The sequence below is a fragment of the Sphingomonas oleivorans genome (genome assembly GCF_003050615.1).
GTDB lineage: Bacteria > Pseudomonadota > Alphaproteobacteria > Sphingomonadales > Sphingomonadaceae > Sphingomonas_H > Sphingomonas_H oleivorans.
Genome location: NZ_NWBU01000016.1, coordinates 1 through 111265 on the forward strand (window position 1 = coordinate 1; position 111265 = coordinate 111265).

A 111265-nucleotide genomic window follows, 5' to 3' on the forward strand; every position below is an offset into this window, starting at 1 on the left:
CGCCAACAGCACGGCGTCCGGCAACCAGGCGTTCAGCTTCATCGGCTCGTCGGCCTTCAGCGCTGCCGGGCAGGTCCGCTTTGATACCACCACGCCGGGCGTGACCGGCATCTTCGCCGACATCAATGGCGACAAGATCGCCGACCTGCATATCCAGATCGACACCTCCGTCACGCTCAACGCAGCCAGCTTCGTCCTGTGACAAAACGGGAGGCTTAGCCTCCCGTTAACCTTCCCACGGCATGGATGCGATATTCGAGCATCCGGAAAACCGCCTTGTCGCTGCCTCGCCTGTCCTCCGCCAGCCTCCAGAACCGGGACGAGAACGTCCGGACGGCAATCGGCCGGGCGGCCGCGCGGACAGGCGTGGACTTCACCTATCTACTCAACCAGGCAAAAAGCGAGAGCGGGCTCGATCCGCGGGCGCGGGCGAGCGGATCCTCCGCCACGGGCCTCTATCAGTTCATCGACCAAAGCTGGCTCGGCGTGGTCAAGCAGCATGGGGCCAAGCATGGCCTGGGCTGGGCGGCGGACGCGATCGAGCAGCGCGGCGGGCGCTGGACAGTCGATCCCGCCTATCGCGAGGCGGTATTCGCGTTGCGCGAGCAGGCAGGGCCGGCGGCGCTGATGGCAGGCGAATTCGCCAGCGACAATGCCGAGGGCCTGTCGCGCGCGCTGGGGCGGCAGCCATCCTCCACCGACCTTTATTTCGCGCATTTTCTGGGGCTGGAAGGCGCCACCCGCTTCCTGAAGGCGGCGGATGCCTCGCCCGACAGCCCGGCGGCGGCGGCCTTTCCCAAGGAAGCGCGCGCCAACCGGACAATCTTCTACACGCGCACGGGCGACGCGCGCAGCCTGGCCCAGGTCTATGCGCTGATGGCCCGCAAGATCGGAGACGATGGCGCGCCCGCCGCCGAGCCGGGGACGCTGAGCCCCACGCCGCCCGAAATGCCGGCAGGTGAGCCGCGCCTTGCCCATATCGAAGAGGCGCTGGGCGGCCCGACCGAAGGCGAGGCGGATATCGGCGGGATGCTGGCGGCAATGCGGGAAATGGGCCGGATCGACCTGCTCCGGCCCGATCCGCAGCATGCGAAGCTCGCTTATCTGATGCTGGCTTCCGCGCCGCTGGCGTGATTCCGTCGCCCCTGCGCAGGCAGAACCTTTCCCTAAGATCCCCGCCACCTTGACTTGTTTCAGGGTCCACCTCTCAAACCCGCGCGACGGTGCGGATGATGGGTGGATGCCGAAACAAGTTCGGCATGACGATATGGGTTATGCGAAGGTCCGGCAAAGACCGGAGCGACGGCATTTAGGGTGCCTCTCACCTGACTGCGCTCAGCCTGATCGCGGTGATGCAATCCAGGCAGGGTGTTGCTCTAGGCGCCCGGTTTGCCGTCCCTCTCCCCTTCCGCATCGGCCACCGCCTGCGGCGCGAGCGGCTGGTCGGCGGGTCCGGCCGTCGACCAGGTAAGCGTCACCGACATGCGGCGGTTGCGCGGATCATAGCGATCGCCCGGCACATAGGGCTCGCGATCGGCCACTCCCTCGATCCGGGCGAAGCGATAGGCGAGCACGCCATTGTCGCCCAGCGCCCGGCGCGTCGCCTCCGCGCGTGCGGTGGAGAGCATCCAATTGTTGCTCGTGCGGTCGGCGGCATAGGGCAGCGCATCGGTATGGCCGCGCACGATCACGCCATTGGGAATGCCATCGATCACGCGGGCGACCTCGCCCATCAGCCGGCGCGCCTCGGGCAGCAGCCGATCGGTGCCGAGCGCGAACATCGAGAAATCCGCCTCGTCGACCAGATCGATGCGCAGGCCCTCGCGCGTTTCGGTGAAGCGCACGACCTTCATCAGCTTGCGCAGCCCCGGATCCTTGGCCATGCGCTGTTCGAGCAGCTTCTTCATCGCCACGAAGCGCTTGCGATCGCGGGTGCGGACGTCGGCCGCGCCTTCCTTTTCGCCGCCGGTCGCATCCTTGGGGATGGTGATGCTCTTGGTGCCCGTCTGCGAGGCGCGCTTGGCGTAATTTTCCTTGGAGATGATCGAATCGCCGCCGAAGGCGCCGCTCGCGCCCGCGCTTTTCTGCCGCATCTCGACGAGCGTCGGCGTGAAATAATCGGCGATGCCCTTGCGCTGCTTCTCATTGGTCGCGCCCAGGATCCAGAGCAGCAGGAAAAAGGCCATCATCGCCGTCACGAAATCGGCATAGGCGACCTTCCACGCGCCGCCATGATGGCCGCCATGACCGGCAATGATCTTCTTGACGATGATGACCGGCTGGATTTCGGGTTCGTTCTTGCCCCTTTTGGGCGCAGGCGGCTTGGCCATGGCTCAGCGCCTCCGCATGCCATCGAACACGTCGGCGAAGGCCGGCTGGTTCGCATGGCTTATCCCTGAGCGGGCAGCCTCGATCACGAGCGGCAGCGGATGGCCGTGGAGCGAGGCGATGATGATCTGCTTGACCACCTCGTAAATCGCCGCATCGCTTTCGATCACCTGGCGGCAGCGGCTGGAGAAGGGCGCTACGATGCCATAAGCGAGCAGCACGCCGAGGAAGGTGCCGACCAGCGCCGAGCCGATCATCCCGCCCAATATCGCGGGCGGCTGATCGATCGAGGCCATCGTCTTCACCACGCCAAGCACGGCCGCGACGATGCCGAGCGCGGGCAGCGCATCGGCGAGATTCTGGAGCATGTCCGCCGGGCGGATATCGTCATGATGATGCGTCTTGAGCGCATTATCCATCACCTCCTCGACCGCACGGGGATCAAGCGTGCCCGACGAGATGACGACCAGGCGCAGCGTGTCCGTGATGAGATGGACGAGCGCCTGATCCTTCAGAAGCTTGGGATATTCGGCGAAGATGGTGCTCGACTTCGGATCCTCGATATGCGGCTCGACCGCGACGGGGCCGTCGGTACGCAGCATCTTCATCAGCTTCGAGACGAGGAAGATCGTATCGAGATAATCCTTCTTGCCATATTTGGGGCCCTTGAAGACCTTGGCCATGCCGCTGCCGAGCGCCTTCAACTCCTTCATCGAATTGCCCGCGATCAACGCGCCGACCGCGGCACCGCCGATGATCAGCATCTCATGCGGAATGGCATGGAGAACGGGACCCAGACTGCCGCCGGTGAAGGCGAACCCGCCGAACACCATCGCGATAAGCACGACCAGACCGATCGCAGCGAACATCCGCCTACCCCCTATTTGCGAGCCTACCCGGGAAGGCGGATCCGGATGCCGGCCCTTCCCATATGGATTAACGGCCGGGAGGCGGGGAATTTTAGAAGCGGTGCCGCAATTTATCCGAGCAGATCGAACAGCGTGCTCTTGTTGATGCGGGCGAAGCTGGCCTGGGCGGCCTCGAGCGACAGCATCTTCGCATTGATGCGGGCAATCGTCGCGGGAATGTCGGTGGCCTCGAGACCGTTGCGTTCATCCTCGAGCCGGAGGTCCGCCGTTTCGAGCCGCTCGCGCATCAGATCGATCCGCGCGGCGCGCACGCCCTGCTCGCCGCGCACCGCGGCGACATGGGAGACGGCCTGGCCGATCGCGTCGAGCGCCTGGCCGCTCGCCGTCTCGCGCGCGGCATCGTCGGCCAGCTCCAGCGCATCAGCGGCGGCGGAAAGAATGCCTGCCAGATCGAGCGACCCGGCAGGCGTGGCAAGCGTCCCGAATATCTCGTCGCGCGAGGCGGTGGCGGCGATCCGCACCTCGGGCCCGACCGGGATCTGGAGCGGATCGCTGTCCGGAAAGAGCGGCTGGCCGCGCGAGTCGGTCTCGACCCTATAGGTCTGGATGTCGGTGACGAGCCCGCGCAGCTCCATCGCGATGGCCCGGCGGCCCTCGGCATTGGTCGTGGCCGAGCGGGCCGCGACCATCAGCTCGCTCGCCCGATCGAAGGCGGTGGCAACACCGGCGAGCGCGGTATCGATCTGCGCGGCCTGGGCGGCGGCGCTTTCCGCATTGGCGGCCCAGGCCTTCTGATCGGCCTGGGTGGCGGCGATTGCGGCGATGCGCGCGGCGGCGGGGGCATCGTCCGAGGGCGCGAGGATGCGCTTGCCGGTCGAAACCTCCATCTGCCCGCGCGCTATATCCGCAGAAAGCTGCGCCTGGCGGGCGATTTCGGCGGAAAGCCGATGACGATTGCCGATGATCATCTTGCCGTCCCTTCCCTGGCCCCGCGCGATCAGAAGAGCTGCAGGATCGACTGGAGCGTCTCGCGCGCGACCTGGATGACCTTGGCCGAGCCATTATAGGCCTGCTGGAAACGGAGCAGATCCGCCGCCTCGCGATCCAGATCGATGCCGCTCGCCTCGTCGCGCGCGGCGAAGGCGCTGTCGCTACGCGCCGAGGCGGCGGTGCTTTCCGATTTGGCGGAGGCGAGCGACTGCGCCTGGCCCGTCACCATCGCCGCCCAGCGCGCCTCGACGCCGCCCTCCCCACGCAGCGAGGAAAGCGTCAGCAGATTGCCATTGGCGGGGCCGTCATCGAGCCCGGCCGCGATCGCATCGGGATCGGCCGTGGCGGGCATGAGCGAAATCGCGCCTTCCGCGCCGATCGTAAGCAGATTGCCGCCCGGATTGCCATTTTTGTCCACGCCCTGCGCCTGCCAGCCATTGAGCGCGGAGGCGAACTGGCCCGCGATCGAATCGAGCGTGGCGCGGCGATCGGCGACTGTCGCCGCGACGTCGATCAATCCTGCGAGCGAGCCGTCCATCGGGAAGACCGGCGTGGTGCCGCCCTGCCCGTCCGCCATGGCGACCGAGAGCAGCCCGTCGGACGAGCGGACGAGGCTGAGTTCCGCCGGGCGGGCGCCATCGAGCAGCACCGCGCCGCTGCCGGCGAGCGTGACGCGTGCCGTGCCGCTCGTACCGAGCGTCACTTCCAGGCCCATGCGGTTGGAAAGCTTGTCGAGCAGCCGATCCCGCTCATCGGAAAGCTGCGCGCGGGGGGAGGAGCCGTCGGCCGTGCGCAGCAGCGCGAGATTGACCTTGGCGAGCGAGGCGAGATCGCCGTTGATCGCATCGATCGTGGTCTGCGCCTCAGCGGCGATGCCATCGCTGGCGGTGGACAGGCGTTCGGCTGTGGTACGGATCGCGCCGGCGGCCCCGTCGATCGCCAGCAGCATCGCGCGCCGCGGCATCTGCCCATTGGGATCGGAAGCGAGCGCATCCGCCGCATTGAAGACCGCGCCGATCTGCGCACCGACGCCCGAGGCGCCATCGTCCAGCGCGCTTTCGGTGATCGTCAGCCAACGCACGCGCGCATCGGCGCGGCCGGCATCGGCGGCGGAGGTGCGCGCATCGGCGGCCTTGAAATCGTTCCAGACGCGCTCGACGCCGACCATGTCGACCCCGCCGAAGCTGGTCGAGGGGCGATAAAGCGGCGTCGTCGAAACCGCCGTCTGCTCGCGCAGCGTGGCAAGGCGGCGGGCATAGCCCGGCGTCTCGGCATTGGCGACATTCTCGCCGACCGTGGACAGCGCCTTGCGATAGGCCGTCACGCCCGACCGGCCGATTCCGAGAAGATCGGTCATTTGCCTTCCTTCCTCTCCACCGTCGCGCGAACGGCCGCCGTTCCGGACGCGCCAAACTGGCCGATCAGCATCTCGGCTATTCCGAGCACGCCCTTTTCGGCCATGGACTCGGCGGTGCGCGCATCCGACATGTCACGAAACTGATCGGTGGCGCTGCTGCCGAGAATATCGTCGCCAAGCCCGGCCGAGCGCATCGAGCCGATCATCTGGCGCAGAAACACCGCCTCGAACTGCTTGGCGACATCGCGCAGCTTCTGCTTTTCGGCATCGGCCGGCGAGGCGGAAGGCGCGGCGGCGGCAGAGGAGACGGCACCGATCGTCATAGCACCACCAGCTCCGCCTTCATCGCGCCCGCCTGCTTGAGCGCCTCGAGAATGGCGACGAGATCCGCGGGCGAGGCGCCGATGGCGTTCACCGCCTTGACGATCTCGGCCAGGCTGGCGCCGGGCTGGAAGGCGAACATCTGGCGCGTCTCCTCCTCCACGTCGATCGTGCTGGACGGCTCGACGGCGGTCTGCCCGCGCGAGAAGGGCGCGGGCTGGACGACCATGGGCTTTTCATCGACGCGCACGGTGAGCTTGCCATGGGTGATGGCGGCGGGCGCGATGCGGACCGCGCCGTTAATCACGATCGTGCCGGTGCGCGCATTGACGATCACGCGCGCGGCCGCATCGGCGGGATCGACGGCGAGATTTTCGATCTGGCCCATCAGCGCGGTGCGCACTTCAGCGCCCTGTGGTGCGGCAATGGCGACCGAGACGGCATCGATCGCACGCGCCCGGCCGGGGCCGACCGAACGGTTGATCGCATCCGCCACGCGGCGCACGGTGGTAAGGTCCGCCTCGGCAAGGTTGAAGAGCAGCTCGGGCGCGGTGGCGAAGCCGGCATCGACCGCGCGCTCCACCGTGGCGCCGCCCGGGATGCGGCCGGCGGACGGCACGTTCACCGAAACCTTCGATCCATCCGCCGCCTCGATGCCGAGGCCGCCGACGGCGAGATTGCCCTGCGCCATGGCATAGATCTGATTGTCCGCGCCGCGCAGCGGCGTCATCAGCAGCGTGCCGCCGCGCAGCGACTTGGCCTTGCCCAGCGCCGAGACGGTGACATCGAGCGGCTGGCCGGGCTTGACGAAGGCGGGCAGGTTCGCCGTCACCATCACCGCGGCGGCATTCTTGAGCGCGGGGTTGATGCCCGCCGGCAGATTGAAGCCGAAGCGCGAGGCGACGCCCTTCATTCCCTGCGTCGCATAATCGAGGCTGTCGTCGCCCGTGCCGGCGAGACCGACGACGATACCATAGCCGGTGAGCTGGTTGGTGCGCAGCCCCTGAAAGGTGCCGAGATCCTTGATGCGCGTGGCCTCAACCGGTGCCGCGAGCAGCAGAAGGGCGATGACGGCCAGGATGCGGCGCATGAGCATATCCTAGAAAGGACTCAAAATGGCAAAGAAACGGTTAAGCCACCCCTGCCGGCTGGCGCGTGCAATCTCCCCCGTGCCGGAATAGCTGATCCGCGCATCGGCCACGCGGGTGGAAAGTACGCGGTTATCGAAGCCGATATCGGCCGGGCGGACGAGGCCCGAGATGCGGACATGCTCGTCGCCGCGGTTGAGCGTGACCAGCTTTTCCCCACGCACCAGCATCGTGCCGTTGGGAAAGACCTTCGTGACCGTGACGCTGATCTCGCCATTCAACTGGTTCGACTGGGCGGCCTCGCCCGCGCCGGTGAAGCCGCTGCTGCCGCTCATCGCCGCCTCCGCCGGCGCAAAGAGCGAGAGCGGGCCGGCGCTGGGCGGCGTGAGACCGATATTGCCGCTGCGATCGGTGGCGGCACTGTTGCTCTTGAGCGCCTGGGTGCGTTCGACGAGCAGGATGGTGAGGACGTCGCCGACCATCGCCGCACGCGTGCCGGAGGTGAGCTCCGCATAGCCGTTCGACGCCTGGAAGATCGCGCCATTGGCGGGCACCGCCGGCTGATATTCCTCCGGATAGGTGGGGGCGTAGCTCGGCCGCTCCTTCTTCGCCATTGCCGGACCGGCAATGGTGAGAAGTGCTACCAAGACCAGGCTAGAGCTGCTGGTTCGCATATTGCAGCATCTCGTCGGTGGACTTGATCATCTTGGAGTTGATCTCATAGGCGCGCTGCGTCTCGATCATGTCGACCAGTTCCTCGACGACATTGACGTTGGAGCCTTCGAGCGAACCCTGGCGGATCGTGCCGCGCCCATCGAGGCCGGCCGCGCCCACCTGCGGCGCGCCGGAGGCGGCCGTTTCGACGAGGAGATTGTTGCCGATCGCCTGGAGGCCGGCCGAATTGATGAAGCGCGCCGTCTCGATCCGGCCGAGCTCGGTCGTCTCGGTCTGGCCGGCGAGGCGGGCAGAGACGGTCCCGTCGGTGCCGATGGTGACGGATTCGGCGCCCTCCGGGATCTGGATCGCGGGGATCAGCGGCATGCCGTCGCCGGTGACGATCTGTCCTTCGGCGGACAGGCTGAAATTGCCGTCGCGGCTATAGCCGATGCGACCGTCGGGCATCTCGATCTGGAAATAGCCCGCGCCCTCGATCGCCATGTCGAGCGCATTGCCGGTTGTGGCGAGCGAACCCTGCGTGTCGATCCGCGCCGTGCCGTTCACCTGCACGCCGGAGCCGAGCGAAAGGCCCGTGGCGAAGCGATTGTCCCCGGCGGACGGCGCGCCGGGCGCGACCATCGCCTGATAGGCGAGCGTTTCGAACTGCGCGCGATCCCGCTTGAAGCCGGTGGTGTTCACGTTCGCGAGATTGTTCGCGATCACGCGCATCCGGGCGGACTGGGCATCGAGCCCGGTGCGCGCGACATGCAATGCGGCGTTGGTCATCGGATCACTCCCCTTATATTCAGTCGAGGCGCATCAGATCGGCGGAGGACCGATCGAGATCCTGCGCGGTCGAGAGCATCTTCACCTGCGTTTCCCAGGCCCGGCTGGCATCGATCATCTCGATCAGCATCTGGCTGGCGTTGACGTTCGATCCCTCCAGGCTTTCGGAGGTGAGCCGGGCATCGGGATCGGCGGGCAGCGTGCCGCCAGCGGCGGCGCGGAACAGCCCGTCCAGCCCCTTGGCGATGCGCGATCCGGCGGGCGTCACCAGCTTCAGCCGGTCGGCCGCCTGCGGGGCATTGGCATCCCCGCCCTGCGGCACGATCCAGATGGTGCCGTCGCGATCGACCGATACGCGATCGACGGGCGGCAGGGTAATCGGGCCGGTATCGCTGAGCACCGGCGTGCCGTCCCCCGTGGTGAGCAGGCCGCTGTCCGATATCTGGAGGTCGCCGCGCCGCGTATAGGCCTCGTCGCCATTGTCCGCCTGCACCGCAAGCATCGCATCGCCGTCGAGCGCCACGTCGAGTGCCCGGCCGGTCTGCGCGACCGTACCTTCCTTCATATCGGCATTGACCACTTCTTCGGCGGTGGTCGCGCGCGATTGCAGCCCCTGCCCCTGGATCCAGAGCGGCCGGACCGCCGCCATTTCCGCCCGGAAGCCGGACGTGTTGACGTTCGCCAGATTGTTCGCGGTCGTCGCCTGGCGCGCCATCGCGCCGCGCATCGCCGCAAGCGAGGAGTAGATGAGGCGGTCCATATTTCAGGCTTCCATTCGCGCGGGGATCAGGTGCGCAGATTGACGATCGTCTGGTTCATATTGTTGGCGGTCTCGATCGCCTTGGCATTGGCCGAGAAGTTGCGCTGGGCGGAGATGAGCGCGACCAGCTCCTCGGTGATGTCGACATTGGCGCGTTCGAGCGAGCCCGACTGGATCGCGCCGAAGCCGTCCGAATTGGCCTCGCCGACGATCGCCTCGCCTGATTCCCCGCTGACCGACCAGCGCGCGTCGCCAAGCTGGCGCAAGCCGCCGGGATTGGCGAAATTAGCGAGGAGCAGCTTGCCGAGCGGCTGGGTCGAGCCGTTCGAGAAGGTGGCGATCACAAGGCCATCCGAACCGACGCTGACATTGTCGAGCTTGCCCGCCGAGAAACCGTCCTGGCTGAGCGAGGTGCGGGTGAAGGGCGCGTTCGCCTGGCGCGTGGTCGCGCCGAACTTGATATCGAGTTCGAGCGGCGTGTCGACATTGCCGAACGATACCTCGCCATCGGGCACGATCATCACGCCATTGCTGTCGAACCGAAGCTCGAGCGGGCCGGACGTGCCGTCGAGACGATTGGAGTCCACCTCCTGATTGCCGACGAAGAGGCGCGCATCCCAGCTGCTTTCGCCGGTGACGGCATCGGGAAGCGAGGTGCGCGTGAAATAGATGGTCGCGGGAAGCGCATTGCCCTGCGCATCGTACACGGTGGTGGCGGTCGACTGATTATAGGTATCGGGATCGAGCCGATCGAAGACGTAAGGATTGTCCACGTCGAACTTGGGATTCGAGGCGGGCAGCCCGGCGCTCGACGGGAGCGTGACCGAAAGATCGAGCTTGGTGGTGGATTTGGGCTGTCCGGTGGTGAGCGGAAGCTGCAGCGGACGCGAGCTGTCGATCCCGGTCGCGGTGACCTTGCCCACCTCATCCACGGGCAGGACCTGCAGATAGCCGCCCGTCGAATTGACGACATAGCGATCGGCATTGACGTTGAAGGAGCCATTGCGCGTGAAGGCCGTCTGCCCGCCGGTGACGCCGCCGCGCGTGACGAAGAAGCCCTGGCCGGAGATCATGAGATCGAGCGTGCGGTCGGTCGATTCCGCCGCCCCCTGGGTGAACTGCTGGTCGATGCCCTTGAGCCGCGTGCCCTGCCCCGCAATCGAGCCCGACGCCTGGAGCGGCGCGGAGGAGATCAGATCGCCAAATTCGGTGCGGCTCTTCTTGAAGCCGACCGTGCCGACATTGGCGACATTGTTGGAGATCACCGAAAGATCGGTCTGGGCGCCCTTGAGGCCGGACAGCGAGGTGTAAAAGGACATATCGGTCTCCGTGGCTTGGAGGAATTCAAAGACGGGATCAGGAAAGGCGAAGCGCCTCGGCGGGATTGATGAGGCCGAGGCCAGTGACGAGCTTGGTCGATCCGCTGGCGGGCGACTGGACACCGGCGATGCCGGCCCAGGTGGAGGTTCCGACCTCCATCGTGCCCCCTTCGGCGGCCGAGGCGGTGACGATCAGCCGGAGGGGCTTGCCCACCGGCTGGCCATCCGTGCCCTTGCCGTCCCAGTGGAAGGCGAGCGGGCCGGCGGCCTGCGCGCCGAACGACTGGGTATGATGGACCGAGCCATTTTCGTCGACGAGGCTGAGCGTGACGGCGCTCGCATCCTTGGGCAACGCGATCTCGCCGGCATAGCTGCCGTTCGACAGCGGTGCTGCGACATCGGATTCGATGAGCGCGGCGCGGCCGATCCAGCTTGCCGCATCGCCGATGCGCGACGCGGCGAGATCGTCCGCCATCGTCTTCAGAGAGGCATTGATCTCCGAAATTCCGGCGACGGAGGAGAATTGCGCCATCTGGGCGACCATCTGGCTATTGTCGACCGGTTCGAACGGATCCTGCGTCTTGAGCTGGGTGGTCATTAGCTTGAGGAAGGCGTTCTGGTCGAGCGTGTTGCTGTTCGACGGCTTCGCGCCGGCATTGAGGCCGTCGATCACGCTGCCGCCGCTGGAGATGGTCGTCATTTGCCGAGCCTCAACGTATCGAGGGTAAGGGATTTGGCGGTCTGCATGACCTGCACATTATTCTGATACTGGCGCGCCGTTTCGAGCATCTCGACCATCTCGGCCGCGCTATCGACGCCCGCTTCCCACACATCGCCATTGGCATCAGCGAGCGGATGATCGGGCGAATGGCGGCGGGTGGGCTCGGTCTGCGAGGCGACGACCTGCGTCACCTTCACCGTGGCGACGCCGGGCGCGTCGGTGACGGAGCTGAAGACGGGCTTGAGCGCGCGGAAGGCGCCGTCCTTCGATCCCGCGACAGAGCCGGCATTGGCGAGGTTCGACGCGGTGGTGTTGAGCCGCACGAGCTGCGCGGACATGGCGCGGCCTGCAATATCGTAGACGGAAAGCGGATTGGCCATGTCTATTCGCCCTTCAGCGCCTGCATCACGGTCGAGATGCGGCCTTCGAGAAAAGAGAGGGTGGCGCGATATTTGATGGCGTTTTCGGCGAACTGGCTCTGCTCGGTGGCGAGCTCCACCGTATTGCCGTCGAGCGAGGTTTCGAGCGGCACGCGATAGCCCAGGGCGCCGTCGGCCGCGGCATCGACCGACCCGCCGGCGGTGGCGGCATCCAGCGCCTTCCGGAAATCGAAATCGCGCGCCTTGTAATTGGGCGTGGCGGCATTGGCGATGTTGGAGGCGAGCAAGGCCATGCGCTGCGAGCGGAGCGCCAACGCGGCGCCATGCACGCCGAAGAGCGGATCATCTGCCATTCGCATCTCCTTCGCTAAAGCTTCCGTTTCCGGTGCCGTAATCCCCTTCGGGCAGGCATCGCACCTGCCCGACCGAGCAAACGGTGCAAGGGTCGTGCCAAACGATCTCCGCACCGATGCCGAGCAGCGGCGCAGCCGTCGTTGCGGGCAAGGCGGCAAATATTTGCCGGTGCCGGCAATTTCCTGCCGGCCACCGACGGGACGGCAAAGGAGCGGCAGATGGCATTGGATTTATTGGGGCCGATCATGCGCCTGTTCGATCCGCTGGCGCTGCTGCTGGTGATCGGAGGCGCTGCCGTAACGGCGGCGATGCGCTCCACGGGCGAGGATATCGCCCGCGCGCTGGCTGCACTCCGCCCCCTCCTCTCCGCCAGGCCCGACCGGGATGCCCGCGCCGCCACGCTCGCCACGAACCGCGCCGAGGAACTGGCGCGGGCACGCAGCATCGCCTGCGTCGACCGGGTGGAGACGGACGATCCCTTTCTGAGCGAGGCCATCCGCCGCCTGTCCGACGCATCGTCGGCGAGAGCACTTTCCCGCTGGGCGGAGGAGGAGCTGGCGGCACGCCGGCGGCGGCATGAGGGCGCGATCGCGATGTGGCGCGCCACTGCCGACGCCGCGCCTGCCATGGGCATGATCGGCACGGTGCTGGGCCTGATCGACATGTTCGCGAACATGGAGGATGCGGCCCGGATCGGCCCGTCCATGGCGATGGCGCTGGTCGCGACGCTTTACGGCATCATCGTTGCCAATCTGATCGCCGGGCCGATCGCCGACCGGCTGCAACGCCTGTCCGACACGGAACTGGGCTGGCAGAGCCGCGCGATCGAGCGTTTTTCCGCTCTCGCCCATGCCGAGTTCGATCGGCTGCCGTCCAGCCTGCGCATCGCCGCATGAGCGCCGCCCGATCCCCCCGCTGGGCGCTGAGCTTCGCCGATATCTGCCTGCTGCTGCTCGGCTTTTTCGTGCTGATCCAGGCGCAGGCGGTGGATCGCGGCAGGCTGGCCCAGGGGATGCGCCAGGCCTTCGGCAAGTCCGCGCCCGGGCCGACGAGCGAAGCGGCAATGAAGCTGTTCGAGCCGGGCGAGGCGGTTCTGAGGCCCGCGGCGCGCGCGCGGCTGGAAGCGCTGGGGCGGGAGGCAGCCCGCGCTCAGGGCGGCATCCGCATCGAAAGCCGGGGCATGGACCAGGCGTCGCGGCGTTTCGACGGCTGGGAACTGGCGGCTGCGCGGGTCGCGGCGGTGGCGCGCGCCATCAAGGCCGGTGGTCTCGCCGAAGCACAGATTGAGGTAGCGATCCCCTTAATGTCCGGCGCGGAAAGCCACTCGGGCCAGCGCCTGCTGATCACACGGAAATAGCCCGAAGCCGCGAATGGCATGAAACTTGAAGAAAAAGCGCCCGAATAGATCGGAGCGCAGTGATGAAGAGGCTTTTCACCATCGTCGCGGGGCTGGCCGCCTTGCCCGCGCCAGCCATGGCGGCGCCGTTCCAGGATCTGGACGCGCTCGAACGGCGGCTGCTGATCGCGCTGGGGGCAGATATCGGCATGCCGGGCGGACCGATCGCGCCGATCGATCGACGGATGAAGCTCGCCCCCTGCCCTTCCCCCGTGACGATCGACCCGCCGTTGCTGGGCGCGGTGGCGCTGCGTTGCCCGACGGCGGGATGGCGGATCCGCGTGCCGCTGATGCGCGCCGCCACGGCCGCCGCGCCGGCTGCGGAGTCGAGGCCGGTGGCGCTGGTGCGGCGGGGCGATCCGGTCGAGCTTTTCGCCGGCAGCGGCAGCTTCAGCGTAAGTGCTCAGGCGATCGCTCAGGAAGATGGCGCGCGAGGCGCACGGATTCGCGTGAAAGTCGATCCCAAATCGCAGCCAATTTATGCCGAAGTCGTAGATTCCGGACTCGTGCGCGTCGCCGGATTCAAGTAGGATTTAAGGAACGCCGTAACGTGCCGTTATTCCGGACAGCTAGTTGGGACTTGGCATGTCGCGCTTGGAGAGGAACGGACAGATGATCAACGGTATCGGCCCCTCCGGCCCCGCGCGCGTCGAGCCGTTGCGCAGCGACGGGATCAAGCGTGGCGAACCGACGACGCCGGTCTCGACCGCGCGGAATGGCATGGCGAAGGCGGCCACCTCCAGCCCCGCCGCGGACCTCGCCGCATCCGGCCCGCCGATCGACAGCGACAAGATCGCTGCGATCCGCGCCGCGATCGCCAATGGCAGCTACAGGATCGATCCCCAGGCGATCGCTTCGAAGATGGTGGACCTCGACCTGCCGAGCAAGCCTGCCTGAGATGAGCGAAGCCGCGCTCGGCCAGTTGATCGACTGCCAGACGACGCTGATCGAGGCGCTCGACGGCAATGATCCGGCCGCGCTCGAAGCGGCGATCGCCGATTTCGCGCGGGCGGTGGAAAATGTGCGCGCAATATCCGCCTGGCACGAGACGCCCGAAATCGCGCAGCACCTGCTCCATGCGCTGCAACTTGCCGACGCGGCGCGCGCGCGCGTCAACTATCTCGCCGACCGCAATCGCCGGTCGATCGAGCGGCTGATCGGCCTTGCAGGCGGCGACCCTTCCGCCAGCGCCTATTCACGTGGCGGCCGGCTCACTCCCTGAAGCCCTCCCTGCGCAGGCGGGTGTCTTCGCATTAGTCCACCGTCACCCTGAACTTGTTTCAGGATCCACTCTCAAACCCGCGCGACAGTGCGGATGACGGGTGGATGCCGAAACAAGTTCGGCATGACGATGGGGGTTATGCGAATGTGCCTTGCGGGTAAGAGCCTATGTCCTTCCTCACAGCGCCATCGCCCGTGGCGAGAGACATAGGTCCCGGCCTTCGCAAGGGGCAACGATCGCGGAATTTGGCACGGGCTTTGCTTAATCATCCCTGCAACCTACGGGGATGATGGATGGCGACGCAGGCGATCAACCGGAAATTGTGGATGGGATCGGCCAAGAGCGCGATCCTGCCGCTCGCGACGCTGATGCTGGTCGGGCTGATGATCGTACCGGTGCCGTCGATCCTGCTCGACATGGGCTTCATCCTGAACATCATGATCTCGCTGGCAGTGCTGATGGTCGCGCTCAACGCCGCCAAGCCACTCGATTTCTCCTCCTTCCCCACCGTCCTCCTCTTCGCGACGCTGCTGCGCCTCGCGCTCAATGTCGCGTCGACCCGCGTCGTGCTGGTGGACGGCCATACCGGCGCCAATGCCGCGGGCCATGTGATCGAGGCGTTCGGCCATTTCCTGATCGGCGGCGACTATGCCGTGGGCCTGTTCGTGTTCGGCATATTGATGATCATCAATCTGGTGGTGATCACCAAAGGCGCAGGCCGCGTCTCCGAGGTTTCCGCCCGCTTCACGCTCGATGCGCTGCCGGGCAAGCAGATGGCGATCGACGCGGATCTCAATGCCGGGCTGCTGACACCGGACGAGGCCAAGGTGAAGCGCCAGGAAGTAGCGACCGAAGCTGATTTCTACGGATCGATGGACGGCTCCTCCAAATTCGTGAAGGGCGATGCGGTCGCGGGCGTGCTGATCCTGGCGATCAACATCCTCGGCGGGCTCGTCCTCGGCGTCGTCTCCCATGGGCTTGCGGTCGGCGAGGCGGCATCGCTCTATATCCAGCTTGCGATCGGCGACGCGCTGGTGGCGCAGGTGCCCGCGCTGCTGCTCTCGATCGCGGCCGCCGCGATCGTGACGCGCGTCTCCTCGCCGCTCGACCTTTCCAATCAGATCACCAGCCAGTTCGGCTCCGCCCGTGCCTGGACGCCGGTGGCAGCGATCCTCGGCCTGCTCGGCATAGTGCCGGGCATGCCGCACATGATCATCCTGCTGGCCGCCGCTATCGCCGGCTTCATCGCCTGGAGGCTGCGCAAGGCGGCCGCGACCCCGGCGCCGGTGGAAGCGATCGAGGCGGCGCCCGCCCCCTCCCCCAGCGCGATCGGCTGGGACGAAGTGTCCGATGGCGCAGTACTCAGCCTCGAGCTCGGCTATGGCCTGATCGGGCTGGTCGACGAGCGCAAGGGCGCGCCGCTGATGGCGCGGATCACGGGCATCCGCCGGCAATTGAGCCGCGAGCTGGGCTTCGTCATCCCGCTGGTGCGCGTGCGCGACAATCTGGCGCTCGGCCCCAACGCCTATCGCATCTCGGTGAACGGCGTGGTGATGGGCGAGGACGAGGCCTGGCCGGAGGATCTTCTGGCGCTCGACGGCGGCGATCTGCAGAGCCGGATCGAGGGCCGCCAGGTCAAGGATCCGAGCTTCGGGCTGGATGCGGTGTGGATCGCGCCGGAAAAGCGCGGCGAGGCGATCGTGGCGGGCTATACCGTCGTCGATCCCGCAACCGTGCTGGCGACGCATCTCAACCAGATCATCGCCGGGGCCGCGGCCGACCTGTTCGGCATGGACGAGGCGCAGAAGCTGCTCGATGCGCTGAAGGAAAGCGCGCCGCAGCTCGTCGCGGGGCTCACCCCCCAGCCGCTCGGCCTCGCCCAGATCGCGGCGGCGGCGCGCGCGCTCTTGGCCGAAGGCGTGCCGCTCAAGGATTTCCGCCGCATCGCCGAGGCGATGGTCGATGCCGCGCGCGAGACGAGCGATCCGATGGCGCTGGTCGAGGCCATCCGCGCGCGGATCGGCGCGCTGATCGTCCAGACGCTGGTGCCCGTGCGCATGCCGCTTGCCGTGGTGACACTCGACGCGCAGCTCGAAAGCCTGCTCGCCCAGGCGGTGCGCGTGGGGCCGACCGCCTCGCATCCGTTCGAGCCGGCGCTGGCGCAGCGCATCGTCACCGCCGTCACCGAAGCCGCCGCGCCGATGGTGAACCAGGCGATGCGTTTCGCCATCGTCACCTCTCCCATCGCCCGCCGCGCGCTGGGCCGGCTGCTGCGCCCCCATCTGCCCGACGTGCCCGTCCTTTCCTTCCTGGAGATTCCGGACGGCAAGCCGGTCGAAGTCGTCGCGATCGTCGGTGGCGAGCAGCCGGCACCCCGCGCACTGGAGATGGCCCGATGATCCCGCCCCTCTTCGCCGGGGAGGCCGCGCGTGGCGCTTTCTGATCCCTTGCTGGACGGCCCCGTCACCTATCAGCGCAGGCCCGCCAAGCCCGATCCGGCGGCGCTTGCCCGTGCGCATATGCCGCTCGTCCGCAAGATCGCCTGGCACGTCCATGGCCGCGTCTCCACCGCGCTCGACATAGAGGATCTGGTGCAGATCGGGATGGTGGCGCTGGTCGAAGCGGCAAATGGCTTCGAGGATCGCGGCTTCGCCTTCGCCACTTATGCCTCGATGCGGATCCGGGGCGCGATGATCGATCATCTGCGCCGCCACGCCACGATCTGCCGATCGGCCATGGCCCGGCGTCGCGAGATGGCGAAGGCTTCGGCAAAACTGGAAAATGAGCTGGGCCGCGCGCCGTCCGAAGCGGAAATGGCGCGGGCGATGGGCCTCGATCCCGCCGACTATCGCGAGCTGGCGGACAGCACCGCCGCCGTGCGGCATGAATCGCTGGACGATGTCTATTCGGACCAGTCGATGTGGTTCGCCGATGTCGAGGAGCGGATCGACCAGACGCTGGAGCGCGACCAGCTCAAGGCCGCGCTGGCCGGGAAGATCGCCGAGCTGCCCGAGCGCGAAGCGCTCGTCCTCCAGCTCTATTTCGTCGAGGAGATGAACCTGGACGAGATCGGCCTGACGCTGGGCGTGGGCGCTGCGCGCGTGTGCCAGATCAAGAAGGCCGCGCTCGACCGGCTGCGTGGATCGCTCGCCGACTGGGGCTGAATGGAGCACCGGACGGAGGCTGAGACGTCGATCTCTGATTCAGGGTGACACAATCGCGGCTTGTCCGGCGTCGCGCAGTTCCATTCGTCAGAATCGACCTGAGCTTTGATGGAATTGTCGCCATCGCGCATTGCGTTGATCCGCAACCCTGAAGGCAAGATCGCCGATCGACGCCACTGGAATTGGTAAGTCCGATACGCTATATGACTATCTACATGGTCAGGAGCGTGACATGAGCGCGATCAATCTGGCGGATGCCAAGGCCCATCTGAGCGAGCTCGTCGACCGGGTCGAGGCGGGGGATTCGATCGATATCACCCGGCGCGGCAAGCCGGTCGCGCGGCTCACGGCCGTGGCCAGGCCGCGCAAGCGGATCGACGCGACCCTCCTCCAGGCGCTGACGGCGACCATGCCTCTGCAGGCTGAGGGTGCCGCCGATCTGGTGCGATCGATGCGGGACGGCGATCGTTACTGATGCTCTATCTCGACACCTCGCTGATCCTCGCGGCGCTTTCCAACGAAGCGATGACCGCGCGCGTTCAGGGATGGCTGGCGGAACAGGATCCGGCGCAGCTTCTGATCAGCGACTGGACCCTCACCGAAATGTCTTCCGCCATGGCGATCAAGCTGCGGACCGGACAGATCGGCCTGGAGCAGCGCGCGGCGGCGCTTGCGATGTTCAACAAGCTAGTCGCCGAGAGCTTCACTATGCTGCCGGTGACGCCCATGCATTTCCGGGCGGCGGCGAAGTTCGTCGATCATCATACGCTCGGGCTTCGTGCCGGTGATGCATTGCACCTTGCCACTGCGTCGGAGCATGGCGCCACGGTGCATACGCTCGACCAGCGTCTCGCCGAGGCCGGTCCAGTGCTCGGCGTGCCGACGCAGCTGCTGGCATGATCAAGGGCCCTCTCCTGCCCCGCCAATCATGCCCGGGGCACCAATGACCGGTGACTGAACCGACGAGCAGAATGACGCGTTCGTCGCGAACTATTTCGCGATGCTTGCCGACGACATCGCTGGGCGACCCTATAGCAAGGCGGAGCATAACCGCCTCCTACAGGCGGTGATCGATCGGCCACGCGGCTCGATCGAATACAAGCATCAGAACATCAGCGCGGTGCTCAAGGGTCTCGGGGAGAGTTGGATCCCGGGCTACAAGCCGGCCTTCAATTTCCAGGCCTCGCTCGTCGACGCGGTGGTGCGCTGGCTTGAACGCCATCCGGATTGGCTCGCACCGGCCGCGCGGATGGCAATGGGGCCGTCGCCGTCAGCGCTTCGGGAGGAAGCAATGCTGTGGATCGGCCCGCCACCGACGCACAGCAATGCGCCGCCACCCGACGAACTCGAGCAGATGACCGCCATCGCCCGGAAGTACGATGTGGCGGCGCGCGATGCCCGCAATCGGGCTCTGGGCCGTGCCGGCGAGGAGCGTGTCCTCGCCCATGAGCGCGCCAGCCTGCTCGCCGCCGGCCGGACCGATCTCGCCGAGCGCATCCGTTGGGTGTCGCACGTTGATGGAGACGGCGCCGGCTATGACATCCTGAGCTTCGACACCGACGGCAGCGATCGGCTGATCGAGGTGAAGACGACCAATGGCTGGGAGTGCACGCCGTTTCATATCACGCGCAATGAGCTGGCCGTTGCGGAGGCGTGTTGCAAGGATTGGCGGCTGGTGCGGTTGTGGAATTTCGCGCGGGAGCCGAAGGCGTTTGAACTGCGGCCGCCGCTGGACGCGCATGTGTCGCTGATGGCAACCAGCTATCAGGCGAGCTTCCTATAGTGGGCCGAAGCCGGACTGCAGCTTTCGGATCAGATCATACGGTAAGCTGCCATTCGTCAATTGCCGCTGCTCGGACTTCAAGGCGTACCGCGGCAGGCACTTCCGCCGCTTGCATGAGGGCGGCGAACAGCCATGCTACCTTTGGCTAGGGGGTGCATTCTGCGAGGACTGCCACTGCGGATAGCGGGCGACGCGCTCTGATTCAACTTGAGCAACTAAAACCGCATCCGATCTTCTTTGAAAGCCCGGCACCTGCGATAGGAGCCGCATGATGAAGGGCCGCCCAGAGCTAAACCAGGATCCGCGCCTCCGCGCGATGATCCTTCCCATGTTCAGGTTCGATCCGAAGTCACCGGCGGACCGGCCCTTTGGACTCGGCACTGCATTTCGCATCGACCCTTGGGCCAACTGTGCGACCGCGTTCCACGTTATCGAGGACATGCTAACGCTCGAGAAGGGCGAACTCACGCTGCGAGACGACGTCCGGTTCGCCGCGCTCGAGATTGAAGGCATCGTGTACGGTGCGCCACCGTTGCCCAAAGACGCTTGGCGGCCTCTGACGGGATTCTACGCCGAGGCCGGCAAGACGGAGCCTGCACTGTTGCACGAGAAGGCTCAGATCAGAAACCTGACTGAGATCGCATGCCTGAACATTGGGCGGTCGCACCGGCGCAGCCCAATGCCGTACCTCCCGGTTGCGCTAACGTCCGAACCGCCCAAGCTCGGCGACATCGTCACCGGCTACGGCTTCGCCGGCCTAGACGTCGCAACAGACGGCAAGGGCGAGGAGCGGCCCATGACCCAGTATCTATATGAGAGCACGGGCGAGGTGCTCGAGGTCACCCCGGCGGACCCGACTTCAACGATGCCGTGGCCGCGCTTCCGGGTATCAGCCGAGTGGCCCAGCGGTATGAGCGGCGGGCCCGTGGTGAACGCGGTGGGAAACGTCATCGGGGTAATCTCTCGCGGGTGGTCGGGTGAGGCGGACTCGACCGCAACCCACTTCGCGGGCTGGGATGTTAGCCGCCGGACATTCGGCACGATCGACCCGTTCGCACCCAGACGGTTTCGCGCGTTCGCAGCCGTCGATGTTGAAGGAAACCTCCGATTCGCCGGACAGGATCTCGAGGAGGCGAAGGCCTTCGCGTCGAAGGAGGGGCTAACCGTTGGCGTTGTTTCATTCAGCCCCGATACCGGCGAATGGCTGTCACTTTGAGAAAGCGCCTGGGACGGCTGGCCTGAGGTAACCTGGCGCTAACCTTATCAGCGGCTCAGCCGAGGTGCTGCTCGAGAGCGGCACCCCGTTCGAACGGCTCCGTCTCCAAAGATAGTCGAGGTCGGAGAAGACAGGTGACTTCCCAGCGCCACGGGCGCCGTGAACGCGAGCCGGTTCAGAACAACGAGGCACTGATCGGGCCGGGGTGAAAACCGAGCTGACCGCACGAATAGGCCTGAAGCGTCACGCCCTCCGCATCGCGCACGCTCGATCGAATTTCCGGAAGCGCCGTTTCCTCCAGCATGGTGTCTTTCCCAACCACCGCCAGCAGCACGCCGGTGGCTCGCCAGCCGGTCATCAGCTCATAGACTTCGAGTTTCTCCTGCACCCATTTCGCATAAGCGGGCGCATCCAAGTAGGCTTTTCTGACATATACAAAGTCGATGACGATATCGGCCTGATCACCCTGGAACTGCTTCAGCCCATCCAGAACCAAGCGCTTCTCGCCCGCGACGAGCTCAACGTGCCGCTCGCAATAAACACCGACCTCCTTCTCATATCTGGTGATCGCCACTTGACCCAATGCGAAAGCCTGGACCTGCCATCGCGGGGCCGCGATCTTACGAATGCTGGCGTCGGTAGGCTGCTCGGCACTGGTCTCGGGGACGGGAAGGTCCGACTTGGCAGCCCGGGACTGGGCCTCCAGACGCGTGAGCCGCTCAACAATCTCCGATTCCCGGCTGGCGGAAAGCCGCTCCTTGTACAGGCGGAGCGACTTTCGGTCGATTTTCCCGTCATGTGCCATCTTGTGATGCATGTCGCACAGGGCGATCAGGTTCGCGGGATCATTGTTCTCCCGGTTTTCATCGATGTGGTGAAGCTCGACATAGGTGGTCTCGCCACAAACCCTCAGCGCGCAACCGTGACCGGCTTCAACTAGGACGAGGCGCCGTATGTCGGCCGGAATATGGGGCCTGGCGCTGTCATAAGGCTCTTTCGACAAGGATGACCTCGGCGTTGCGTAGGCATCCAAGGCTAGCGTGGCCCCTTTCAAGGTTCAATGTCCGCCCGCGGTGCCGCTGGAGGTCCGCTTTCGGGGTTCTCGCGGGGAGCCGCGAACGACTTGAACGAGGGCGCATCGTCGCCATGCGATCAATCTAACTGGCTTAGCCTAGCATGCCAGAATCCGTAAGGGTCAGCAGGGTCAGGATTTCTCCGCCATGCGCCTTGACGGACTGCTCGGTAAGGCGAAAGCGCGCTGCATCCCGCCGATCGAACCAGCTATCCGCGCCTATGGTCTGCGGACGCGAGCGCTCGGTACCACCGAAAAGCACTGTAAACGCCGACGATGACGCGTCGAGATCTTCGCGCGGAAACCAATGGTCGGGAACACTGGGGCTGCGCTTAAACCAGCGTCGCCCGCCCTTCCCGTGGCAAACCAGCACGACCGGCCATCCCGCCAAATCGAGGCAACGTAGCGCGGTCGCCAGCCGGCTTGTCGCATAATCGCTGGCGAGCGCATCAATCGCCTCGAAGCTGGGCCGACGGTGCGCGGCGAGCGAGGGCAGGAATAGGTAACGGGGCATGAGCAGATCGGCGGCGAAGTGGTCGGCCTGGCGCTCAAGCTGGCTGGCTGAGCCGGGATTGCCGATCTCGCTCGACCGGCACACCGAGGAGCGGCCGCGATGGTGGGTCCAATGCCCAAGCTCGTGCCCGATCGAGAACCGCCGGCGGCGTGGATCACCGCCTTGCTGGACGGTGATGATCGCGCGGTCATTGTAGCCAATGATGCGCGCCTCGCAGCTTTCGAGCACGGCGTCGCGCACCTTGACGCCGACTGACCATGCAATCGCCTCCAGGTCGATGTCGGCGGGATGAGTGACGCCCAGCGAACGCAGCAAGGCTTCCGCTGGGCTGTTAACCGTCATATGGGGTTGCCCTCATCGTCGATCGCACCGAGCTCGCGCAAATCGTCGAGGATCGCGTCCATCTCCTTCTCGCTTACACCCTCGCCCTTGCGCGCAGCCATGGTCAGGCGGCTCTTGAGCTTGGGATCGTCGTTGGCGAAGCGCGCCATTACCGCGTCGCGCCGGTCCGCACGCAGCGGCGGACGCACCACCCGCGCTTTGCGGTCCCGACTGACAGCCGTTCTCGCGGCGGCGAGCCGCGCCTGGCCGGCACGCGCAACGCCACCGGCGATCGCGCTGCACGCGGCCGCCGCCTCGGCGTCGATATCCAAACCATCGGCGGCCAGCTCAGCGAGTAGCTCGGCATCGCTGAGGTTCATCAGATCGTCGGCCAGTTCGTCGAGTAGTCGGTGGAGCGCAGGATCGGGCTTGTCGCCGCTCACGCAGTCCACCCGGCTGGATACCTCCCATTGATCGCCCGGCGCATGCGGCGTCGAATTGTGGCATAGGCCTTATCGTCCAGGTCGTTCATGGTCATGATCTCCTCCTTCGAGTAAAATTCCAGGTCGCACATCAGCATCAGCAGCGCCTGCTCGTCGTCCGCGAACAACGCTTCGAGAGCCGCGATCCGCTCCGACATGTCCTCTGCGGCCAACAGGCGCGTTTCAGCGTCGGAATCTGGATCGACGGGAACGACAAGCAGCCGCCCGTCGGTGCCGGTGGCATCAAGCGAGACCGTCGCCCTGACGCGACCGGCGGAACCGCGTGCCGCCCAGGCGATGCTGCGCATCGCTCCGATCAGGAACGGCACCAGCGCCATCGTCCGCGGGCAGGTCCGCGCCCCGGACAGTGTCGCGGCAACGGCCTCGCCGATCAGGTCGTCGGCCCCGCACGCGAGACCGAGGGCATAGATACGGCCGGCGCGGCGCAAACGGGCGAGATCGATGGCGGCGAGACCATCGAGTGCCGCGCGGATTTCGTCAGGGTCGAATGCGTCGCGGTTCACGTCACTCCCAAGAGCTGCCTTCGGAGGTAGGCTGACTCTGTGCGCCGCCTCGGACAAGCAGATAAAAATATCTTTCAGATGTCCGCGAGCGTCGCCGCGCTCGGCCTACTCCCTTGGACGCCAATCATGGGGTTCGGGAGCGGTGTCGCAAGCCGGCTTACCCGACAGCGCGGGGAAGGAGGAAGACGAACATGGGCAAGAACCAGCATGTGGTGCCGCACGAAGGCGGCTGGGCGGTTCGCGGAGCGGGCAACGAGCGCGCGACGTCGGTGCACGAGACGCAGGCTGCTGCGAACGAGGCGGCACGCGGCATCGCGCAGAATCAGCATAGCGAGCTGCTGATCCATGGCCGCAACGGCCAGATCCGCGAGCGCGACAGCTTTGGCGGCGATCCCTTCCCGCCGCGCGGCTGAGCAACCCCGGGGCCGCGCACCCGCGCGGCCCCAACCGCAAGGAGTGCATTATGGCAAAAGGCAGAAGTGGTAGCTCGTTCCGCAGTGCAATCAGCGGGCGCTTCGTGACGGCGAAGCACGGCAAGGCATCGCCGCACACGACCGTGTTCGAGCGGTCGGGCGGCGGCAGCACGGGCGGCATGTACCGGAGCGCGATCAGCGGCCGGTTCGTAACGAACGCGCACGGCAAGCGCAGCCCTAACACCACGATCAAGGACAGCTGAAGGAAGGCGGTCGGCAACGGCCGCCTTTCTGTCACTCACGAATCCTATCTTCTTTACCGCTGCCAGCTTTTGGGGATGCCGGAAAGGGCCGCGAACGGCGACAACTGGGGCGCAAACCCGCCGTTGTGCACGCCATTCTACGCCAGAGCACTACCACTCGTTGAAGTGGCATTACATTACTTGGGGCCCACGCGCAGATTGTTCCTATGAAACAACGAAGTAGGCTGGTGGATGGCAGACTAAAGGCAGACGAAACGGCAGTCAAGCGAAGGCGAAAATTACCGCCGAAACTACGCTATTGCCGCCGTTTGTATCCGTCACTCCCACTCGATCGTGCCGGGCGGCTTAGACGTATAATCGTAGGTCACGCGGTTGATGCCGGAAACCTCGTTGACGATGCGGGTGGCGACGCGGGACAGGAAGCTCGCGTCGAAGGGGAAGATGTCCGCCGTCATGCCATCCGTCGAGGTGACGGCGCGCAGCGCGCAGACCGAGTCGTAGGTGCGGTAATCGCCCATCACGCCCACGGTGCGGACCGGGAGCAGCACCGCAAAAGCCTGCCAGATCGCATCATAGAGGCCGGCATTGCGGATCTCCTCCAGATAGATGGCATCCGCCTTGCGGAGAATATCGCAACGCTCCTTGGTGACTTCGCCCGGGATGCGGATGGCGAGGCCCGGCCCCGGGAAGGGATGGCGACCGACGAAGATGTCGGGCAGCCCCAGCTCGCGGCCAAGCTCGCGCACCTCATCCTTGAAGAGCTCGCGCAGCGGCTCGACCAGCTTCATATGCATCCGCTCGGGCAGGCCGCCGACATTGTGGTGGCTCTTGATCGTGACCGAGGGACCGCCGGTGAAGCTGACGCTTTCGATCACATCCGGATAGAGAGTGCCCTGGGCGAGGAATTCGGCGCCGCCAATCTTCTTCGCCTCGCTTTCGAACACGTCGATGAAGGTCTTGCCGATGAACTTGCGCTTGGCCTCCGGATCGGTGACGCCCTTGAGGCCGTTCAGGAACAGCGTCTCGGCATTCACATGGACGAGTGGGATGCCATAATGTTCGCGGAAGAGGCTGACGACCTGATCCGCCTCGCCCATCCGCATCAGGCCATGATCGACGAACACGCAGGTGAGCTGATCGCCGATCGCCTCATGGATCAGCACCGCCGCCACCGCCGAATCGACGCCGCCGGAAAGGCCGCAGATCACCTTGCCGTCGCCCACCTGCTCGCGAATCTCGGCGATCTTGGCAGCGCGGAATTCGGCCATGGTCCAGTCGCCGGCAAGGCCGCAGACATGGCGCGCGAAATTGGCGATCAGCTTGCCGCCGTCGGGGGTATGGACCACCTCCGGATGGAACTGCACGCCGAAGAAGCGGCGCGCCTCGTCCGAAGTGACGGCATAGGGCGCGCCTTCGGAGATGGCGATGGGATGGAAGCCCTCGGGCAACCGATCGACCTTGTCGCCATGGCTCATCCACACCTGATGGCGCTCGCCTTCCTTCCAGAGGCCATCGAACAGCGCCGAGCGGCCGACCACCTCGATGAAGGCACGGCCGAATTCGCCGGTGGTGCCGGGGATCACCGAGCCGCCGAGCTGCTGGCACATCGTCTGCTGGCCATAGCAGATGCCGAGAATCGGGATGCCCGCCTCGAAGAAACGCTGCGGCGCGCGGGGGCTGTCATCCGTATGCACGGAGGCAGGGCCGCCGGACAGGATGATGCCCTTGGGCTTCAGCCGATCGAAGGCGGCATCGGCGGCGTTGAAGGGAGCAATTTCGGAATAGACCCCGGCCTCGCGCACGCGCCGCGCGATGAGCTGGGTCACCTGGCTGCCGAAATCGACGATGAGGATGCAGTCTTGCGGGTGGGCGGTCATGCCGCTCGATAGTTTTTGCGCGCGGCCCTGTCCAGCACTCGTCTGCCCAGCATTCGTCTGCCCAGCATTCGTCTGCCCAGCATTCGCCCGCCATCGCGCAGCCGGCGGCGCGGCGGAATGGCATAAACATCTTCTTTACCGAGATGATCGCAAGCTGAGCGGGCCCAATTTCCGGAGATCCGATGCCGCGTCGAATCCGATCCCTGCTCGCCACGCTGCGCGACGAGGTGCAGCTTTATGCCGACCAGAGCGAGAAGATCGCCGGCCGGACCAACCTGCTCGCGCTCAACGCAACGATCGAGGCGGCGCGTTCCGGCGAGGCGGGGCGCGGCTTTTCGGTGGTGGCGCAGGAGGTGAAGGCGCTCGCCAACCAGGCGCGCGGCAGCGCCGCCGCCTTCCGCGCGGACGTGCTCGACCGGCTGGCGCTCGGCGCGCGCATCGCCGACGAGATGGTGGCGGAGATTGAGGGCGCGCAATTGATCGAGCTGGCCCATTCGATCATCCAGAACATCACCCGCATGATCTATGCGCGCAGTGTCGATCTGCGGATGCTGGCGACCGATCCGGCGATCATCGCGGCGATGCGTGGGGGCAGCCCCGCTCTGGCCGAAACCGCGCTCGACCGGCTGCGGCTGATGAGCCATTATTCGCCCTTCTACCTCAACGCCTTCATCGCCTCCCCCGCCGGACAGATCATGCTTTCGGCGGACGAGAATGCGCGCGTGCGCGCCGCCGACGTGTCGGATGCCGCCCAGTTCAACCTGGCGATGGCGAGCCGGCGGCGGGGCGACTGGTTCACCGACGAGATCTGGCGCAACCCCTGGTCCGGAAACCGCGCCGTGCTCGTATTCGTCGCCCCGATCCATGCGCCGGACATGGACGACCAGCCGCCGCTCGGCGTGCTTTATTTCGAATTCGACTGGGAAAAGCAGGTCGATGCGCTGATCCGCGACCGGCTGATGTGCAGCGAGGCGGAGGACGGGCGGACCCGCATCACCATCGTCGATCATCAAGGCAAGCTGGTGGGATCGTCCTGGGGAGGGCAATTCGGCGAGCCGGTGCCGCTGCCGCCGGGCAAGATGCGCGGATCCGAAGCGCGCGCGGAATCGGTTGCGGCCTTCGCCCAGGCGCAGCCCTTCCACGGTTTCGACGGGCTCGGCCTGCGCTGCCTGATCGAACAGCGCATGCCGAACGAGGCGGATGTGGCCGAGGTGCTGCGCTTAACGCGGCACGCAGCGTAGCACTGCCCCCGCAACGATCCCCTCATCCCTGTGGAGACATGGGCCCCGGCCTGCGCCGGGGCGACGATCCTGTTAGTGAGCGGCGGGAAGATCGAGGCCCGTCCAGCGGGCGGTGAAGGCCCATAGATCGGCATATTCCTCGATGATCTTGTCGGTCGGCTTGCCCGATCCATGGCCGGCGCGCGTCTCGATACGGATCAGATGCGGCTTGGTGCCGATCGCCGCCGCCTGAAGCGCCGCCGCATATTTGAAGCTGTGTCCGGGGACCACCCGATCATCCGTATCGGCGGTCGTGACCAAGATTGCGGGATAATCCGTGCCGCCATGGACATTATGATAGGGCGAATAGGCGCGCAGCACCTTGAAATCCGTCTCCTTGCCCGGATCGCCATAATCATCGACCCAGTAGCGGCCGGCGGTGAAGCGGTTGAAGCGCAGCATGTCCATCACGCCCACCGCCGGCAGGCCAACCGCGAACAGATCCGGCCGCTGGTTGACGACCGCGCCGACGAGCAGCCCGCCATTGGAGCCGCCGCGCACGGCGAGCTTGCCGCGCGTCGTGACGCCCTCGGCGATCAGATATTCGCCCGCGGCGATGAAATCGTCGAACACATTCTGCTTCTGGGCGAGCCGGCCGCCATCATGCCAGGCCTTGCCATATTCGCCCCCGCCGCGGATCGAGGCCTGCGCATAGACGCCGCCCGCCTCCATCCAAGCGAGATTGGCGGGCGAGAAGGCCGGCGTCACCGAAATGTTGAACCCGCCATAGCCATAGAGGATGGTGGGTGCCCCGCCCTTCAGGTCCAGCCCCTTCTTGTGGACGACGAACAGCGGCACGCGCGTGCCGTCCTTCGACGTGTAGAAGCGCTGCGATACCTCATAATCGGCGGGGTTGAACGCCGTCCGGGGCTGGGCGAAGACGGTCGCCCGGCCGGTGGCGGTATCGTAACGATAGATTGTCGTCGGCGCATTGAAGCTGGTGAAGGAGAAGAAGGTCTCCGGATCGCCCGGCTCGCCACCGAAGCCGCCGATGCTGCCGATCCCCGGCAAGGCGACATCGCCCGCGGGCTTGCCGTCGAGCGTAGCCAGCTTCGCCACGCCCTTGGCATCGCTCAGATAGGTGAGGACAAGCTTGTCCCCGATGATCGCGGCGCCATCCAGCGTGGCGGCCGTCTCGGGCACGATCTCCGCCAGCTTGAGCGAGGGCGAAGCCACGTCGATCGTCACGACGCGCTGGCGCGGAGCATCACGATTGGTGAGGAAATAGAAAAGGCTGCCCTTATTGCCGGCAAGCTCCCAATTATTCTCGAGCCCGCCGATCAGCGTGCGCGGCGCCACGCCCGGCCGGGTGAGATCGATGAGCGTGATCTCGTAGCGCGCATCCGTGCCCTCGGCGGAGGTGATGACCAGCCATTTGCCGTCATCCGTCACCTGCCCCGTATGGCTGAGCTTGGGGCGGTCGGGCGTGGCATAGACCTTGATGTCGGCCGATTGCGGCGTGCCGAGCTTGTGGAAATAGAGCGTCTGATCGAGGTTCAGCGACTGGAACTGCTGACCGGCCTCGGGCTCCGCGAAGCGCGAATAGAAGAAGCCCTTGCCGTCCTTCGTCCAGGCGAGCGCGGTGAACTTGGCCCATTTGATCTCATCCGCCATCGGCTGTCCCGTGGCGACGTCGAGCACCTTCAGCGTGCGCCAGTCGGTGCCGCCATCCTGAATGGCATAGACGAGATATTTGCCGTCCTTGGAGGGCTTCCATTCAGCGAGCGCGGTCGCGCCGTCCTTGGCCCAGGGATTGGGATCGATCAGCAGGCGCGGCGTGCCATCCAACCCGTCGCGTACATAGAGAACCGCCTGGTTCTGAAGCCCGCTGTTGCGCATGTAGAAATAGCGCGTGCCCGCCTTCACGGGCAGGCCGAAGCGCTCATAATCATAAAGCGCCTTCAGGCGGCCAGCGAAGGCGGCGCGGCCGGGCAGCGTCTGGAGATAGGCGTCGGTCACGCCATTCTGCGCCGTCACCCAGTCGCGCACCTTGGCATCGACGCGCACGTCATTTTCGAGCCAGCGATAGGGATCGGCGATCGCTTCGCCGAACTGGGTTTCGGATATGTCGCCCTTCGCGGTCTGCGGATAGGCGAGGCGGAATTGCGAGGCGGCGGGCAGCGTATCGGGCATGGCCGGACGAGACAGCTCCATGGCGAGGGACGGGCCGGCGATCGCGGCCGTCGACAGGAGGAACGCGAAAGCGAGCGACTTCATTCAGGAAACCCCCTCCGGAAACGGAAAGGCCGGAGACTAACGTCCCCGGCCCCTCGTTCAAGCCAATCCGGAAAGAGCTGGATCAGGCCGCTTCGGCCTCGTCCTCGTCGGACTGCACCGGGCCCGAATCCTGACCCTTGGCCGAAACGTCGCGATCGACGAACTCGATGATCGCGATCGGCGCCGCGTCGGACGCACGGATGCCCGCCTTGATCACGCGGGTATAGCCGCCGTTGCGATCCTTGTAGCGCTCGGCCAGCACGTCGAAGAGCTTCTTGAGCTGCGTGTCGTCGAGCAGGCGCGCATGGGCCAGACGACGATTGGCGAGGCCGCCCTTCTTCGCGAGCGTCACCAGCTTCTCCACATAGGGGCGAAGCTCCTTCGCCTTGGCGAGCGTGGTGGTGATCTGCTCATGCTTGATCAGCGCCGCCGCCTGATTGCGGAAAAGCGCGGTGCGGTGGCTGGCGGTACGCTGCAGCTTACGGCCGCCTACACGATGACGCATATTTCATTCCTTCATGTTTGTTCAGGGGCCGTTTCAGGTACCCCGGACCAGGCGGCGACGCGGACCGCCCAACCAAATCGTCATGCCAGCGAAGGCTGGCATCCATCCGAACTCACCCTCCGCACGACCCGCGGAGGGCCCCCCGCCTTCGCTGGGGCGACGCGCTCCCGAGGGAGCGCGTCAGAATTCCTGTTCGAGCTTCTTGGCCATTTCCTCGATATTCTCGGGCGGCCAGCCGGGGATTTCCATGCCCAGACGCAGACCCATCGAGGCAAGGACCTCCTTGATCTCGTTGAGCGACTTGCGGCCGAAATTCGGCGTACGCAGCATCTCCGCCTCGGTCTTCTGCACGAGATCGCCGATATAGATGATGTTGTCGTTCTTGAGGCAGTTGGCCGAACGCACCGAAAGCTCGAGTTCGTCCACCTTCTTGAGGAGGTAGCGGTTGAGCTGGTTCGCATCGCTCTCCGGCTCCGCACCGCCCGCCGGGACGGCCGCGACACCGACCGGCGCCGCAGCCGGAACCATGCCCTCGTCGAAATGGACGAAGAGCTGGAGCTGATCCTGCAGGATGCGCGCCGAATAGGCGATCGCATCGTCCGGCGTGACGGTGCCGTCGGTTTCGACGGTGAGCGTCAGCTTGTCGTAATCCAGCTCCTGCCCGACGCGGGTGTTCTCGACCTTGTAGGCGACCTGGCGTACCGGCGAGTAGAGCGCATCGACCGGGATCAGGCCGATCGGGGCGTCGGCCGGGCGGTTGCTGGCGGACGGGACATAGCCCTTGCCGACATCGGCCGTGAGCTCCATGTTGAGCGTCGCGCCCTGATCGAGGTGACAGAGCACCAGATCGGGGTTCATCACCTCGATATCGCCCGAGGTGGCGATATCCCCGGCAGTGACCTCGGCCGGGCCGGTCACGGAAAGCTGGAGCCGGCGCGGCCCCTCACCCTGCATGCGCAGCGCGATCTGCTTCACGTTCAGCACGATGTCGGTCACATCCTCGCGCACGCCGGCGAGCGAGGAGAATTCGTGAAGGACATTCTCGATCTTGATCGAGGTGACGGCAGCGCCCTGCAGCGAGGAGAGCAGCACGCGACGCAGCGCATTGCCGAGCGTCAGGCCGAAACCGCGCTCGAGCGGCTCGGCAACGAAGGTCGCCTTGCGCTTGCCATCGCCACCGGCCTTCTTCTCGATGCCGTTGGGCTTCTTCAATTCCTGCCAGTTCTTGGCGTTGACGGCCATGTTGTTCCCCTTGGGGTTGGGCACGGGGTGCGTCCACCCCGGCCGGAAAACAGAATCTGAGAGGGGGCGAAAAAGGCCGCCCCCGGGCAGGATCAGACGCGGCGACGCTTGGAGGGGCGGACGCCATTATGGGGGATCGGCGTCACGTCGCGGATGGACGTGATGTGGAATCCGACCGCCTGGAGCGCGCGCAGCGCCGATTCACGACCCGACCCCGGGCCCTTCACCTCGACTTCGAGGGTACGCACGCCATGTTCGGCGGCCTTCTTGCCGGCATCCTCGGCGGCGACCTGGGCGGCATAGGGAGTCGACTTGCGGCTGCCCTTGAAGCCCATCATGCCGGCGGACGACCAGGAGATGGCGTTGCCCTGAGCATCGGTGATGGTGATCATGGTGTTGTTGAAGCTGGCGTTCACATGCGCGACGCCGGCGGTGATGTTCTTGCGCTCGCGCCGCTTAATGCGCTGAGGTTCGCGTGCCATATCTCGAATATCCTACCTGAAGGAGCCCATTCGGCCGATCGTGGCACGCAGGGCGCACCACCGAACGGCCTGGCTCATCACTTCTTCTTGCCGGCGATCGGCTTGGCCTTGCCCTTGCGGGTGCGCGCATTGGTGTGCGTGCGCTGGCCGCGGACGGGGAGCCCCTTGCGGTGGCGGAGGCCGCGATAGCAGGCCAGATCCATCAGGCGCTTGATGTTCATCGCCACCTGGCGGCGAAGATCACCTTCCACCGTATAGCCCGCGTCGATCGTCTCACGGATCTGCAGGACTTCCTGGTCCGACAGGTCCTGCACGCGACGCTCCGGCGTGATGCCGAGCTTGGCGGTGATTTCCTTGGCCTTGGCCGGGCCGATGCCATGAATGTAGGTCAGCGCGATTTCGACGCGCTTGTTGGTCGGGATATTGACACCCGCAATACGTGCCACTGTACTTTTCTCCTGCTCCACGGGGCGACTGGGCCGGCCACCCCATCTCGACGCTTCACCGCAATGATCGATGCAATAGCAAAACCGGCGCACGCTAAAGCGCCGCCGGCAACCGATCTGCGGGACGGGGCGCCATAGTCCCCCTTCCCGATCCTGTCAAGCAATCGAAAAGCGATTCCTATTCACCCGCACTCAACGGGCGAGTGCCGCGCCCAGCCGGTCGAGCTGCTCGGCGAGCACCTTGTCCACCAGCGGCGCCATCTTATCGGGGCCGCCGCGGATATAGCCGCCGACGACATAGGTCTGCACGATCTCGGTCGCATCGCCCTTCGGCGTCAGCTCCCAGCTGAGCGCCCCGTCCGCCCCCTCGCCCTGCAGCGGGCCCAGCGCGGCGCGCAGCCTGAGCTGCCGGTTCGGCTGCACATAGACGACGCGGCCATGCTCGATCGTTCCGCCATCGGCGGGAATCGCCTCGCAGAAACAGCCGCCGGCCTTGCCGTCGAGGCGCATGTTCGCGGCATCGCCCGAATAGCTGTGCGCGCCATTCCACCAGCTTCCGATCCGCAGCAGCCGGGCATAGACGGCGGCAGGCGGCGCGGGCACGAGAACGCTGTGCGAAACCTCGAAGCCGATCGGCGTCACGGCGCGCACTTCGGCGGTGGCGGAAGAGGATATACCGACCGCAAGCAGCGCCGGCAGGAGCGGGACAAGGCCTGATTTTCGCATCATCCCCCTCCCCCAAGGCAGCAGCTTCAGGCGGCGCCGACCGTCCTGCCGTCCAGTATCGCCTCGATCGCAGCGCTGACCTCACCGATCTCCGCCATGCCGTCGACGCGCGTCACGAGGCCACGCGCCTCATAATAAGGCAGGATCGGCGCGGTCTTGGCGCGATATTCGGCCATACGCGTGCGCACCGTTTCGGCATTGTCGTCCGGGCGGCGCTTGAACTCGGTCGAGCCACAGACGTCGCAGACGCCGGCCACGGCAGGCGCCTTGAACTGGTCATGATAGCCCTCACCGCAACAGGCGCAGGTATAGCGGCCGGTGATGCGCTCGACGAGCTTATCCTCGTCCACCGCCAGCTCGATGACATGATCGAGCGTGCGCCCACGCGCGGCCAGCAGCTTATCGAGCGCCTCGGCCTGGATCTGGGTGCGGGGGAAGCCATCGAAAATGACGCCCCGCGCGGTGTCGGGCTGGTCGAGCCGCTCGCCGATGATCTCGGCCATCAGATCGTCGGGAAAAAGCTTGCCCGCCTTCATGATCTCGTCGGCCATGCGGCCGATCTCGGTGCCGGCCTTGACCGCGGCGCGCAGCATGTCGCCCGTCGAGAGCTGGACCATGCCACGCTCCTGCACGAGCCGCGTCGCCTGGGTTCCCTTCCCCGCCCCCGGGGGCCCAAGCAGGATGATGTTCATGATTGTGCGCTCCGCGCGAATTCTTCCTCCGTCAACGCCGCATCCCTCCCTTGAGCTTCGCCTTCTTGATGAGGTCGCCATATTGATGCGCGAGCAGATGGCTCTGGATCTGCGTCACGGTATCGATGGTTACGTTGACCACGATCAGAAGACTAGTACCGCCGAGATAGAAGGGAATTCCCGCCCGTGCGACGAGGAATTCCGGCACGAGACAGATGAACGTCAGATAGGCCGCGCCGATCACGGTGATGCGCGTCAGCACATAATCCAGATAATCGGCGGTGTTCTTGCCCGGGCGGATGCCGGGGATGAAGCCGCCATAACGCTTCAGATTGTCCGCCGTCTCCTCCGGATTGAAGACGACCGCGGTGTAGAAGAAGCAGAAGAAGATGATGCCCGCCGCATAGAGCGCCATGTAGAGCGGCGTGCCATGCGCGAGATATTGGTTGAGCGTGATGATGAAGTCGCCCCAGGCGCTCTCGCCCGCGACGCGCTGCCCCGCGAACTGCGAGATGGTGAGCGGCATCAGCAGCAGCGACGAGGCGAAGATCGGCGGGATGACGTTTGCCGTGTTGATCTTCAGCGGCAGGAAGCTCTTGTCCCCCTGCATATGGCCGCGCGCCGTCTGGCGCTTGGGATATTGGATCAGCACCCGGCGCTGGGCACGCTCCATGAAGACGATGAACAGGATCAGGCCGATTATCAGCGCCAGCACGCCGATGATGAGCAGCGGCGAGAGCGAGCCGGTGCGGCCGCCCTCGAACACATTGACCAATGCCTTGGGCAGTTCGGAAACGATGCCGGCCATGATGATCAGCGACACGCCGTTGCCTATGCCTCGGCTGGTGATCTGCTCGCCCAGCCACAGCAGGAACATGGTGCCGCCGATCAGCGTGATAACGGTCGTCACACGGAACAGATAGGGATCGACGATGACCGCGTTCAGCCCCTGGCTCGCGCCCCAGGTCTCAAGCCCGACAGCGATGAAATAGCCCTGGATCGCGGTAAGCGCGACCGTGCCGTAACGCGTATATTGGTTCAGCCTCTTGCGGCCGCTCTCCCCCTCCTTCTTGATCGCGGCGAGCGCCGGCGACAGCGTGGTGGCGAGCTGCACGACGATCGAGGCAGTGATGTAGGGCATCACGCCGAGCGCGATCAGCGACATGCGGGTGAGCGCGCCGCCGGAGAAGGTGTTGAAGAAATCGAGCACGCCGCCCCGGGTGGATTCGAACAGCGTGGCCAGCGCGCGCGGATCGATGCCCGGCAGCGGCACATGGCTGAGAAGACGGAAAACGACCAGCGCGCCAAGCGTGAACCACAGTCGCTTCTTGAGTTCGGTAGCTTTCGCGAACTGCGAAAGGCTGACGTTGGCGGCCAGTTGCTCGGCTGCGGATGCCATGTGATTCGGACCCCGGATAAATAAATGGCGGCGGAGTGCCTCTACGCCCCCCGCCGCCTCATATAGTGCGTGCTTCCGGCTTGTATAAGCCGGAAACGTGGCGGCCCGTAAGGTTACGCCTTGGCCTTCTTCGCCGTGCCCTTCTTGGCAGCGGCCTTCTCGGCGGCCGGAACCACCTCGATCACGTCCACGGAGCCGCCGGCCTGCTCGATCGCCTCGCGCGCCGACTTCGACACGCCCGCCACGCGGAACGACAGCTTCGCGGTCAGCTCGCCCTTGGCCAGCACGCGCACGCCATCCTTGCCGCCACGGGCAACGCCGGCGGCCTTCAGCGCGGCATGGTCGATCGTGCCGTCGGTGGCCAGCGTGCCGGTATCGACCAGCTTCTGGATCTGGCCCAGATTCACCTCGGCATAATCCTTGGCAAAGATATTGTTGAAGCCGCGCTTCGGCAGGCGCATGTGGAGCGGCATCTGGCCGCCCTCGAAACCCTTGATGGACACGCCCGAACGGCTCTTCTGGCCCTTCTGGCCACGACCGCCGGTCTTGCCCAGGCCCGAGCCGATGCCGCGACCAACGCGGACCCGGCCCTTGCGGGCGCCGTCATTGTCGCGGATGTCGTTCAACTTGATCGTCATGTGATGCACTCGCTTTCGCTTTTGTCGCGCCGATAAAAAGGAAGGGGCGCCAATAGCGCCCCCTCCCCTGTTTGTCATCCCCGTCTCCGGGGATGGCGACGGAAGGGCTTAGCCCTCCACCTTCACCATATGCTGCACCTTCCGGATCATGCCGCGCACTTCGGGGGTGTCCTGAAGCTCGCGGGTCCGGTGCATCTTGTTGAGGCCGAGGCCGACCAGCGTCGCGCGCTGATCGGGGGTACGGCGGATCGGCGAACCGATCTGGGTGACCTTGATGGTAGCCATCGTCGATTACTCCGTGATCGCAGCCGCGTCGGCCACGGCCAGCTCGGCCGAAGCACCACCACGACCCAGCAGGTCGGCGATCTTCTTGCCGCGGCGCTGAGCCACCGACTTCGGGCTGGTCTGATCCGTGAGCGCCTCGAAGGTCGCGCGGATCATGTTGTAGGGGTTGTTCGTGCCGACCGACTTGGTCACCACGTCATGCACGCCCAGGCTCTCGAAGACGGCGCGCATCGGGCCGCCCGCGATGATGCCGGTACCCTGCGGGGCCGAGCGGACATAGACGCGGCCGGCGCCGAAATGGCCCATGCCGTCATGATGCAGCGTACGGCCCTCGCGCAGCGGCACGCGGATCATCGCCTTCTTGGCGGACGCAGTCGCCTTGGAGATGGCTTCCGGCACTTCGCGCGCCTTGCCATGGCCGAAGCCGACCCGGCCCTTGCCGTCGCCCACGACCACCAGCGCCGCGAAACCGAAGCGCTTGCCGCCCTTCACCGTCTTGGACACACGGTTGATGTGGACCAGCTTCTCGACCAGCTCCTCGCCGCCTTCCTCGCCGCCGCCACGACGATCGTCACGCCGACCACGGCCGCCCTCGCGACCGCCACGGCCGCGATTGTCGCCGCCACGGCCGCCGCGCGGACCACGACCGCGACGCTCGCCCTCGGGAGCGCCGCCTTCCGGCGCAGCCGCCTGGTTGATTTCGTCAGCCATTTAGAACTCCAATCCGCCTTCGCGGGCGGCGTCGGCCAGAGCCTTCACCCGACCATGGAACAGAAAGCCGCCGCGATCGAACACCACCTTGGTGACGCCCGCCGCAGTGGCGCGCTCGGCAAGACGCTTGCCGACCGAAACGGCCGCATCGACATTGGCGCCCGAACCCGCGTCGCGAACATCCTTGTCCAGCGTCGAGGCGGCGGCGAGCGTGCGGCCCTGCGTGTCGTCGATCACCTGGGCATAGATATGCCGGCCCGAACGATGCACCGACAGCCGCGGGCGAAGGCCGCCCTTGGCGCGGAGCGCGGCGCGGACGCGCTGGCGGCGCCGCTGAAAGAGGGAAAGACCCTTTGCCATTACTTCTTCTTCCCTTCCTTACGGAAGATGAACTCGCCGGCATATTTGATGCCCTTGCCCTTATAGGGCTCGGGCTTGCGCCAACGACGGATCTCCGCGGCGACCTGGCCGACCTTCTGCTTGTCGATACCCGAAATGTTGACCGTGGTCTGGTCGGGCGTCGCGATCGTGATGCCTTCCGGAATCGCGAAATCGACATCATGGCTGTAGCCGAGCTGCAGCTTCAGATTCTTGCCCTGAAGATTGGCGCGGTAGCCGACGCCGGTGATCTGGAGCGTCTTGGAGAAGCCCACGGTCACGCCGGTGATCAGATTCTGGACCAGCGTGCGCTGCATGCCCCAGAAGGCGCGCGCCCGCTTGCTGTCGCTGACCGGCTGCACCGAAATGCCGCCATCCTCGATCGCATAGGTCACTTCGTCCGCCAGCGGCAGCGTCAGCGTGCCCTTGGGACCCTTCACCGAAAGCGTGCGGCCCTCGATGTTCGCCGTCACGCCCGCAGGGATCGTGACCGGCTTCTTACCGATGCGGCTCATCAGAAGACCTCCGCGAGAACCTCGCCGCCGACATTCTGCTCGCGCGCTTCCGCGTCGGAGAGAACGCCCTTCGGCGTCGAAACGATGGTGATGCCCAGGCCGTTGCGCACGCGCGGCAGGTCCTTCGAACCCGAATAGACGCGGCGGCCCGGCTTCGAGACGCGGGCGACATGCTGGATCGCCGGCTGGCCCTCGAAATATTTCAGCTCGATGCGCAGGCCCGCATGACCCGCCAGCTCTTCCTCGGAATAGCCACGGATATAGCCTTCGCGCTGAAGCACGTCGAGCACGCGGGCACGCAGCTTGGACGCAGGCGTCAGCACGCTGTCCTTGCGGGCGCGCTGGCCGTTGCGGATACGGGTGAGCAGATCACCCAATGGATCGGTCAAAGCCATCTCTAACCCTTACCAGCTCGACTTCGTGACGCCGGGGATCATGCCCTTGTTGGCAAGATCGCGCAGCGTGACGCGCGACAGACGGAACTTGCGATAATAAGCGCGGGGACGCCCGGTCATCTCGCAACGGTTGCGGACGCGCGTCGGGTTCGCATTGCGCGGGATCTCCGCAAGCTTGAGACGCGCGATCAGGCGCTCGGTCTCGTCCTTGCTCTCATCGTCCGCAATCGCCTTCAGACGGGCATATTTGCCCGCATACTGCTTGACGAGCTTCTTGCGACGCTCGTTCTTGTTGATCGAACTCAGTTTCGCCATGACTTAAGTTCTCTTTCCTTACGCGCGGCTCACGCCGCCTTCTTCTCTTCAGCCGTCGGCTGCGGGAACGGGAAGCCGAACAGACGGAGAAGCTCGCGAGCCTCCTCGTCGGTCTTGGCCGTCGTCGCGATGATCACGTCCATGCCGCGGATCTTGTCGACCTTGTCATAGCTGATCTCCGGGAAGATCAGCTGTTCCTTGAGGCCTGTCGCATAATTGCCGCGGCCGTCGAACGACTTGTCGGACAGGCCACGGAAGTCGCGGACGCGCGGGAGAGCAATCGTCACGAAACGGTCGAGAAATTCGTACATGCGCTCGCGGCGGAGGGTGACCTTCGCGCCGATCGGCATGCCCTCGCGCAGCTTGAACTGCGCGATCGACTTCTTCGCCTTGGTGATGACGGCCTTCTGGCCGGCGATCGCCGTCATTTCGGCGGCAGCCTGCTCGACCTTCTTCTTGTCCTGGGTCGCCTCGCCCACGCCCATGTTCAGGACGATCTTGGAGAGCTTCGGCACTTCCATGACATTCTTGTAGCCGAACCTTTCCGTCATCGCCTTGACGATGCGGTCTTCGTACTGCTGCTTCAGCCGGGGCTTATAATCAGCCATCGATCTTCTCACCCGTCTTGACGGCGACGCGGACCTTCTTGCCGTCCTGGATTTCGAAACGGACGCGGGTCGGCTTGCCGTCCGCGGTCACATGCGCGACCTTCGAGACGTGCAGCGGCGCTTCCGTGCGCTCCAGGCCACCCTGCGGATTGGCCTGGGTCGGCTTGCGGTGACGGGTCGCAACGTTCACGCCGGACACGATCACCTTGCTATCCTTCGGGAAGGACTTGGTGACCTCGCCGGTCTTGCCCTTGTCCTTGCCGGACAGGACGACGACCTTGTCACCCTTCTTGATCTTCAGCGCAGCCATCACAGCACCTCGGGCGCAAGCGAAATGATCTTCATGTGACCGGACTGGCGCAGCTCGCGCACCACCGGGCCGAAGATACGGGTGCCGATCGGCTCCCCGCTATTCTTGTTGATCAGCACAGCCGCATTGCCATCGAAACGGATGGTCGAGCCGTCCGGACGATGGATATCCTTGGCGGTGCGGACGATGACGGCACGATGCACGTCACCCTTCTTCACCTTGCCGCGCGGAGCCGCTTCCTTGATCGAGACGACGATAATGTCGCCCACGCCAGCGAAACGGCGCTTGGACCCGCCCAGCACCTTGATGCACTGCACCCTCTTGGCACCGCTGTTGTCAGCGACGTCGAGGTTCGTCTGCATCTGGATCATGTTCTAGACCCTTCCCTAATCAGGCAGCGGCGACCGGCGTTTCCGCGCCGACCTTGCCGATGACCTTCCACGTCTTCAGCTTCGAGATCGGCGCGCATTCCTCGATGCGGACCGTCTCACCCTCACGAAACTGGTTGGTCTCGTCATGGGCGTGATACTTCTTCGAACGGCGGATGATCTTGCCGTAGAGCGGATGCTTCACGCGTCGCTCCACCTTCACCACCACCGTCTTGTCGGTCTTATCGGAGACCACCGTTCCCGTCAGCACGCGCTTCGGCATGTGATGCTCCTTTAAGCCTTCGCCGCAGCGTTCGCACGCTGGGTCTGGAGGGTTTTAATCTGCGCGATCGTGCGGCGCACCTCGCGAACGCGGCTCGGCTTTTCGAGCTGGTTCGTGGCGGCCTGGAAGCGCAGGTTGAACTGCTCGCGCTTCAGCTCGCCGAGCTGCGTCGAGAGCTGATCGTCCGTCTTGGACTTGAGATCGTCGATCTTCGCCATGTTACGCGGCCTCGTAGATGGATTCGCCAAGGCGGGCGACCACCTTGGTCTTGATCGGCAGCTTCTCCATCGCGCGCTCGAAGGCGACGCGGGCGAGCGGGCCGGGAACGCCGTCCAGCTCGAACAGGATGCGGCCGGGCTTGACGCGGGCGACCCAATATTCGGGCGCGCCCTTACCGGAACCCATGCGGACTTCGGCCGGCTTCGACGAGACGGGCACGTCCGGGAAGATGCGGATCCACAAGCGGCCCTGACGCTTGATGTGACGCGTGATCGCGCGGCGGGCCGCCTCGATCTGGCGGGCGGTGATCCGGTCGGGCTCGAGCGCCTTCAGGCCGAACGCGCCGAAATTGAGCGCGGTGCCGCCGGGGGCCTTGCCGTGGATGCGGCCCTTATGGGCCTTACGGAACTTTGTGCGTTTCGGTTGCAGCATTTCAAATCGCCTTCTGACACCGTTGGTCCGGTCGATCAGGCGACGCTGCCGAGGGGATTACCCTCAGCGCGCCGGCCGGACCCCCGACGTCTGTGCTTCCATCATGAGCCGATCCTGGGCGAGCGGATCATGGCCGAGAATCTCGCCCTTGAAGATCCAGACCTTCACGCCGCAGACGCCATAGGCAGTGTGCGCCTCGGCCTCGGCATAATCGACGTTCGCGCGCAGCGTGTGCAGCGGAACGCGACCCTCGCGATACCATTCGGTCCGCGCGATCTCGGCGCCGCCGAGACGGCCGGCGCAGGTGATGCGGATGCCTTCCGCGCCGAGGCGGAGAGCGGACTGGACGGCGCGCTTCATCGCACGGCGGAAGGCCACGCGACGCTCGAGCTGATCGGCGACCGACTGGGCGACGAGCTTGGAGTCGATCTCGGGCTTGCGGATCTCGACGATGTTCAGCGACACGTCGGACGAGGTCATCTTGCCCAGCGTGCGGCGGAGCTTCTCGATGTCCGCGCCCTTCTTGCCGATGATCACGCCGGGGCGCGCGGCATAGATGGAGATGCGGCAGAGCTTCGCCGGACGCTCGATCACCACCTTCGAAATCGCGGCCTGCGGCAGCGACTTGAAGATCAGCTTGCGGATCTTGAGATCCTCGAGGAGCAGACGGCCATAATCGGCGCCGTCGGCATACCAGCGGCTGTCCCAGGTGCGGTTGATCTGCAGCCGCATCCCGATCGGGTTGGATTTCTGACCCATCTTATTCGGCCTCTTCCTGCTCGCGCACGACCACGCGGATGCGGGCGAACGGCTTCACGATGCGCGTCGACCGGCCGCGGGCGCGGGTGGCGAAGCGCTTCATCACGATCGACTTGCCGACCGACGCTTCCTTCACGACGAGCGAGTCGACATCGAGATTATGGTTGTTCTCGGCATTGGCGATCGCCGAGGCGAGCACCTTGCGCACGTCCACAGCCATCGCCTTCTTGGAGAAGGAGAGGATGTTGAGCGCGTCACCGGCCTTCTTGCCGCGGATCAGGCCCGCGACGAGATTGAGCTTGTACGGGCTGCCGCGGACGGTGGTGGCCACCGCCAGGGCTTCCTTGTCGCCTACGCGACGGGGAGCTGCAGGCTTCGACATCAGCGCTTGCCCTTCTTGTCGGCGGCGTGGCCGGGGAAGTAGCGCGTCGGCGCGAACTCACCCAGCTTGTGACCGACCATATCCTCGTTGACCGACACCGGCACGAACTTGCGGCCATTGTAGACGTTGAACGTCAGGCCGACGAACTGCGGCAAAATGGTCGAACGACGCGACCAGGTCTTGATGGCGCCGCGCGCGCCGCTGTCCTGCGCGCCTTCCGCCTTCCGGAGAAGGTGGAGATCGACGAACGGACCTTTCCAGACGGAACGGGCCATGGATTACCTCTTCTTCTTCGCGTGACGCGAACGGATGATGAACTTGTCCGTCGCCTTGTTCGAACGAGTGCGCGCACCCTTGGTCGGCTTGCCCCAGGGGGTAACCGGATGACGGCCGCCCGAGGTGCGCCCTTCACCACCGCCGTGCGGGTGATCGACCGGGTTCTTGGCGACGCCGCGGGTCAGCGGACGATGGCCGAGCCAGCGGTTGCGACCGGCCTTGGCGAGATTCTGGTTGGCGTTGTCGGGGTTCGACACCGCGCCCACCGTCGCCATGCAGTCCGAACGGATATAGCGCTGCTCGCCCGAGTTCAGGCGAACCATCACCATGCCCTTGTCGCGGCCGACGACCTGCACATAGGTGCCGGCGGCGCGCGCGATCTGGCCACCCTTGCCGGGCTTCAGCTCGACATTGTGGACGATCGTGCCGACCGGAGCCTGGCCGATTTCCATCGCATTGCCCGGCTTCACGTCGGTCTTCTTGCCGGCGACGACCTGGTCCCCGACCGCCAGACGCTGCGGCGCGAGGATGTAAGCGAGTTCGCCATCCTCATACTTCACCAGCGCGATGAAGGCCGAACGATTGGGGTCATATTCCAGACGCTCGACGGTCGCGGGCTGATCCCACTTCCGACGCTTGAAATCGACGAAGCGATATTTCTGCTTGTGACCGCCGGCGATGCCGCGCGCGGTGGCGTGGCCCTGATTGTTGCGGCCACCGGTCTTGCGCTTGCCTTCGACCAGCGCCTTGACCGGCTTGCCCTTCCACAGGCCGGACCTGTCGACGAGGATCAGGCCGCGGCGGGCCGGGCTCGTCGGATTATAATGCTTGAGTGCCATTATCCGCGCCTCAAATGCCGGTGGTGACGTCGATCGACTGGCCCTCGGCCAGCGTCACGATCGCCTTCTTGACGTCGGACCGCGTATAATCCCGGCCCTTCCACTTCTTCGTCTTGCCCTTGGCGACGAGCGTGTTCACGCCGGTCACGGTGACGGAGAAGAGCGCCTCGACGGCGGCCTTGATCTGCGGCTTGGTGGCGCTGCCCGCCACCTTGAAGACGACCGCATTATGCTCGGAGAGCAAGGTCGACTTCTCGGTGATGTGCGGTGCCAGCACCACATCATAGTGGCGGTTGTCCACCACGGCTTCCTGCTGCTTAGCCATTGAAGCGCGCCTCCAGCTTCTCGATCGCGGCGCGCGTCAGCACCAGCGTGTCATGCTTCAGAATGTCGTAGACGTTCGCGCCGATCGCCGGGAGGACGTTCACGCCCTTGAGGTTGGACGAGGCCAGCGCGAAGCTGTTCGTCACCTGGTCACCGTCGATCACCAGCGCCTTCGCGCCGAAGCCGAGCTTGCCGAGCTGCGCGGCGAGCGCCTTGGTCTTGCCCTCGGCCACGTCGAGCGTGTCGAGAACGATCAGGCTGCCGCCCTGCGCCTTGGAGGACAGCGCCATCTTGAGGCCGAGCGTGCGGATCTTCTTGTTCAGCGACGGATTAAAGTCGCGAACGCGCGGACCATGCGCCTTGCCACCGCCGATGAAGACGGGCGCGCGGCGATCGCCGTGACGGGCGGTACCACCACCCTTCTGGCGGCCGAACTTCTTGCCCGAACGGGCGACGTCGCCACGCTCGCGGGCGGCACGGGCGGTGCCCCGACGCTTTTCGAGCTGCCACGTCACGACGCGGTGCAGGATGTCGGCGCGCGGCTCGAGGCCGAAGATCGCGTCGTTGAGCTCGATGTCGCCGTTGCCGGTCGCATCGAGGGTCTGGACCTGAACCTTCATGATCAGCCCTCCTGACCTTCAGCGGCTTCCGGAGCAGTCTCGACCGGAGCGGCGTTGTTGTTGGCGACCTGCTTCAGGCCGGCGGGATAGGGAGCGTCGGCATGGCGCGCGACCTTCACCGCGTCCTTGACGATCAGCCAGGCCCCCTTGGAGCCGGGCACCGAACCCTTGACGAACAGCAGCCCGCGCTCGGCGTCCGTGCGGACGATTTCGAGGTTCTGCTGAGTGCGCTGACGGTCGCCCATATGGCCGGCCATCTTCTTGTTCTTGAACACGCGGCCCGGATCCTGGCGGTTGCCGGTCGAACCATGCGAGCGGTGCGAGACGGAGACGCCGTGCGTCGCGCGCAGACCACCGAAGCCCCAGCGCTTCATCGCACCGGCAAAGCCCTTGCCCTGCGTCTGGCCGGCAATGTCGACGAGCTGGCCGACGACGAAATGGTCGGCGGAGATTTCCGCGCCCACATCGAGCAGGCCATCCGCATCGACGCGGAATTCGGCGACATAAGCCTTGGGCTCCACCTCGGCCTTGCCGAAATGGCCGCGCTGCGGCTTGGCGACATTCTTCGCCTTGGCGGCGCCAGCACCGAGCTGGACCGCGACATAGCCGTCACGATCCTGTTCGCGGCGCGAAACCACCTGGACGTTATCGAGTTGCAGGACAGTGACGGGCACATGGCGGCCGTCGTCCTGGAACAGGCGGGTCATCCCCACTTTCTTCGCGATCACGCCGGTACGCATGATCCGTTCCTTCCCTACAGAGGCTCGCGTTAGCGGCGAGCGTGCCAACGAAAAAGGCCCCGGTTCTCACCAGAGCCCTAGCCCAAAATCCGAATTGCCCCCGTCAGGGCCAGGTTTCCGCTCATCAAAGCGAAAGACGGGGACTCGGTCGGCAGCATGCTGCCCGGTATCCCTGTTCTTCCATCGCCGGAGCCGAAGCCTCAGCAATAAAAGCGGCGCGCTCAGCGATTCGCCTGGCGCGCCGGAGCCGGCCTCTTAGGCCAGTTTGATCTCGACATCAACACCCGCGGCGAGATCGAGCTTCATCAGCGCGTCGACCGTCTGCGGGGTGGGCTGAACAATGTCCAGCAGGCGCTTATAGGTGCGCACCTCGAACTGCTCGCGCGACTTCTTGTCGATATGCGGACCACGGTTGACCGTGAACTTCTCGATGCGCGTCGGCAGCGGAATGGGTCCACGGATAAGCGCGCCGGTACGACGGGCGGTGTCTGCGATGTCGCCCGTGGCCTGATCGAGCACGCGGTGATCAAAAGCCTTCAGACGAATGCGAATATTCTGCGTTTCCATGACCCACCGATGCGAAAGAGCCTAATTCGAACAGGATCGATCCGATCCGCCCGAAAACATGTTTGTCTATTAAAAGGCAAACCGCGCGACTCCTCCGGAGAGGAGCCGCGCGGTGGCAGCCCTATATTACTTGGAGATGGAGCTGACAACCCCGGCGCCGACGGTGCGGCCGCCTTCGCGGATCGAGAAGCGCAGGCCCTCTTCCATGGCGATCGGGGCGATGAGCTTCACGCCGAGCTGGACGTTGTCGCCCGGCATCACCATCTCGGTGCCCTCGGGGAGGACGACCTCGCCGGTCACGTCCGTGGTGCGGAAGTAGAACTGCGGACGATAGTTGGCGAAGAACGGGGTGTGACGGCCACCTTCTTCCTTCGAAAGCACATAGACTTCCGACTGGAACTCGGTGTGCGGCGTGATCGAGCCCGGCTTGGCCAGAACCTGGCCACGCTCGACCTCTTCACGGCCGACGCCACGGAGCAGCGCGCCGATATTGTCGCCCGCCTGGCCCGAGTCGAGCAGCTTGCGGAACATTTCGACGCCGGTGACGGTGGTCTTGCGGGTGTCCTTGAGGCCGACGATCTCGACTTCCTCACCCACCTTGACGATGCCGGTCTCGACGCGGCCGGTGACGACGGTACCGCGGCCCGAGATCGAGAACACGTCTTCGATCGGCATCAGGAACGGCTTGTCGAGCGGACGCTCCGGCTGCGGGATATAGTCATCCACGGCCTGCATCAGCTTGAGCACGGCGTCATGGCCGATCTCGGGCTGCTTGTTCTCGAGCGCGCACACCGCCGAACCCTGGATGACGGGGATGTCGTCGCCCGGGAAGTCGTAGGAGGAGAGCAGCTCGCGGATCTCGAGCTCGACGAGCTCCAGGATCTCGGGGTCGTCGACCAGATCGACCTTGTTCATGAACACGACGAGCGCGGGCACGCCGACCTGACGGGCGAGCAGGATGTGCTCGCGGGTCTGCGGCATCGGGCCGTCGGTCGCCGACACCACCAGGATGCCGCCGTCCATCTGCGCGGCGCCGGTGATCATGTTCTTCACATAGTCGGCGTGGCCCGGGCAGTCGACGTGCGCATAGTGGCGCTTCTCGGTCTCATATTCGACGTGCGCGGTCGAGATGGTGATGCCGCGCTCACGCTCTTCCGGCGCCTTATCGATGTTGGCGTAGTCGACGAACGTCGCGCCGCCGGTCTCGGCGAGGACCTTGGTGATCGCGGCCGTCAGCGAGGTCTTGCCATGGTCGACGTGACCGATGGTGCCGATGTTGCAGTGCGGCTTCGTCCGCTCGAACTTAGCTTTCGCCATGTCTTTCCTACCTTCTTTTCAACTTGATTCGAGCGCGCCGCCCGATGCGGACGCGCTCATAAGGGCAAAATTCGGATTATGCCAGCTTCGCCTTGACCTCTTCCGCGACGTTCGCCGGGACTTCGTCATAGTGCGAGAACTGCATGCTGTACTGCGCACGACCCTGGGTGAAGGAGCGGAGCTGGTTCACATATCCGAACATGTTGGCGAGCGGCACCATCGCCTCAACCACCTGGGCATTGCCGCGGCTGTCGGTGCCCTGAATCTGGCCACGACGGCTGTTCATGTCGCCGATGACGTCGCCCAGATAATCTTCCGGGGTCACGACCTCGACCTTCATGATCGGCTCGAGCAGCTTGATGCCCGACTTCTGCGCGGCTTCGCGCATCGCGCCGCGCGCCGTGATCTCGAACGCCAGTGCGGACGAGTCGACGTCGTGATAGGCGCCGTCGGTCAGCGTCGCGGTGAAGTCGATGATCGGGAAGCCGATCAGCGAACCCGTCGCCGCAACCTCGCGAATGCCCTTTTCCACCGACGGGATATATTCGCGCGGCACGTTGCCGCCCTTCACCTCGTCGACGAAGATCACGCCCTGGCCGCGCTCGCCCGGCTCGACCGTGATCTTGACGCGACCGAACTGACCCGAGCCACCCGACTGCTTCTTGTGGGTGTAATCGACATCGACCTTGCGGCCAAGCGATTCACGATAGGCGACCTGCGGCGCGCCGACATTGGCCTCGACCTTGAACTCGCGCTTCATGCGGTCGACGAGGATCTCGAGATGGAGTTCGCCCATCCCCTTGATGATCGTCTGACCGGACTCGTGGTCCGAGGTGACGCGGAAGGAGGGATCCTCGGCGGCGAGACGGTTGAGCGCGACGCCCATCTTCTCCTGGTCGGCCTTGGTCTTCGGTTCGACCGCAACCTCGATCACCGGCTCCGGGAATTCCATGCGCTCGAGGATGATCGGCGCGGACGGCGCGCAGAGCGTGTCGCCCGTCGTCGTCTCCTTGAGGCCGGCCAGCGCCACGATGTCGCCCGCATAGGCTTCATCGATGTCCTCGCGGCTGTTCGCATGCATCAGCAGCATGCGGCCGATCTTTTCCTTCTTGTCCTTCACCGAGTTGAGCACGGTGCTCTTCTCGAGCTTGCCCGAATAGATGCGGGCGAAGGTGAGCGAGCCCACGAAGGGATCGTTCATGATCTTGAAAGCGAGCGCCGAGAAGGGCGCAGCGTCGTCGGCCGGACGGGTGTCCTTGGTCTCGCCATCGAGCTTGACGCCTTCGACCGGCGGAATGTCGAGCGGCGACGGCAGATAGTCGACCACCGCGTCGAGCAGCGGCTGGACGCCCTTGTTCTTGAAGGCCGAGCCGCAGAGGATCGGCACGAACGAGAAGTTCAACGTGCCCTTGCGGATCAGCTTCTTGAGGGTCGCCGCATCCGGCTCATTGCCCTCGAGATAGGCTTCCATCACGTCATCGTCCTGCTCGACGGCAGTCTCGATGAGTTCGGCGCGCGCAGTCGCGGCGGCATCGGCCAGATCGGCCGGAATGTCCTGATATTCGAACTTCGCGCCCAGCGACTCCTCGAGCCAGATGATCGCGCGGTTCTCGACCAGATCGACGAGACCCTTGAAGCCACCCTCGATACCGATCGGGAGATAGAGAACGAGCGGACGCGCGCCGAGGCGATCCTTGATCATCTCCACGCAGCGCTCGAAATTCGCGCCGGTGCGGTCGAGCTTGTTGACGAAGCACATCCGCGGAACTTTGTACTTCTCGGCCTGGCGCCACACCGTCTCGGACTGCGGCTCGACACCGGCAACGCCGTCGAAGCAGGCGACCGCGCCGTCGAGCACGCGCAGCGAACGCTCGACCTCGATGGTGAAGTCGACGTGGCCCGGCGTGTCGATGATGTTGATGCGATGATCGTTCCAGAAACAGGTCGTCGCGGCCGACGTGATCGTGATCCCGCGCTCCTGCTCCTGCTCCATCCAGTCCATGGTGGCGGTGCCCTCATGAACTTCGCCGATCTTGTAGGACTTGCCGGTGTAATAAAGGATACGCTCGGTCGTCGTCGTCTTGCCGGCGTCGATGTGCGCCATGATGCCGATATTGCGATATTTGGCGAGCGGATGGCTGCGGGCCATGATCATAAACTCCGATGTCGGGACGCGGGGGCGACCCGCATCCCGACTATATGGGTGTTACCAGCGATAGTGCGAGAAGGCGCGGTTGGCTTCCGCCATCCGATGCGTGTCCTCGCGCTTCTTGACCGCGTTGCCGCGATTGTTGGCTGCATCCAGCAGCTCGCCGGACAGGCGGGCCGCCATGGTCGTTTCGGAGCGCGAGCGCGCTGCCGAGATCAGCCAGCGGATCGCGAGCGCCTGCGAACGCTCGGCGCGAACCTCGACCGGAACCTGATAGGTCGCACCGCCGACGCGGCGGCTGCGGACCTCGATACCCGGCTTCACATTGTTGAGCGCATCATGGAAGACGGCCAGCGGATCGCGCTTCGCGCGCGTCTCGACCGTATCGAGCGCACCATAGACGATGCCTTCGGCGACGGACTTCTTGCCGTCCAGCATGACGCTGTTCATGAACTTGGAGAGAACCACGTCCCCGAACTTCGGATCGGGGAGGATTTCGCGCTTCTCGGGGCGACGACGACGTGCCATTTCTGCTTATCCCTTACTTCGGCCGCTTGGCGCCGTACTTCGAACGGCTCTGCTTGCGGTTCTTCACACCCTGCGTGTCGAGCACGCCGCGCAGCACATGATAGCGCACACCCGGAAGGTCGCGCACACGGCCGCCGCGAATGAGCACCACCGAGTGCTCCTGCAGGTTATGGCCTTCGCCGGGGATATAGCTGATGACTTCGCGCTGGTTCGTCAGGCGGACCTTGGCCACCTTGCGAAGCGCGGAGTTCGGCTTCTTCGGGGTCGTCGTGTAAACTCGGGTGCAAACGCCGCGCTTCTGCGGGTTCGCTTCCATCGCGGGGACCTTCGAGCGCTCTTTCTGCAGCTCGCGGCCCTTGCGCACCAACTGGTTGATCGTCGGCATGAAGCCCTTCACCTTTTCAAGTTACTTTACGGATGCCTGCGCGTGCCAGAATGCACGAAAGCCCCGACGGCCGATAAATCGACCCTCCGGGCCCTCACACGCATCAGCAATGTTCAAGCGTGCCCATAGCGGGACGGCGGACAGGACGATGCCCATAAGTCGGCCCACGAGCAGGCGGCGCTATAGCGATGGACTCGACGAGGGTCAACCGCGCCTCGGGCAGGAAACAGCGGGCCGGGATCGGCGGATCTCCGGCCCGGATTCACGTCATTACTGGAGCGGCTTTTCCACCTTGCCGCCCTTCATCACGAAGGCGACCTTCTCCAGCAGCCGCACGTCCGCCAGCGGATTGCCGTGCACCGCGATCAGATCGCCATAATGGCCCGGCGTCAGCGCGCCGACATCCGCCGTCTGGCCGAGCGCCTCGGCCGCACTCAGCGTCGCCGCCCGGATCGCCTGGGCGGGCGTCATGCCCCATTCGACCATCTTGGCAAACTGCCGTCCATTGTCGCCATGCGGATAGACCCCGCCATCCGTGCCGAAGAGCATCGGCACGCCCGCCTTCACCGCCTTGCGGAAGGTCTCGCGCTGAAGCCGGCCGATCATCTTCTCCTTGGCGAGATTCTCCGGCAACGTACCGTTCTTCTCGCCCGTCTCGAGAATATAATCGTCATTATAGATATCCATGTCGAACCAGGTCTTCGACTTGGCCGCGAGCGCGATCGTCGCATCGTCCGCCAGGCTCGCATGTTCGATCGTGTCGATGCCCGCCTCGATCGCGGTGCGGATGCCCTCATTGCCATGGGCATGCGCGGCGACCTTGAGGCCCAGCATATGCGCCTCCTCCGCGATCGCCTTCATTTCGGGCAGGCTGAGCTGCTGCGCGCCGACCGAATCGCCGATCGAGAAGACGCCGCCCGTGGCGCAGATCTTGACCACCCGTGCGCCATATTTGTGCAGCCATCGCACCTTGGCGCGCGCCGCCTCGGGGCTGTCGACCACCGCCGGGCTGGGCTTCTCCATCGAGGGCGGAAAGCCGCCATTGTCGCAATGACCACCGGTCGCGCCGATCGCCCAGCCGGCCGCGACGATGCGGGGCCCGGGCACATAGCCGCCGTCGATCGCCTGGCGGAGGCCGACATCCTGGAAATCCTGCGCGCCGACATTGCGCACGGTCGTGAAGCCGGCCTCCAGCGTCTTCTTCGCATTGGCGACGCCGACCGCGCCCCAGAAGCTGTCGGTATATTCGAGGTTGCGATAGCCGCCTATCTCCGCGAGCGCCGTCAGATGGACATGCATGTCGATCAGCCCGGGCAGGATCGTCGCATCGCCCAGATCGACGCGCTTCGCATCGGCGGGAAGGACCGGCCGGGCGCCGCCGCGCGTGACGAGCGAGGCGACGCGGCCATCCTCGCCGATCAGGACGACCGGATCGTCGAGCAGCCTGCCCGACGCCACATCGACCATATGCGCCGCCGTCACCACCACCGGCTCGGCCGCGGCCGGCGCCGCGAGAACGAGCGACAGCGCCGTCAAATATTTCATCATATGGGAAATCCCCCGTCCGGAATTTTTCCTGGAGCCTAACCCCGTTACGCTTCCGGTCCAGCATTTTGTTGCAGGGGCAGCGTCCACAGCAGGGCCCAGCCCGCGCCGAGGCACCAGCCGGCAAGCACGTCGCTCGGCCAGTGGACGGCGAGCGCGACGCGGGACATGCCGATCAGCAGGACGAGCAGCAAGACGGCGATCAGCGGCCCCTGCCCCATCCTTTCGCGGACCAACAGGGCGAGGCCGAGATAAAGGATCATCCCATTGGCGGCATGACCGCTGGGCAGGCTTGCGCTCGTCTCCCAATCCAGATGCGGCAGCAGGTCGGGACGCGCACGGCCGGCCAGCGCCTTCAGGCCCGAGACAAGCGCCGCGCCACTCGCCGCCATGCCGAGCAGCAGCGCGGCACGCCGCCACTGCCGGAACCAGGCGAACAGGCCGAGCGCGATCAAGGTGAGCGCGATGCGAACGTCACGGTCGCCGGCGGTAGTGATCGCCTCCATCGTCAGCGCCAGCCAGCGATGGTCGCGCGTATAGCCGCCAAGCGCGAGCAGGATTTGCGCGTCGAGGAGGTTGGCTGTTCCGGAAAGCACCGCCGCCGCGACCAGCAGGGCAGCGAGAAGCAGCAGCAACGGCAGGAAGAAGCGGGGCGAGATCGGGCGGCTTGCCGATCTTGTTTCAATCACTGACCGATTCCGAGCCAAACAATCCCGTCATCCCTGCCTAGGCAGGGATGACGGGTCGGATAGTTCGAATGTCCTAGAAATGGAGCGCCCGACCATAGGCCGAAAGCACGCTCTCATGCATCATCTCGCTCAGCGTGGGATGAGCAAAGACGGTGTGGGTCAGCTCATGCTCGGTCGTTTCGAGCTGGCGAGCGACGACATAGCCCTGGATCAGCTCGGTCACTTCCGCGCCGACCATGTGCGCGCCGAGCAGTTCGCCGGTCTTGGCGTCGAACACCGTCTTGATGAAGCCTTCCGCCTCGCCCAGCGCGATCGCCTTGCCATTGCCGATGAAGGGGAATTTGCCGACCTTCACCTCATAGCCGGCATCCTTCGCCTTGGCCTCGGTGAGGCCAACCGAGGCCACCTGCGGCCGCGAATAGGTGCAGCCCGGAATGTTCGACTTGTCCATCGGATGGACGCCCTTGTAGCCGGCAATCGCCTCGGCCGCGACGACGCCCTCATGGCTCGCCTTATGCGCCAGCCAGGGCGCGCCCGCCACGTCGCCGATCGCCCAGATGCCGTCCACATTGGTGCGGCCATAGGGATCGGTCTCGATATGCCCGCGCGTCGTCTTCACGCCCGCCGCCTCGAGGCCGATATTCTCGGTGTTGGGCACGATGCCGATCGCGACGATGGCGTGGCTGAATTCCTGCGTCACGCTCTTGCCATCGGCGGTCTTGATCGTCGCCGACACGCCCGCGCCCTTCGCCTCCAGCTTCTCGACGCCGGCCTTGGTGAGGATCGTCATCTTCTGCTTGGTGAGCTGCTTGGTCATGAAGTCGGAGACTTCGGCATCCTCAACGGGCAGGATGCGATCGAGCATCTCGACGATCGTCACCTCGGCGCCCATGTCCGAATAGAAGCTGGCGAATTCGACGCCGATCGCGCCCGATCCGATCACGAGCAGCTTGGTCGGCATCTCGGTCGGCACCATCGCATGGCGATAGGTCCAGATCTTCTTGCCGTCCGCCTTGGCGAAGGGCAGGTCGCGCGCGCGCGCGCCGGTCGCGACGATGATGTCCTTGGCAAGAAGCTCGGTGGTCTTACCGTCCTTGACGACGGAGAGCTTGCCTTTGGCAGTGATCGTCCCCTCGCCTTCGACGACGCTGATCTTGTTCTTCTTCATCAGCCCCTTGACGCCGGCATTGAGCTGGCCGGCCACCTTGCGCGAGCGATCGACGATCTTGGCGAGATCGAAGGCGGGCTTCTCGACCGACAGGCCATAGGCGTCGGCATGGGTGATGTAATGATAGACCTCGGATGTGCGGAGCAGCGCCTTGGTGGGAATACAGCCCCAGTTGAGGCAGATGCCGCCCAGCTTCTCGCGCTCGACGATCGCAACCTTCAGCCCCAGTTGCGCGGCCCGGATCGCGGCGACATAGCCGCCAGGGCCGGAACCGAGCACGATCACATCATATTGGTCTGCCATCAGGTCCTCGCTTCATTCAGGATATTTCCGGCGGGACGGGACGGCCGCGCCGGCAAGATAAAGGTAGAGATTCAAGGGGGGCCGGTGCGGATGCCGGACGGACGGTCATTCCACCGTCACCGTCTCCAGCGGCGGTACGCGGCGCGGCTGGCGGTCCTCGCCGATCGCGACGAAGGTGAAGATCGCTTCCGTCACCTTGTAGCTGCGATCGTCGTGCCGGGTGCGACGCCAGCTTTCGACGGCGATCTTCATCGACGTGCGGCCGACGCCCACCAGCTCCGCAAAAACCGAAACCTCGTCGCCCACCACGACCGGGCGGTGGAAGGTCATGCCTTCCACCGCGATCGTGACGGCGCGGCCATGGCTGTGGCGCGACGCGACCGAACCCGCGGCCGAATCCATCATGCTCATCAGCCAGCCACCGAAAATGTCGCCATAGGGATTGGTGTCGGCCGGCATGGCGATGACGCGCACCGCCGGCTGCCCCTCCGGCGGCAAATCGTCGAAGGAGACCGCCATCAGGCGAGCATACCCAGCGGATTCTCCACGAGACGTTTGAACGCCTGCATCAGCTCGGCGCCGTCCGCCCCGTCAATCGCGCGATGATCGAAGCTGCCGGTCGCCGACATGACGGTGGCGACGGTCAGCTCGTCATTGACGACATAGGCGCGCTTCTCGCCCGCGCCGATCGCCATGATCATCGCCTGGGGCGGATTGATCACCGCTTCGAACTGCTTGATGCCATACATGCCCATGTTGGACAGGCTGGCCGTGCCGCCCTGATATTCATGCGGCTGCAGCTTACCCTCGCGGGCGCGGGTGGCGAGATCCTTGATCTCGGTCGCGATCGTGGAGAGCGACTTGGCGCCCGCATCGACCACCACCGGCGTGATGAGCCCGTTGGGGATCGACACCGCGACGGAAATATCGGCGCGGCTGAACTTCAGGAGCTGGTCGCCGGCATATTGGACGTTGCAGCTCGGCACCTCGAGCAGCGAAACGGCGAGCGCCTTGATCAGCATGTCGTTGACCGACAGCTTCACGCCGCGCGACGCCAGCCCGGCATTGAGCTCGGTGCGCAGCTTGAGCAGCTTTTCGAGATTGATGTCGACCGTCAGATAGATGTGCGGGACGGTCTGCTTCGATTCGGTGAGGCGGCGCGCGATCGTCTTGCGCATGTTCGACAGCTTGACCGCCTCATGCGGGATTTCCGAGGTCGTCGGCACGGCCGCGGGCGCCTGGACGGGGGCGACGGGCGCGGGCGCTTCGGCACGGGCGAGCGGCGCCGCGGGCTTCGCACCCGCCAGATCTGCCTTCACGATGCGGCCATTGGGGCCGGAGCCGGCGAGCGTCGCCAGATCGATCCCCTGCTGCTCGGCGAGCCGGCGGGCGAGCGGGCTCGCATTGACGCGGCCATTCTTCGCAGCAGGCTTCGACGCGGCCGGGGCGGGAACGGGCGCCGCCGGGGCGGGCTCCGCCTTGGCTTCCGGTGTCGGCGCAGCCTTGGGTGCTGCGATCTCGACCGGAGCCGCGCTCGCATCCTCATCCTCGCCGATGATCAGCGCGATCACCGTGCCGACCTTCACGCCGTCCGTCCCCTCGGGCACGACGATCTTCCGGACGGTGCCTTCGTCGATCGCCTCAAATTCCATCGTAGCTTTATCGGTCTCGATCTCGGCCAGAATGTCTCCGGACGAAACCACATCCCCTTCCTTGACCAACCATCGGGCCAACGTCCCCTCCTCCATGGTCGGTGACAGGGCGGGCATCTTGATCTCGATCGACATGCGACTTGGCTCTCCTGCAGACGATTGCTGACAATATTGCCGCCCATGTCGGCCAGCGCCGCGTCATGGTCAAGGCTCCCGTAACGGGATCGGCTTCCCGCTTGCGCCGAACTGGCATCTAGCGCACCCCTTCCGCAACAGGGGAAGAAGAATATGCGTACTTATCTCGTCGTAATCGACGATAGTGACGAGGCACGCGTGGCGCTGCGCTTCGCGGCGCGGCGCGCGGCGAAGACCGGCGGCGCGGTGCAGATCGTGGCGCTCGTGCCGCCGGCCGAATTCGTCCAATGGGGCGGCGTGCAGGCGGCGATGGAAGAAGAAGCGCAGCTTCGCGCCGAAGCGCTGGTGACGCAGGTGGCGGGCGAGCTGATCGAGGAAACGGGGCTGCGTCCCTCGATCACCGTGCGGCAGGGCGAGCCCGTGGCGGTGGTGCGCGAGATATTGAAGGCCTCGCCCGGCGTGGCGGCGCTGGTGCTCGGCGCGCCGGCGACCGGCGGCCCCGGCCCGCTCGTCTCCCACTTCGCCGGAGCCGAGGCCGGGCAGATGCCCTGCCCGGTGATGATCGTGCCCGGATCGATGAGCGACGAGGCGCTCGACCTGCTGAGCTAGAGCATGTTGTGATTAGATCTAATCACAGCATGCTCCAATTCTCCTTTGTTGCCCGCATTTTCCGAGTCGCCAGGCGATTCCGCCTGACTTGAAAATGCTCTAAGCGCCGGCGATGCGAGGCCCGAGCAGCGCCATCAGCGCGGTGCAGCCTGCCACATCCTCCGCATCGAAACGGCCGGGCGTCGGGCTGTCGAGATCGAGCACGCCGACCAGCGCGCCATCCACCACGATCGGCACGACCAGCTCGGACGCCGATGCCGCGTCGCAGGCGATATGGCCCGGAAAGGCATTGACGTCGGCGATGCACTGCGCCTCCAGCGTCGCCGCCGCCGTGCCGCATACGCCCTTGCCATAGGCTATGCGGATACAGGCCGCCTTGCCCTGGAAGGGGCCGAGCACCAGGCCGTCATCATCGGCCCGGTAGAAGCCCGCCCAGTTGAGATCCGGCAGATATTGCCACAGCAGCGCGGCGGCATTGGCCATGTTGGCGATCGCGTCCGGCTCGCCTGCGGTCAGCGCGTCGAGCGCCTGATGAAGATCGTGATAGAGCGCCGGCTTGTCGGCGCCCGTTTCGACGGCGAAGGCATACATTTCGAATACTCCTAATCCAGGATCGGGCGGCTGCGCCCGCGCTTGACCGCGCCACGTGCCGCCTTGGCTTCCACCCGGCGTGCCTTGGCGGCCTTGCTCGGCCTGGTCTTCACCCGCCGCACGGGCGCGATATGGGCTTCGGCCACCAGCTCCGCCAGCCTGAGCCGCGCATCGACGCGATTGGCCTCGCGCGTGCGAAAACGGCGCGCCGTCACCACGATCGCGCCATCGGCCGTCATCCGGCTGCCGGCCAGCGCCTTCAGCCGCGCGAACACCGCCGGATGCAGCCGGAGCGCATAGACGTCGAGGCGGATCTGCACCGCCGTCGCCACCTTGTTGACATTCTGCCCGCCCGGGCCGGTGGCCGCGAGGAAACGCTCCTCCAGCGCCTCTTCCGGCAAAGGCGGCGGCTCAGGGCTGCGCATCGCCGATCATCGCCTCGTCGAAGCCGAGCGCCAGGAAAGACGCCGGTAGCGGTGCCACCGCGCGGATCGGCGGCTTGGTGCCACGCGGCAGCAGCAGGCATCGGGCATGGAGCAGCATCGCTCCACCCCGCCGGCCATAGACGGGATCGCCCGCTATAGGGAAACCCAGCCCGCTCGCGGCATGGACACGAAGCTGATGCGTCCGCCCCGTTTCCGGCGCGAAGTGGATCAGCGCGCGGCCATCTGCCACCGCCAGCCGCCGCCAGGCCGTGCGCGCCGGCTTGCCCTTCGCATCGGGTACGATTCGCCAGCCATCCTCCCGACTGCTGATCTTGGCGAGCGGCATGTCGATCAGGCCACCCTCCCCCTCCGGCACGCCATCCACCACCGCGACATAATCCTTCTCGACCAGCCCGGCCTCGAATGCGGCGGCGAAGCGGCGATGCGTCTTGGGATTGCGCGCGAGCAGCAGGCAGCCCGACGTATCGCGATCGAGCCGGTGCACCGCGCTCGGCCAGCGCTGAAATCCGAAGCGCAGCGAATCGAGATGGTTTTCAAGGCTCAGGCCCCCGTCACGGCCCGGCGTGACCGGCAATCCGGCCGGCTTGTCGATCACCATCGCCTCGGCATCGATGAACAGGACATGGTCGCTCAGCATCGGCCGGCCATGTCACGGCGCATGGTTTCGCGCAATGCGCGTGGCCGGAACCGCCCTTTCCTCCGTGACCGGAAAGATCATGACTTTGATGAAACGTCCTGCCCGAGGTGAGAAATGGGAGTCGGGCTCGCTTAAGATCGGCTTAACCTTTTACGTTGATGATTAACGTAATTACGTCGTACCTTGGATGTCGGCGCTCGTGCCGGCGACCGCCCTGGTAGAAAGGTCTAGCCATGCGCGTGCTGCTGATCGAGGACGAGCCCACGACTGCGAAGAGCATCGAACTGATGCTCACCGCCGAGGGATTCAACGTCTATACGACGGATCTGGGGGAAGAAGGCCTCGATCTGGGCAAGCTCTATGACTATGATCTGATCGCGCTCGACCTCAATCTGCCGGACATGCACGGCTATGACGTGCTGAAGAAGCTGCGCGTCGCGCGCGTGCAGACGCCGGTGATGATCCTGTCGGGCATTTCCGAGATGGATTCCAAGGTGCGTGCGCTCGGCTTCGGCGCGGACGACTATCTCACCAAGCCCTTCCATCGCGAGGAGCTGATCGCCCGCATCCATGCGATCATCCGCCGCTCGAAGGGCCATAGCCAGTCGGTGATCCGCACCGGCAAGCTCGCGGTCAATCTCGACGCCAAGACGGTCGAGGTCGATGGCGCGCGCGTGCACCTGACGGGCAAGGAATATGCGATGCTCGAGCTGCTCTCGCTGCGCAAGGGCACCACGCTCACCAAGGAAATGTTCCTGAACCATCTTTATGGCGGGATGGACGAGCCGGAACTGAAGATCATCGACGTCTTCATCTGCAAGCTCCGCAAGAAGCTGAGCCTCGCCTGCGAGGGCGAAAATTATATCGAGACGGTCTGGGGCCGCGGCTATGTGCTCCGCGACGCCGAGGAAGTCGCCCCCGCGCGCGTCGCCTGATCGCGCGCCGCAGCAATCGGGATAGGCTGTAGGGGCGATAGCTCGGGCGGCCTCCTATGGCATTTCGCTGCCGATAACCGCAAATGACCGACCAGGCTCCGTTTCCCCTATCTGGCCAGACGCCCTAGACATACAGCGCACCAACGACAAACTCCGATCCACATCAGCCATTCTGGACGGATGCGGCGCAGGCCGCGCAAAGGCGAGATTCCAGCTACAAATCCCGGCGATTCCGCAAGGCCATGTGAAGCGGCAGAACGTGGTTCCGTGTCAGCGGTGCCAAGCTCAGGCCGATGGTGGAGGATGGCTCTATCCAGGCAATTTCCTCGATCTCGGCCGCCGGCTTCACCTCCTCCGCGATATCGATCCGGAAGACTTCGGCCTCTACGGTCCAGCCAGGCTCGTTCGCGGCAGGCGCCGTGAAGCGGCCGATATGGACGGGCTCGGAGGGATGAACGACAAGGCCCAACTCCTCCTGCAATTCGCGGACAAGGGCGGCAAGGGGCTCCTCATCCCGCTCGATCTTGCCTCCGGGCTGCATGAAGGCTGTGGTGCCGCGCTTCCGCACCAGGAGCGTATGATCATGCTCATTGCACAGTAGCGCAGCAGCAATGCGGATGGTCGAAGGAACTCCAGCTTTCGCACTCATGGCATCGAACATAGCGGCTCGTCTGCGGGTGAGAAATGCCTGCATCCCATCCTTCCTGACTCTTGAGAGCATCGCCACCTCCTGCGCCTCCGCATCCATGCTCTGAGCCCGTTCAACGGATGCCCTTTCCATTGGCCCGCCCAGACTTTTTCGTTCCGGCAAGAATCCGGCGAAAGAGTTGCAGATCCGCCGCGCTGCCCCCTTGTGCGGCTCCATAAAGAATTGCAGTCTCCCCCAGTCACTCCGGCCTATCCAAAGGAGCCTAATGTCAGCCAACCGCGCTTTCGACGAGATCTGGGGGATGGACGAAGGCCATGGCGGACGCCCCGAATTCACCGAATTGGCCGACTGGATAAGGAATACACCTCCCGCCGAGCTGGAACGGCGGCAGCAGGCGGCGGAGGCTGCCTTCCGACAACTTGGCATCACCTTCGCCGTCTATGGCGAAGAGGAGAGTTCCGAGCGGATCATCCCCTTCGACATCGTGCCCCGCATCTTCACCGCGAAGGAATGGGCGCATCTATCCGAAGGGCTCGTGCAGCGGGTCGAGGCGATCAATGCCTTCCTTGCGGACATTTATGGTGAACGGAAGATTTTGGACGACGGCGTCCTCCCACCCGAACTGATCCTCGCAAATCCCCAATTTCGCGGCATATTGGCCGGGCAGCGGCCACCCCACGGCATCTTCGCCCATATTTGCGGCATCGATCTGGTCCGGACCGGACCAAAAGATTTTTTCGTTCTCGAGGATAATGCGCGCACGCCGTCGGGCGTGTCCTACATGCTCGAAAATCGCGAGGCGATGCTGCGCCTCTGCCCCGAACTGTTCGAGAAGTTCCGCGTCCGCCATGTCGATAATTATACCGACATGCTGCTTGAGACGATGTGCTCGGTGGCGCCCAACGGCGCCCGCAGCCAGCCGGTCTGCGTGCTGCTGACCCCCGGCCATTTCAATTCGGCCTTTTACGAGCACAGCTTCCTTGCCGATTCGATGGGGATCGAGCTGGTCGAGGCGGCCGATCTGGAGGTGGACGACGATTTCGTCTGGATGCGGACGATCGAGGGCCGCGTGAAGGTAGACGTGATCTACCGCCGGATCGACGATGATTATATCGATCCTCTGATCTTCCGCCCGGATTCGATGCTCGGCGTGCCGGGGCTGATCGCGGCCTATCTGGCCGGCAATGTCGCGCTGGTGAATGCGCCCGGCACGGGCATCGCCGACGACAAGGCGATCTACAGCTACATGCCCGAGATCGTTCGCTATTATTCGGGCGGCGAGGCCAAGCTGCCCAATGTCGAGACGTGGCGCTGCCGTGAGCCCGAGGCTCTCAAATATACGCTCGACAATCTGGAGAAGCTGGTCGTCAAGCTGGTCGACGGATCGGGCGGCTATGGCATGCTCGTGGGACCCACCGCGACGAAGCAGCAGATCGAGAATTTCCGCGCCGCGCTGATCGCCGAGCCACATCGCTATATCGCCCAGCCGACGCTCGCGCTTTCCACCGTGCCGACGCTCACCGAAAAGGGTGTGGCGCCGCGCCATGTCGATTTCCGGCCCTTCGTCCTATCCGGCGCGGAAGGGGTTCAGATCGTCCCGGGCGGGCTCACCCGCGTCGCGCTGCGCGAAGGATCGCTGGTGGTGAATTCCAGCCAGGGCGGCGGCACCAAGGACAGCCTGATCCTCCGTGAAACGGCGGAAGATGCGGCGGGAGGGCAAGGCTGATGCTCTCACGCACGGCAACCTCGCTCTACTGGATCGGCCGCTATGTCGAGCGGGCCGAATTCACCGCGCGGCTGATCGAGGCGACCGTCCGGCTCGACGCGCTCTCCCCCCGCCCGGCAGGCCAGGCCGCCTGGGAAAGCGCGCTGCTCGTGGCCGCGGCCGATCATGAGTTCAACGCCACGGGCGAGCCCAAGACGCCCGCCAATGTCAGCCGCTATCTGACCTTGTCCCAAGCCAATCCCAGCTCGATCCGATCCTGCCTGGATGCGGCGCGCTCCAATGCCCGGGCGGTGCGCACCGCGCTTTCGCGCGATGCCTGGGAAGCGATCAACCGTGCCTGGCTGGGCCTGCGCGGCCGCGTGAACACAGGCGGCAGCCAGGCGACGCTGGCGCTGGTCGAATCGATCCGCGCCGAGGCGCGTGGCTTCGAGGGCGCGCTGCACCGGATGCTGCGCAACGAGGCCTATAGCTTCATCAGCCTGGGCGCCGCGATCGAGCGTGCGGACAATACGGCCCGGCTGATCGACGTGAAATATCATCTGCTGCTGCCCGAAGGGGAGAAGGTCGGCGGGCTGGTCGATCGCGACCAGTGGACGACGATCCTGCACACCGTCTCCGCCAATACCGCCTATCGCTGGCTCTATCGCGACGGGCTGAAACCCTGGCTGGTGGCGGACCTGCTGATCCTGCGGCCGGAACTGCCCCGCTCGCTGCTCGCCTCGTCGGAGGAGGTCGTCACCCATCTCGGCTATATCGGCAAGCGCACCGGGCTTCAGGGCGAGGCGGACCGGCTCGCCCGCCAGCGCCACATGATGCTCGGCCGCGCCTCGATCGACGGTATATTCGGGCGCGGGCTGCACGAATATCTGACCAGCTTCATCGTCGAAAATGCGCGACTCGATCGCGCCATCGGCAAGCAGTTCCGTTTCGGGTAAAATGCGGACATGCGCCTCTTCGTCCATCATCGCACCGAATATCGCTTCAGCGAACCGCAGCAGCGCGTAGTCCAGCTCCTCCGGCTGACGCCGGGCAGCCATGAGGGCCAGAATGTCGTCGACTGGCATATCGACGTGGCCTGCGACGCGCGGCTGAAACGCTCGCGCGACGGCTATGGCAATGAAGTGACGATGCTCTATGTCGATGGCCCGATCGAGCGGATCGGCCTGACCGTGACGGGCGAAGTGCTGACGATCGATCGCGCGGGGCTGGTTTCCGGCACGCCCGAGCCGCTCCCGCCGGTCTTCTTCACCCAGACGACCGCACTCACCGCGCCTTGCTCCGCGATCCGGGATTTCGCGCATGGCATCGAAGCTGCAGGCGGGAACGCGCTCGATCGCATCCATCGGCTGAACCACGCGCTTTACGAATATCTGCAATTCGGCCCGCGACACGACAGCGCCGATCGCACCGCCGCCGAGACGTTCGAGGCGGGCAATGGGGTGTGCCGCGATTTCGCCCATGTCTTCATCGCCGCGGCGCGCCTGATCGGCTTTCCGGCGCGCTATGTCTCGGGCCATTTCTACCGCCCGGAAACGGAGGCTGCGGAATATAACAGCGCCCATGGCTGGGCGGAGGCCTATGTCGAGGATTATGGCTGGATCGCCTTCGATCCCGCCAATGACATCTGCCCGCACGATGCCTATGTGCGCGTCGCGACCGGGCTCGACTATCGCGACGCCGCGCCCGTTTCCGGGCAGCGTGTCGGCGGCGGGCATGAATTGCTGGAGATCGGCGTCCGCGTCGGCCTATCGCAGACGCAGATACAGACACAGAGCTGAGGCCGGCGCGCCATGACCTATTGTGTCGGCATACTCGTCCGTGACGGGCTGATCATGGTCGCCGACACGCGCACCAATGCCGGCATCGACAATATCTCCGTCTATCGGAAGCTGCACATATTGGCGGAGAGCGAGGATCGGCTGATCGTCTGCGCCAGCGCGGGCAATCTTTCGATCGCCCAATCGGTGCTGGGGCAGCTCGGCGAGGGGTTGCCGCCGCTCGAGGTGGGTGATCCCCCGCGCCGGATGAGCGACGTGCCGACCATGTTCCGCGCGGCCCAATTGGTGGGAGAAGCGGTGATGGGCGTCGGGCGCGAGCTCGGCCCGGCGCTCCATTCCGCCAATGTCGATGCCGGCATCGCCTTCCTGGTCGGCGGCAGGATCGGCAATAGTCCGCTGGCGCTCTATCTGGTCTATGAAGCGGGCAATTTCATCGAATGCCTGCCCGACTGCCCCTTCCTCCAGATCGGCGCGACTCAATATGGCAAGCCGATTCTCGATCGCGCGCTGCGTTATGACACGCCGCTCGACGAGGCGATGAAGGTGGCGCTGATCTCCTTCGATTCGACGATCCGCTCGAACCTGTCGGTCGGGCTGCCGCTCGACCTGATCGCCATCCCGACGGACAGAAGCCGCCCCGTGATCCGTCGGCGGATCGAGACGGACGATATTTATTTCCGCGATCTTTCCGCGCGCTGGTCGATGCTGCTCCAGGAATCGCGCGCCACCATCCCCGATCCTCCCTTCATGGCGGAACTCAGCACTCGAGCGGTGCCGACTATAACAGGGAATAAGGGCTGATCCCGCTCCTCAGCGGCCAGCCTTCAGCCGCCAGCCCTTAGCGGAAAGTAGGGAATTTGGCGGAGCCCAGCGGTGGCGCTTCGACCGCCTCGTCGATCGCCGGATCGAAGCGGCGCCAGCCTCCCGGCCCGAGCCGCTCGATCGGCTTGAAGCGGACCTTATACTGCATCCGCGCCGATCCCTTCACCCAATAGCCGAGATAGACATAGGGCAGCTTCGCCGCGGCGGCGCGGACGATATGATCGACGATGATGAAGGTACCGAGCCCCGGACGTTTCGGATCGTTCGGCTCGAAGAAGCTGTAGACCATCGACAGCCCGTCGGACTGATGGTCGGTCAAGCAGGCGCCGACCAGCCGGCCCGGGCGGCCGTTCACCGAAGGCTCGCGATATTCGACGACATAGGTGTTGACCGGGGTCTGCTCGACCATGTCGGCGAAATCCATCTCGTCCATGTCCGCCATGCCGCCACCGGGATGGCGTGCGGCGAGATAGCGGCGCAGCAGCGCGAACTGCTCCTCGGTGGTCCAGGGCTTGCAGGCGGTGACGACCAGATCGGAATGGCGGCGCAGCAGCTTGCGCTGGCTGGCGTTCGGCCGAAACTCCTGCGACAGGACGCGGACCGAGACGCAGGCCTGACATTCGGAACAGCTCGGCCGATAGGCGACGCCCTGGCTGCGGCGAAAGCCGATTCGCCCCAATGCGTCGTTAAGCTCGCCCGCATGCGGGCCCGATAGCTCCGTGAAGACCTTCCGTTCCGTCTTGCCCGGCAGATAGGGGCATGGCGACGGAGTCGTCACGAAAAAGCGCGGGAATCTGAACTGCGCGGTCACCGGCGATCCCGTCCTCTGCCCTACCCCCCAATCAGCCGATTATGGCTATAGCTGGGGAGTATGAAAAGGCCGTTCACCAAGAAATAGATGGTAAAAACTCAGGCGAGTTCCACGGGTGTCACCTCATAGCCTTCCCGGCCCAGAGCCTCGACCAGCCGATCGAGATGCGCCCGGTCGCGGGTCTCGCATTCGATGTCGGTGATCAGCCCCTTGGCGGGCAGCGTGGTGAAGACGCGCTGATGATAGATTTCGATGATGTTGACCTGCTGCTCGTCGAACACGCGGGCAACGTTGAACAGCGCGCCGGGGCGATCCTGCAGCCGGAGACGCAGCCGCGCGAGGCGGCCCGAGCGGGCGAGATCGCGCAGCAGCACATTGGCGAGCAGGCGCGTATCGATATTGCCGCCGCACAGGATTACGCCCACGGTGCGTCCCGCGAAGCGCTGCGGATGGGCGAGCAGCGCGGCAAGGCCGGCCGCGCCCGCGCCTTCCACGACTGTCTTCTCGATCTGAAGCAGCAGCGCCAGCGCCTGTTCAAGATCGCGCTCGGCGACCAGAACGATATCGTCGACCAGCTCGCGCACGATCTCGGAGGTGAGCGCGCCCGGCTGCTTGACGGCGATGCCCTCGGCCAGCGTGTCGCCCTCGCAAGAGAGCGTCACGCCGTTGATCTTGGCATACATGGACGGATAAAGCTCCGCCTGGACGCCGACGACGCCGACCTCATGATCCTGCGCCTTGGCGACCACCAAGGAGCCCGAGATCAGCCCGCCGCCACCGATCGGCACGGCGAGCATGTCGATCTCCGGCACATCTTCCAGCATTTCGAGCGCCACCGTGCCCTGCCCGGCGATGATATAGGGATCGTCGAAGGGATGGACGAAGGTGAGCCCTTCCTGCTCGGCGAGGATCATCGCATGGGCATGGGCATCGTCGAACCGCTCGCCAAACAGGATCACGCGCGCGCCATGCCCCTCCGTCTGCTGCACCTTCACGGTGGGCGTGAGCTTGGGCATGACGATCGTCACAGGGATGCCGAGCCGCGCGCCATGATAGGCCAGGCCCTGCGCATGATTTCCGGCCGACGCCGCGATCACGCCGCGCGCGCGCTCCGCCTCGCCCAGCTGGAGCAATTTGTTGAGCGCGCCGCGTTCCTTATAGGCGGCGGTGAACTGGAGATTTTCGAACTTCAGATAGACGGTGGCGCCCGTCAGTTGCGACAGCGTCTTGCTGAGCAGCGTCGGCGTGCGCACGATCGATCCGGCAATGCGGCCATGCGCCGCACGCACATCTTCGATGGAAACAGGGACGCGCGATGCGCCGACGGATTTCTGCAAGGTTGCCATGGTGGCGCCTCCGTAGCGGAAGGCACGCGTCTTTTGAACCCCGGCCTTGCCCCACCGAAGGGATGGCGCGGATCGCAATTCCTGCCTATGCGCTGTCGCCATGGCAAAGGTCAGCTTTATCGGGCTCGGCGTCATGGGCGCCCCCATCGCGCGGCACCTGGCAGGGGCCGGTCATCACGTCACCGTCTACAACCGCACATCATCCAAGGCGGAAGCCTGGGTGGCGCAACATGGCGGGCGCTGGGCGGCTACGCCGGCCGAGGCCGCCAAAGATGCCGACGCCGTCCTTTCCTGCGTCGGCGCGGATGCCGATCTGGAGGCCGTGACGCTGGGCGCGGAGGGCGCCTTCGTGACGATGCGGCCGGGCGCGCTGTTCGTGGACCATACGACCGTTTCGGCGAAGATCGCCCGGCGACTGGCGGCGGAAGGCGAGGCACGCGGGCTGCTGGTGGTCGATGCGCCCGTTTCCGGCGGGCAGGCGGGCGCGGAGAATGGCAAGCTCTCGGTGATGTGCGGCGGCAGCGACGCGGCCGTCGCGACCGCCCGGCCGCTGATGGAGGCCTATTCGGCGCGCATCGTCCATATCGGCGGGGCCGGCGCGGGCCAGCAGGCCAAGATGGTGAACCAGATCGCCATTGCCGGCGTGCTCCAGGGCCTATCCGAAGCGCTGCGTTTCGCCCAGGCTTCGGAGCTCGATACGGACAAGGTGTTCGAGGCGGTCTCGGGCGGGGCGGCGGCGAGCTGGCAGATGCTCAACCGCTGGCAGAGCATGGCCGAGGACAGTTTCGATTTCGGCTTCGCGGTCGACTGGATGCGCAAGGATCTCGGCCTTGCGCTGGAGGAAGCACGCAACAACGGCGCGCTGCTGCCGCTGACCGCGCTGGTCGATCAATTCTATGCCGAGGTGCAGCGGATGGGCGGCAGCCGGCAGGATACCTCCTCGCTCGTCCGGCGCCTGCCGCGATGAAACGCCTCATTCGGTCCGTCTTCCAGCGGCAAACTCCGGCGGCGCTCGCCGCGCTGTTCCTGGCGACGCCTGCTCATGCCGATGGGCTGATCGACAATGTCAACGGCTATACGCTCGATGCCAAGGGCCGGCTGGAACGCTTCAACGGCCTGCTGATCGACGGCAAGGGCAAGGTCGCGAAGCTGCTCGACCGGCGCGACAAGCGCCCCGAGAAGCTCGATTTCCGTCTCGACGGACAGGGTCGCACGCTGATCCCCGGCCTGATCGACGCGCATGGCCATGTGATGGCGCTGGGTTATCAGGCGCTCCAGCTCGACCTGTCCGATACCGGATCGCTCGCCCAGGCGCAGGAAAAGCTCGCCGCCTATGCCGCCGCCCGGCCTACGCCGGTCTGGATTCAGGGGGGCGGCTGGAATCAGGAAAAATGGAGCCTCGGCCGCTTCCCGACCGCCGCCGATATCGATGCGGTGGTGCGCGACCGCCCGGTCGTCCTCGCCCGTATCGACGGCCATGCGATCCTCGCCAACAGCGCGGCGATCGCTGCCGCCGGCATTACGGCCAAGACCCCCGACCCAGCCGGGGGACGGATCGAGCGCGACGCGAAGGGCAATCCGACGGGCGTGTTCGTCGATGCCGCGCAGGAGCTGATCCGCGCCGCCGTGCCCAAGCCGCTGCCCCGCGAGCGCGACGCCGCGCTTGCCAAGGCACAGGAGATATTGCTCGGCTACGGCATCACCGCGACCGCCGATATGGGCACCAGTGTGGACGATTGGAGCGTGATGCGCCGCATGGGCGATGCGGGCCGGCTGCGGCTGCGCATCCTCGCTTATGCGTTCGGGATCGATCCATTGCTGTCGATCGCGGGCACGGGGCCCACACCCTGGCTCTATGACGGCCATCTGCGCATGGTGGGCGTCAAGCTCTTCGCCGATGGCGCGCTCGGCTCGCGAGGCGCCTGGCTGAAACAGCCTTATGCCGATGCGACGGGGCAGAAGGGCCTGCAATTTCTGGACGACGCCAAGGTTCGCAACCTGATGAGCCGCGCCGCGATGGACGGGTTCCAGGTGGCGATCCATGCGATCGGGGATGCCGCCAATGCGCAGGCGCTGGCTGCGGTGGAAGAGCTTTCCGACACTTACAAGGGCGATCGCCGCTGGCGGATCGAACATGCCCAGATCGCCGATCCGGCGGACCTGCCGCGCTTCGGCCGCAACGGCATCATCGCCTCGATGCAGCCCGTCCATCAGACATCCGACCGGTTGATGGCCGAGGCGCGGCTGGGCACGGACCGGCTGGCCGGCGCCTATGCCTGGAAATCGATGCTGAAGGCGGGGGCAAGGCTCGCCTTCGGATCCGACTATCCGGTGGAAAGCCCCGATCCCTTTGCCGGCCTCGCGACCGCGATCAGCCGCGAGGATGCGAACGGCCAGCCCATGGGCGGCTGGCATCCGGCGGAACGGCTGACGATCGAGGAAGCGCTCGCCGCCTTCACGCTGGGCGGCGCCTATGCGAGCTTTGCCGAGGATCGGCTGGGCACGCTCGAGCCCGGCCATGATGCGGATTTCATCCTGCTCGATCGCGATCCCCTCGCCGCCGGTCCCGCCGAGATCCGCCAGACAAAGATATTGGAAACCTGGATCGGCGGCGCGCGCGCCTGGGTGAGGAAATAGGCGGACGATCGTCGCCGTCCCTTGCGGCGCGCGGGCCGGCATCCCATCACATAGGTTAGGAAGGATCGCGGCCGGGCGAACGCGCTGCCGAAGACGGGCGGATATAGAGAGGAATGACGCAAGCCGGTCTCGAAGCCCTGTTCCTGGCCAATCGCGCCAGACTGCTTCGCTTCATCATCGCGCATGGGGGCGGCGATCAGGCGGAGGATTTGTTGCAGGAACTGTGGCTGCGCATCGCGGCGGCACAGCCCGGCCCGATCGCGCAGCCGCTATCCTATCTCTATCGCGCCGCGAACAATCTGATGCTCGATCGCTATCGTTCCGCCCAATATACGGCGCGGCGCGAACGCGACTGGAGCGACGCCAATGGCGCGACCGTGCCCGGCATTTCGGACGAACCCTCCGGCGAGCGCGCGATGATCGCCCGCGAGCAGCTTCGCATCGCGGAACAGAGGCTAGCGACGCTGGGCGCGCGCGCTGCCGCCATCTTTCGCCGCCATCGCATCGATGGCGCCAGCCAGCGCCAGATCGCGGCCGAAATGGGCGTGAGCCTCAGCACCGTGGAGAGCGATTTGCGCAAAAGCTATCGCGCGATGATCGATCTGCAGAAAGATTTCGATGAGGCATAGCCAGCCTGGCTCCGTCCTGACAGTGGGAAGGTCATGATGTCGCAGCCGCGGGACAATATCGAGGAACAGGCGCTGGATTGGCTGATCCGGCAGCGCGAACCCGCGTTCGACGAATGGGAGGCGTTTGCCGACTGGCTTGCGGCCGATCCCGAACATGCCGCCATCTATCATGCGATGGCCGCCGCCGACGAACGGAGCGCAGCGCTCTTCACCGCGCCCTCGCCTGCCCCCATCGTGCGACGGGCCGAGGCCATCACGCCACGCCGCCGGATCGGGCGGCGTTCCGCGATCGGGCTGGCGACGGCGGCGGCGCTGCTCGCCATCACGAGCTATGGCCTGCTGGGGCCCGGCTCCTCCCCCTATGCCGTCGAGACGCCACCCGGCGTGCATCGCACCGTGACGCTCGCGGACGGCACGCGGATCGAGATGAACGGCGGCACGCGGCTCAGGCTCGATCGCGAGGATAGCCGGCTTGCGCTGCTCGATCATGGCGAGGCGGCGTTCACCGTGACGCATGACGCAGACAACCCCTTCGTGGTGAAGACGGGCGACGCGACGCTCCGCGACGTCGGCACCATCTTCAACGTCCTGCGCGAGGCAGGCGTGACGCAGGTGGCGGTGGCCGAAGGCGCCGTGCTCTACAATCCAGACGGAGAGGCCGTCAGGCTCGATGCCGGCAGGACGCTGCGCGCAGTCGATGGGGAGGATCATGTCGTGCTGGGCTCCACCGCACCGGCCGACATGGCGGGCTGGCGGCAGGGGCGGCTCGTCTATGACGGTGCGCCGCTCGCATCGGTCGCATCCGATCTGTCGCGCAATCTGGGCTTACGCGTCGCCGCCTCGCCCGAGGTGGCGGCCCGGCCCTTTCGCGGGATCATCATGCTCGATCGCGATCGCGACCGCCTCCTCGCGCAGCTCGGTCCGCTGCTTGACGTGGATGTGAAGCGGGACCAGCAAGGCTGGACCTTGACCGCCCGGACCCGTGCGCAGCCCTGATCGATTCCTGATCGCCGCCATCCTCCTGCCTCTCGCGCCAGCGGCGCAGGCGGAGGTGCGCCAGCCTATCGACCTGCCCGCGGGCCCGATGCGCGAGGCGATGGTAGCGCTCGGTCGCCAGACGGGCGTCAGCATCAGCGTCGCCGATGCGGGGCTGTGGCGACAGCGCGTGCCGGCGGTGCGCGGGCATCTGTCGGTGGCGGACGCGCTGCGGCGCATGCTCGACGGCAGCGGCGCGACCTTCGCGGCAATCGCCCCCGGGGTCTGGCGCGTGATGCGGCAGCCGCCACCCCCGCCCCGCCTCCGTCCCGCCCCTCACCCTGCCCCGCCCCCGACGGAGGACGCGCCGGCCACTGAAATCGTGGTGACGGCAAGCAAGCGGGACATGCGGCTCGGCGACTATCCCGGCGTCGTCAACCTGATCGACGGAAACGCGCTCGTCTTCGGTGGCGAAGGCGGGACGGAGGCCATTTCCCGCCGTCTGGCAAGCGTCTCCTCCACGCATCTCGGCGCGGGACGGAACAAGCTGTTCATCCGCGGCATCGCCGATTCCAGCTTCACCGGGCCGACACAGGCGACGGTCGGCCAATATCTGGGCGACATGCGGCTCAACTATAATGCGCCCGATCCCGATCTGCGCCTCTATGACGTGGCGTCGGTCGAGGTGCTGGAAGGGCCGCAGGGCACGCTCTACGGCGCGGGCTCGCTCGGCGGGATCATCCGCGTCCGGCGCAACGATCCCGATCCGGATCGCTTCGCGGCCACGCTTTCCGCCGGCATCGCCACCACCGCCCATGGCGCCGAAAGCGGCGATGCGGGGGCGATGCTGAACCTTCCCCTCCTGCACGAGAGAATCGGCCTGCGCGCGGTCGGCTATGCCGTGTCGGACGGCGGCTATATCGACGATCGCGCGCGCGGGCTCGACGATATCAATCGCACGCGCACGCTGGGCGGCCGCGCGACACTGCGCGCGCTGGCGGGGGAAAGCTGGACGATCGACATAGGCGGCACATTCCAGCGGATCAACGGCGAGGACAGCCAATATGCCGATCTCGACGGGCCGTCCCTTTCGCGCGAAAGCCTCGTCGCGCAGGATTTCCACAGCCGCTATGCACTCGGCGATCTGGTCGTGACCGGCACATGGGACGATCTTATCTTCCGCTCCTCCACCGGCATCGTCCGCCAGCGCCTGTCCGAAAGCTATGACGCGACCCAGCCGGACGGGCCGCCGAGCCTGTTCCGCCAACGCAACCGCACCAGCCTCGTCTCCACCGAGAACCGCCTGTCGCGCGCGATGCAGGACGGCCTCGGCTGGGTCGTCGGCACCAGCTTCATCCATAATAGCGCGCGGCTGACCCGCTCGCTCGGCTCCATCGGCCGCCCCCGCCCCGCCACCGGCGTGCGTAACGAAATCGACGAACTGACGCTCTATGGCGAGGCAACCGTCGCGCTTCGCCCCGGCCTGGCGCTCACCGGCGGCGGGCGGATCACCCATGCCCGCCTGTCGGGCGCCGGCCTCGACGTGGCGCCGGAAATCGCTTTAACGCGCGCGGGCGTACAGGCCGATCGGCGCGAGACGATACTGCTCCCCTCCTTCGCCATTTCCGCTCATGCGCTGCCCGGGCTGATCTTCTTCGGCCGTTATCAGAAGGGATTTCGGCCGGGCGGACTCGCGATCAGCGACGATTTCGTCCGGCGTTTCCGCAACGACAGCATCGCGACCTTGGAAAGCGGCGTCCGCTATGGCGCGCCGGGCCGCAGCCGTTTCGATTTCGCCGCATCGATGGCCTATACGCGCTGGAACAATGTCCAGGCCGATTTCGTGGACGGATCGGGCCTGCCGACCACCGCCAATATCGGCAATGGCCGCATCTATTCCCTCGACGCGCGGGCGGGCTGGCGTCCGCTCCCCAATCTGGGCCTGGAGCTTGCCGCCGTCCTCAACGAGGGCAAGCTGACGGACCCGACCCCGGCCTTCAGGCTGGCGACGCTCGCCACCCTCTCCCACCTGCCCAATGTCGCCCAGCTCGCCGCACGGGCGGGGCTCGATTATCGCGCGATGCTGTCGGATGCGCTCGACATGCGCCTCTCCGCCTCGGCCCGCTATGTCGGCAAGTCGCGGCTCGGCGTCGGCCCGGTGCTCGGCGCAGCGCAGGGCGATTATCTCGATAGCGCGCTGACGCTCAGGATCGGCCGGCCCGATCTCGGCCTCACGCTCGGCGCCACCAACCTGTTCGACACGGTCGGCAACCGCTTCGCGCTCGGCAGCCCGTTCGATCTTTCGCGCAAGGAGGCGATCACGCCGCTGCGCCCGCGCACCATCCGGCTGGGGATCGACCGCCGCTTTTAAGCCGCGCCAAAAAACTTCCTCCACGGCCAAGGCAATGCCGTGACGGCTCCGTTCTGGAGAAGGACGGGGGCGACACATCGACAGGTGAGCGCATCCCCGCAGCACTGGGATGGATTTCTTTTGATGCGTTGCTTGCTTGCCTCGACCTGCCTCACGCCCCTCGCCATTCTCGCCATCGCCGCACCGCTCCGTGCCGAAACGGTGATCGACAGCCGGCGGACCACACCCATCGCTACGTCCACCGCCAATGCCGGTACGCGCGACAATATCCGCATCACGGCAGCGGGCATCATTGCCGTGCCGAACGGCATCGCCGTCACGCTCGACAGCGCCAACAGCGTCGGCAATGAAGGCACGATCCAGATCAGCGATGCCAATGACGCGACCGGCATTCTCGGCGCTGCCGGCGTCGCGGGCACGATCGGCAATAGCGGCAAGATCATCCTCGACGAAAATTACACGCCGGCCGATACCGACAAGGATGGCGATCTGGATGGCCCGCTGGCGAACGGCGCACGCCGCTTCGGCATTCGCACCGCCGGCGCCTTCACCGGCAATATCACGAACAGCGGCACGATCACGATCGAGGGCAATGACTCCGCCGGCATCGCGCTCGGCGGGCCGCTCGCCGGATCGCTCAACAGCAGCGGCGGCATCTCCGTCACCGGCAATAACAGCTATGGCGTGCGCGCGGGCGACGTCACCGGCGACGTCAGGCTGAGCGGCCTGATTTCGGCGCAGGGCGCCAATGCGGTGGGCGCGGCGCTCGACGGCAATATCGGCGGCACGCTGATCGTTCAGGGCGGCATCGGCGCCACCGGCTATCGCTCGACCACGGCGCCGTCGGATCAGTCCAAGCTCGACGCCGACGATCTGCTCCAGGGCGGGCCGGCGCTGCGCATCGCGGGCGATGTGGCGCGCGGCATCATCTTCGACGTACCGCCCAAAGACAGCGATCCCAACAAGGCCGACGAGGATAATGACGGCATCGAGGATGCCAAGGAAGGATCGGCCAGCGTCACTTCTTCCGGCGCGGCGCCCGCCGTGCAGATCGGCGCCGCCGGGCGGGACGTGACGGTCGGCGCGCTCGCCGGCAATGCCGCCGGCCATGGGCTGGTCGTCAACGGCACCATCTCGGGCAACGGCGTCTACAATAATGTGAACGGCAATGCGCTGACGATCGGCGGGCTCGGCGGAGCGGTGACGATCGCGGGCGGCATGATGGTGAACGGCACGGTCGGCGCCAGCTCGGCGGGCGCGAGCGCCACCGCGATCCGCATCGGCGACCGCGCGACCGTCAACGAAATCAGGGTCGGCGGCATCGTCTCGGCCACGGGCGGCAGCGCGGCCACCGCGCGGAGCAGCGCGATCCTGATCGAGGCGGGCGCCACGGTCGGCACGATCCGCAACAGCGGCCAGATCAAGGCAAGCTCGGCTGGCGGCAATGGCAGCGCCGCCGCCATCGTCGATCGTTCCGGCAAGCTCGGCCTCGTCGAAAATAGCGGCCTCATCTCCGCGGCAGGCGCGCCGGCGGGATCGGACCGCGCCGTTGCCATCGATCTGCGCGCGAACAATGGCGGCGCCACGCTGCGCCAGACGAAGGTGGCCGATGGGGTCGCGGCGCCGCTCATCTTAGGCGATGTCCTGTTCGGCGGGGGCAATGACATATTCGACGTCGCCGATGGCGGCGTAAACGGCACCACCCGCTTCGGTGCGGGCGCCAACCGGCTGACGCTGAGCGGCGACGCGGCCTATACGGGCGAAGTCGTCTTCGGCGCGGGCAGCGACATGATGGCGCTCTCCGGCACGAGCAGCTTCTCCGGCAAGGCCGATTTCGGCGGTGGCGCGGATAGCCTGACGCTCGCCGACGGCGCCCGTTTCAGCGGCACGCTGGCAGGCAGCACCGGTCTTGCGGTGAACGTCGCGAACGGAACGCTCGATCTGTCCGGCAGCGGCCCCGTCGCACTGTCCACGCTCAACCTGGGCGCCAAGGGTGTGATGAGCGTGTCGATCGATGCCGCGACCGGCGCCAGCACCCTCTATCAGGTGAGCGGCGCGGCAAGCTTCGCGGAGGGATCGAAGGTGACGGTCCGGCTGTCGGACATCCGCCGGTCGGAAGGACGCTATGTGATCGTCCGCGCGGGCGCGCTCTCCGGCGGATCGAACCTCGCCAGCGCCGAAACCGTGCTGCCCTTCCTCTACAAGAGCAGCCTTGCCGCCAACCCGGCCGCCAATGAGATCAGCCTGGAGATCAAGCGCAAGACGACAAGCGAGCTCGGCCTCAACGGATCCCAGTCGCGCGCGTTCGACGCCGTCTATGCCGCGCTCGGCCAGGATGCGAAGGTCGGCGCCGCCTTCCTCGACATCATTGAGGGCGATCGCTTCCGCCGGACGCTGCGCCAGATGCTGCCCGATCATGCCGGCGGCACGTTCGAGGCGGTCACGCAAGGATCGCGCGCCACGGCCCGGCTGCTCGCCGATCCGAACGGGCCGTTCAGCGATCAGGGCCGATGGGGCTATTGGCTGCAGCAGGTCGCCTGGGGCACGTCCAAGAATCTGGGCGACACGGCGGCCTATGACATTGCCGGCTGGGGCGCCTCCGGCGGCGCCGAGATCAAGACGGACGGCCTCGGCAATTTCGGCCTTTCGCTCGCCTATCTCGCAGGCCAGGACAAGGATGGCGGCACCGCCAACGAGGTCGCGTCGGATCAATATGAGGTCGGCGCCTATTGGCGGGGCCGCTGGGGCGGGCTCAGCGCCCATGCCCGCGCCTCGGCTGCACATATCGAATTCAACAGTCGGCGCAGCTTCACGGGCCAGGCGGGGAGCGAGAAGGTGAGCCGCGTCGCGGACGGCGCGTGGAACGGCCGGCTGCTCTCCGCCGCGGGCGGCCTCTCCTATGAAATGCGCTACGGTCGCATCAGCCTGCGCCCCGTCGCGGCGGTCGACTATTATCGGCTGAAGGAAGACGGCTATCGCGAGACGGGCGGCGGCAAGGCGTTCGACCTGATCGTCTCCTCACGCACCAGCGACGAGCTCGCCCTTTCCGGCACCATGGCCGCGGGCCTCAACTTCGGGGACGCAAAGATGGAATCAGGCTGGTTCCGCGCCGAGCTGGAAGGCGGCCGCCGCCAGATCGTCGGCGGTTCGCTCGGACGGACGACGGCCCGGTTCGAGGATGGCCAGGCCTTCACGCTGCTGCCGGAGGACCGCACCGATGGCTGGGTCGGCAAGCTCCGCCTCATCGGCGGCAATGCGGGCTTCGCGATCGGCGGCGAATTCAATGCGGAGGAGCAGCAGGGCCGCGCCGCGGTCGCCTTCCGCGTCTCGCTCCAGATGGGCCTCTAGGCCCTGACGCTGGCTGCCACGCCACCCCCTCGGCGTGGCGCCTCCCCCGGCCACCACGCTCCAGAACCCCGGGCGTGGTGGCCACCCCCCGGCCGCCATGCCCGCCCCCGGGGGCGTGGCGGCCAACCGGGCGTTCGTCCTGGTCTGACTGATTACGCCGCGCGCAGCACGGGCGGGTGATGCCCCTCGCAGCGATGCGGCTCGACGGTCACATGCACCAGCTCCTCATGGATGGTGACGCGGCGCGCATATTCGGCGGGCGACAGCGGCTCGCCCGCGACGAGCGAGATGATCGCGGCATAGCGGCCCGGGCCTACGCGCCAGACGTGCAGATCGGTGATCCGCGCATCCCCATCCTCGATCGCCTCGCGAATCTCCGCCTCCAGCCCGGGATTGGCGGATGCGTCCACCAGCACCGCGCCGGTATCGCGCAGCAGCCCCCAGGACCAGCGCGCAATCACCACCGCGCCGACGATGCCCATCGCCGCATCCATCCATGACCAGCCGAGATAACGCCCCGCCAGCAGCGCGCCGATGGCGAGCAGCGAGGTCAGCGCGTCCGCCAGGACATGGAAATAGGCGGAACGGAGATTATTGTCGTGATGGTGATGATGATCATGGCCGTGATGGTCATGGCCATGATCATGATGATGGCCATGATGGTGATGATGCCCCCCACCGAGCAGCCAGGCGCTGGCCAGATTCACGATGAGGCCGAGGACGGCGATCCACAGCGCCTCGGAATAGGCCACCCGCGCCGGGACGAGCAGCCGCTGGAAGGACTCGATGCCGATGCCGAGCGCGATGATCGCCAGCACGAGCGCGCTCGCGAAACCGGCCAGATCGCCGACCTTGCCCGTGCCGAAGGTGAAGCGGCGATCCTCGGCATGGCGACGCGCGAAAGCATAGGCCAGCGCGGCGGCGCCAAGCGCGCCGGCATGGGTGGCCATGTGCATCCCGTCTGCCAGCAATGCCATCGAACCCGTCGCCCAGCCGGCAACGATCTCCACCACCATCATCGCGGCGGTAAGTGCTACGACCCAGCGGGTGCGGCGCTCATGCGCATCATGCGCATCGCCCAGGAAGACATGGGCGTGCGCATGCCGGGCGGCGGTTTCTGCGTGCATTGATTTCTCCAGTCAGTCAGGACGGACGAGGATCTCGAAGCTCGTCCGAACGCCATGAGCAGCCGGCCATAAGCGTCCATGCCCGGCATGCCCATATCGGCGGGATCGTTTCAGCCTATGGCACGCCGTCTGCGGCGCGGCCAGCGCATGAAGAGCAGCACCGCACCCGCAAGCGCCAGCAGCAGGCCGCCCGCCGCGAAGGCGAGTAGCCAGGGCGTGTTGAAATCCTCATGATTCTTCCAGTCCATGATATGGAGTGCCCAGAAGAAGTCGTAGAGGCGCCAGGTGCCGGTGCGCACCGCGCCGATCCGCCCCGTAGCGGCATCGACATAGACGCGCGTCGCCTCCCGATCCTCGAACATCACCCGCCATGCGGGCAGCCGGCCCTTATATTCGGTGATCGGATCCAGGACGCGCTCGACGCGCGCCGATGGCGGAGAGCCGACATAAGCGGAGCGGGCGATCGCCTCGGCATTGCGCGCATCAAGCGCCGGCAATGGCCGTCCCGAGGCGGCGTCCAGCAGCCGGACCCTGTCGTCCATCAAGGTCAGTTCGGCGACGGGACGATCCAGCAGCATGCGGAACGTGACCGCCTTCACCGGCCCGAGCGCCCGGACATCGGGCCTGTCGAGCAGGGACGGCAACAAGGCGTCCGGCAAGGACGCCGCCTGCTCGCGCCGCACCAGATGTTCGCCGCGCACCCGCTCGATCGGAAGCAGGCTCATCACCAGCCCGCTCGTGAACCAGAGCAGGAGCTGCGCGCCGATGACGAGGGCCAGCCATTTGTGAACCCGGCTGGCCCCGACATGCAGGCGCGCGCGGCGACTCCTCAAAACCAGGCCCTGACGCCGATCACGAAGCTGGTCGAGCCCGCATCCTCGCCCTCGGCGCGCGCGAAATCCGCCGTGTCGCCGACCTTACGCTCATAGGAGACGCCGACATAGGGCGCGAACTCGCGGGCGACCTCATAGCGCAGGCGCAGGCCGAGATCGATGTTCGAAAGGCCCGATCCAATGCCATTTTCAGGCACATCCTGTGCCGCGAAATTGAGTTCGGCGCGCGGCTGCAGGATCATGCGCTGGCTGATGCGCTGGTCATAATAGCCCTCCAGTCGACCGAGCAGGTCGCCCTTGTCGGACAGGAAGAGCGCGCCTTCAAGCTCGAACCAATAAGGCGCCAGCCCCTCCACTCCGATCGTGGCATAGGTCCGCGAAGGGTTGGGCTTGATGTCGTGACGGATGCCTGCCTGAAAGTTCCAGTAAGGATCGAGCGCGCGGCTATAGAGCGCCTGCACCTCGGCATCCTCGAGAGCGCGCCCGAACAGGCCCTCGCCCTCATATTTCAGCACGGCGCGGTTGATGTCGCCGCCATACCAGGCCTCGCCCTCCCAACGATAGCCGTCCCGGCCGTTGCGGACCTGATATTCGGCCAGATCGAACATGATCTGGGCGAAGGCCATGCCGCCATGCTCGCGGCGAAGCAGCGCATCGGCCTCTGCCATCGCCGCCCGGCCATAAATGGCATCCGCCGCCCGCTCCGTTGGGGGAATCGGCGCCGGGCCCGTACCGGCGGGCTGGTCGGTGCCGCCCATGGCGTGGCCGGCATGCGCGTCGCCCGCATCCATGCCCGGCATCGCCGACATGTCATGCCCGGCATGCGGATCGGCCGCTTCGGGCGGCGGCTGCATCGCGCTCATATCATGGCCGGCATGGGGATCGGCCTGCTCCGGCATGGCCGGTATGTCATGTCCCGCATGGGGGTCCGCCCCCTGAGACGGCGGCTGCATGGCAGACATGTCATGCCCCGCATGCGGGTCGGCACCTTCCGGCGCGGCCTGCATCGCGCCCATGTCATGACCGGCATGAGGGTCGGCGCCCGCGCTTGCCTCCGCCGGCATCTGCATGGCCGCCATATCGTGCATCGAATGGTCCATCGCCTGGGCGAAGGCCGGCGCGGCAATAGCGATCGGCGCTGCGCCGATCAGCAGGAGGAGCGCCTTCATGCCGCCTCTCCCGCCAGCGGACGGACCGTGACGACGTTAAACATGCCGGCATGCATGTGATAGAGCATGTGGCAGTGGAACGCCCAGTCGCCCGGCGCATCCGCCGTCAGATCGAATGTGACCTTGCCGCCCGGCATGACGTTCACCGTATGCTTGCGCGGCGCATGGTCGCCATGCCCTGTCACCAGCTCGAAGAAATGGCCGTGCAGGTGGATGGGGTGGTTCATCATCGTATCGTTGACGAGCGTCACGCGAACGCGCTCGCCACGGGTGAAGGGGATCGGCGCCGTCACCTCCGACAGCTTCCGGCCGTCGAACGACCACATATAGCGCTCCATATTGCCGGTAAGGTGGATTTCCATCGCGCGGGAGGGCGCGCGCAGATCCGGATTGCGATCGAGCGCGACGAGGTCGCGATAGACGAGCACCTTGTGGCCGACATCGCCGAGGCCCTGCCCCGGCTCGCCGGTCCGGTCGATCGCCATGGGCGAAATGGTCTGCACACCCGGCCCCATCTTCACCTGCGGCGCATTTTTGGGGTCGCGCATCGAATGGCTCATGCCGCCCGCCGCCGCGCCGGCCGATGCGCCGCCCGACATCTCATGCCCCATCGCCGAATGGTCCATGCCGGCCATGGCGCCGCCGGACATGTCATGGCCCATGGCGGAATGATCCATTCCCGCCATCGCGCCCGCCGCCGCACCGCCCGACATGTCATGGCCCATCGCGCCATGGTCCATGCCCGACATGTCCATCCCCATATCCTTCATCGTGGCGAGCGGCCGCTTGCGGAGCGCCGGCACCTCGGCCGCCATCCCCTCGCGCGGGGCGAGCGTCGCACGGGCCATGCCCGAACGGTCGATTGCCTCGCCGACCAGCGTATAGGCGCGGTCCTCGGTCGGCGTCACGATCAGGTCATAGGTCTCGGCGACGGCGATCTGGAACTCGTCGACCGTCACAGGCTGCACATTCTGCCCGTCGGCCTGCACGATCGTCAGCGGCAGGCCGGGGATACGGACGTTGAAATTGGTCATTGCCGACGCGTTGATCACGCGCAGCCGCACGCGCTCGCCCGGACGGAACAGGGCCGTCCAATTGTCCTTCGGGCCATGACCGTTGACGAGATAGGTGTAAGTGGCGCCCGTCACGTCCGAAATGTCGGTCGGATCCATGCGCATGGCGCCCCATGCGGCCCGCTCCTTCAGCGACTGGTCCTCGCCCTTCAGCAGCCCGGCCAGAGACTGCTTCTGATAATTGAAATAGCCGCCCTGCTGCTTGAGCTTCCGGAAGAGGCTGTGCGGATGCATCGGGCTGTGGTCCGAAAGCAGGATCACATGCTCGCGATCATATGCGACCGGATCGGCACCGGCGGGGTCGATCACGATCGGACCATAATGGCCCATCTGCTCCTGCAGGCCGGAATGGCTATGATACCAATAGGTCCCTGCCTGCACGACCGGGAATTCATAGACGAAGGTCGAGCGCGGCTTGATGCCGGGAAAGCTCACGCCCGGCACGCCATCCATATGGAAGGGCAGGATCAGCCCGTGCCAGTGGATCGAGCTGTCCTCGTCCAGATTGTTGGTGACGGAGAGGCGGACATTCTGCCCTTCCTTCAGCCGGATCAGGGGCGCCGGCACGGTGCCGTTGACGCCGACGGCATGGCTCGGCCGGCCATCGATCGTCATCATCATATGATCGATGGTAAGCTGGACGTCCGGGCCGGACAGGGTCGGCAGCGGCCTTACCAGGCCGGGCGAAACGCTCTTCGCCCAGGCCGGCATGAAGGCGTTCAGGGCCAGCCCGCCCCCGATCAGGGATGCGCCGCGCAGCAACTGGCGGCGGTCGAAATTGCGGCTCATGGGTCTCCTCGTCGATCCGGGCAGGGGAAATCCGCAACCGGACAACCCCCTTCACGTCTCTATACGGGCGCGCGAACGCTGCCCCTCGGCCATGTCGCGTAATTTCCGCAAGCCTGGTTCGAGCGTGATTGCAACGGACGCCGATGCATCGAGCAACCGCACCGGCTCCCCCTTCGCTTCGCTGGCCCGACATGCGCCTCACCACCGGAAATCCAGGTGGGGAGACTCCGAACAAAAGCCTCCGTCAAAACGGCTCGTCGTTCCTGCGGCTGCATACACCGCAACGAAGTGGATGTTTGTTACGGACCAATACATCCTCAACGAACAGATCCTATATTTGGAGCCACGATGCGGGTGACCATCAGCGCTGCGGCGAGCCTGATTTCCCTGAGTGGCGTTTCGTTTCTGTTGTGGAATAAATTTTCCGCACGCCACCGATCGTCTCGGAATCCTTCCGCCATTCAAAAAATGCGCAAGCTGGCCAGGCTCGTCTCGGCCAAGGCGCCCACCTATCTCCATTTCGCCAAGGCCGAGCCAAGCTGGGTGGCGATGTTCGTCCTGGCGCGCTTCTCGCTCGTGCGGCGCCTTGCCTGGGCCCGCCCGCGCAATTGGTCCATGCCGCGGGGCAGCACGATATTCGAGGAAGCGGATGCGGGAGAGATCGCCGCCAGCCTGCGGCGCGACGGGCTGTACCGCCCCTTGAAACTACCCGCCGAGATCGTGGCAGAGATCATGGCCTTCGCACAGCGGATGCCCTGTTTCGCCGACAAGGATCGAAGCGCGGAGTTCCTGCCGCGCGATATCGGGCAAGCCCAGGCCCGACGCGGAAAGGCGATCGTCACCGGCCATTATCTCGATCGCACTGAACAATGCCCCGCGCTCGTGCGGGTCGCAAACGATGCGCTGCTGATGGACGTCGCCCGCGCCTATCTCGGCGGCGATCCGAAGCTGATCCGCCTGCGGCTCTGGTGGAGCTTTCCGGCACCCGCCGCATCCGAGGGGCAACGCCGGCTCGCCGCGCAGGACCATTATCATTATGATCTTGGCGACTGGCGCGAAATCAAGGTCTTCTTCTATCTGACGCCGGTGGACGCGAAGGCCGGACCCCATGTCTACATCAAGCGCAGCCACCGCGCGCACAGCCTGGCGGACCAGCTATCCCCTTTCCTGGGACGCCCGAGGCGGGAAGTGCTGCGCCGCTACGGGCCGGAAAATGTCGTCGTCCTGCACGGGGATGCCGGGGAGGGCTTTGTCGAGGATCCCTATGGCTTCCACATGGCGACGTCCGTCACGGGCAGCCCGCGGCTGATGCTGGAGATCAGCTTCGGCCCCTCGACACCATCCCGACGCCGATATTATGACGAAAGGATCGGCGGCAACTGACGCCGCGAAACGCGCGGCCAGGATTCAGCCCAGTTTCGCACTCATCAGGAAACGCGCACGGCTTTCCGCCGACTTGCGTCGCAATTCCCTGATCTCCCGCTCCTCGGTCGCGTCGAGCATCGCCTGCAGCAATCGATTGAAATGCTGTCGCATCGCCAGCCGCGCCGCCTGCGAATCCCGGCTGCGCAATGCCTCGACAATCTGCCTATGCTCGTCGAAACGGGCGCCGCCGTCATGCTCGCAAACCGCCGCATGCGTGTTCCGCACTTCCGGCAATTCCATGCGCAGGCGCCAGAGCATCTTGATCACATGGATGATCGCCCGGTTTCCGGACGCGGACGCGATCGCCATGTGGAAATCGCGATCCGCCTCGGTCGACCGATCATCGTCGCCTGCCCCGTCCGAAGCCATCTGGTCGAGAAGATGATCGAGCCGGCCAAGCGCCTCCTCGCTGATGATCGGCGCAGCCAGCGCCGCCGCCTCGGACTCGAAGAGCGATCGCGCTTCCGTCAGCTCGAAGGCGCTGACCGCGGGCAGCTGCTCCTCCGCGCTGCCCGCCTGCTCGGATACATAGACGCCAGCGCCGGTCTTGATCCGGATCTTGCCCGTTGCCTGCAGCGCAATCTCCGCCTCGCGGATGGTGACGCGGCTGACGCCGAACCGTTCGGCCAGCTCGCGTTCGCCGGGCAATCTCGAACCGGGAGGAAAGACGCCTTCGTTGATCAGCGAGACGATCCGCTCAGCGATATCCTGGAATAGCCGGCGATCAGCCATGACCATGCAACCTTCAATACCATGTGCCGAAACCAGTCCATACCTGTTCCCCCCGGAGTCGCAAGACGGATCGCCTGCCAATGGCGGGCAAAGCCATGAGCCGGCCCGCATGCCCTAAACGCGCAGACGAATCCCCAGAAAATAGCGGGAACCATAGAAATGATATTGGCGACTGCTCCCCTTGATGGGCATGTCCGTCACCTTCGGCTCGTCGAATATGTTGAGCGCCTCCAAGCGTAAGGACAGATTGCGATTTATGTCATAGGAAGCGCGCAGATCCACGGTGTCATTGCCACGCACATAACGAAGCTGCGCATTCCCTCCGACGAAATCCTGATAATAGTTTGATCGATAATTATAGATGCTCTGGAGAGACAGACCACCAAGCTGATAGTAAATCTGCGCTGACAGCACATGCTTCGAATAGCCGCTGAGTCCGGCGGGCGGGATCATGCCGGGCGTCACATCCCCCGTGTCCGGATTGACGACATCGCCCAGACGGATATCGTAATTCTTGAAATTGGAATTGGCATAGCTGTAGCTGACCTTCGCACCCAGACCATCCAGCGGGGCGGGCAACCAGGAGAAGCGGTTCGCGAGCGTGACCTCGACGCCATAGACGCGGCTCTTCTCGCTGCTATTCTGGGTCTGCACGACGGGAACCGTCACGCTTTGCCCGCCAATGTCGATCTGCTCCTCGAGCGTCACGGGAATATAGCCGCCGGCGAACTTCTTATAGTAGAATGTCGCGGCAAGGATCGAATCCCGGTTGGGATAGAATTCGATCGCCGCATCCGCATTCCAGGACATGATCGGCTTCAGCCTCGGACTGCCATTGGCGGTGATGAGGCGGATCGCATCCTCGATCGAGCTGAAATTGGTACCGTCCTCCAACTGAATGGTGCGCCCCGCCCCAAGGCTGCTCGGCGCCGGGCGCGACATTGCCCGATAGCCCGCAAGGCGCAGCAGAAGATCGGGATTCACCTCGAAAATGGCATTGAGGCTGGGCAACACCCGCGTGCTGCCGCCCTTGATCGTGAGCGTCTCGAAATCGCCGGACGCGACCAGCCGGATCGAGCCATCGGGATTGGTGACGACGCCCAGCGCGCTACGCAGGCCGCGCGACGTGACCCGCGTATCGACAACGCGCACGCCGAAATTGCCCCGAAGCGGAATATCGCCCGCCTTCGTCTCATAGCTGGCCATGGCATAGCCGGCCCACACCTCCTCGGTCACATCGCGATTGGCAACGGACCGGATATCGGCATTCCGGCCGGGATCCTCCGTTCCCAGATAATCGCGGAACTGGCAGACCGGATCGAAGGTCGCCCAGCTCGTGATCGGCGCGCCGGGAGCGCTGGAGAGATAGTCGGTCTGCGGGAAGATGGTCCGGCAGGCGAAATTCACCGCGCGATCGACATTGCGATCATCCTGGGTGATCTCCACCCGATCATCGAAATCGCTGTAGGTCTGGCGGGAGAAGCGGACGCCGCCATCGATGCGCCAGAGGAAACCCTCCATTTCATAACCGGCATCGAGACGCCCCGCGACGATCTCATTCTCGCGCTGGAGCTGGTCGCGGCGCAGCCGGGCGTCGTCGCTGAACAATGAATAATTATTGACGTTGAAGCGCGGATCGATCGTGATCAGCGTCGCATAGCCATTGCGCGCGTCATAGACATAAGGAACGCGCTGGTTGTTGAGCGGCGTCCTGTTGCCGAATATGTCCAGCGGATCCGAGCGCAACCGCACCGACCGTTCGATATCCCTGCGCTTGGTGCGCGAATAGGAGGCATCCCCACTGAGGGTGAGGCGATCGCTGGCTTCGAATTCCAGCCCGAGGCCGCCGCCCAGATATTCCTCGTCGCGCTCGAACAAGGTGCCGGTGGATTCGACCGAGCTCAATCCCTCGGCATAGAGCAGGCGCCCATCATCGCCGATGATGCGATTCTTCAGGCCGAAGCGCGTCTCGGAAAGTATGAGGTCGCGGCGATCCTCCGAATAAGCGCGCTTGGAATATTGGACGTCGAGATTGACGTTCAGTCGATCGCCCGGTCGCCACTGCACCGCGCCGAAAATGGCGTCGCGCCGGTCCTGCTCGCTGATCTGGCGGAACTGCACCGAATTGGGCGCGAGGTAGAAAGGCGCTCCGGCGGCCGCCGCCGCCCGGCTCACCTCCGGGCAATTGGCGTTAGCGGCAGTGACCGCCGCGTTGCAGGCAACCCAGGTGCTGCTCGCCGCATAGCTCTCCTCCGGATTGTTGACATCGTTGCGCTGCACGCCGAGCGCGATGCCGATTTCGCCGAGCGCGCCCGCGTCGAACTGGTCGACATAGCTCAGCGTGCCGCGCCATCCCCAGGCGCCGGCGCCAATGATGCGATCCTGATAGGGATTGTAATTGGCCCTGATCTCGGCCTGGATGCGGCGCTTGCCATAATCCAGCGGCTTCAGCGTCCCCAGCTCGATCGTACCGGCAACGCCGCCTTCGACGAGATCCGCCTGCTGCGACTTATAGATCTTGATGTCGTTGATGAGCTCGGACGGGAACTGGTTGAAGTTCACCGCGCGATCGCCGCTGCCGTTCGATGCCTCGCGGCCGTTGAAGGTCGTATTGCTCAGGAAGGAGCCGAGGCCGCGCAACGATATTTCGGACGCGCCGCCCTTCTCGCGATGCGTGGTGGCGCCGGTGATCGTCTGGATCGCCTCGCCGACCGACAGCGCCGGCAGATCGCCGATATCCTGCGCGGAAAGCGCATCGACGATCGCGGTTTCGTTCTTCTTCTCATTGATCGATGTCTGGATCGTCTGCCGCAGACCCGTGACGATAATCTCCTCGACCGCGCTCCTGACCGTATCGCCGGCTGGCGATGACGGCTGCTCCGCGGGTGCCGGGCTTGCCAGCTGGCCGATGGCGGGCGTGCTCGACAGAATCGGAGCCGCCGCCGTCGCGAGCAGCAATGTCCGAACGCGCGGCGCACAAATAGCCCCGCGCGACGACCAGTGGCCAAGCCACATCATAGCAATCCCCTCCTTTGATTCTTATACCACCATGCTGATATCAAGCCCGATATCTGTCAAGCCTGCTATGCATGCCAATTGCCTGTCAAATAGCGCATAATTGGTATAGACATGCGAACAGAACAAGGAGGAGGAAGCCGCATGACCCCACGTCCCCAATCTTCGGGAAAAAGCCAGCTCGCCTGCTTCGGCGAGATTCTCCTGCGCCTGTCGGCACCCCGCCGGCAGATGCTTTCGACCGCACAGGCCCTGGACATTCATCATGGCGGTGCGGAGGCGAATGTGGCGGTGGCGCTTGCGCGGCTGGGGCATCGGACGCGCCTTGTTTCCGCGCTGCCGGATGGTCCGCTGGGCGATGGCGCGATCACCTTCTTCCGCGGGCATGGGGTCGATATCGCCGCGATCGGCAGGGCGCCCGGCCGGATGGGTCTCTATTTCCTGTCGCAGGGGGCCTCGCTGCGTCCGTCGGACATCGTCTATGATCGTGCCGACAGCCTGTTCGCGCTTATGCCGCCCGAATCCTGGGACTGGCCGGCGCTATTCAATGGATGCGGATGGCTCCATCTTTCGGGCATAACCCCGGCGCTCGGCCCGGGGCCGGCCCAGGCCGCGCTTGCGGCCGCGCGCGCAGCGAAATCCGCCGGAATGCGCATCTCGTTCGACGGCAATTACCGGGCTCGCCTCTGGGAAAGCTGGGACAGCGATCCGCGTGCCGTCCTCCAGGAACTGGTCAGCCATGCCGATCTGTTCTTCGGCAATTACCGCGATATCGCGCTGCTGCTCGACCGCCCCTTTTCCGGCGAGGGCCCGACACGCCGGCGTGAGGCAGCCGAAGCCGCCTTCGCCGCCTTTCCCAATCTCCAGCGGATCGCCTCGACTGCGCGCCATGTCGAGCATGTCGATTGCCATCGCATCGCCGCAAGGATCGACACATGGGACGGCGCGACCCAAACGGAAGAGGTCCGCGTCCCCGGGATCGTCGACCGGATCGGCGGCGGCGATGCGTTCGCGGCCGGCCTGCTCCACGGCCTGCTCGCCGGCAGGGACGATGAGCAGGCCGTCCACTCCGGCCTTGCCCTCACCTGCCTCAAGCACAGCCTGCCGGGCGACGCCGCGACCTTCGGGCAGCAGGATATCGACGCCTTCCTCGCCGGCGGGCTGGACGTGCGCCGCTGATCGCGCTCAACCTGAGCGCGGTGCCTCAGTCGATCTAGGGAAGGATCTGGCTACGGAGCGCAGGAACGGCCACGGCAAGATCCTGCGCCACCAGCCGGGCGAAGACCCCCGCGCCGACATCGCCGACATGCGTATAGTCGAACTTGCGCGTCACGACCCCACGCGGGCCATCCCCGGCCGCGTCCGCCGACGGCACCGGCTGCTCGGGCACGGGGCGCGGCTTCAGCGTCGAGCCCGCCTTCGCCGCGGCGAGTTCATCGGCCGCGGGCGGAAGCTGTGCGAGCTGCGTCGCGGTCTCCGCGCCCATCCTCTGCACCAGCGCGGCGCTGTGCGCATTGAGATCGACCAGCGGCACCTTCATCTCCGTGGCGACCTTGCGCACCTGCTGGGACCAGGGTTCCAGCGTGTTGTCGAGCCTGCCCTCCTTGAACTCGCGCCGGGTCAGCGGGGTCAGCAGCACCGGCTGCGCGCCGGCCGCGCGCACCTCCTCGACATAGCGGCGGAGATTGGCGGGAAATTCGGTCGTCATGTCGGTCCAGCGCTCGGCATTGGACGACTGGTCATTATGCCCGAACTGGATGAGGACATAGGTAGCGCCATAGCCCGGCACCTTCGCCTCGCCGAGCGCGATATCCCATGACTTTTCCGTGCGATAGCTGCGCGTGCTGCGGCCTCCCCGCCCGAGATTGAGGCAGGCGACCGAAGACTTCACATGCTTGGCGCAGAAGACCGACGCCCAGCCGCTATGCGGCGCCATGGTGGAGTCGCCGACCAGGACCAGCTTATAGGCCTGGATCGGCGACGCGTCGGTCCGCTCGCGGGCCGCGCCCTGCGCGAGGAGCGGGGCTGGCGCGAGCAGCAGGGCAAGCATCGACAGGGTCTTGTGCATCCATCCTCTCCTTTTCAGCTTATCGGGCGGCCTCAGGAGAAATAGAGGCCGCCATTCACGTCCATATTGGTGCCGGCCAGGAAGGAGGCGTCTTCGGACGCCAGAAAGGCGATAGCGGCCGCCACCTCCTCCGGCCGGCCCTCCCGGCGGAGCGGCGTGTTACCGGCGACGGCCTTGCGCCCCTCGGGCTTCGAGAAGATGTCGTGAAAGCTCGTGCCGATCAGCCCCGGGCACAGCGCGTTGACGCGGATCCCGTGGGGGCCAAGCTCCTTGGCAAGGCCACGCGTGAAGGTCGTCAGCGCGCCCTTCGACGTCGCGTAGAGGACCGCGCCCGGCCCCCCGCCGTCCCGCCCGGCGAGCGAGGAGACGTTGATGATCGCGCCACCCGCCGGAATGAACGGCCGCGTAGCCTTCGTCACCAGGAAAGCGGATTTGAGGTTCAGGTCCATGACCGTATCGAAAAAGGCCTCGTCCATCTCCTCCAGCGTCTTGCGCGCGACCATGCCCCCGGCAAGGTTGACGAGAATGTCGATGCGCTCGCCAAAGGCCTCGCGCGTTGCGGCGACGAGCCGCTCGACTTCGGCCGCCTGCGTCACATCCGCCCGGCACAGCAGCGCCGTGCCGCCGGCGGCGTTGATCTCGTCCGCCGTCGCCTGCGCGGCGGCCTCGTCGGTGCGGAAGTTGATGACGACCTTTGCGCCCTCGCCCGCTAGGCGCAGCGACACCGCTCGGCCGATATCGCGCCCGCCGCCAGTGACGAGCGCGACCTTGTCCTTGAACCTCATATATGACCTCTTGCGTTGATGGGATGGCGATCCGGGCCAGGATCGGAAATCGGCGCGATGGTGCCGCCGAGCAGCCAGATCGACAGAAGCGAGAGCGGCACGATCGCGGTCGCGAGCGCGAAGATCGGGCCATAGCCGTCCGCCGTCATGACGGGCACGAGCCAGGTCGTCACCAGCGTGCCTGCCACCGCCGCCGTGCCGCCGATCCCGGCGAGCGAACCGACCGCGCCACCGCCGAAATAGTCGCTCGGCATCGTCTGGATATTGTTGATGGCCACCTGAAAGCCGAACAGGATGACCGCGATCAGCAGCACCGCATAGAGCGGATCGCCCGCGCCCATCGTCAGCAGCAGCGGGGGCAGCATGATCGTGCAGCCGAGCGTGATCATAGTCTTGCGCGCGGCATTGATCGACCAGCCCTTGGCAATCAGCGCGCCGGCCAGCCAGCCGCCGCCCAGGCTGCCCAGCATCGCGCCGACGAACGGAACCCAGGCGAACAGGCCGATCTGCTTGACGTCGAAGCCGAATGTCTCGGCGAGATAGATGGGCAGCCAGGAGACGAACAGCCACCAGACGGGATCGAGGAAGAAGCGGGCGAGAATGATCGCCCAGGCCTGGCGGTGCCGCAGCAGCGCGGCAAGGCCGGGAGAATAGCCCGTCCCGCCGTGCACTCGGCCCGTCCCCTCCCCGCCCCGGCCGGCGATATGCGCGCGCTCGGCCTCGGTCAGCCAGGGATGGGCATCGGGATCGGCGCGATAGACCCACAGCCAGGGCAGCAGCCAGAGCAGGCCGAGCAGGCCGACGAGGAGAAAGGTCGTCCGCCAGCCGACGCCGGCATAGAGCAGCGCCACGAGCGGCGCGGAGATGATCGCGCCGATCGAGGCGCCGGAATTGAAGATGCCCTGCGCAAAGGCGCGCTCGCGCGGCGGAAACCAGGTGGCGTTCGCCTTGGCCGCGCCCGGCCAGTTGCCCGCCTCGCTCACCCCCAGCGTCACGCGCAGCAGGCCGAGCATGCCGATCGAGCGCACCAGCGCGTGCAGCGCGATCGAGATCGACCAGAAGAAGATCGAAAGGCCGAAGCCCATTCGCGTGCCGACAATATCGAACAGCCTGCCGAACAGCGATTGGCCGAAGGCATAGGCGATCATGAAGACGGTCACGAGCAACGCATAATCCGCCTTGTCCGCGCCGATGTCCCGCGAGACGGCGGGCCACATCACGGCCAGCGCGTTGCGGTCGATATAGTTGATCACGGTCGCCAGCCCGATCAGGCCGACGACGATCCAGCGCAGGCCACCCCGCTGCATCAGCCCCTTCATGATCCGCCTCCCGTCCCGGCCATCTTCGCCCCTCCGCCATCGAAGCGGCCGAAATGCCCTTTCCATTCGACCATGCGCCCGCCGACAGAGGCACGATGCGCCGCCGCCGGATCGGGATCGTCGGCGATCGCAAGCGTCACCGTCCGCCCGTCCGCGAGTTCGATCGTGACGATGTCCGCATCCGCCGCCCGCTCATGCCGCAGCGCGCGGATGCGGCTACGGCTGGCCACGGTCGTCTCATCGGCGGCATCATAGGCGCCATGCGGCTCGAGCAGGCCGACGAAGACCGCAGCGGTCGCGCTCTCCAGCCGCTGGATCAGCACGGGCTCGCGGCGCAGATTGAAGCGGGGATCGTTGGCGCCGCTCTCGGCAAGGATCAGCTTCGCACCCGACGGCGGCAGCATCCGATAACTGTAGAAGCGATCGCCATTCAGCCAGGTCAGGACGGCATTGTCCGTACCCGGCGCACCCGTCGCATCCACCCAGAGATGCTGATAGCCGTTTGCCTTGCCCAGCACGGGCCGCGCGGCGACGTTGGACTGCAGCGGAAAGCCGATATCGATCAGATGGCCGGCATAATGGAGCGGCAGATCATATTGTGCGGGCCTGCTGCCCGTCACCCGCATCAAGTCCAGCACCACGGGGCTGGCGAAACCGGTTATGGCCAGTTGCGCCAGCGTCCTGCGGAAACGCACGCCCGGATAGGCATCCACCATCTCGGCGGTGCTGAGTTGCGTCGCGCCCTCGCCATGGAAGAAGATCTGCCTGGGCGCCATCGTGTCGGCCAGCTTCACCTTGCCGCCGAAGTGGCTCGTCTCGTTCACGACCAGCGTGTTGTGCGCGATGGTCTGCTTGGCCCAGCTCTCATTTTCGGGGAGGTAGCGGCCGCCATCCTTCGCCTCGATATTGAGGAAACGCGCCGCGCCATAATCGGTGACGATGGGATTGCCATTGTCGTAGAGGATCCAGCCCAGCTTGTCGAAATGGCCATGGCCCATGCCCTGCGCCGTATTCTTGGCGACGAGCACCTCTTCGCGGTCGCCGGCGCCGGACCGCATGATCGCGAGGCCCCCCTTGTCGCCGTCGGGCCCGTCACTGAGCAGCATGGAGGCGAAGGGAAAGGGCATTGCCCGGCCCGCCGCCAGATCGCGGGCGACCATCAGCCCCTCGGGCGAAAGCAGCGTCCGCCCCTGCCAGCCGGCGATCGACAGGAAGGCGGGATCGCGCGTCGCGCCATAGCCGGTCGCCACCGCCTGATAGAGTTCCTCCGTCCTCAGGCTCTTGTCCGGCATCGCATCGTTCAATGGAAAGAAATAGCCGTCATAGCTGAGCTGGATGGTCGTCCGAATCGCCTTCAGGATGATCCCGTCGCGATAGGCGAAGATCCTGCGCTGCGGCTCATTGGCCTCGATCGCCTGCGCGAACAGGACGAAGGGCAGCAATGCATAGCGCTGATAATAAGGCCCCTCGGCATAATAGCCGTCGGGCGAGAAGAGCAGGTCGAGCTGCCGCAGAAAACCGGCCCTGCCGCTCCTGTCGAGCCCGTTCAGCGCCTTTTCCACCAGGACGGGATCGCGCAGCACATAGCCGGTCATGCCGACCCCGGCGCTCGCCCAAGTGGCATGATTGTGGATCCGGTTGAACAGGGCCGGCGAACCATCCGACAGGAAGGTCGCCATGCGCCGGAAGACATTCTCGTCTATCGTCTTCCGGTCCGCCTCCGGGATGGCGTCGCGTATCGCATCATAGCCCTGCACCGCATAGACCAGCCAGACGCTGTCGTTCAGGCTCTGCCAGAAGAGGCGGCCCGCCGCTTCGTTCGCGGCCGCCGGATGGGCCCCGAGCGAGGGATAGAGCTTCGCATAGTCGAGCAGCATCCGCCGCGCGAAATCGGCATAGGCCCGGTTGCCGGTGATGCGATAGAGCAGCCCCGCGCCGTAGATCGCCTTGTAATTGCGCTTATGCTGTTCGTGCGTGAGGCCGCCCCCCGGATCCTTGGGGATCGGCACGGAGATGCCGGTGCGCAACGCCGCATCCACCTCGGCACGCATCCGCTGCAATTCCCGGGCGAACAGCGGGTAGCGCTCCCCCTCCGCAGTCATGGCGGCGAGCCCCGCCGTGCGGAGCAGGACCGGCGCTTCACCCTCCATGGACGCTACCGGCGCGGCCTCGGCCTGCAGGAGCAGGACCAGCGATGCGGCAAGGGCTGCGATACGCGGCATCAATTCGCTCCTTCCGCAACATTGCCGGCCAGCGCGGCACGCGGCGGCCCCCTGAAATAAAGCTCCTTCACCGCCGGCATCGGCGTATGGCGGAAGATATTGCCGGCGATGCGCGTCCCCGGCGTGCCGACGCTGTGCGTCACGTCGATCGGCGCGCTGTCGGTGAACCGGTTGCCGCCGATATCGGCGATCTGCACGCCCGACAGGCGAACCGATGCGCCTGCAGCCAGGCCGCTTTCCACAATGTCGGAATCCCGCAGGCTGAAGCGCGGCCCGAAGCTGCTTTCGTCGCGCCCGCCCCGGGAAAGCTCGGCGACCTGCCCGACCTTCCGGAATATCGATGCGGCGATATCGACCTGCTCGACGCCATAATGGCCGTCCCCGTCGCCCCGGGCGGCGACGACGCTGCCCGACACATTTTCGAACCGGCTGGAGCGGATGGCGATATGGTCGGCGAAGGCGGATGGCGTCGTCGCGATCACGTCGAAACCGGGCGCGCCGTCAAGATTGACGAAGCGAACATTCTCGATCTCGACGGTATAGCTGGATGCCATGGGCGACATGCCGCCGCGGATCACGACATTGCCGGGTGCGGCGGGCGCGTGCACGCCGGAAATGGTCAGGCCCTCCAGCCGAAGCTGCCCGCCTTCCGCGATCTGGAACAGGCTGGAGCGGGCAAACGTCAGCATCGCGGGCGCGGCCGGGCCGGGGCCGGCAATGGTGATGGCCCGATCGATCGTCACCGGTGCATCGACATTGTAACGGCCTGGAGAAAGGCGGATCGTATCTCCGCCCTTCGCACGGGCGACCGCCTGACGGAGGGCGTCGCCGGACGGCGCGAGCTCGATCGTCGCGCCGGTGCCGAAAGCCGGCTTCGTCGCGGCCGGCTTGGGATACCAGGCCACGCCGCTATCCGCCCTGGCAATAGGTTTCAGGTCGCGTGGCGCTCCGACGGCGCCGATCGCCGGATCGACCGGATAAAGCAGGCCATTGGAGGCGCGGGCGAGCTGGATAGATCTCTGGTCTATGCCATTGGTCAGGCGCGATACCGAGGCCGCCGACTGGATATTGCCGGCAAAGCCGATGCCGGCAATGTCGGTTTCAACGCGCAAATCCACCTCGCCGGCGCGCCCGATCAGCAGATTGCGCTCGAACCGGCTGCGCAGGGGCGGCGCGGAGCGTTCCGCATCCGCGCCCGCCCCCAGCGTGATCCGCGCGACATCGATCAGGCTGTTTCCCTCGATGAGCGCATCCTGCACCTGATGATAGCGATTGATAGGCGAATTGGGCACGCCGTTCATCACCGCGATTGCGCTGGCAAAGTCCGTGCCGGCCAGTCCCTCCATATAATTGCCGCGTACGATCTGCCGCGCATTGATGATGCGGATGCCGCCCGTATGCGGCTTGCCATTCCCGAAAAAGATATTGCGTTCGACCAGATTGCCGTTGCCGTGCCGCAGCACGATCGATCCCTGCGACTCGTGGATCACATTGTTGCGGATGATGTTGCCGCCGGACTTGACGGAAATAATCTCCACCTCGCCATCGCAGCGGTCGAAATAATTATCCTCCACGATGCTGTGGGAGTCGCTGAGCGATTGCTCGCTCGTGCCGATGCGGATCGTCTCGCCACCATTGGCGCCGAGGGGCGGACGCGGCCCGAAATAATTATGATCGATGCGATGGCGATCATCGGGCGGCTGGCCGGTCTCGCGGATCACGGCCAGCGTCACACCCGCATTATTCTTCCCCTCGAAATGCGAATGATCGACCCGGTTTTCCTGGCCGTAGAACGAAATCCAGCGATCTTCCTTGCGTCGATCCGGCGGATTGAAGCGATCGATCACCACTTCGGTGAGCCGCGAATGACTGGCGGGCGCATTCGCACTCGCCCGGAAAGCGATGACATCGCCGGTGGGGCTATGGCCGTCACGAAAGACGAGACCCGACACCAGCAGATATTCGCCCGCGAGCCGGAGGTTCGAGTCCCCGGTGATGAAGACGCGCCCTTTCGTCTGGGCGCGAAGGACAATCGGCTTTCCGGGCGCCCCATGTCCCTGGAACAGGATCCGGAAGTCCCGCCACTCGCCATCGGCGAGCGTGACGATATCGCCCGGCTGAAGCTGCCGCACCGCGTGCGCGAAGTCAGCCTGGCTATGAACCAGATGCTCCTTCGCCTCGGCCTGATTCGCGGCGATCGCGCAGATCACCACGCATTTTCCCAGCCAAATGCTGCCCATCCCATCCTCGCCTGCTTGGGTCAGCACTGACGCGGCACTGCCCTTGCTTTTAGGCCTAGCAGATTGGCCGCTACACATCAATCCTTCTTATATACCTATTCTGAGGCATCTGGTATGAAGATTTCTCATAGCTTGGTATGCGCAAGGTCGCTGCCGACGGCGAAATTGCCGGTGCGGTCCAACCGGGCCATGGCGAGCCAGACAATGGCCCAACCGAGACTAGAGAGAGGCGCGCGATCGGCTCGGCGAGACGTTCGACGGTCCTGAATCTTGCATCCTCAGCCGAGCAGCCCGATTTACGGATCTTGTGGAGCAGCTCGACCTTCCATCGCCCGGCATTTTAGGCCAGTTTTTCGATTGCCTCTTCGGGCGAGCGGATCGGCGGATATGACGATCATCTGGCCATTCCAGTACAATACCAATATAAATCCAGTTCGAATCGTGCTCGCCACGAGCTCCTTATTGGTGCGAGGCTGATGACGGCATATTTTCTCGGTATCGATGCGGGTGGCAGCCATTGCCGCAGCCGTCTGGTGGATTCGACAGGCAATATCCTGGGAACCGGAAAGTCCGGACCGGCCAATGCCCGTATCGGCATCGAACGGTTGCATGGGGCGCTCCTCGAAACATGCGCGCAAGCGATCGAGGCCGCCGGCCTGACGACCGAGGCTTTGCCGACAATTTCGGCAGGATTCGGTATCGCCGGAATCTCGCGACCGGGCGTTTGCGAACAGCTTGAAGCGCTATCTTTCCCCTATGCGCGGGTCCGCTTCGAAACCGACGCGGCAATCGCCAATCTGGGCGCGCATTGCGGGGCCGATGGCGCGATTCTCGTGATCGGCACAGGCAGCATTGCTTTCGTGCGGATCGGCGACACCAGCTTCAGCATCGGCGGCTATGGCTTTCCGATCTCCGATGAGGGAAGCGGGGCGGCCTTGGGGCTAAGCGCCGTGCGCCACGCCCTGCGCGCGCTCGATGGACGGACGAAGCCGACGGCGCTCAGCAGCGCCGTCACGGCGAGATTCGACCATCAGACGCCGCGCGTGATCGCCTGGATGGATCAGGCGACGCCCCGGGATTATGCCGCCTTCGCGCCATTGGTGATGGACCATGCGGATGCGGGCGACGAGATTGCGCGTTCGATCGTAGAGGATGCGGCGCTCCATATCGAACGCTTCATCGAGACGATCTTCGAACGCGGCGCCCCGCGCTGCGCGCTTGCCGGCGGGCTTGCATCGAGAATGCGGCCATGGCTCCGTGCCCGGACGAGCGCGATGCTGAGCGAGGCCCAGGGCGATCCGCTCGACGGTGCGCTCCTGCTGGCCGGCTATCGGCCGCAATGAAGGCGGATCACTGGGTCCGCACCTCCTCCTCCGAAACGGAATAGCCGCCGTCGAGCCATTCCACCACCTCTTGCGCCGCCGGATGATCGATCGCGGCATAGCGCTCACGCAGCCTGCGCTGGGCCTCGGCCAGCCGCTCAAGCCCGGCATCGTTGAGCATCATCAGATCCTCCTGCAATAGCTCGGCGAGCTGATCGCCGACCACGATGCGCGCGGCCTCGGCGAATGCGGCGGCATAATCATAGTCCTCGCCGGCTTGGTAGCTCATCGGCAGGGTCAGCGCCGGTATGCAGCCGAGGATCGGCTGCATCGCCGGATTGACGGCATGTCCCGAAACATGCCCGGCGATGCTTGCCGAACGCCCGGTAAATGCGCGCAGATGCAGGAAGCGCGACATTCTGGGGCCGTCATTGACGGGATAATTGTCCCACAGGCAGACGGCGCGCCCGAGCCTTGCGTTGATCGCGGCAAGGCTGCCCGGCCGGATCTCGCGCGCGCAGACCTCGGCACCCGTCCAATAGACGCTGACGCCCGAATCCAGCTCGCGCCCGAGCGTCTCGATATAGCGATCCGGGCGCCGGCCGAAGACCCGATCGAGCACGGGATCGTCCGAATAATAGCTGGGGCACAGATAGAAGCGCGTGGCGCGAGAATGATCGGCGCAGAATTTCATGACATCGGCCTGGCGCTCGGCAAGGTCTGGCATGTCGCCGCGAAGATCGTCGAACAATATTATGAGATCATCCGCGCCGATCGCGTCGAATGCCGCGAGCTTGGCAACGAGCGCCGCCCGTGTCGCGGCATCGAAATCGAGATGCGCATCGATCGGCGTCAGGGCGATCCCGAAACGCATGTCGCGGCTGCGGCACTGCGCGGCAAGCTCCGCAATGCGACCCATCTCGCCGGGTTCATGCGCTGTCCGCCATGCCCGGCGCAGGCGTGCATCGGCCTTGGGGCCATAATGATAAAAGCCATAGCCTGCCGGGCCGAGCAGCGAGATGACGGCGGCGCGTTCGGCCCAGGACCAGGGGCGGCCGAATCTGGCCTCGATGATGCCGAGTTCCGGAGTCATTTGGCGGGCCGCGACGGATTTCCGGCGATCCATGTCTCGACGACCCTGCGATCCTCATCGAGATGGACAAGGTCGGCGCGCAAGCCGGGGGCGATCGCTCCGGTTTCCCCGTCGATGCGCAGGAAGGCTGCGGGATTGCCGCTCGCCATGCGCGCCGCGACCGTGATGGGCAGGCCCAGCATGTCCATCGCGTTGCGAAGCGCGCTCGCCATGTCCAGGGCGGAGCCGGCCAATGTGCCGTCATCGCCAAGGCACATGCCGTCGGTCACCCTGATCTCCCGGCCCATCAGCTCGAATCGGGCGAGAGCCGATCCAACGGGGGGCATCGCATCGGTGACGAGCATCGCGCCGTCCGTGCCACGGGCGGCCAATGCGATGCGGAGCGTCGCGGGATGGATATGGTGGCCATCGACGATCAGCCCGAAATGGCTCGCCCGATCCTCCAGCGCCGCGCCGACCATGCCGGGCTCGCGGCTTCCAAGCGGGGTCATGGCGTTGAACAGATGCGTGAACCCCCGCAGCCCCTCGGCGAGCGCCGCGCGCACCTCCTCATAGCCCGCCATGCTATGGCCGGCGGAAACGATCACACCGGCCTCGCCAAGCGCACGGATCATGCCGGGCGGTGCCAGTTCGGGCGCCAACGTCAACAGCCTGATCCCGTGCGAGGGGCGCGTCAGCAGCGCGAAGGCCCGGTCGTCGATCCGGCGGAACTTGCCGGAATCATGGATGCCGCGCTTGGCCACGTTCAGGAAAGGGCCTTCGATATGAATGCCGAGCACGCCCGGCACCTGTGCGTCGATCGCCTCGTCGATCGCCGTCATCGCCGCCTCGACGATCGAAAGGTCATCGCTGATGAGCGTCGGCAGCAGCCCGGTCGTCCCGAAGCGACGATGCGCGGCGGCGATCGCGCGCACCCCTTCCAGGGTCGGCTGATCGTTGAACAGAACGCCGCCGCCGCCATTGACCTGCGTGTCGATGAAGCCGGGAAGCAGCCAGCCTCCATCCAGCCGCACCGTCCGAATGTCTGCCGGCACATCCTCCTCGTCGGCGATGGCAGCGATGCGATCGCCGGAAACCAGCAGCGCGGCGCCTTCGCGAACGCCACCGGGCGTCACCAGCCGCGCCCCGGCAAGAGCGACCTGCATCATAGCGTGTATGTCACCTTGTTCAGAAAGGGAGGCTGATCGGGATCATATCCGCGGGCGAAGGCCAGCGCCTCGGCAAGCCTGTAGAAACTCTGGATCATCGCGATGGGTGCGACGACGGGATGAAGATCCGGTTCCACCGGCAGCATCCGGCCGGCGCCCGTCCGCCCCGCGACGAAGATATTCGCGCCCCGCTCGGCGAAGGCATCGATCTGCACGTCGAGCCCCTGGGCCGCGGCATCGCGGGGCGGGAAGACGAGCAGGGGAAAGCCCTCGCGGATCAGCGCCATGGGGCCATGCGCCACTTCCGCGCTGCTGAAGGCCTCGGCATGAAGGCCCGACGTTTCCTTGAACTTCAAGGCCGCTTCCTGCGCGACGGACAATGACAGGCCGCGCCCCAGGACGATCAGATTGGTCGCCTCGCGCAGCGGATCGAGTGCGACCGACCAGTCCTGCGCCCAAGCGGCGCGCAGCGTTCCGCCGATCGCGGACAGGGCCCCAAGCAGGCGGTTATCGGCGCTCCACTGCGCGACCAGATGGGCCAGCGCCACCATCGTCGCGATGAAGCTCTTGGTGGCCGCCACGCTCGTCTCGGGACCGGCATGGAGCGGCAGGAGAATGTCGGCCATATCGGCGAGCGGCGATTCGACGTCATTGACGATCGCGACCACCACTGCCCCGACACGCTGCGCGGCGGCCGCCGCCCCGATCAGGTCCGGGCTGCGGCCCGATTGGGAAATGACCAGCAGGGGCACGCCAGCGAGCTTGGGCGAGGTCGCCTCGTAAAGCGAGGCGATGGACGGCGCATGCGACAAAGTCGGCAAGCGGAGACGGGTCTCGATCAGATATTTGGCGAAAGTGGCCGCATGATCCGAACTGCCCCGCGCGATCGTGGCGACAAAGGGTGGGTCGAGCGCCCGCAACCGGGCCACGGCATCGGCCATGCGATCGGCATTGCCGGCGATCTGCCGTTCGGCGACCGCTGCCGCCTCGGCGGCCTCGATGAACATCCGGCTCGGCCCATGCGCCATCTGCGAACCTCTTATCTCCTTCTGATGGCGACCCCTTGCCAGAATTAAAACCATTTCTCAATACCAGTAAGCGGATATGCGCCTGTGGTATTATTTTGGTTGCGACCACTAAATTCTCCCGCCATGATGATCCCGCCTTTTCAGCAGGAGTCGCCATGGTGGACGGGATTTATCGATCCGAACGCCGCGCCCATATTCGGGTGAAGGCCGCCCATTCGGACGCGGGCGACAGGATCAATGAAGATGTCGTCGGCTATTGTGACGAGGCGGCCTGGGTCATCGATGGCGCGACCGGCCTGGGCCCGAGCCTGCTTGGCGTCGAGAGCGACGCGGCCTGGCTGGCCGGACTGATCGATCGGAGCCTGCGCGCGGCGTTCGCGCGCGATCCGGAGCAGCCGACGCGCGCCATATTGCGCTCGGTGATCGAGACATGCCGGGATGCGGTGGAGCATCACAAAATGAGGCCTGGCGAGGATGCGTGCGAGCTTCCTTCGGCGGCTTTCGCGATGGTCCGCGCGACGCCTGATGGGGCGGAGATTTCCACGCTCGGCGATTGCCGGGTGGCCTATCAGGCGCCGGATGGCACGGCCCGCCTGTTCGGCAGGACGGCCCTGACCGCGATCGAGGCCAGGACCATCGCCGAGGCGAAGCGCCTGCTGGCGGACGACCCCACGCTCGACAATGCCGGCCTCCGCGCCGGACTGGCCGATATTCTGCGCGACAATCGGCGGCTGATGAACCGCCCGGGGGGCTATTGGATAATGAGCACGACCCCCGAGGCCGCCGATCATGTCGACCAGACCCTGATCGCCGGAAGCGAAATCCACTGCGCGATCGCCAGCGACGGATTTCTGAGGCTTCAGGATCTGTTCGGCCTGCTTGACGCGGATGCCATGCTGGCCGTCGACACTGCCGACAAATTGTCCGGGCGCCTCACCGAGCTGCGAGCCATCGAGCAGCAGGACGCGGCCTGCCGCCGCTTTCCGCGCGTCAAGATACGTGACGATGCAAGCTTCATCCGGCTGCGCTGCCATGCCGGTTGAAACGAGCGAAACCGGCGGGAGAAGGCCAGCCATGCGCGTTCTTGGATTGATGAGCGGGACATCGCTCGACGGCATCGACGCAGCAATCATCGAAACCGATGGGGTGACGATTTCGGGCTTCGGTCCGGCAGCGACATTCCCATATAGCCCGGCCGAACGCGCCGCGCTGGTGGAAGCGATCGCCGATGCCTTGCTGGGGCCGCCCGAAAGCGCCTGGCCCGCCAGCTTCGCCGCCGCGGAAGCGGCGATCCTCGACAGTCATGCCCGTGCCGCCCGCGCGCTGCTCGCCATGGCGGATGCCGGTGCGGTCGACCTTCTCGGCTTTCACGGCCAGACCGTGCTGCACAGGCCGGAACATCATCTGTCGATCCAGCTCGGCAACGGAGCGGCGCTTGCGCGTTCGACTGGTATCGATGTGGTAGCCTCCATGCGGCAGGCGGACCTGGCCGCCGGAGGACAGGGCGCGCCGCTGGTCCCCGTCTATCATGCGGCGCTCGCCGATCGGATCGGCGCCGCCCGCCCGGTCGCCTTCCTCAACATTGGCGGCGTCGCGAACCTGAGCTGGATCGGCCGCGACGGGCGCATCATCGCCTTCGATACCGGGCCGGGAAATGGCCTGATCGATCAGCTGATGGAGGAACGCGGGCTCGGAACCTTCGATGCCGACGGCCGCTTGGCGCGCAGCGGCCGGGTAGATGATGACGCCTTCGCCTGCCTGCTGGTGAATGATTTCCTGCAGCGGCGCGGGCCGAAATCGCTCGATCGATATGATTTCACGCTCGATGCGGTGCGCGCGCTCGACGCCGCGGATGCCGCCGCCACGCTCACCGCCTTCACCGCCGCCTGCGTGGCGCTGAGCGCTGCCCATCTCCCCGAGGCGCCGAGGCAGTGGATCATATGCGGCGGCGGACGGCACAATCCGGCGCTGATGGACGCGCTGCGTCTCGAGCTCGGCACATGCATCTCCGCCGACGAGCTGGGTCTTCGCGGCGATGCGATCGAGGCCGAGGCGATCGCCTTCTTGGCCGCGCGTTCGGCGGCGGGGCTGGCGCTGACCTTCCCCGAAACGACGGGCGTCCCTCATGCCATGACAGGCGGACAGCGCTTCGCCGCATCGCCGGGGGGCGCCCTGCAAACAGCTTCGGGAATGACGAAGCGATAAACCATTTGCATATCTGGTATTAATTTTATTGCAATAATTGAGGCTGGATGCTCAAAAGGTATTAAATAGGTATTTTGCTGTCTGGTTGACGAACGAGGGGGGCATATGAAGATACGCCAATTCTGCCAACTGACGGCGGGCAGCGCGCTCGCACTGATTTTCGCGGCCATGCCGCAAATGGCCGTCGCCCAGGGGATCGCCGATGCCGGCTCCGCCTCGCCGCAGCCGGACGAGGCCGTAGGCAACGAGGGCATCGTCGTCACCGGTTCGCGCATTCCGCGCACCGGCCTTACCTCCACCAGCCCTGTCGCCACCACCACGCGCGATCAGATCAAGCTCGATCGCGCGCAGACGATCGAGGATTTCTCGGTCAAGCTGCCGCAGCTCGCCGGGGGCAACAACAATAGTTTCGCGGGCAGCGACGCCTTCGGCGCGCAGACGCTCGATCTCCGCAATCTCGGGCAGAACCGCACGCTGGTGTTGATCAACGGCACGCGCGCGACGCCGTTCAGCTTCCGCAACGCCGTCGACGTCAACGCCATTCCGGCATCGCTGATCAAGCAGGTAGACATACTGACCGGCGGCGCCGCCGCGGTCTATGGCGCGGATGCGGTGGCAGGCGTCGTCAACTTCATCCTCAATGATGAATATGACGGTCTCGAAATGTCGGGAAGCTACAAGGCGGCGAATGGCGGCGGCTCGAGCTTCGGCGGCAGCCTGACGGTGGGCGGCCGGATCGGCGATCGCGGCCATGTCGTCGGCTATCTGGATTATACCCAGCGCAACATTCTGCGCGCGGGCGAACGCGATTTCGCGCTTCTCCGGGGCGCGCAAGTGCCGCCCGCCGGCGGCAACTTCACCGATGTCTCGAGCGGGCGGACATTCTCCTTCGATGAGGGCGGCAATTTCACGCTCACGCCCCAGACGTCGAACTTCACCGCGCAATATCCGCTGATCCAGCCGCTCAAGCGGTATAATGCCTCGCTCTTCTTCAAATATGATCTGCTCGACCAGGTCGAGCTCTACGGCCGGGGCATGTTCTCCAACGTACGGACGACGGGATCGAGCCGCTCAGGCTCGCAGCCCGTGTTCGTCAACGAGGTCGTCGGGATCAACGAGAATAACCCCTTCCTCACCGCTCAGATTCGCGACCGGCTGACCTTCGTGAACGGCGTCGCCCAGGTGCGCGTCAACCGCAGCCTCGCGGAGCTCGGCATCATCACCGCCGATACCGAGCGGGATAGCTATCAGGGGCAAGTCGGCCTGCGCGGGGAAATCACGCCTGCGATCCGCTGGGACACTTATGGGCAATATGGCCGCGTTTCGGAAAAGACGACCATCCATGGCGACGGCATCCGAAACGATGCGAGCGGAAAGAGCCGCTTCGCCGCGCTCGTCAATTCGGTGGATATTTTCGGCCCCGGCGCCACGGGACTGGACGCGCTCGAAACGCAAATCCAGAGCAATAATCGCATACGCGAGCAGATTGTCGGCGCGGCGACGATTTCCGGCGACACGAGCGACGTCTTCGCGCTGCCGGCCGGCCCGGTCGGCTTCGCCCTCGGCTATGAATATCGCAAGGAAAACGGACGGATCACCAATGATGCGGCGCTGACCCTCGGTCTCAGCTATCGGCAGGGCACCGAAACGCCGCTCGACGCCTCGTTCGACACCAATGAATTTTATGGCGAGCTGCTGGTGCCGGTGATCCACGACACCTTCCTCGTCAAGAAGCTCACGCTCGAGGCAGCCTATCGCACGTCGGACTATTCGAACGCGGGCAGCTACGACACCTACAAATTCGGTGCGAACTGGATCGTCAATGACAGCCTGCGCTTCCGCGGCACGCGCCAGACCGTCATCCGCGCGCCCAATCTGGGCGAATTCGCCGGCGCCACCGCATCCATTCCCTTCTCCAGCCTGGTCACGGTGCCGCGACTTGCGCCACGCTATGCCGGCGATCCCTGCGTGCTGGGCACGGGCGATGCCGAACAATGCGCCCGCTTCGGGGCGCCGCCTCCCGGCTCCTATGATTCACGCAGCGCCGCAAATCTGCGCGGCAATTATTATTTCGGCGGCAACCCCGATATCCGGCCGGAAAAGGGCAAGACCTTCACGATCGGCACGGTGTTCACGCCCGATTTCATCCCGCGGCTGAGCCTGACGGTCGATTATTATGACATCAACCTGCGCGACGCGGTCGGCCAGATCCAGCCGGTCGATGCGCTGACGAGCTGCTACATCAGCAATCCGACGGCGGACAATCCGCTCTGCGCGGCGGTCTCGCGCGATCCGGCCACGGGTTTCATCCGCGATGGCTTCCCCATCGATCGCAATCTCGCGCGCATCAAGCAGCGCGGATTCGACATCGGCCTCACTTACTCCCACGACATGCCGTTCGGCCTGCCCGGAACGGGTCTGACCTGGTCCTATCAGGGCGCGATCGTCACCCATTATACGATCCAGCGCAACGAAGTGCTGCCGGTCGTGAGCTGCAAGGGCCGTTACGGCTTCGCCTGCTCGAGCGATGCCGTGTCGCTCGTCGCGCCGGATTATCGGCATCGAGCGTCGGCGACCTGGAATTTCGAGGATTTCCTCGTCCAGTTCGGATGGCAGCGCATCGGCGAGGTCAAGGACAGCGCACTCGGCAGCAATGCTACGATCAAGGCCCAGAATTATTTCGATCTGAACGCGTCGATCCGGCCGATCGACAAGGTGACGGTCAATGTCGGCATCGACAATGTCTTCAAGAAGAAGCCGCCCCTGCCGACCAATTACGGCCCGTTCAATACCTATCCCGACACCTATAATGTGATCGGGCGGACGTTCGGCATATCGCTGACGGTCCGGCAGTAATCCGGCTGGTGGGGGCGATATGGCACGCCATGTCGTCCCCGCCTCCGACCGGTGACGGAAACGATCGACGCGTCATGAGGCCGAGGAAGCGAGCAGCTTTCCCGGTTTCCCCTGCGCGATGCACATCAGGAAAAGTCGATGACATTGCCGTTCGCCCTGCTCGACTGGATCGTGGTCGGCGCCTATATTCTGGTCCTGATTGCCGGCGGCATGATCTTCACGCCCCGCAAGACACAGGATGCACGCGATTATTTCCTCGCGAGCGGCCAGGTCCCGCCCTGGCTCGCGGCGATATCCGTGCTTTCCGCCACCCAGTCCGCCGCCACCTTCTTGGGCGGGCCGGACTATGGCTATCGCGGCGACTATACTTATCTGAGCGGCAATATAGGCGGCCTGATGGGCGCCATCTTCGTCGCGCGCGTCCTGATCCCGCGCTTCTACGCGCTCGGCGCCACCACCGTCTATGAGCTGCTCGACGGCCGTTTCGGCCGGCCTGCGATGCGCGCGGCGGGCGGGATGTTCCTGATCGGGCGCGTGCTGGCGGGCGGCGCGCGCGTCTATCTCGCGGCGATCGCCATCTCCATGGTGATGTTCTCGAACATCAGCCCGCAAGGCATCTTCCTCGCCTCCGCCGGAGTGCTGTTCGCCAGCTTCGCCTTCACCTTCGTCGGCGGCCTCAAATCGATCCTGTGGAACGATCTGATCCAGTTCCTGATCTATGTCGGCGCGGCGCTTGCCATATTGCTGTTCCTCTGGTCGTCGATCCCGGCCTCGACCGGCGAGATCCTCCATGCGCTCGCCTCCACGCCGGAGGGAAGCAACAAGCTCAGGCTCATCAACTTTTCGACGGATCTGTCGGAACCTTTCTCGATCCTCGCGATCATGACCGGCGTGTTCCTCCTCTACATCGCGAACAGCGGCCTCGATCAGGATACCACGCAACGGCTGCTCGCCTGCAAGGACGCGCGCGATGGTGCGCGGGGGCTCTATATCTCGGTGCTGGCGACGATCCCGGTGATCTGGATCTTCATCTCGATCGGGCTCCTGCTCTATATTTTCTACGAGCGCCCCGATCTCATGCAGCGCGGAACGATGGCGGGTGGAGCGCCCAGCTTCAAGGGCGAGGAGATCACGGTCTTCATGCGCTATATCCTCACCGAGCTTCCCGCCGGCCTGCGCGGCCTGGTCACGATCGGTGTCATCGCCGCTGCCGTCGCCACGACCAATTCGGCGCTGAACGCCATGTCGTCCGTCTTGGTGCAGGATTTCTATCGGCCGTGGCGCGCCACGCGCGGGCCCGTCGATGAACGGCATTTCGTCCAGGCCGGCCGCGTGGGGATGGGGCTGATGGGCCTCGCCATGTTCGCCATGGCCGTGCTGTCATTCTACTGGCAGCGTTATTCCAGCATGCCGCTGCTGGAATTCGCGCTCGCCGTCATGACCTTCGCCTATGCCGGGCTCTTGGGCGTCTATTTCACCGCCCTGTTCACGAAGCGGGGATCGTCGCGCTCGGTATATGCCGCGCTGATCGCGGGCTTCGTCACAATTTTCATGCTCCAGCCCTATATTGCCGGTTTCGTCGGCTTGCCTGCAGGGCTTCGGGGCCTGTCCTTCCCCTGGCAGCTCTGCATCGGGACCGCGATCTCGACGCTCGTCTGCCTGGCCGGATCGCCGGTGAAGGCAGCCGGGACGCACGAAACGCCGGCGGCCCCTGCCCTCCCGCACGCGGCCGCCGTCGCCGATTGAATGAGAGAGTAACCGCACGTCATGACCACCGAGACTGTCGATCCCCGTTTCATCGATATCGATCGCTGGCCGACAGCACTCGCCGTCGAGGCGATGCTGGAGGGCCAGCTCGCCGCTATGGCGGCGCTCAAGAACCAGGTCGCGGCCATTGCCCAGGCGAGCGACGCGGCTGCGACGCGGCTGCTGGATGGCGGCCGGCTCGCTTATGCCGGGGCCGGAACATCGGGCAGGATCGCCGTGCAGGACGGGGTGGAATTGTCCCCCACCTATGATTGGCCGCTCGATCGCCTCGTCTTCCTGATCGCCGGCGGCGTCGATGCGCTGGCGGCAAGCGTCGAGGGTGCGGAGGATGATGGCGATGCCGCGCGCCGGGAGATCGCCGAAGCCGGCATCGGGCCGGCCGATGTTCTGATCGGGGTCGCGGCGAGCGGGCGAACGCCCTATACGGTCGCCGCGATCGAGGCCGCGCGGGCGCGCGGGGCGCTCACTATCGGGATCGCCAACAATCCCGCCACGCCGCTGCTGACGATGTCGGACCATGCGCTGCTGGCCGATACGGGCAGCGAGATTATCGCCGGATCCACGCGGATGAAGGCCGGCACAGCGCAGAAGGCGATCCTCAATCTGCTGTCGACCGCGACGATGCTGCGCTGCGGACTCGTCTATCGCGGCCTGATGGTGAACATGCGCGTTTCCAACGAGAAGCTGCTGCGCCGCGCCCATGCCATCGTCCGCCAGATCACGGGCGTCAGCCAGGCGATCGCCGAGGATTCGCTCGCGCGGGCGGATGACGAGATCAAGAAGGCGGTCCTGCTGGCGATGGGCATAGCGGCGGACGATGCCGAAGACCTGCTCCGCCGAAGCAGATATAATCTGCGTTCGGCGATCGACGCGCATCTGGCCGAAGGAAGCGAACATGCGGGATAAGCTTGCCGTGAACAAGGCGGGCAACACGCCGCTCTATCTGCAACTCGCCAATAATCTGCGCGACCATATCAACAATGGCGATTTCGATCCCGGCAGCGCGCTGCCGTCCGAACGCGATCTCAGCGAAATGATGGGCATGTCGCGCGTGACGGTGCGCAAAGGCATCGACAAGCTGATCGAGGAGGGCCTGCTGTTCCGCAAGCAGGGTTCGGGCACGTTCGTCACCCGGCGGATCGAAGCGCCGGGATCGTCGCTGAACAGCTTCAGCGACGATGCGCGGTCCCGGGGCGAAAATCCCGGCGTCATCTGGATGATCAAGACCTATGCCTCGCCTACCGACGAGGAGGCCGCGGCGCTCAAGATCGCATCGACGGCCAAGGTTGCGCGGCTCGGCCGGATCAGGCTGTCGGGGGGCGAACCCCTGGCGATCGAACATGCGGTCGTGCCCGCGCAATTCCTGCCGGCGCTGAACGATCTGGGGGATTCGCTCTACGAGGCGCTCAGCGCGCTCGGCTTCCGCCCCGTATCCGGCACGCAGCGGATTCGCGCCGCGCTGGCGACGCCGACGGAAGCCGGGATGCTCTGCATCAGCGAAAATTCCGAGATTCTGCGGATCGAGCGGCTGACGAAATTGGCCGATGGCACGCCCGTGGAGTTCACGCGATCGGCCTATCGTGGCGATCGCTATGATTTCGTGACCGACTTGCACGGCCCCTCGGACGTGCGCTGAATTGCCGGCGATCGGCGCGGCGGGGAGCGCCATTCGGCCTCCCCTCGTCATACCGCCCGACTGAAGCCCTGCGTGGGCACGGCCCGATAGGCATCGAATGCCGCCGCGACCAGCCGTGCATAGGGCCGTCCCGCCGGCAGCATGGCCACGCGCCATCCCTCGACCGCCACCAGCCCGCGCGCAGCATGGTTCTGAAGCGCCGCCAGGGCGTCGGCGAATTGCTGCGGCGGCTGGCCCTGCGTGCGCGCGATCGCCGCCACATCCACCGTCCCGTCGCATAGCAGCCGTTCGATCAGCACGCCGCGAAGCCTGTCCTCGGCGGAACGGACCACGCCGCGCATGCCGGCGAGCCCGCCATTGGCGATACGAAGGCGGTAACGACCGACATGCTTCTCATTCTGCACCAATAACCCCGGCATCTGGCTGATGGCGGAGGCACCCAGGCCGATGACCGCCTCTCCCGGCTCGTCGGTAAATCCCTGGAAGTTGCGCCGCAGCCGTCCCTCCGCGACGGCGATGGCGAGGCTGTCCCCGGGCAGCGCGAAATGGTCGAAGCCGATCGCGGCATAGCCGGCCTGCCGAAGCAGTTCATCCGCCAGCACGCTTTGCCGGAAGCGCGCCTCGGCGTCCGGCAAAGCGCCTTCCCCGATCATCCGCTGGCGCGGCAGCAGGCGTGGCATATGGGCATAGCCGAACATCGCGATCCGATCCGGCGCGAGATCGAGTGCCAGCGCGATCGTGTCGGCGATATCCTGCGCCCTCTGCCCCGGCAGGCCGTACATCAGATCGAGATTGACCCGCGCGATGCCGGCGCTGCGCAGTCCGGCAACCGCCTCCGCCACCTGGGCATAAGGCTGCACCCGGTTGATCCGCGCCTGTATGTGCGGCGCGAAGGTCTGCGCGCCGAGGCTGACGCGCGTGACGCCCGCCGCCGCGAGCGCATCCGCATAGGCCCGGTCGAGCATGCGCGGATCGAGCTCGACGGCGACCTCGAGCCGCTCATCCGTCTCGAAATGGCTGCGGAGCCCATCCATCAGCCGCGCGAAATCCCGGGGCGCGAGACTGTTCGGGCTGCCCCCGCCGAAATGGATCGCCACCACCCGGCCGGCAAGCCGGCCGGCGACCGCGACAATCTCCCGCTCCAGCGCTGCGACATAGGCGCCGAGCCGCTCCGGCCGGCCGACGGCGCCGGTGTTGCAGCCGCAATACCAGCAGATCTGATGGCAATAAGGGATGTGGAGATAGAGCGAGACGGGCGTCCCCGGCGCGATCAGGCCGAGCGCCGCCGCCTGTTCGGCTGCGCCGACGCGCGCATCGAATTCCGCTGCGGTCGGGTAGCTGGTGTAGCGCGGCACGGAGCGCCGGGCGAGGTCGGGCATATAGCGATGCATGGGGCCATTTGCGGCCACTGCGCCGCCCGAGCCTTGATCATGGTCAAAATTGCGAGAGCGAAACGGCTTTGCGATAAATCAATGTCGCTCCGCCGGCCCACTCCTAGCCCGCCTCCCATCGAAACAAGGGAGGTCCTTCATGCGCATCGCATCCATCCTGCTCGCCGGCGCCGCGCTGCTGGCGGCGGCGCCGGCTTCGGCCGAACAAGGCGACTGGCTCGTCCGCCTGCGCGCCCTGATGGTCGCGCCGACCGAAGAAAGCGGCCCGGTCGAGCCCGGCTTTCCCGGCGCCCATGTCGCGGTCGACACCAGCTTCGCGCCGGAGCTCGACTTCACCTATATGGCGACCGACCATATCGGCGCGGAGCTGATCCTGGGCACCACCAAGCATCATGTATCGGGCCGCGGCGACCTTGGCGGGCTCGGCAGACTCGCGGGCACCTGGGTCCTGCCGCCGACGCTCACGCTGCAATATCATCTGGCACCCGAGGCCAAGGTCCGCCCCTATGTCGGCGCAGGCGTGAACTACACCATCTTCTATTCCGAGAAGGCGAGCGGCGCGCTCGAAAATGCGCTCGGCGAGACGAAGGTCAGGCTCGACGACAGCTTCGGCTATGCGTTGCAGGCAGGCGTCGATTTCGACATCACCCCCAAAGTCTTCGCCAATGTCGACGTCAAATATATCGATATCGACACCAAGGCGAAGCTCGTCAGCGGAAGCTCCGTCAATCATGTGGATGTCAGCCTCGATCCCATCGTGGTCGGCGTCGGGCTGGGCATGCGCTTCTGAAGCAGGATCGGCATGGCTTTGACGCAGGTCAACGCCGTGCCGCCCGCTCGGGCCAAGATGAACTGCCGAGGAGAGCCAGCATGATCCAAGAGGAACGATCGAGCGCCAGCGTGATCCCCTTCGCGCGGCGCTGGTCCGTTATCCACCCGATCGACATCGCGCGCCTGATGGCCGATCATGCCCGTCTGCGCATGCTGTGCAATGCGCTGGAGGCCTGCGCCGACGCGCTGCCCGAACGCCCCTCGCCCGCCGAGGCCGAGGCGCTGTGCCACCAGCTTGCGGAGCTGCTTTCGGCGCAGGAGCGTGGGGAGAAGCTTCTGGCCCTGATGTTCGGGCATGATGAGGCCGAACCGCTCACGCACGCGCTGCTGCGCCATATCCGCCACCGGCACATCGCCGGCACCGTCCATGCCCAGGATCTCATCGCGGCGCTCATGCCCTCTGCGGAAAAGGGCCCTGCCGTCTCGACCGACGCGCTCGGCTATATGCTCCGCTGCTTCTTCGAGGCTTGCCGCCAGACGATGGATTTCGAGGAACTGCTGATCCTGGCGCTCGGCGCCAACCGCCTCACCCAGCCGGCGCGCCACCTTCTCACCGACAGCCTCGACCGCAACCTGGCGGGCTGTTGAGTCCCGGCCTCAGGCAGCCTCCGTCCGCGCCTCCAGCGCCTGCCGGTCGGATATCGTCACCGCGCGCCCGCCGGGCAGCGCGATGATGCCGGCCGCCTTGAGCTTCGTCATCTGCCGGCTCACCGTCTCGATCGTGAGGCCGAGCACGTCCGCGATCTGGCCGCGCGTGAGCGGCAGATCGAAGGTCATCGGCCCATCGGGCGTCGCACGGCATCCGCTCGATCCCATCCGCCGCGCCATATCGAGCAGGAAGTCGGCAAGCTTCTCCTCGGCCGATTTGCGCCCGAGCATCAGCATGCGCGCCCGTGCCTCGTCGAGCGCCGCGAAAGTGCGCTGGAGCAGCAGCCGCTCCATCTGGATATGATCCTCCAGCGCCTGCTCGAACGGCTTGCGCGGAAAGAAGCAGAGCTCGGCGTCAGTCAGCGCGGTGACGGTGAAATCCGCCACATCCGCATAGGGACGGCCGATGAAATCCGCCGGATAGAGCAGGCCCACTATCTGCTCCCGCCCGTCTGCGGTCGATGCGGCGAGCTTCAGCACGCCCGAGAGCAGATTGCCGCAGATTATGCTCTCGTCGCCTGCCCAGATCAGCGTCTCGCCGCGTGCGACCTTCTGCCGCCGGCCGAGCATGTTGAGCGCGGCCAGCTCCTCGTCATTCAGGCTGCCGCAGAGCGCCCGGTCGCGCACCGCGCAGTCGGCGCAGATATCCGTCAGTGCCATGGCACTGACATAGATCATGAACGGCCATATGTCCCGGTCCGATTGCTCAGTGACCGGAAGACATGTCCTCGTCAGCTTCGATCGGCAGGTGGAACTCGTGCCAGATGCCGTTCAATATGCCGAAACCGGCCGCGAGGCCGAGGCCGAGGATCCAGGCGAAATACCACATGGGGATGCGTCTCCCTGCTCAATAGAAATCGGGATTGGTGCGGACGTCCCGGCTCGTCACCCGGCCGAACATCACCCTGAACGCCCAGCCGGTGTAGGCGAGCACGATCGGCAGGAAGATCAGCGTCACGAACAGCATGATGCCCAGCGTCCTTGCCGAGGAAGAGGCGTTCCACACCGTCAGGCTGGAATGCGCGTCCACGCTGGAGGGCAGGATGAAGGGAAACATCGAGCAGCCGACGGTCGCAACGATGCCAAATGCCGAGGCGGACGATCCGGCGAAGGCCAGCGGCTCCGAGCCCCGCCGGATGCCGACAAGCGCCAGCGCCGCGCCCACGAAGCCCAAGGCGGGGGCGATCATCATCCAGGGATAAAGGGCATAGTTGACAAGCCAGCCACCGGGC

The 111265-nt window shown here is 65.6% G+C and carries 118 protein-coding genes and 1 pseudogene (1 of these 119 cut by a window edge); 39 read left to right on the plus strand and 80 right to left on the minus strand.

The window, feature by feature from the left end:
• Positions 1 to 202 (plus strand): annotated as a pseudogene (locus CLG96_RS18845) (calcium-binding protein); the annotation flags it as partial.
• 74 nt (positions 203 to 276) lie between these two features.
• Positions 277 to 1134 carry a lytic transglycosylase domain-containing protein gene (locus CLG96_RS15650; protein WP_243395821.1) on the plus strand — a complete coding sequence of 286 codons (858 nt, stop codon included), beginning with the start codon at positions 277 to 279 and terminating at the stop codon, positions 1132 to 1134.
• A gap of 242 nt (positions 1135 to 1376) precedes the next feature.
• Here CLG96_RS15650 and CLG96_RS15655 read toward each other — a convergent pair whose 3' ends face one another.
• From CLG96_RS15655 to flgB, 13 genes are all read right to left on the minus strand, one after another.
• Positions 1377 to 2330 carry a flagellar motor protein MotB gene (locus CLG96_RS15655; RefSeq protein ID WP_107969286.1) on the minus strand — a complete coding sequence of 318 codons (954 nt, stop codon included), beginning with the start codon at positions 2328 to 2330 and terminating at the stop codon, positions 1377 to 1379.
• A gap of 3 nt (positions 2331 to 2333) precedes the next feature.
• The gene (motA, locus tag CLG96_RS15660; protein WP_107969287.1) at positions 2334 to 3197 is read right to left on the minus strand and encodes a flagellar motor stator protein MotA; all 864 of its coding nucleotides are present in this window, start codon (positions 3195 to 3197) and stop codon (positions 2334 to 2336) included.
• A 110-nt stretch (positions 3198 to 3307) separates the two neighbouring features.
• Entirely contained in the window at positions 3308 to 4165 is an 858-nt protein-coding gene (locus CLG96_RS15665; RefSeq protein ID WP_107969289.1) for a flagellin, read from the minus strand.
• A gap of 29 nt (positions 4166 to 4194) precedes the next feature.
• Positions 4195 to 5544: a flagellar hook-associated protein FlgK gene (gene flgK / locus CLG96_RS15670; protein WP_107969291.1), complete on the minus strand. Its 1350-nt coding sequence runs from the start codon at positions 5542 to 5544 to the stop codon at positions 4195 to 4197.
• Entirely contained in the window at positions 5541 to 5867 is a 327-nt protein-coding gene (locus CLG96_RS15675; RefSeq protein WP_107969293.1) for a rod-binding protein, read from the minus strand. Before CLG96_RS15675 ends, flgK begins: the two co-directional genes overlap by 4 nt.
• The gene (locus tag CLG96_RS15680) at positions 5864 to 6961 is read right to left on the minus strand and encodes a flagellar basal body P-ring protein FlgI (protein ID WP_423828208.1); all 1098 of its coding nucleotides are present in this window, start codon (positions 6959 to 6961) and stop codon (positions 5864 to 5866) included. Before CLG96_RS15680 ends, CLG96_RS15675 begins: the two co-directional genes overlap by 4 nt.
• A gap of 3 nt (positions 6962 to 6964) precedes the next feature.
• Positions 6965 to 7627 (minus strand): flagellar basal body L-ring protein FlgH, encoded by a 663-nt coding sequence (locus CLG96_RS15685; protein ID WP_107969296.1) that lies wholly within the window; start codon positions 7625 to 7627, stop codon positions 6965 to 6967.
• Positions 7608 to 8396, minus strand: a complete 789-nt coding sequence (gene flgG, locus CLG96_RS15690) for a flagellar basal-body rod protein FlgG (RefSeq protein WP_107969298.1) — start codon at positions 8394 to 8396, stop codon at positions 7608 to 7610. The genes CLG96_RS15685 and flgG overlap by 20 nt, the downstream gene beginning before the upstream one ends.
• 19 nt (positions 8397 to 8415) lie before the next feature.
• Positions 8416 to 9156: a flagellar basal body rod protein FlgF gene (locus CLG96_RS15695; RefSeq protein WP_107969300.1), complete on the minus strand. Its 741-nt coding sequence runs from the start codon at positions 9154 to 9156 to the stop codon at positions 8416 to 8418.
• Positions 9157 to 9182: 26 nt separating this feature from the next.
• Positions 9183 to 10475 carry a flagellar hook protein FlgE gene (locus CLG96_RS15700; RefSeq protein WP_107969301.1) on the minus strand — a complete coding sequence of 431 codons (1293 nt, stop codon included), beginning with the start codon at positions 10473 to 10475 and terminating at the stop codon, positions 9183 to 9185.
• A 37-nt stretch (positions 10476 to 10512) separates the two neighbouring features.
• Positions 10513 to 11175, minus strand: a complete 663-nt coding sequence (locus tag CLG96_RS15705) for a flagellar hook assembly protein FlgD (protein WP_107969303.1) — start codon at positions 11173 to 11175, stop codon at positions 10513 to 10515.
• Positions 11172 to 11576, minus strand: coding sequence for a flagellar basal body rod protein FlgC (gene flgC, locus CLG96_RS15710; RefSeq protein ID WP_107969305.1), 405 nt, complete (start codon positions 11574 to 11576; stop codon positions 11172 to 11174). Before flgC ends, CLG96_RS15705 begins: the two co-directional genes overlap by 4 nt.
• Before the next feature lie 2 nt (positions 11577 to 11578).
• On the minus strand, positions 11579 to 11929 hold the full coding sequence (gene flgB / locus CLG96_RS15715) for a flagellar basal body rod protein FlgB (protein WP_107969307.1): 351 nt from the start codon (positions 11927 to 11929) through the stop codon (positions 11579 to 11581).
• Between the two features lie 219 nt (positions 11930 to 12148).
• On the opposite strand from flgB, the gene CLG96_RS15720 reads away from it, so the two are divergent.
• From CLG96_RS15720 to CLG96_RS15770, 11 genes are all read left to right on the plus strand, one after another.
• Positions 12149 to 12826, plus strand: a complete 678-nt coding sequence (locus CLG96_RS15720) for a motility protein A (protein WP_107969546.1) — start codon at positions 12149 to 12151, stop codon at positions 12824 to 12826.
• Positions 12823 to 13287: an OmpA family protein gene (locus CLG96_RS15725; protein ID WP_107969309.1), complete on the plus strand. Its 465-nt coding sequence runs from the start codon at positions 12823 to 12825 to the stop codon at positions 13285 to 13287. The genes CLG96_RS15720 and CLG96_RS15725 overlap by 4 nt, the downstream gene beginning before the upstream one ends.
• Before the next feature lie 62 nt (positions 13288 to 13349).
• Positions 13350 to 13856 carry a flagella basal body P-ring formation protein FlgA gene (locus CLG96_RS15730; RefSeq protein ID WP_107969311.1) on the plus strand — a complete coding sequence of 169 codons (507 nt, stop codon included), beginning with the start codon at positions 13350 to 13352 and terminating at the stop codon, positions 13854 to 13856.
• Between the two features lie 82 nt (positions 13857 to 13938).
• Positions 13939 to 14223, plus strand: coding sequence for a flagellar biosynthesis anti-sigma factor FlgM (gene flgM, locus CLG96_RS15735; protein ID WP_165799678.1), 285 nt, complete (start codon positions 13939 to 13941; stop codon positions 14221 to 14223).
• Between the two features lies 1 nt (position 14224).
• A complete protein-coding gene (locus CLG96_RS15740) occupies positions 14225 to 14548 on the plus strand; it encodes a hypothetical protein (RefSeq protein WP_107969315.1) in 324 nt (107 codons plus the stop codon).
• 293 nt (positions 14549 to 14841) lie between these two features.
• Entirely contained in the window at positions 14842 to 16947 is a 2106-nt protein-coding gene (gene flhA, locus CLG96_RS15745; protein WP_107969317.1) for a flagellar biosynthesis protein FlhA, read from the plus strand.
• 30 nt (positions 16948 to 16977) lie between these two features.
• Complete coding sequence (locus CLG96_RS15750) at positions 16978 to 17712, plus strand: FliA/WhiG family RNA polymerase sigma factor (protein WP_423828209.1); 735 nt, start codon at positions 16978 to 16980, stop codon at positions 17710 to 17712.
• A 232-nt stretch (positions 17713 to 17944) separates the two neighbouring features.
• Positions 17945 to 18187 carry a type II toxin-antitoxin system Phd/YefM family antitoxin gene (locus CLG96_RS15755; RefSeq protein ID WP_107969319.1) on the plus strand — a complete coding sequence of 81 codons (243 nt, stop codon included), beginning with the start codon at positions 17945 to 17947 and terminating at the stop codon, positions 18185 to 18187.
• Positions 18187 to 18612: a type II toxin-antitoxin system VapC family toxin gene (locus CLG96_RS15760; RefSeq protein WP_107969321.1), complete on the plus strand. Its 426-nt coding sequence runs from the start codon at positions 18187 to 18189 to the stop codon at positions 18610 to 18612. Before CLG96_RS15755 ends, CLG96_RS15760 begins: the two co-directional genes overlap by 1 nt.
• A 100-nt stretch (positions 18613 to 18712) precedes the next feature.
• Positions 18713 to 19495: a protein NO VEIN domain-containing protein gene (locus CLG96_RS15765; protein ID WP_107969323.1), complete on the plus strand. Its 783-nt coding sequence runs from the start codon at positions 18713 to 18715 to the stop codon at positions 19493 to 19495.
• A gap of 268 nt (positions 19496 to 19763) precedes the next feature.
• Entirely contained in the window at positions 19764 to 20711 is a 948-nt protein-coding gene (locus tag CLG96_RS15770) for a trypsin-like peptidase domain-containing protein (RefSeq protein WP_107969325.1), read from the plus strand.
• A gap of 175 nt (positions 20712 to 20886) precedes the next feature.
• Here the strand turns inward: CLG96_RS15770 and CLG96_RS15775 are convergent, their stop codons facing one another.
• From CLG96_RS15775 to CLG96_RS15790, 4 genes are all read right to left on the minus strand, one after another.
• On the minus strand, positions 20887 to 21744 hold the full coding sequence (locus CLG96_RS15775; protein WP_133175411.1) for an HNH endonuclease signature motif containing protein: 858 nt from the start codon (positions 21742 to 21744) through the stop codon (positions 20887 to 20889).
• A gap of 133 nt (positions 21745 to 21877) precedes the next feature.
• Positions 21878 to 22639: an ImmA/IrrE family metallo-endopeptidase gene (locus CLG96_RS15780; RefSeq protein ID WP_107969329.1), complete on the minus strand. Its 762-nt coding sequence runs from the start codon at positions 22637 to 22639 to the stop codon at positions 21878 to 21880.
• Entirely contained in the window at positions 22636 to 23061 is a 426-nt protein-coding gene (locus tag CLG96_RS15785) for a hypothetical protein (RefSeq protein ID WP_107969331.1), read from the minus strand. Before CLG96_RS15785 ends, CLG96_RS15780 begins: the two co-directional genes overlap by 4 nt.
• The gene (locus tag CLG96_RS15790; protein WP_107969333.1) at positions 23058 to 23624 is read right to left on the minus strand and encodes a hypothetical protein; all 567 of its coding nucleotides are present in this window, start codon (positions 23622 to 23624) and stop codon (positions 23058 to 23060) included. Before CLG96_RS15790 ends, CLG96_RS15785 begins: the two co-directional genes overlap by 4 nt.
• Positions 23625 to 23815: 191 nt before the next feature.
• Here CLG96_RS15790 and CLG96_RS15795 point away from each other — a divergent pair, with 191 nt between their 5' ends.
• Entirely contained in the window at positions 23816 to 24037 is a 222-nt protein-coding gene (locus tag CLG96_RS15795) for a DUF2188 domain-containing protein (RefSeq protein WP_107969334.1), read from the plus strand.
• A gap of 50 nt (positions 24038 to 24087) precedes the next feature.
• Complete coding sequence (locus tag CLG96_RS15800; RefSeq protein WP_107969336.1) at positions 24088 to 24300, plus strand: hypothetical protein; 213 nt, start codon at positions 24088 to 24090, stop codon at positions 24298 to 24300.
• Positions 24301 to 24617: 317 nt separating this feature from the next.
• On the opposite strand, the gene guaA is transcribed toward CLG96_RS15800, so the two are convergent.
• Positions 24618 to 26177, minus strand: a complete 1560-nt coding sequence (gene guaA / locus CLG96_RS15805) for a glutamine-hydrolyzing GMP synthase (protein WP_107969338.1) — start codon at positions 26175 to 26177, stop codon at positions 24618 to 24620.
• Positions 26178 to 26359: 182 nt separating this feature from the next.
• On the opposite strand from guaA, the gene CLG96_RS15810 reads away from it, so the two are divergent.
• On the plus strand, positions 26360 to 27418 hold the full coding sequence (locus tag CLG96_RS15810; RefSeq protein ID WP_107969340.1) for a methyl-accepting chemotaxis protein: 1059 nt from the start codon (positions 26360 to 26362) through the stop codon (positions 27416 to 27418).
• A 72-nt stretch (positions 27419 to 27490) separates the two neighbouring features.
• Here CLG96_RS15810 and CLG96_RS15815 read toward each other — a convergent pair whose 3' ends face one another.
• From CLG96_RS15815 to CLG96_RS16000, 38 genes are all read right to left on the minus strand, one after another.
• Positions 27491 to 29674, minus strand: coding sequence for a prolyl oligopeptidase family serine peptidase (locus CLG96_RS15815; protein WP_423828210.1), 2184 nt, complete (start codon positions 29672 to 29674; stop codon positions 27491 to 27493).
• Between the two features lie 82 nt (positions 29675 to 29756).
• Positions 29757 to 30179: a 50S ribosomal protein L17 gene (rplQ, locus tag CLG96_RS15820; RefSeq protein ID WP_107969342.1), complete on the minus strand. Its 423-nt coding sequence runs from the start codon at positions 30177 to 30179 to the stop codon at positions 29757 to 29759.
• Between the two features lie 180 nt (positions 30180 to 30359).
• Positions 30360 to 31421: a DNA-directed RNA polymerase subunit alpha gene (locus tag CLG96_RS15825; RefSeq protein ID WP_107969552.1), complete on the minus strand. Its 1062-nt coding sequence runs from the start codon at positions 31419 to 31421 to the stop codon at positions 30360 to 30362.
• Positions 31422 to 31513: 92 nt separating this feature from the next.
• Positions 31514 to 31903 carry a 30S ribosomal protein S11 gene (rpsK, locus tag CLG96_RS15830; protein WP_107969344.1) on the minus strand — a complete coding sequence of 130 codons (390 nt, stop codon included), beginning with the start codon at positions 31901 to 31903 and terminating at the stop codon, positions 31514 to 31516.
• A gap of 77 nt (positions 31904 to 31980) precedes the next feature.
• A complete protein-coding gene (gene rpsM, locus CLG96_RS15835) occupies positions 31981 to 32349 on the minus strand; it encodes a 30S ribosomal protein S13 (protein WP_107969554.1) in 369 nt (122 codons plus the stop codon).
• 192 nt (positions 32350 to 32541) lie between these two features.
• Positions 32542 to 33078 (minus strand): SRPBCC family protein, encoded by a 537-nt coding sequence (locus CLG96_RS15840; protein ID WP_107969346.1) that lies wholly within the window; start codon positions 33076 to 33078, stop codon positions 32542 to 32544.
• 23 nt (positions 33079 to 33101) lie between these two features.
• Positions 33102 to 33767: an adenylate kinase gene (locus CLG96_RS15845; RefSeq protein ID WP_107969348.1), complete on the minus strand. Its 666-nt coding sequence runs from the start codon at positions 33765 to 33767 to the stop codon at positions 33102 to 33104.
• A gap of 31 nt (positions 33768 to 33798) precedes the next feature.
• Positions 33799 to 35166, minus strand: coding sequence for a preprotein translocase subunit SecY (gene secY, locus CLG96_RS15850; protein ID WP_107969350.1), 1368 nt, complete (start codon positions 35164 to 35166; stop codon positions 33799 to 33801).
• A gap of 113 nt (positions 35167 to 35279) precedes the next feature.
• Positions 35280 to 35798, minus strand: coding sequence for a 50S ribosomal protein L15 (rplO, locus tag CLG96_RS15855; protein ID WP_107969555.1), 519 nt, complete (start codon positions 35796 to 35798; stop codon positions 35280 to 35282).
• Positions 35799 to 35912: 114 nt separating this feature from the next.
• Entirely contained in the window at positions 35913 to 36089 is a 177-nt protein-coding gene (gene rpmD, locus CLG96_RS15860) for a 50S ribosomal protein L30 (RefSeq protein ID WP_107969352.1), read from the minus strand.
• A 6-nt stretch (positions 36090 to 36095) separates the two neighbouring features.
• Positions 36096 to 36800: a 30S ribosomal protein S5 gene (gene rpsE / locus CLG96_RS15865; protein WP_107969354.1), complete on the minus strand. Its 705-nt coding sequence runs from the start codon at positions 36798 to 36800 to the stop codon at positions 36096 to 36098.
• Positions 36801 to 37160: a 50S ribosomal protein L18 gene (rplR, locus tag CLG96_RS15870; protein WP_107969356.1), complete on the minus strand. Its 360-nt coding sequence runs from the start codon at positions 37158 to 37160 to the stop codon at positions 36801 to 36803.
• The gene (gene rplF, locus CLG96_RS15875) at positions 37160 to 37693 is read right to left on the minus strand and encodes a 50S ribosomal protein L6 (RefSeq protein ID WP_107969358.1); all 534 of its coding nucleotides are present in this window, start codon (positions 37691 to 37693) and stop codon (positions 37160 to 37162) included. Before rplF ends, rplR begins: the two co-directional genes overlap by 1 nt.
• On the minus strand, positions 37693 to 38088 hold the full coding sequence (rpsH, locus tag CLG96_RS15880) for a 30S ribosomal protein S8 (protein ID WP_107969360.1): 396 nt from the start codon (positions 38086 to 38088) through the stop codon (positions 37693 to 37695). The genes rplF and rpsH overlap by 1 nt, the downstream gene beginning before the upstream one ends.
• A gap of 9 nt (positions 38089 to 38097) precedes the next feature.
• Positions 38098 to 38403 (minus strand): 30S ribosomal protein S14, encoded by a 306-nt coding sequence (rpsN, locus tag CLG96_RS15885; protein WP_107969362.1) that lies wholly within the window; start codon positions 38401 to 38403, stop codon positions 38098 to 38100.
• 29 nt (positions 38404 to 38432) lie between these two features.
• Positions 38433 to 39011, minus strand: a complete 579-nt coding sequence (gene rplE, locus CLG96_RS15890; RefSeq protein WP_107969364.1) for a 50S ribosomal protein L5 — start codon at positions 39009 to 39011, stop codon at positions 38433 to 38435.
• A complete protein-coding gene (gene rplX / locus CLG96_RS15895; protein ID WP_107969366.1) occupies positions 39004 to 39321 on the minus strand; it encodes a 50S ribosomal protein L24 in 318 nt (105 codons plus the stop codon). Before rplX ends, rplE begins: the two co-directional genes overlap by 8 nt.
• Positions 39321 to 39692, minus strand: coding sequence for a 50S ribosomal protein L14 (rplN, locus tag CLG96_RS15900; RefSeq protein ID WP_107969368.1), 372 nt, complete (start codon positions 39690 to 39692; stop codon positions 39321 to 39323). The genes rplX and rplN overlap by 1 nt, the downstream gene beginning before the upstream one ends.
• Positions 39693 to 39711: 19 nt before the next feature.
• Positions 39712 to 39972, minus strand: a complete 261-nt coding sequence (gene rpsQ / locus CLG96_RS15905; protein WP_107969370.1) for a 30S ribosomal protein S17 — start codon at positions 39970 to 39972, stop codon at positions 39712 to 39714.
• 11 nt (positions 39973 to 39983) lie between these two features.
• The gene (gene rpmC / locus CLG96_RS15910) at positions 39984 to 40190 is read right to left on the minus strand and encodes a 50S ribosomal protein L29 (protein WP_107969372.1); all 207 of its coding nucleotides are present in this window, start codon (positions 40188 to 40190) and stop codon (positions 39984 to 39986) included.
• Position 40191: 1 nt separating this feature from the next.
• Positions 40192 to 40623 carry a 50S ribosomal protein L16 gene (gene rplP / locus CLG96_RS15915; protein WP_107969374.1) on the minus strand — a complete coding sequence of 144 codons (432 nt, stop codon included), beginning with the start codon at positions 40621 to 40623 and terminating at the stop codon, positions 40192 to 40194.
• Between the two features lie 63 nt (positions 40624 to 40686).
• Complete coding sequence (gene rpsC / locus CLG96_RS15920) at positions 40687 to 41382, minus strand: 30S ribosomal protein S3 (RefSeq protein ID WP_107969376.1); 696 nt, start codon at positions 41380 to 41382, stop codon at positions 40687 to 40689.
• Between the two features lies 1 nt (position 41383).
• Positions 41384 to 41764 (minus strand): 50S ribosomal protein L22, encoded by a 381-nt coding sequence (gene rplV, locus CLG96_RS15925; protein ID WP_107969378.1) that lies wholly within the window; start codon positions 41762 to 41764, stop codon positions 41384 to 41386.
• Complete coding sequence (gene rpsS / locus CLG96_RS15930; protein WP_107969380.1) at positions 41764 to 42039, minus strand: 30S ribosomal protein S19; 276 nt, start codon at positions 42037 to 42039, stop codon at positions 41764 to 41766. Before rpsS ends, rplV begins: the two co-directional genes overlap by 1 nt.
• Before the next feature lie 3 nt (positions 42040 to 42042).
• On the minus strand, positions 42043 to 42879 hold the full coding sequence (gene rplB / locus CLG96_RS15935) for a 50S ribosomal protein L2 (RefSeq protein WP_107969382.1): 837 nt from the start codon (positions 42877 to 42879) through the stop codon (positions 42043 to 42045).
• A 10-nt stretch (positions 42880 to 42889) separates the two neighbouring features.
• Positions 42890 to 43204, minus strand: coding sequence for a 50S ribosomal protein L23 (locus CLG96_RS15940; protein ID WP_107969384.1), 315 nt, complete (start codon positions 43202 to 43204; stop codon positions 42890 to 42892).
• Complete coding sequence (rplD, locus tag CLG96_RS15945; RefSeq protein WP_107969386.1) at positions 43197 to 43823, minus strand: 50S ribosomal protein L4; 627 nt, start codon at positions 43821 to 43823, stop codon at positions 43197 to 43199. The genes CLG96_RS15940 and rplD overlap by 8 nt, the downstream gene beginning before the upstream one ends.
• Positions 43824 to 43825: 2 nt before the next feature.
• Positions 43826 to 44563 carry a 50S ribosomal protein L3 gene (gene rplC, locus CLG96_RS15950; protein WP_107969387.1) on the minus strand — a complete coding sequence of 246 codons (738 nt, stop codon included), beginning with the start codon at positions 44561 to 44563 and terminating at the stop codon, positions 43826 to 43828.
• Between the two features lie 255 nt (positions 44564 to 44818).
• Positions 44819 to 45130, minus strand: a complete 312-nt coding sequence (rpsJ, locus tag CLG96_RS15955; protein ID WP_011952197.1) for a 30S ribosomal protein S10 — start codon at positions 45128 to 45130, stop codon at positions 44819 to 44821.
• A gap of 126 nt (positions 45131 to 45256) precedes the next feature.
• Positions 45257 to 46447 (minus strand): elongation factor Tu, encoded by a 1191-nt coding sequence (gene tuf / locus CLG96_RS15960; protein WP_107969389.1) that lies wholly within the window; start codon positions 46445 to 46447, stop codon positions 45257 to 45259.
• Between the two features lie 76 nt (positions 46448 to 46523).
• Positions 46524 to 48596 carry an elongation factor G gene (fusA, locus tag CLG96_RS15965; protein ID WP_107969557.1) on the minus strand — a complete coding sequence of 691 codons (2073 nt, stop codon included), beginning with the start codon at positions 48594 to 48596 and terminating at the stop codon, positions 46524 to 46526.
• Between the two features lie 57 nt (positions 48597 to 48653).
• Positions 48654 to 49124: a 30S ribosomal protein S7 gene (gene rpsG / locus CLG96_RS15970; RefSeq protein ID WP_107969391.1), complete on the minus strand. Its 471-nt coding sequence runs from the start codon at positions 49122 to 49124 to the stop codon at positions 48654 to 48656.
• A 13-nt stretch (positions 49125 to 49137) separates the two neighbouring features.
• Entirely contained in the window at positions 49138 to 49509 is a 372-nt protein-coding gene (gene rpsL, locus CLG96_RS15975) for a 30S ribosomal protein S12 (RefSeq protein WP_107969559.1), read from the minus strand.
• A gap of 270 nt (positions 49510 to 49779) precedes the next feature.
• The gene (locus tag CLG96_RS15980; protein WP_107969393.1) at positions 49780 to 51057 is read right to left on the minus strand and encodes a Xaa-Pro dipeptidase; all 1278 of its coding nucleotides are present in this window, start codon (positions 51055 to 51057) and stop codon (positions 49780 to 49782) included.
• Positions 51058 to 51101: 44 nt separating this feature from the next.
• Positions 51102 to 51743 carry a phosphatase PAP2 family protein gene (locus CLG96_RS15985; protein WP_243395822.1) on the minus strand — a complete coding sequence of 214 codons (642 nt, stop codon included), beginning with the start codon at positions 51741 to 51743 and terminating at the stop codon, positions 51102 to 51104.
• A 73-nt stretch (positions 51744 to 51816) separates the two neighbouring features.
• Positions 51817 to 53214 (minus strand): dihydrolipoyl dehydrogenase, encoded by a 1398-nt coding sequence (lpdA, locus tag CLG96_RS15990; RefSeq protein WP_107969395.1) that lies wholly within the window; start codon positions 53212 to 53214, stop codon positions 51817 to 51819.
• 105 nt (positions 53215 to 53319) lie between these two features.
• On the minus strand, positions 53320 to 53733 hold the full coding sequence (locus CLG96_RS15995; protein ID WP_107969397.1) for an acyl-CoA thioesterase: 414 nt from the start codon (positions 53731 to 53733) through the stop codon (positions 53320 to 53322).
• Positions 53733 to 55001 (minus strand): pyruvate dehydrogenase complex dihydrolipoamide acetyltransferase, encoded by a 1269-nt coding sequence (locus tag CLG96_RS16000; protein WP_107969399.1) that lies wholly within the window; start codon positions 54999 to 55001, stop codon positions 53733 to 53735. The genes CLG96_RS15995 and CLG96_RS16000 overlap by 1 nt, the downstream gene beginning before the upstream one ends.
• 153 nt (positions 55002 to 55154) lie before the next feature.
• Here CLG96_RS16000 and CLG96_RS16005 point away from each other — a divergent pair, with 153 nt between their 5' ends.
• Entirely contained in the window at positions 55155 to 55610 is a 456-nt protein-coding gene (locus tag CLG96_RS16005) for a universal stress protein (RefSeq protein ID WP_107969401.1), read from the plus strand.
• 99 nt (positions 55611 to 55709) lie between these two features.
• On the opposite strand, the gene CLG96_RS16010 is transcribed toward CLG96_RS16005, so the two are convergent.
• Genes CLG96_RS16010 through CLG96_RS16020 form a run of 3 tightly spaced genes read right to left on the minus strand, consistent with a single transcriptional unit; the run spans position 55710 to position 57284 of the window.
• A complete protein-coding gene (locus tag CLG96_RS16010; protein ID WP_107969403.1) occupies positions 55710 to 56201 on the minus strand; it encodes a GAF domain-containing protein in 492 nt (163 codons plus the stop codon).
• Positions 56202 to 56212: 11 nt separating this feature from the next.
• Positions 56213 to 56626, minus strand: coding sequence for an alternative ribosome rescue aminoacyl-tRNA hydrolase ArfB (arfB, locus tag CLG96_RS16015; RefSeq protein WP_107969405.1), 414 nt, complete (start codon positions 56624 to 56626; stop codon positions 56213 to 56215).
• A complete protein-coding gene (locus tag CLG96_RS16020; RefSeq protein WP_107969406.1) occupies positions 56613 to 57284 on the minus strand; it encodes an RluA family pseudouridine synthase in 672 nt (223 codons plus the stop codon). The genes arfB and CLG96_RS16020 overlap by 14 nt, the downstream gene beginning before the upstream one ends.
• A 233-nt stretch (positions 57285 to 57517) precedes the next feature.
• Between CLG96_RS16020 and ctrA the strand changes: the two genes are divergently transcribed.
• Positions 57518 to 58219 (plus strand): response regulator transcription factor CtrA, encoded by a 702-nt coding sequence (ctrA, locus tag CLG96_RS16025; RefSeq protein WP_107969409.1) that lies wholly within the window; start codon positions 57518 to 57520, stop codon positions 58217 to 58219.
• Between the two features lie 214 nt (positions 58220 to 58433).
• On the opposite strand, the gene CLG96_RS16030 is transcribed toward ctrA, so the two are convergent.
• Positions 58434 to 58967, minus strand: coding sequence for an NUDIX hydrolase (locus CLG96_RS16030; protein ID WP_243395823.1), 534 nt, complete (start codon positions 58965 to 58967; stop codon positions 58434 to 58436).
• 166 nt (positions 58968 to 59133) lie between these two features.
• Here CLG96_RS16030 and CLG96_RS16035 point away from each other — a divergent pair, with 166 nt between their 5' ends.
• The 4 genes from CLG96_RS16035 to CLG96_RS16050 are packed head-to-tail and all read left to right on the plus strand — an operon-like array spanning position 59134 to position 63173.
• Positions 59134 to 60594: a circularly permuted type 2 ATP-grasp protein gene (locus tag CLG96_RS16035; RefSeq protein WP_107969411.1), complete on the plus strand. Its 1461-nt coding sequence runs from the start codon at positions 59134 to 59136 to the stop codon at positions 60592 to 60594.
• Complete coding sequence (locus tag CLG96_RS16040; protein WP_107969413.1) at positions 60594 to 61529, plus strand: alpha-E domain-containing protein; 936 nt, start codon at positions 60594 to 60596, stop codon at positions 61527 to 61529. The genes CLG96_RS16035 and CLG96_RS16040 overlap by 1 nt, the downstream gene beginning before the upstream one ends.
• Positions 61530 to 61538: 9 nt before the next feature.
• Positions 61539 to 62372 (plus strand): transglutaminase family protein, encoded by an 834-nt coding sequence (locus tag CLG96_RS16045; protein WP_107969415.1) that lies wholly within the window; start codon positions 61539 to 61541, stop codon positions 62370 to 62372.
• A 12-nt stretch (positions 62373 to 62384) separates the two neighbouring features.
• Positions 62385 to 63173, plus strand: coding sequence for a proteasome-type protease (locus CLG96_RS16050; protein WP_107969417.1), 789 nt, complete (start codon positions 62385 to 62387; stop codon positions 63171 to 63173).
• A 37-nt stretch (positions 63174 to 63210) separates the two neighbouring features.
• On the opposite strand, the gene CLG96_RS16055 is transcribed toward CLG96_RS16050, so the two are convergent.
• Together CLG96_RS16055 and CLG96_RS16060 are read right to left on the minus strand one after the other, a co-directional pair.
• Entirely contained in the window at positions 63211 to 64005 is a 795-nt protein-coding gene (locus CLG96_RS16055; protein WP_107969419.1) for an arginyltransferase, read from the minus strand.
• A gap of 98 nt (positions 64006 to 64103) precedes the next feature.
• A complete protein-coding gene (locus tag CLG96_RS16060) occupies positions 64104 to 65351 on the minus strand; it encodes a threonine ammonia-lyase (protein ID WP_107969421.1) in 1248 nt (415 codons plus the stop codon).
• A gap of 100 nt (positions 65352 to 65451) precedes the next feature.
• On the opposite strand from CLG96_RS16060, the gene CLG96_RS16065 reads away from it, so the two are divergent.
• The 6 genes from CLG96_RS16065 (at position 65452) to CLG96_RS16090 (ending at position 75311) form a co-directional block, all read left to right on the plus strand.
• Positions 65452 to 66318 (plus strand): NAD(P)-dependent oxidoreductase, encoded by an 867-nt coding sequence (locus CLG96_RS16065; protein ID WP_107969423.1) that lies wholly within the window; start codon positions 65452 to 65454, stop codon positions 66316 to 66318.
• The gene (locus CLG96_RS16070) at positions 66315 to 67988 is read left to right on the plus strand and encodes an amidohydrolase (RefSeq protein WP_107969425.1); all 1674 of its coding nucleotides are present in this window, start codon (positions 66315 to 66317) and stop codon (positions 67986 to 67988) included. Before CLG96_RS16065 ends, CLG96_RS16070 begins: the two co-directional genes overlap by 4 nt.
• Positions 67989 to 68101: 113 nt before the next feature.
• Positions 68102 to 68617, plus strand: coding sequence for an RNA polymerase sigma factor (locus tag CLG96_RS16075; RefSeq protein ID WP_107969428.1), 516 nt, complete (start codon positions 68102 to 68104; stop codon positions 68615 to 68617).
• Positions 68618 to 68650: 33 nt separating this feature from the next.
• Positions 68651 to 69613, plus strand: coding sequence for a FecR family protein (locus CLG96_RS16080; RefSeq protein ID WP_243395824.1), 963 nt, complete (start codon positions 68651 to 68653; stop codon positions 69611 to 69613).
• On the plus strand, positions 69600 to 71963 hold the full coding sequence (locus CLG96_RS16085) for a TonB-dependent receptor (protein ID WP_243395825.1): 2364 nt from the start codon (positions 69600 to 69602) through the stop codon (positions 71961 to 71963). The genes CLG96_RS16080 and CLG96_RS16085 overlap by 14 nt, the downstream gene beginning before the upstream one ends.
• A 123-nt stretch (positions 71964 to 72086) precedes the next feature.
• Positions 72087 to 75311, plus strand: coding sequence for an autotransporter outer membrane beta-barrel domain-containing protein (locus tag CLG96_RS16090; protein ID WP_107969431.1), 3225 nt, complete (start codon positions 72087 to 72089; stop codon positions 75309 to 75311).
• 152 nt (positions 75312 to 75463) lie between these two features.
• On the opposite strand, the gene dmeF is transcribed toward CLG96_RS16090, so the two are convergent.
• The 4 genes from dmeF to CLG96_RS16110 all read right to left on the minus strand — a co-directional run bounded on the left by dmeF (position 75464) and on the right by CLG96_RS16110 (position 80302).
• Positions 75464 to 76438: a CDF family Co(II)/Ni(II) efflux transporter DmeF gene (gene dmeF / locus CLG96_RS16095; RefSeq protein ID WP_107969433.1), complete on the minus strand. Its 975-nt coding sequence runs from the start codon at positions 76436 to 76438 to the stop codon at positions 75464 to 75466.
• A 110-nt stretch (positions 76439 to 76548) separates the two neighbouring features.
• On the minus strand, positions 76549 to 77271 hold the full coding sequence (locus CLG96_RS16100; protein ID WP_243395826.1) for a PepSY domain-containing protein: 723 nt from the start codon (positions 77269 to 77271) through the stop codon (positions 76549 to 76551).
• Positions 77268 to 78440 carry a copper resistance protein B gene (locus CLG96_RS16105; protein WP_107969437.1) on the minus strand — a complete coding sequence of 391 codons (1173 nt, stop codon included), beginning with the start codon at positions 78438 to 78440 and terminating at the stop codon, positions 77268 to 77270. The genes CLG96_RS16100 and CLG96_RS16105 overlap by 4 nt, the downstream gene beginning before the upstream one ends.
• The gene (locus CLG96_RS16110) at positions 78437 to 80302 is read right to left on the minus strand and encodes a copper resistance system multicopper oxidase (RefSeq protein WP_107969439.1); all 1866 of its coding nucleotides are present in this window, start codon (positions 80300 to 80302) and stop codon (positions 78437 to 78439) included. The genes CLG96_RS16105 and CLG96_RS16110 overlap by 4 nt, the downstream gene beginning before the upstream one ends.
• Positions 80303 to 80770: 468 nt before the next feature.
• Between CLG96_RS16110 and CLG96_RS16115 the strand changes: the two genes are divergently transcribed.
• Positions 80771 to 81685, plus strand: coding sequence for a phytanoyl-CoA dioxygenase family protein (locus tag CLG96_RS16115; RefSeq protein WP_107969441.1), 915 nt, complete (start codon positions 80771 to 80773; stop codon positions 81683 to 81685).
• Between the two features lie 24 nt (positions 81686 to 81709).
• On the opposite strand, the gene CLG96_RS16120 is transcribed toward CLG96_RS16115, so the two are convergent.
• Both CLG96_RS16120 and CLG96_RS16125 read right to left on the minus strand, forming a co-directional pair.
• Positions 81710 to 82459, minus strand: coding sequence for a FadR/GntR family transcriptional regulator (locus tag CLG96_RS16120; protein WP_107969567.1), 750 nt, complete (start codon positions 82457 to 82459; stop codon positions 81710 to 81712).
• 114 nt (positions 82460 to 82573) lie between these two features.
• Positions 82574 to 85477, minus strand: coding sequence for a TonB-dependent receptor (locus tag CLG96_RS16125; RefSeq protein ID WP_243395827.1), 2904 nt, complete (start codon positions 85475 to 85477; stop codon positions 82574 to 82576).
• A 141-nt stretch (positions 85478 to 85618) separates the two neighbouring features.
• Here CLG96_RS16125 and CLG96_RS16130 point away from each other — a divergent pair, with 141 nt between their 5' ends.
• Positions 85619 to 86653 (plus strand): sugar kinase, encoded by a 1035-nt coding sequence (locus tag CLG96_RS16130; protein WP_107969443.1) that lies wholly within the window; start codon positions 85619 to 85621, stop codon positions 86651 to 86653.
• A gap of 34 nt (positions 86654 to 86687) precedes the next feature.
• Here CLG96_RS16130 and CLG96_RS16135 read toward each other — a convergent pair whose 3' ends face one another.
• The 5 genes from CLG96_RS16135 to CLG96_RS16155 are packed head-to-tail and all read right to left on the minus strand — an operon-like array spanning position 86688 to position 94108.
• Complete coding sequence (locus CLG96_RS16135; RefSeq protein WP_207796721.1) at positions 86688 to 87542, minus strand: rhamnogalacturonan acetylesterase; 855 nt, start codon at positions 87540 to 87542, stop codon at positions 86688 to 86690.
• Positions 87543 to 87574: 32 nt separating this feature from the next.
• Positions 87575 to 88327 carry an SDR family NAD(P)-dependent oxidoreductase gene (locus CLG96_RS16140; protein ID WP_107969445.1) on the minus strand — a complete coding sequence of 251 codons (753 nt, stop codon included), beginning with the start codon at positions 88325 to 88327 and terminating at the stop codon, positions 87575 to 87577.
• Positions 88324 to 89646: an MFS transporter gene (locus CLG96_RS16145; protein ID WP_107969447.1), complete on the minus strand. Its 1323-nt coding sequence runs from the start codon at positions 89644 to 89646 to the stop codon at positions 88324 to 88326. The genes CLG96_RS16140 and CLG96_RS16145 overlap by 4 nt, the downstream gene beginning before the upstream one ends.
• Positions 89643 to 91868, minus strand: coding sequence for an alginate lyase family protein (locus CLG96_RS16150; protein ID WP_107969449.1), 2226 nt, complete (start codon positions 91866 to 91868; stop codon positions 89643 to 89645). The genes CLG96_RS16145 and CLG96_RS16150 overlap by 4 nt, the downstream gene beginning before the upstream one ends.
• Positions 91868 to 94108 carry a polysaccharide lyase 6 family protein gene (locus tag CLG96_RS16155; protein WP_107969451.1) on the minus strand — a complete coding sequence of 747 codons (2241 nt, stop codon included), beginning with the start codon at positions 94106 to 94108 and terminating at the stop codon, positions 91868 to 91870. The genes CLG96_RS16150 and CLG96_RS16155 overlap by 1 nt, the downstream gene beginning before the upstream one ends.
• Positions 94109 to 94584: 476 nt before the next feature.
• On the opposite strand from CLG96_RS16155, the gene CLG96_RS16160 reads away from it, so the two are divergent.
• Positions 94585 to 95451, plus strand: coding sequence for a glucosamine kinase nucleotide-binding domain-containing protein (locus tag CLG96_RS16160; RefSeq protein ID WP_107969453.1), 867 nt, complete (start codon positions 94585 to 94587; stop codon positions 95449 to 95451).
• A gap of 7 nt (positions 95452 to 95458) precedes the next feature.
• On the opposite strand, the gene CLG96_RS16165 is transcribed toward CLG96_RS16160, so the two are convergent.
• The 3 genes from CLG96_RS16165 to CLG96_RS16175 are packed head-to-tail and all read right to left on the minus strand — an operon-like array spanning position 95459 to position 98699.
• Complete coding sequence (locus tag CLG96_RS16165; protein WP_107969573.1) at positions 95459 to 96523, minus strand: beta-N-acetylglucosaminidase domain-containing protein; 1065 nt, start codon at positions 96521 to 96523, stop codon at positions 95459 to 95461.
• Complete coding sequence (nagA, locus tag CLG96_RS16170; RefSeq protein WP_423828212.1) at positions 96520 to 97668, minus strand: N-acetylglucosamine-6-phosphate deacetylase; 1149 nt, start codon at positions 97666 to 97668, stop codon at positions 96520 to 96522. Before nagA ends, CLG96_RS16165 begins: the two co-directional genes overlap by 4 nt.
• Complete coding sequence (locus CLG96_RS16175) at positions 97668 to 98699, minus strand: SIS domain-containing protein (protein ID WP_243395828.1); 1032 nt, start codon at positions 98697 to 98699, stop codon at positions 97668 to 97670. Before CLG96_RS16175 ends, nagA begins: the two co-directional genes overlap by 1 nt.
• Before the next feature lie 155 nt (positions 98700 to 98854).
• Here CLG96_RS16175 and CLG96_RS16180 point away from each other — a divergent pair, with 155 nt between their 5' ends.
• The 6 genes from CLG96_RS16180 to CLG96_RS16205 all read left to right on the plus strand — a co-directional run bounded on the left by CLG96_RS16180 (position 98855) and on the right by CLG96_RS16205 (position 107163).
• The gene (locus CLG96_RS16180; protein ID WP_107969456.1) at positions 98855 to 99742 is read left to right on the plus strand and encodes a protein phosphatase 2C domain-containing protein; all 888 of its coding nucleotides are present in this window, start codon (positions 98855 to 98857) and stop codon (positions 99740 to 99742) included.
• 31 nt (positions 99743 to 99773) lie between these two features.
• The gene (locus CLG96_RS16185; RefSeq protein WP_107969458.1) at positions 99774 to 100904 is read left to right on the plus strand and encodes an anhydro-N-acetylmuramic acid kinase; all 1131 of its coding nucleotides are present in this window, start codon (positions 99774 to 99776) and stop codon (positions 100902 to 100904) included.
• A 105-nt stretch (positions 100905 to 101009) separates the two neighbouring features.
• Entirely contained in the window at positions 101010 to 103760 is a 2751-nt protein-coding gene (locus CLG96_RS16190) for a TonB-dependent receptor plug domain-containing protein (protein WP_107969460.1), read from the plus strand.
• Positions 103761 to 103898: 138 nt separating this feature from the next.
• Positions 103899 to 105506, plus strand: a complete 1608-nt coding sequence (locus CLG96_RS16195) for a sodium:solute symporter (protein WP_107969462.1) — start codon at positions 103899 to 103901, stop codon at positions 105504 to 105506.
• 21 nt (positions 105507 to 105527) lie between these two features.
• Positions 105528 to 106433: an N-acetylmuramic acid 6-phosphate etherase gene (locus CLG96_RS16200; protein ID WP_107969464.1), complete on the plus strand. Its 906-nt coding sequence runs from the start codon at positions 105528 to 105530 to the stop codon at positions 106431 to 106433.
• Positions 106423 to 107163, plus strand: a complete 741-nt coding sequence (locus tag CLG96_RS16205; RefSeq protein WP_107969466.1) for a GntR family transcriptional regulator — start codon at positions 106423 to 106425, stop codon at positions 107161 to 107163. The genes CLG96_RS16200 and CLG96_RS16205 overlap by 11 nt, the downstream gene beginning before the upstream one ends.
• Before the next feature lie 47 nt (positions 107164 to 107210).
• On the opposite strand, the gene hemN is transcribed toward CLG96_RS16205, so the two are convergent.
• Positions 107211 to 108554, minus strand: a complete 1344-nt coding sequence (gene hemN / locus CLG96_RS16210; RefSeq protein WP_107969468.1) for an oxygen-independent coproporphyrinogen III oxidase — start codon at positions 108552 to 108554, stop codon at positions 107211 to 107213.
• A gap of 139 nt (positions 108555 to 108693) precedes the next feature.
• On the opposite strand from hemN, the gene CLG96_RS16215 reads away from it, so the two are divergent.
• Positions 108694 to 109344, plus strand: a complete 651-nt coding sequence (locus CLG96_RS16215; protein ID WP_107969469.1) for an OmpW/AlkL family protein — start codon at positions 108694 to 108696, stop codon at positions 109342 to 109344.
• Between the two features lie 80 nt (positions 109345 to 109424).
• Complete coding sequence (locus CLG96_RS16220; RefSeq protein ID WP_107969471.1) at positions 109425 to 109973, plus strand: hypothetical protein; 549 nt, start codon at positions 109425 to 109427, stop codon at positions 109971 to 109973.
• A 9-nt stretch (positions 109974 to 109982) separates the two neighbouring features.
• On the opposite strand, the gene CLG96_RS16225 is transcribed toward CLG96_RS16220, so the two are convergent.
• The 3 genes in view from CLG96_RS16225 to cydB are tightly spaced (at most 28 nt apart) and all read right to left on the minus strand, a layout consistent with a single transcriptional unit that may run on beyond the window.
• Complete coding sequence (locus CLG96_RS16225; RefSeq protein WP_423828211.1) at positions 109983 to 110711, minus strand: Crp/Fnr family transcriptional regulator; 729 nt, start codon at positions 110709 to 110711, stop codon at positions 109983 to 109985.
• Positions 110712 to 110739: 28 nt separating this feature from the next.
• A complete protein-coding gene (gene cydX, locus CLG96_RS16230) occupies positions 110740 to 110862 on the minus strand; it encodes a cytochrome bd-I oxidase subunit CydX (RefSeq protein ID WP_107969472.1) in 123 nt (40 codons plus the stop codon).
• Between the two features lie 18 nt (positions 110863 to 110880).
• Positions 110881 to 111265, minus strand: partial view of a cytochrome d ubiquinol oxidase subunit II gene (gene cydB, locus CLG96_RS16235; RefSeq protein ID WP_107969474.1) — the end only. It continues 761 nt past the right edge of the window; only the last 385 of its 1146 coding nucleotides appear in the window; the start codon falls outside the window, past its right edge; its stop codon occupies positions 110881 to 110883.

Bases quoted from the DNA above. Each gene is read 5' to 3' on its own strand.
- CLG96_RS15655 (WP_107969286.1), bottom strand. From the start codon at position 2,330: ATGGCCAAGCCGCCTGCGCCCAAAAGGGGCAAGAACGAACCCGAAATC.
- motA (WP_107969287.1), bottom strand. From the start codon at position 3,197: ATGTTCGCTGCGATCGGTCTGGTCGTGCTTATCGCGATGGTGTTCGGC.
- CLG96_RS15665 (WP_107969289.1), bottom strand. From the start codon at position 4,165: ATGATCATCGGCAATCGTCATCGGCTTTCCGCCGAAATCGCCCGCCAG.
- flgK (WP_107969291.1), bottom strand. From the start codon at position 5,544: ATGACCGATCTTCTCGGAATCGGCCGGTCGGGCGTGACGGCCTATCGC.
- CLG96_RS15675 (WP_107969293.1), bottom strand. From the start codon at position 5,867: ATGACGATCGGTGCCGTCTCCTCTGCCGCCGCCGCGCCTTCCGCCTCG.
- CLG96_RS15680 (WP_423828208.1), bottom strand. From the start codon at position 6,961: ATGCTCATGCGCCGCATCCTGGCCGTCATCGCCCTTCTGCTGCTCGCG.
- CLG96_RS15685 (WP_107969296.1), bottom strand. From the start codon at position 7,627: ATGCGAACCAGCAGCTCTAGCCTGGTCTTGGTAGCACTTCTCACCATT.
- flgG (WP_107969298.1), bottom strand. From the start codon at position 8,396: ATGACCAACGCCGCATTGCATGTCGCGCGCACCGGGCTCGATGCCCAG.
- CLG96_RS15695 (WP_107969300.1), bottom strand. From the start codon at position 9,156: ATGGACCGCCTCATCTACTCCTCGCTTGCGGCGATGCGCGGCGCGATG.
- CLG96_RS15700 (WP_107969301.1), bottom strand. From the start codon at position 10,475: ATGTCCTTTTACACCTCGCTGTCCGGCCTCAAGGGCGCCCAGACCGAT.
- CLG96_RS15705 (WP_107969303.1), bottom strand. From the start codon at position 11,175: ATGACGACCATCTCCAGCGGCGGCAGCGTGATCGACGGCCTCAATGCC.
- flgC (WP_107969305.1), bottom strand. From the start codon at position 11,576: ATGGCCAATCCGCTTTCCGTCTACGATATTGCAGGCCGCGCCATGTCC.
- flgB (WP_107969307.1), bottom strand. From the start codon at position 11,929: ATGGCAGATGATCCGCTCTTCGGCGTGCATGGCGCCGCGTTGGCGCTC.
- CLG96_RS15720 (WP_107969546.1), top strand. From the start codon at position 12,149: ATGGCATTGGATTTATTGGGGCCGATCATGCGCCTGTTCGATCCGCTG.
- CLG96_RS15725 (WP_107969309.1), top strand. From the start codon at position 12,823: ATGAGCGCCGCCCGATCCCCCCGCTGGGCGCTGAGCTTCGCCGATATC.
- CLG96_RS15730 (WP_107969311.1), top strand. From the start codon at position 13,350: ATGAAGAGGCTTTTCACCATCGTCGCGGGGCTGGCCGCCTTGCCCGCG.
- flgM (WP_165799678.1), top strand. From the start codon at position 13,939: ATGATCAACGGTATCGGCCCCTCCGGCCCCGCGCGCGTCGAGCCGTTG.
- CLG96_RS15740 (WP_107969315.1), top strand. From the start codon at position 14,225: ATGAGCGAAGCCGCGCTCGGCCAGTTGATCGACTGCCAGACGACGCTG.
- flhA (WP_107969317.1), top strand. From the start codon at position 14,842: ATGGCGACGCAGGCGATCAACCGGAAATTGTGGATGGGATCGGCCAAG.
- CLG96_RS15755 (WP_107969319.1), top strand. From the start codon at position 17,945: ATGAGCGCGATCAATCTGGCGGATGCCAAGGCCCATCTGAGCGAGCTC.
- CLG96_RS15760 (WP_107969321.1), top strand. From the start codon at position 18,187: ATGCTCTATCTCGACACCTCGCTGATCCTCGCGGCGCTTTCCAACGAA.
- CLG96_RS15765 (WP_107969323.1), top strand. From the start codon at position 18,713: ATGCTTGCCGACGACATCGCTGGGCGACCCTATAGCAAGGCGGAGCAT.
- CLG96_RS15770 (WP_107969325.1), top strand. From the start codon at position 19,764: ATGATGAAGGGCCGCCCAGAGCTAAACCAGGATCCGCGCCTCCGCGCG.
- CLG96_RS15780 (WP_107969329.1), bottom strand. From the start codon at position 22,639: ATGACGGTTAACAGCCCAGCGGAAGCCTTGCTGCGTTCGCTGGGCGTC.
- CLG96_RS15795 (WP_107969334.1), top strand. From the start codon at position 23,816: ATGGGCAAGAACCAGCATGTGGTGCCGCACGAAGGCGGCTGGGCGGTT.
- CLG96_RS15800 (WP_107969336.1), top strand. From the start codon at position 24,088: ATGGCAAAAGGCAGAAGTGGTAGCTCGTTCCGCAGTGCAATCAGCGGG.
- guaA (WP_107969338.1), bottom strand. From the start codon at position 26,177: ATGACCGCCCACCCGCAAGACTGCATCCTCATCGTCGATTTCGGCAGC.
- CLG96_RS15810 (WP_107969340.1), top strand. From the start codon at position 26,360: ATGCCGCGTCGAATCCGATCCCTGCTCGCCACGCTGCGCGACGAGGTG.
- CLG96_RS15815 (WP_423828210.1), bottom strand. From the start codon at position 29,674: ATGAAGTCGCTCGCTTTCGCGTTCCTCCTGTCGACGGCCGCGATCGCC.
- rplQ (WP_107969342.1), bottom strand. From the start codon at position 30,179: ATGCGTCATCGTGTAGGCGGCCGTAAGCTGCAGCGTACCGCCAGCCAC.
- CLG96_RS15825 (WP_107969552.1), bottom strand. From the start codon at position 31,421: ATGGCCGTCAACGCCAAGAACTGGCAGGAATTGAAGAAGCCCAACGGC.
- rpsK (WP_107969344.1), bottom strand. From the start codon at position 31,903: ATGGCACGCGAACCTCAGCGCATTAAGCGGCGCGAGCGCAAGAACATC.
- CLG96_RS15840 (WP_107969346.1), bottom strand. From the start codon at position 33,078: ATGATGCGAAAATCAGGCCTTGTCCCGCTCCTGCCGGCGCTGCTTGCG.
- CLG96_RS15845 (WP_107969348.1), bottom strand. From the start codon at position 33,767: ATGAACATCATCCTGCTTGGGCCCCCGGGGGCGGGGAAGGGAACCCAG.
- secY (WP_107969350.1), bottom strand. From the start codon at position 35,166: ATGGCATCCGCAGCCGAGCAACTGGCCGCCAACGTCAGCCTTTCGCAG.
- rpmD (WP_107969352.1), bottom strand. From the start codon at position 36,089: ATGGCTACCATCAAGGTCACCCAGATCGGTTCGCCGATCCGCCGTACC.
- rpsE (WP_107969354.1), bottom strand. From the start codon at position 36,800: ATGGCTGACGAAATCAACCAGGCGGCTGCGCCGGAAGGCGGCGCTCCC.
- rplR (WP_107969356.1), bottom strand. From the start codon at position 37,160: ATGGCAAAGGGTCTTTCCCTCTTTCAGCGGCGCCGCCAGCGCGTCCGC.
- rplF (WP_107969358.1), bottom strand. From the start codon at position 37,693: ATGAGCCGCATCGGTAAGAAGCCGGTCACGATCCCTGCGGGCGTGACG.
- rpsH (WP_107969360.1), bottom strand. From the start codon at position 38,088: ATGGCTTTGACCGATCCATTGGGTGATCTGCTCACCCGTATCCGCAAC.
- rpsN (WP_107969362.1), bottom strand. From the start codon at position 38,403: ATGGCGAAACTGAGTTCGATCAACAAGAACGAGCGTCGCAAGAAGCTC.
- rplE (WP_107969364.1), bottom strand. From the start codon at position 39,011: ATGGCTGATTATAAGCCCCGGCTGAAGCAGCAGTACGAAGACCGCATC.
- rplX (WP_107969366.1), bottom strand. From the start codon at position 39,321: ATGGCTGCGCTGAAGATCAAGAAGGGTGACAAGGTCGTCGTCCTGTCC.
- rplN (WP_107969368.1), bottom strand. From the start codon at position 39,692: ATGATCCAGATGCAGACGAACCTCGACGTCGCTGACAACAGCGGTGCC.
- rpsQ (WP_107969370.1), bottom strand. From the start codon at position 39,972: ATGCCGAAGCGCGTGCTGACGGGAACGGTGGTCTCCGATAAGACCGAC.
- rpmC (WP_107969372.1), bottom strand. From the start codon at position 40,190: ATGGCGAAGATCGACGATCTCAAGTCCAAGACGGACGATCAGCTCTCG.
- rplP (WP_107969374.1), bottom strand. From the start codon at position 40,623: ATGCTGCAACCGAAACGCACAAAGTTCCGTAAGGCCCATAAGGGCCGC.
- rpsC (WP_107969376.1), bottom strand. From the start codon at position 41,382: ATGGGTCAGAAATCCAACCCGATCGGGATGCGGCTGCAGATCAACCGC.
- rplV (WP_107969378.1), bottom strand. From the start codon at position 41,764: ATGTCGAAGCCTGCAGCTCCCCGTCGCGTAGGCGACAAGGAAGCCCTG.
- rpsS (WP_107969380.1), bottom strand. From the start codon at position 42,039: ATGGCCCGTTCCGTCTGGAAAGGTCCGTTCGTCGATCTCCACCTTCTC.
- rplB (WP_107969382.1), bottom strand. From the start codon at position 42,879: ATGGCACTCAAGCATTATAATCCGACGAGCCCGGCCCGCCGCGGCCTG.
- CLG96_RS15940 (WP_107969384.1), bottom strand. From the start codon at position 43,204: ATGGCTAAGCAGCAGGAAGCCGTGGTGGACAACCGCCACTATGATGTG.
- rplD (WP_107969386.1), bottom strand. From the start codon at position 43,823: ATGAAGGTTCAGGTCCAGACCCTCGATGCGACCGGCAACGGCGACATC.
- rplC (WP_107969387.1), bottom strand. From the start codon at position 44,563: ATGCGTACCGGCGTGATCGCGAAGAAAGTGGGGATGACCCGCCTGTTC.
- rpsJ (WP_011952197.1), bottom strand. From the start codon at position 45,130: ATGGAAACGCAGAATATTCGCATTCGTCTGAAGGCTTTTGATCACCGC.
- tuf (WP_107969389.1), bottom strand. From the start codon at position 46,447: ATGGCGAAAGCTAAGTTCGAGCGGACGAAGCCGCACTGCAACATCGGC.
- fusA (WP_107969557.1), bottom strand. From the start codon at position 48,596: ATGGCCCGCAGCCATCCGCTCGCCAAATATCGCAATATCGGCATCATG.
- rpsG (WP_107969391.1), bottom strand. From the start codon at position 49,124: ATGGCACGTCGTCGTCGCCCCGAGAAGCGCGAAATCCTCCCCGATCCG.
- rpsL (WP_107969559.1), bottom strand. From the start codon at position 49,509: ATGCCGACGATCAACCAGTTGGTGCGCAAGGGCCGCGAGCTGCAGAAA.
- CLG96_RS15980 (WP_107969393.1), bottom strand. From the start codon at position 51,057: ATGATGAAATATTTGACGGCGCTGTCGCTCGTTCTCGCGGCGCCGGCC.
- lpdA (WP_107969395.1), bottom strand. From the start codon at position 53,214: ATGGCAGACCAATATGATGTGATCGTGCTCGGTTCCGGCCCTGGCGGC.
- CLG96_RS15995 (WP_107969397.1), bottom strand. From the start codon at position 53,733: ATGGCGGTCTCCTTCGACGATTTGCCGCCGGAGGGGCAGCCGGCGGTG.
- CLG96_RS16000 (WP_107969399.1), bottom strand. From the start codon at position 55,001: ATGTCGATCGAGATCAAGATGCCCGCCCTGTCACCGACCATGGAGGAG.
- CLG96_RS16005 (WP_107969401.1), top strand. From the start codon at position 55,155: ATGCGTACTTATCTCGTCGTAATCGACGATAGTGACGAGGCACGCGTG.
- CLG96_RS16010 (WP_107969403.1), bottom strand. From the start codon at position 56,201: ATGTATGCCTTCGCCGTCGAAACGGGCGCCGACAAGCCGGCGCTCTAT.
- arfB (WP_107969405.1), bottom strand. From the start codon at position 56,626: ATGCGCAGCCCTGAGCCGCCGCCTTTGCCGGAAGAGGCGCTGGAGGAG.
- CLG96_RS16020 (WP_107969406.1), bottom strand. From the start codon at position 57,284: ATGCTGAGCGACCATGTCCTGTTCATCGATGCCGAGGCGATGGTGATC.
- ctrA (WP_107969409.1), top strand. From the start codon at position 57,518: ATGCGCGTGCTGCTGATCGAGGACGAGCCCACGACTGCGAAGAGCATC.
- CLG96_RS16030 (WP_243395823.1), bottom strand. From the start codon at position 58,967: ATGGATGCGGAGGCGCAGGAGGTGGCGATGCTCTCAAGAGTCAGGAAG.
- CLG96_RS16035 (WP_107969411.1), top strand. From the start codon at position 59,134: ATGTCAGCCAACCGCGCTTTCGACGAGATCTGGGGGATGGACGAAGGC.
- CLG96_RS16040 (WP_107969413.1), top strand. From the start codon at position 60,594: ATGCTCTCACGCACGGCAACCTCGCTCTACTGGATCGGCCGCTATGTC.
- CLG96_RS16045 (WP_107969415.1), top strand. From the start codon at position 61,539: ATGCGCCTCTTCGTCCATCATCGCACCGAATATCGCTTCAGCGAACCG.
- CLG96_RS16050 (WP_107969417.1), top strand. From the start codon at position 62,385: ATGACCTATTGTGTCGGCATACTCGTCCGTGACGGGCTGATCATGGTC.
- CLG96_RS16060 (WP_107969421.1), bottom strand. From the start codon at position 65,351: ATGGCAACCTTGCAGAAATCCGTCGGCGCATCGCGCGTCCCTGTTTCC.
- CLG96_RS16065 (WP_107969423.1), top strand. From the start codon at position 65,452: ATGGCAAAGGTCAGCTTTATCGGGCTCGGCGTCATGGGCGCCCCCATC.
- CLG96_RS16070 (WP_107969425.1), top strand. From the start codon at position 66,315: ATGAAACGCCTCATTCGGTCCGTCTTCCAGCGGCAAACTCCGGCGGCG.
- CLG96_RS16075 (WP_107969428.1), top strand. From the start codon at position 68,102: ATGACGCAAGCCGGTCTCGAAGCCCTGTTCCTGGCCAATCGCGCCAGA.
- CLG96_RS16080 (WP_243395824.1), top strand. From the start codon at position 68,651: ATGATGTCGCAGCCGCGGGACAATATCGAGGAACAGGCGCTGGATTGG.
- CLG96_RS16090 (WP_107969431.1), top strand. From the start codon at position 72,087: ATGCGTTGCTTGCTTGCCTCGACCTGCCTCACGCCCCTCGCCATTCTC.
- dmeF (WP_107969433.1), bottom strand. From the start codon at position 76,438: ATGCACGCAGAAACCGCCGCCCGGCATGCGCACGCCCATGTCTTCCTG.
- CLG96_RS16105 (WP_107969437.1), bottom strand. From the start codon at position 78,440: ATGAAGGCGCTCCTCCTGCTGATCGGCGCAGCGCCGATCGCTATTGCC.
- CLG96_RS16110 (WP_107969439.1), bottom strand. From the start codon at position 80,302: ATGAGCCGCAATTTCGACCGCCGCCAGTTGCTGCGCGGCGCATCCCTG.
- CLG96_RS16115 (WP_107969441.1), top strand. From the start codon at position 80,771: ATGCGCAAGCTGGCCAGGCTCGTCTCGGCCAAGGCGCCCACCTATCTC.
- CLG96_RS16120 (WP_107969567.1), bottom strand. From the start codon at position 82,459: ATGGCTGATCGCCGGCTATTCCAGGATATCGCTGAGCGGATCGTCTCG.
- CLG96_RS16125 (WP_243395827.1), bottom strand. From the start codon at position 85,477: ATGATGTGGCTTGGCCACTGGTCGTCGCGCGGGGCTATTTGTGCGCCG.
- CLG96_RS16130 (WP_107969443.1), top strand. From the start codon at position 85,619: ATGACCCCACGTCCCCAATCTTCGGGAAAAAGCCAGCTCGCCTGCTTC.
- CLG96_RS16135 (WP_207796721.1), bottom strand. From the start codon at position 87,542: ATGCACAAGACCCTGTCGATGCTTGCCCTGCTGCTCGCGCCAGCCCCG.
- CLG96_RS16140 (WP_107969445.1), bottom strand. From the start codon at position 88,327: ATGAGGTTCAAGGACAAGGTCGCGCTCGTCACTGGCGGCGGGCGCGAT.
- CLG96_RS16145 (WP_107969447.1), bottom strand. From the start codon at position 89,646: ATGAAGGGGCTGATGCAGCGGGGTGGCCTGCGCTGGATCGTCGTCGGC.
- CLG96_RS16150 (WP_107969449.1), bottom strand. From the start codon at position 91,868: ATGCCGCGTATCGCAGCCCTTGCCGCATCGCTGGTCCTGCTCCTGCAG.
- CLG96_RS16155 (WP_107969451.1), bottom strand. From the start codon at position 94,108: ATGGGCAGCATTTGGCTGGGAAAATGCGTGGTGATCTGCGCGATCGCC.
- CLG96_RS16160 (WP_107969453.1), top strand. From the start codon at position 94,585: ATGACGGCATATTTTCTCGGTATCGATGCGGGTGGCAGCCATTGCCGC.
- CLG96_RS16165 (WP_107969573.1), bottom strand. From the start codon at position 96,523: ATGACTCCGGAACTCGGCATCATCGAGGCCAGATTCGGCCGCCCCTGG.
- nagA (WP_423828212.1), bottom strand. From the start codon at position 97,668: ATGCAGGTCGCTCTTGCCGGGGCGCGGCTGGTGACGCCCGGTGGCGTT.
- CLG96_RS16175 (WP_243395828.1), bottom strand. From the start codon at position 98,699: ATGGCGCATGGGCCGAGCCGGATGTTCATCGAGGCCGCCGAGGCGGCA.
- CLG96_RS16180 (WP_107969456.1), top strand. From the start codon at position 98,855: ATGGTGGACGGGATTTATCGATCCGAACGCCGCGCCCATATTCGGGTG.
- CLG96_RS16185 (WP_107969458.1), top strand. From the start codon at position 99,774: ATGCGCGTTCTTGGATTGATGAGCGGGACATCGCTCGACGGCATCGAC.
- CLG96_RS16190 (WP_107969460.1), top strand. From the start codon at position 101,010: ATGAAGATACGCCAATTCTGCCAACTGACGGCGGGCAGCGCGCTCGCA.
- CLG96_RS16195 (WP_107969462.1), top strand. From the start codon at position 103,899: ATGACATTGCCGTTCGCCCTGCTCGACTGGATCGTGGTCGGCGCCTAT.
- CLG96_RS16200 (WP_107969464.1), top strand. From the start codon at position 105,528: ATGACCACCGAGACTGTCGATCCCCGTTTCATCGATATCGATCGCTGG.
- CLG96_RS16205 (WP_107969466.1), top strand. From the start codon at position 106,423: ATGCGGGATAAGCTTGCCGTGAACAAGGCGGGCAACACGCCGCTCTAT.
- hemN (WP_107969468.1), bottom strand. From the start codon at position 108,554: ATGCATCGCTATATGCCCGACCTCGCCCGGCGCTCCGTGCCGCGCTAC.
- CLG96_RS16215 (WP_107969469.1), top strand. From the start codon at position 108,694: ATGCGCATCGCATCCATCCTGCTCGCCGGCGCCGCGCTGCTGGCGGCG.
- CLG96_RS16220 (WP_107969471.1), top strand. From the start codon at position 109,425: ATGATCCAAGAGGAACGATCGAGCGCCAGCGTGATCCCCTTCGCGCGG.
- CLG96_RS16225 (WP_423828211.1), bottom strand. From the start codon at position 110,711: ATGATCTATGTCAGTGCCATGGCACTGACGGATATCTGCGCCGACTGC.
- cydX (WP_107969472.1), bottom strand. From the start codon at position 110,862: ATGTGGTATTTCGCCTGGATCCTCGGCCTCGGCCTCGCGGCCGGTTTC.